This is a genomic window from Hymenobacter polaris (assembly GCF_012927305.1).
Lineage (GTDB): Bacteria > Bacteroidota > Bacteroidia > Cytophagales > Hymenobacteraceae > Hymenobacter > Hymenobacter polaris.
This window is the reverse complement of sequence record NZ_JABBGH010000001.1, coordinates 518820-631269: the sequence shown is the minus strand read 5'-3', so window position 1 is coordinate 631269 and position 112450 is coordinate 518820. Positions and strand designations below refer to the sequence as shown.

General features: G+C 62.3%; 107 protein-coding genes and 1 tRNA gene (1 of these 108 running past the window's edge). 63 read left to right on the top strand and 45 right to left on the bottom strand.

The genetic code is table 11. The features are described 5' to 3' along the window. Positions 1–88 precede the first annotated feature (88 nt). The 4 genes from HHL22_RS02705 to lpxK form a co-directional block, all read right to left on the bottom strand. The gene (locus HHL22_RS02705) at positions 89–1564 is read right to left on the bottom strand and encodes a capsule assembly Wzi family protein (protein ID WP_169529430.1); all 1476 of its coding nucleotides are present in this window, start codon (positions 1562–1564) and stop codon (positions 89–91) included. 255 nt (positions 1565–1819) lie between these two features. After that, the gene (miaE, locus tag HHL22_RS02700; RefSeq protein WP_169529429.1) at positions 1820–2416 is read right to left on the bottom strand and encodes a tRNA-(ms[2]io[6]A)-hydroxylase; all 597 of its coding nucleotides are present in this window, start codon (positions 2414–2416) and stop codon (positions 1820–1822) included. A 259-nt stretch (positions 2417–2675) separates the two neighbouring features. Continuing rightward, positions 2676–4715: a putative porin gene (locus HHL22_RS02695; protein ID WP_169529428.1), complete on the bottom strand. Its 2040-nt coding sequence runs from the start codon at positions 4713–4715 to the stop codon at positions 2676–2678. 38 nt (positions 4716–4753) lie between these two features. Continuing rightward, positions 4754–5860, bottom strand: a complete 1107-nt coding sequence (gene lpxK / locus HHL22_RS02690) for a tetraacyldisaccharide 4'-kinase (protein ID WP_169529427.1) — start codon at positions 5858–5860, stop codon at positions 4754–4756. A gap of 121 nt (positions 5861–5981) precedes the next feature. On the opposite strand from lpxK, the gene HHL22_RS02685 reads away from it, so the two are divergent. The 12 genes from HHL22_RS02685 (at position 5982) to groL (ending at position 18857) form a co-directional block, all read left to right on the top strand. Beyond that, positions 5982–6671 carry a uracil-DNA glycosylase family protein gene (locus HHL22_RS02685; RefSeq protein ID WP_169529426.1) on the top strand — a complete coding sequence of 230 codons (690 nt, stop codon included), beginning with the start codon at positions 5982–5984 and terminating at the stop codon, positions 6669–6671. A 17-nt stretch (positions 6672–6688) separates the two neighbouring features. After that, the gene (locus HHL22_RS02680) at positions 6689–7807 is read left to right on the top strand and encodes a Nif3-like dinuclear metal center hexameric protein (RefSeq protein ID WP_169529425.1); all 1119 of its coding nucleotides are present in this window, start codon (positions 6689–6691) and stop codon (positions 7805–7807) included. Then, positions 7797–8564, top strand: coding sequence for a zinc ribbon domain-containing protein (locus tag HHL22_RS02675; protein WP_169529424.1), 768 nt, complete (start codon positions 7797–7799; stop codon positions 8562–8564). Before HHL22_RS02680 ends, HHL22_RS02675 begins: the two co-directional genes overlap by 11 nt. A 70-nt stretch (positions 8565–8634) precedes the next feature. After that, positions 8635–10176, top strand: a complete 1542-nt coding sequence (locus HHL22_RS02670; RefSeq protein ID WP_169529423.1) for a DUF3808 domain-containing protein — start codon at positions 8635–8637, stop codon at positions 10174–10176. Positions 10177–10773: 597 nt separating this feature from the next. Continuing rightward, a complete protein-coding gene (gene miaB / locus HHL22_RS02665) occupies positions 10774–12204 on the top strand; it encodes a tRNA (N6-isopentenyl adenosine(37)-C2)-methylthiotransferase MiaB (protein WP_169529422.1) in 1431 nt (476 codons plus the stop codon). A 13-nt stretch (positions 12205–12217) separates the two neighbouring features. After that, positions 12218–12577 carry a hypothetical protein gene (locus HHL22_RS02660; RefSeq protein ID WP_169529421.1) on the top strand — a complete coding sequence of 120 codons (360 nt, stop codon included), beginning with the start codon at positions 12218–12220 and terminating at the stop codon, positions 12575–12577. 15 nt (positions 12578–12592) lie between these two features. After that, complete coding sequence (locus tag HHL22_RS02655; protein ID WP_169529420.1) at positions 12593–13933, top strand: sigma-54 interaction domain-containing protein; 1341 nt, start codon at positions 12593–12595, stop codon at positions 13931–13933. A gap of 55 nt (positions 13934–13988) precedes the next feature. Then, a complete protein-coding gene (lptE, locus tag HHL22_RS02650) occupies positions 13989–14456 on the top strand; it encodes an LPS assembly lipoprotein LptE (protein WP_169529419.1) in 468 nt (155 codons plus the stop codon). Positions 14457–14621: 165 nt separating this feature from the next. After that, complete coding sequence (locus HHL22_RS02645) at positions 14622–16115, top strand: hypothetical protein (protein ID WP_169529418.1); 1494 nt, start codon at positions 14622–14624, stop codon at positions 16113–16115. A 21-nt stretch (positions 16116–16136) separates the two neighbouring features. Beyond that, complete coding sequence (gene secG / locus HHL22_RS02640) at positions 16137–16490, top strand: preprotein translocase subunit SecG (RefSeq protein WP_169529417.1); 354 nt, start codon at positions 16137–16139, stop codon at positions 16488–16490. A 270-nt stretch (positions 16491–16760) separates the two neighbouring features. Continuing rightward, on the top strand, positions 16761–17051 hold the full coding sequence (gene groES / locus HHL22_RS02635) for a co-chaperone GroES (RefSeq protein ID WP_206680679.1): 291 nt from the start codon (positions 16761–16763) through the stop codon (positions 17049–17051). A 159-nt stretch (positions 17052–17210) separates the two neighbouring features. Continuing rightward, the gene (groL, locus tag HHL22_RS02630) at positions 17211–18857 is read left to right on the top strand and encodes a chaperonin GroEL (RefSeq protein WP_169529416.1); all 1647 of its coding nucleotides are present in this window, start codon (positions 17211–17213) and stop codon (positions 18855–18857) included. A 209-nt stretch (positions 18858–19066) separates the two neighbouring features. On the opposite strand, the gene HHL22_RS02625 is transcribed toward groL, so the two are convergent. From HHL22_RS02625 to HHL22_RS02615, 3 genes are all read right to left on the bottom strand, one after another. Continuing rightward, entirely contained in the window at positions 19067–20638 is a 1572-nt protein-coding gene (locus tag HHL22_RS02625) for a peptide MFS transporter (protein ID WP_169529415.1), read from the bottom strand. Between the two features lie 331 nt (positions 20639–20969). Beyond that, positions 20970–21479: a hypothetical protein gene (locus HHL22_RS02620; RefSeq protein WP_169529414.1), complete on the bottom strand. Its 510-nt coding sequence runs from the start codon at positions 21477–21479 to the stop codon at positions 20970–20972. A gap of 5 nt (positions 21480–21484) precedes the next feature. After that, positions 21485–22183 carry an NUDIX hydrolase gene (locus HHL22_RS02615; RefSeq protein WP_169529413.1) on the bottom strand — a complete coding sequence of 233 codons (699 nt, stop codon included), beginning with the start codon at positions 22181–22183 and terminating at the stop codon, positions 21485–21487. A gap of 141 nt (positions 22184–22324) precedes the next feature. Between HHL22_RS02615 and HHL22_RS02610 the strand changes: the two genes are divergently transcribed. After that, a complete protein-coding gene (locus tag HHL22_RS02610; protein ID WP_169529412.1) occupies positions 22325–22846 on the top strand; it encodes a metallophosphoesterase family protein in 522 nt (173 codons plus the stop codon). An 81-nt stretch (positions 22847–22927) separates the two neighbouring features. Here the strand turns inward: HHL22_RS02610 and HHL22_RS02605 are convergent, their stop codons facing one another. Both HHL22_RS02605 and HHL22_RS02600 read right to left on the bottom strand, forming a co-directional pair. Continuing rightward, positions 22928–23284: a hypothetical protein gene (locus HHL22_RS02605; protein ID WP_169529411.1), complete on the bottom strand. Its 357-nt coding sequence runs from the start codon at positions 23282–23284 to the stop codon at positions 22928–22930. Positions 23285–23379: 95 nt separating this feature from the next. Then, on the bottom strand, positions 23380–23571 hold the full coding sequence (locus HHL22_RS02600; RefSeq protein WP_169529410.1) for a hypothetical protein: 192 nt from the start codon (positions 23569–23571) through the stop codon (positions 23380–23382). Positions 23572–23761: 190 nt separating this feature from the next. Between HHL22_RS02600 and HHL22_RS02595 the strand changes: the two genes are divergently transcribed. The 10 genes from HHL22_RS02595 (at position 23762) to HHL22_RS02550 (ending at position 32227) form a co-directional block, all read left to right on the top strand. Beyond that, positions 23762–24775, top strand: coding sequence for a threonine aldolase family protein (locus HHL22_RS02595; protein WP_169529409.1), 1014 nt, complete (start codon positions 23762–23764; stop codon positions 24773–24775). A gap of 75 nt (positions 24776–24850) precedes the next feature. Next, entirely contained in the window at positions 24851–26143 is a 1293-nt protein-coding gene (locus HHL22_RS02590) for a cation:proton antiporter (protein WP_169529408.1), read from the top strand. A gap of 47 nt (positions 26144–26190) precedes the next feature. After that, entirely contained in the window at positions 26191–26841 is a 651-nt protein-coding gene (locus HHL22_RS02585) for a metallophosphoesterase (protein ID WP_169529407.1), read from the top strand. 62 nt (positions 26842–26903) lie between these two features. Beyond that, positions 26904–27590, top strand: a complete 687-nt coding sequence (locus HHL22_RS02580) for a DNA-3-methyladenine glycosylase family protein (RefSeq protein WP_169529406.1) — start codon at positions 26904–26906, stop codon at positions 27588–27590. A gap of 120 nt (positions 27591–27710) precedes the next feature. Then, on the top strand, positions 27711–29285 hold the full coding sequence (locus HHL22_RS02575; protein ID WP_169529405.1) for an acyl-CoA carboxylase subunit beta: 1575 nt from the start codon (positions 27711–27713) through the stop codon (positions 29283–29285). Between the two features lie 6 nt (positions 29286–29291). Next, the gene (locus HHL22_RS02570; protein ID WP_169529404.1) at positions 29292–29486 is read left to right on the top strand and encodes a DUF4258 domain-containing protein; all 195 of its coding nucleotides are present in this window, start codon (positions 29292–29294) and stop codon (positions 29484–29486) included. Positions 29487–29583: 97 nt separating this feature from the next. Next, entirely contained in the window at positions 29584–29814 is a 231-nt protein-coding gene (locus HHL22_RS02565; RefSeq protein WP_169529403.1) for a type II toxin-antitoxin system MqsA family antitoxin, read from the top strand. Between the two features lie 125 nt (positions 29815–29939). Further along, positions 29940–30257 (top strand): hypothetical protein, encoded by a 318-nt coding sequence (locus tag HHL22_RS02560; protein WP_169529402.1) that lies wholly within the window; start codon positions 29940–29942, stop codon positions 30255–30257. A gap of 20 nt (positions 30258–30277) precedes the next feature. Further along, complete coding sequence (locus tag HHL22_RS02555; RefSeq protein ID WP_169529401.1) at positions 30278–31348, top strand: M42 family metallopeptidase; 1071 nt, start codon at positions 30278–30280, stop codon at positions 31346–31348. Positions 31349–31417: 69 nt separating this feature from the next. Then, positions 31418–32227: an ABC transporter substrate-binding protein gene (locus tag HHL22_RS02550; RefSeq protein WP_169529400.1), complete on the top strand. Its 810-nt coding sequence runs from the start codon at positions 31418–31420 to the stop codon at positions 32225–32227. A 46-nt stretch (positions 32228–32273) separates the two neighbouring features. Here HHL22_RS02550 and HHL22_RS02545 read toward each other — a convergent pair whose 3' ends face one another. Continuing rightward, a complete protein-coding gene (locus HHL22_RS02545) occupies positions 32274–33122 on the bottom strand; it encodes an SDR family oxidoreductase (RefSeq protein ID WP_241737948.1) in 849 nt (282 codons plus the stop codon). A gap of 200 nt (positions 33123–33322) precedes the next feature. Here HHL22_RS02545 and HHL22_RS02540 point away from each other — a divergent pair, with 200 nt between their 5' ends. From HHL22_RS02540 to HHL22_RS02530, 3 genes are all read left to right on the top strand, one after another. Beyond that, positions 33323–34183 (top strand): NAD(P)-binding domain-containing protein, encoded by an 861-nt coding sequence (locus HHL22_RS02540; RefSeq protein WP_169529398.1) that lies wholly within the window; start codon positions 33323–33325, stop codon positions 34181–34183. 28 nt (positions 34184–34211) lie between these two features. Beyond that, positions 34212–35522 (top strand): BaiN/RdsA family NAD(P)/FAD-dependent oxidoreductase, encoded by a 1311-nt coding sequence (locus HHL22_RS02535; RefSeq protein ID WP_169529397.1) that lies wholly within the window; start codon positions 34212–34214, stop codon positions 35520–35522. A 117-nt stretch (positions 35523–35639) separates the two neighbouring features. Continuing rightward, positions 35640–36092, top strand: a complete 453-nt coding sequence (locus HHL22_RS02530; RefSeq protein ID WP_169529396.1) for a PA2169 family four-helix-bundle protein — start codon at positions 35640–35642, stop codon at positions 36090–36092. A gap of 225 nt (positions 36093–36317) precedes the next feature. Here the strand turns inward: HHL22_RS02530 and HHL22_RS02525 are convergent, their stop codons facing one another. The 3 genes from HHL22_RS02525 to HHL22_RS02515 form a co-directional block, all read right to left on the bottom strand. Further along, positions 36318–38297, bottom strand: a complete 1980-nt coding sequence (locus tag HHL22_RS02525; RefSeq protein ID WP_169529395.1) for a DEAD/DEAH box helicase — start codon at positions 38295–38297, stop codon at positions 36318–36320. 416 nt (positions 38298–38713) lie between these two features. Further along, positions 38714–38914 carry a cold-shock protein gene (locus HHL22_RS02520; RefSeq protein WP_169529394.1) on the bottom strand — a complete coding sequence of 67 codons (201 nt, stop codon included), beginning with the start codon at positions 38912–38914 and terminating at the stop codon, positions 38714–38716. Positions 38915–39162: 248 nt separating this feature from the next. After that, entirely contained in the window at positions 39163–39363 is a 201-nt protein-coding gene (locus HHL22_RS02515; RefSeq protein WP_169529393.1) for a cold-shock protein, read from the bottom strand. A 156-nt stretch (positions 39364–39519) separates the two neighbouring features. On the opposite strand from HHL22_RS02515, the gene HHL22_RS02510 reads away from it, so the two are divergent. Beyond that, entirely contained in the window at positions 39520–39939 is a 420-nt protein-coding gene (locus tag HHL22_RS02510) for an acyl-CoA thioesterase (protein WP_169529392.1), read from the top strand. Between the two features lie 3 nt (positions 39940–39942). Here the strand turns inward: HHL22_RS02510 and HHL22_RS02505 are convergent, their stop codons facing one another. Beyond that, entirely contained in the window at positions 39943–40410 is a 468-nt protein-coding gene (locus tag HHL22_RS02505) for a hypothetical protein (RefSeq protein WP_169529391.1), read from the bottom strand. Between the two features lie 42 nt (positions 40411–40452). On the opposite strand from HHL22_RS02505, the gene HHL22_RS02500 reads away from it, so the two are divergent. Further along, positions 40453–43974, top strand: a complete 3522-nt coding sequence (locus HHL22_RS02500; RefSeq protein ID WP_169529390.1) for a UvrD-helicase domain-containing protein — start codon at positions 40453–40455, stop codon at positions 43972–43974. Positions 43975–44167: 193 nt separating this feature from the next. Here HHL22_RS02500 and HHL22_RS02495 read toward each other — a convergent pair whose 3' ends face one another. Next, positions 44168–45340 carry an FAD-dependent oxidoreductase gene (locus tag HHL22_RS02495; protein WP_169529389.1) on the bottom strand — a complete coding sequence of 391 codons (1173 nt, stop codon included), beginning with the start codon at positions 45338–45340 and terminating at the stop codon, positions 44168–44170. A 250-nt stretch (positions 45341–45590) separates the two neighbouring features. On the opposite strand from HHL22_RS02495, the gene HHL22_RS02490 reads away from it, so the two are divergent. The 3 genes from HHL22_RS02490 (at position 45591) to HHL22_RS02480 (ending at position 47462) form a co-directional block, all read left to right on the top strand. Next, positions 45591–46448 carry a dienelactone hydrolase family protein gene (locus tag HHL22_RS02490; protein ID WP_169529388.1) on the top strand — a complete coding sequence of 286 codons (858 nt, stop codon included), beginning with the start codon at positions 45591–45593 and terminating at the stop codon, positions 46446–46448. Continuing rightward, the gene (locus HHL22_RS02485) at positions 46448–46951 is read left to right on the top strand and encodes a DUF6756 family protein (protein WP_169529387.1); all 504 of its coding nucleotides are present in this window, start codon (positions 46448–46450) and stop codon (positions 46949–46951) included. The genes HHL22_RS02490 and HHL22_RS02485 overlap by 1 nt, the downstream gene beginning before the upstream one ends. Positions 46952–47036: 85 nt before the next feature. Then, on the top strand, positions 47037–47462 hold the full coding sequence (locus HHL22_RS02480) for a DUF7878 domain-containing protein (protein WP_169529386.1): 426 nt from the start codon (positions 47037–47039) through the stop codon (positions 47460–47462). A 6-nt stretch (positions 47463–47468) separates the two neighbouring features. Here HHL22_RS02480 and HHL22_RS02475 read toward each other — a convergent pair whose 3' ends face one another. Continuing rightward, on the bottom strand, positions 47469–49676 hold the full coding sequence (locus HHL22_RS02475; protein ID WP_169529385.1) for a xanthine dehydrogenase family protein molybdopterin-binding subunit: 2208 nt from the start codon (positions 49674–49676) through the stop codon (positions 47469–47471). 389 nt (positions 49677–50065) lie between these two features. Here HHL22_RS02475 and HHL22_RS02470 point away from each other — a divergent pair, with 389 nt between their 5' ends. Further along, entirely contained in the window at positions 50066–51520 is a 1455-nt protein-coding gene (locus HHL22_RS02470; protein WP_169529384.1) for a carbohydrate-binding protein, read from the top strand. A gap of 159 nt (positions 51521–51679) precedes the next feature. Here HHL22_RS02470 and HHL22_RS02465 read toward each other — a convergent pair whose 3' ends face one another. Next, on the bottom strand, positions 51680–53296 hold the full coding sequence (locus HHL22_RS02465) for a M28 family metallopeptidase (RefSeq protein WP_169529383.1): 1617 nt from the start codon (positions 53294–53296) through the stop codon (positions 51680–51682). Positions 53297–53415: 119 nt separating this feature from the next. Between HHL22_RS02465 and HHL22_RS02460 the strand changes: the two genes are divergently transcribed. The 5 genes from HHL22_RS02460 (at position 53416) to HHL22_RS02440 (ending at position 61189) form a co-directional block, all read left to right on the top strand. Then, a complete protein-coding gene (locus tag HHL22_RS02460; protein WP_169529382.1) occupies positions 53416–54111 on the top strand; it encodes a 2'-5' RNA ligase family protein in 696 nt (231 codons plus the stop codon). A 94-nt stretch (positions 54112–54205) separates the two neighbouring features. After that, the gene (locus tag HHL22_RS02455) at positions 54206–55012 is read left to right on the top strand and encodes an SDR family NAD(P)-dependent oxidoreductase (protein ID WP_169529381.1); all 807 of its coding nucleotides are present in this window, start codon (positions 54206–54208) and stop codon (positions 55010–55012) included. A 196-nt stretch (positions 55013–55208) separates the two neighbouring features. Continuing rightward, the gene (locus HHL22_RS02450) at positions 55209–56588 is read left to right on the top strand and encodes a TolC family protein (protein WP_169529380.1); all 1380 of its coding nucleotides are present in this window, start codon (positions 55209–55211) and stop codon (positions 56586–56588) included. A gap of 119 nt (positions 56589–56707) precedes the next feature. Then, positions 56708–57865, top strand: coding sequence for an efflux RND transporter periplasmic adaptor subunit (locus tag HHL22_RS02445; protein WP_169529379.1), 1158 nt, complete (start codon positions 56708–56710; stop codon positions 57863–57865). 93 nt (positions 57866–57958) lie between these two features. Next, a complete protein-coding gene (locus tag HHL22_RS02440; protein ID WP_169529378.1) occupies positions 57959–61189 on the top strand; it encodes an efflux RND transporter permease subunit in 3231 nt (1076 codons plus the stop codon). Positions 61190–61328: 139 nt separating this feature from the next. On the opposite strand, the gene HHL22_RS02435 is transcribed toward HHL22_RS02440, so the two are convergent. The 8 genes from HHL22_RS02435 to HHL22_RS02405 all read right to left on the bottom strand — a co-directional run bounded on the left by HHL22_RS02435 (position 61329) and on the right by HHL22_RS02405 (position 69924). Continuing rightward, positions 61329–62150, bottom strand: a complete 822-nt coding sequence (locus HHL22_RS02435; protein ID WP_169529377.1) for an enoyl-ACP reductase FabI — start codon at positions 62148–62150, stop codon at positions 61329–61331. Between the two features lie 144 nt (positions 62151–62294). Then, on the bottom strand, positions 62295–63968 hold the full coding sequence (gene recN, locus HHL22_RS02430) for a DNA repair protein RecN (RefSeq protein WP_169529376.1): 1674 nt from the start codon (positions 63966–63968) through the stop codon (positions 62295–62297). A gap of 370 nt (positions 63969–64338) precedes the next feature. Then, entirely contained in the window at positions 64339–65271 is a 933-nt protein-coding gene (gene porD / locus HHL22_RS02425; RefSeq protein ID WP_169529375.1) for a type IX secretion system protein PorD, read from the bottom strand. Further along, positions 65261–65917, bottom strand: coding sequence for a phosphopantothenoylcysteine decarboxylase (locus HHL22_RS23855; RefSeq protein WP_241737947.1), 657 nt, complete (start codon positions 65915–65917; stop codon positions 65261–65263). The genes porD and HHL22_RS23855 overlap by 11 nt, the downstream gene beginning before the upstream one ends. A gap of 34 nt (positions 65918–65951) precedes the next feature. Further along, complete coding sequence (locus tag HHL22_RS23850; protein ID WP_241737946.1) at positions 65952–66584, bottom strand: flavoprotein; 633 nt, start codon at positions 66582–66584, stop codon at positions 65952–65954. A gap of 158 nt (positions 66585–66742) precedes the next feature. After that, the gene (locus HHL22_RS02415; protein ID WP_169529374.1) at positions 66743–67081 is read right to left on the bottom strand and encodes a DNA-directed RNA polymerase subunit omega; all 339 of its coding nucleotides are present in this window, start codon (positions 67079–67081) and stop codon (positions 66743–66745) included. A gap of 90 nt (positions 67082–67171) precedes the next feature. After that, a complete protein-coding gene (locus HHL22_RS02410) occupies positions 67172–68011 on the bottom strand; it encodes an outer membrane protein assembly factor BamD (protein ID WP_169529373.1) in 840 nt (279 codons plus the stop codon). A 92-nt stretch (positions 68012–68103) separates the two neighbouring features. Further along, positions 68104–69924 carry an OstA-like protein gene (locus tag HHL22_RS02405; protein WP_169529372.1) on the bottom strand — a complete coding sequence of 607 codons (1821 nt, stop codon included), beginning with the start codon at positions 69922–69924 and terminating at the stop codon, positions 68104–68106. A gap of 66 nt (positions 69925–69990) precedes the next feature. Between HHL22_RS02405 and HHL22_RS02400 the strand changes: the two genes are divergently transcribed. The 3 genes from HHL22_RS02400 to mdh all read left to right on the top strand — a co-directional run bounded on the left by HHL22_RS02400 (position 69991) and on the right by mdh (position 73030). Continuing rightward, positions 69991–70164, top strand: a complete 174-nt coding sequence (locus HHL22_RS02400) for a P-loop NTPase family protein (RefSeq protein ID WP_169529371.1) — start codon at positions 69991–69993, stop codon at positions 70162–70164. Beyond that, positions 70151–71950, top strand: coding sequence for a tRNA lysidine(34) synthetase TilS (tilS, locus tag HHL22_RS02395; RefSeq protein WP_241737945.1), 1800 nt, complete (start codon positions 70151–70153; stop codon positions 71948–71950). Before HHL22_RS02400 ends, tilS begins: the two co-directional genes overlap by 14 nt. Positions 71951–72088: 138 nt before the next feature. After that, positions 72089–73030, top strand: a complete 942-nt coding sequence (gene mdh / locus HHL22_RS02390; RefSeq protein WP_169529370.1) for a malate dehydrogenase — start codon at positions 72089–72091, stop codon at positions 73028–73030. A gap of 70 nt (positions 73031–73100) precedes the next feature. On the opposite strand, the gene HHL22_RS02385 is transcribed toward mdh, so the two are convergent. Together HHL22_RS02385 and HHL22_RS02380 are read right to left on the bottom strand one after the other, a co-directional pair. Next, positions 73101–73388, bottom strand: coding sequence for a HigA family addiction module antitoxin (locus HHL22_RS02385; protein ID WP_169529369.1), 288 nt, complete (start codon positions 73386–73388; stop codon positions 73101–73103). Between the two features lie 70 nt (positions 73389–73458). Further along, positions 73459–73740: a type II toxin-antitoxin system RelE/ParE family toxin gene (locus tag HHL22_RS02380; RefSeq protein WP_169529368.1), complete on the bottom strand. Its 282-nt coding sequence runs from the start codon at positions 73738–73740 to the stop codon at positions 73459–73461. Positions 73741–73867: 127 nt separating this feature from the next. Here HHL22_RS02380 and HHL22_RS02375 point away from each other — a divergent pair. Further along, a tRNA-Phe gene (locus HHL22_RS02375) sits at positions 73868–73952 on the top strand. A 55-nt stretch (positions 73953–74007) separates the two neighbouring features. Here the strand turns inward: HHL22_RS02375 and HHL22_RS02370 are convergent. The 3 genes from HHL22_RS02370 to HHL22_RS02360 all read right to left on the bottom strand — a co-directional run bounded on the left by HHL22_RS02370 (position 74008) and on the right by HHL22_RS02360 (position 77760). Further along, positions 74008–75636 carry an acyl-CoA carboxylase subunit beta gene (locus tag HHL22_RS02370; RefSeq protein WP_169529367.1) on the bottom strand — a complete coding sequence of 543 codons (1629 nt, stop codon included), beginning with the start codon at positions 75634–75636 and terminating at the stop codon, positions 74008–74010. A gap of 140 nt (positions 75637–75776) precedes the next feature. After that, on the bottom strand, positions 75777–76787 hold the full coding sequence (locus tag HHL22_RS02365; RefSeq protein WP_169529366.1) for an MlaD family protein: 1011 nt from the start codon (positions 76785–76787) through the stop codon (positions 75777–75779). A 106-nt stretch (positions 76788–76893) separates the two neighbouring features. Next, positions 76894–77760 carry an N-acetylmuramoyl-L-alanine amidase family protein gene (locus HHL22_RS02360; RefSeq protein ID WP_317172617.1) on the bottom strand — a complete coding sequence of 289 codons (867 nt, stop codon included), beginning with the start codon at positions 77758–77760 and terminating at the stop codon, positions 76894–76896. Positions 77761–77869: 109 nt separating this feature from the next. Between HHL22_RS02360 and HHL22_RS02355 the strand changes: the two genes are divergently transcribed. Then, entirely contained in the window at positions 77870–80851 is a 2982-nt protein-coding gene (locus tag HHL22_RS02355; RefSeq protein ID WP_169529365.1) for a putative LPS assembly protein LptD, read from the top strand. Between the two features lie 115 nt (positions 80852–80966). Here the strand turns inward: HHL22_RS02355 and HHL22_RS02350 are convergent, their stop codons facing one another. Next, positions 80967–81503 (bottom strand): 2'-5' RNA ligase family protein, encoded by a 537-nt coding sequence (locus HHL22_RS02350; protein WP_169529364.1) that lies wholly within the window; start codon positions 81501–81503, stop codon positions 80967–80969. Positions 81504–81631: 128 nt separating this feature from the next. Further along, positions 81632–82618: a hypothetical protein gene (locus HHL22_RS02345; RefSeq protein ID WP_169529363.1), complete on the bottom strand. Its 987-nt coding sequence runs from the start codon at positions 82616–82618 to the stop codon at positions 81632–81634. Positions 82619–82820: 202 nt separating this feature from the next. On the opposite strand from HHL22_RS02345, the gene HHL22_RS02340 reads away from it, so the two are divergent. From HHL22_RS02340 to HHL22_RS02325, 4 genes are all read left to right on the top strand, one after another. Then, positions 82821–83561, top strand: a complete 741-nt coding sequence (locus HHL22_RS02340) for a dioxygenase family protein (protein WP_169529362.1) — start codon at positions 82821–82823, stop codon at positions 83559–83561. Positions 83562–83684: 123 nt separating this feature from the next. Next, positions 83685–84185 (top strand): hypothetical protein, encoded by a 501-nt coding sequence (locus HHL22_RS02335; protein ID WP_169529361.1) that lies wholly within the window; start codon positions 83685–83687, stop codon positions 84183–84185. 35 nt (positions 84186–84220) lie between these two features. Beyond that, entirely contained in the window at positions 84221–84919 is a 699-nt protein-coding gene (locus tag HHL22_RS02330) for a pirin family protein (protein WP_169529360.1), read from the top strand. Between the two features lie 234 nt (positions 84920–85153). Beyond that, a complete protein-coding gene (locus HHL22_RS02325; protein WP_169529359.1) occupies positions 85154–87064 on the top strand; it encodes an ABC-F family ATP-binding cassette domain-containing protein in 1911 nt (636 codons plus the stop codon). Positions 87065–87410: 346 nt separating this feature from the next. On the opposite strand, the gene HHL22_RS02320 is transcribed toward HHL22_RS02325, so the two are convergent. The 5 genes from HHL22_RS02320 to HHL22_RS02300 all read right to left on the bottom strand — a co-directional run bounded on the left by HHL22_RS02320 (position 87411) and on the right by HHL22_RS02300 (position 90282). After that, complete coding sequence (locus HHL22_RS02320; protein WP_169529358.1) at positions 87411–87737, bottom strand: DMT family transporter; 327 nt, start codon at positions 87735–87737, stop codon at positions 87411–87413. A 125-nt stretch (positions 87738–87862) separates the two neighbouring features. Next, positions 87863–88771 (bottom strand): alpha/beta hydrolase, encoded by a 909-nt coding sequence (locus tag HHL22_RS02315; RefSeq protein ID WP_169529357.1) that lies wholly within the window; start codon positions 88769–88771, stop codon positions 87863–87865. Positions 88772–88925: 154 nt separating this feature from the next. Continuing rightward, entirely contained in the window at positions 88926–89252 is a 327-nt protein-coding gene (locus tag HHL22_RS02310; RefSeq protein ID WP_169529356.1) for a cupin domain-containing protein, read from the bottom strand. 113 nt (positions 89253–89365) lie between these two features. Then, on the bottom strand, positions 89366–89701 hold the full coding sequence (locus HHL22_RS02305) for a hypothetical protein (RefSeq protein WP_169529355.1): 336 nt from the start codon (positions 89699–89701) through the stop codon (positions 89366–89368). A gap of 170 nt (positions 89702–89871) precedes the next feature. Then, positions 89872–90282 carry a VOC family protein gene (locus HHL22_RS02300; protein ID WP_169529354.1) on the bottom strand — a complete coding sequence of 137 codons (411 nt, stop codon included), beginning with the start codon at positions 90280–90282 and terminating at the stop codon, positions 89872–89874. Positions 90283–90401: 119 nt separating this feature from the next. Between HHL22_RS02300 and HHL22_RS02295 the strand changes: the two genes are divergently transcribed. Together HHL22_RS02295 and HHL22_RS02290 are read left to right on the top strand one after the other, a co-directional pair. Beyond that, positions 90402–91745, top strand: coding sequence for a type IX secretion system plug protein (locus HHL22_RS02295; RefSeq protein WP_169529353.1), 1344 nt, complete (start codon positions 90402–90404; stop codon positions 91743–91745). A 227-nt stretch (positions 91746–91972) separates the two neighbouring features. Next, positions 91973–92221 (top strand): hypothetical protein, encoded by a 249-nt coding sequence (locus tag HHL22_RS02290; RefSeq protein ID WP_169529352.1) that lies wholly within the window; start codon positions 91973–91975, stop codon positions 92219–92221. Positions 92222–92316: 95 nt separating this feature from the next. On the opposite strand, the gene HHL22_RS02285 is transcribed toward HHL22_RS02290, so the two are convergent. Continuing rightward, positions 92317–93150 (bottom strand): polyphosphate kinase 2 family protein, encoded by an 834-nt coding sequence (locus tag HHL22_RS02285; RefSeq protein WP_169529351.1) that lies wholly within the window; start codon positions 93148–93150, stop codon positions 92317–92319. A gap of 152 nt (positions 93151–93302) precedes the next feature. On the opposite strand from HHL22_RS02285, the gene HHL22_RS02280 reads away from it, so the two are divergent. Then, positions 93303–94265 (top strand): membrane-binding protein, encoded by a 963-nt coding sequence (locus HHL22_RS02280; protein ID WP_169529350.1) that lies wholly within the window; start codon positions 93303–93305, stop codon positions 94263–94265. Between the two features lie 175 nt (positions 94266–94440). Continuing rightward, the gene (gene mutM, locus HHL22_RS02275) at positions 94441–95274 is read left to right on the top strand and encodes a DNA-formamidopyrimidine glycosylase (protein WP_169529349.1); all 834 of its coding nucleotides are present in this window, start codon (positions 94441–94443) and stop codon (positions 95272–95274) included. Between the two features lie 16 nt (positions 95275–95290). On the opposite strand, the gene HHL22_RS02270 is transcribed toward mutM, so the two are convergent. From HHL22_RS02270 to HHL22_RS02250, 5 genes are all read right to left on the bottom strand, one after another. Then, positions 95291–95578 (bottom strand): hypothetical protein, encoded by a 288-nt coding sequence (locus HHL22_RS02270; protein ID WP_169529348.1) that lies wholly within the window; start codon positions 95576–95578, stop codon positions 95291–95293. Between the two features lie 156 nt (positions 95579–95734). Beyond that, positions 95735–97141, bottom strand: a complete 1407-nt coding sequence (locus HHL22_RS02265; RefSeq protein ID WP_169529347.1) for a radical SAM protein — start codon at positions 97139–97141, stop codon at positions 95735–95737. A gap of 13 nt (positions 97142–97154) precedes the next feature. Then, positions 97155–97703: a hypothetical protein gene (locus HHL22_RS02260; protein ID WP_169529346.1), complete on the bottom strand. Its 549-nt coding sequence runs from the start codon at positions 97701–97703 to the stop codon at positions 97155–97157. A gap of 18 nt (positions 97704–97721) precedes the next feature. Further along, positions 97722–98474 carry a prolipoprotein diacylglyceryl transferase family protein gene (locus HHL22_RS02255; protein WP_169529345.1) on the bottom strand — a complete coding sequence of 251 codons (753 nt, stop codon included), beginning with the start codon at positions 98472–98474 and terminating at the stop codon, positions 97722–97724. A 168-nt stretch (positions 98475–98642) separates the two neighbouring features. Continuing rightward, positions 98643–99641: an aldo/keto reductase gene (locus tag HHL22_RS02250; RefSeq protein WP_169529344.1), complete on the bottom strand. Its 999-nt coding sequence runs from the start codon at positions 99639–99641 to the stop codon at positions 98643–98645. A 250-nt stretch (positions 99642–99891) separates the two neighbouring features. Here HHL22_RS02250 and HHL22_RS02245 point away from each other — a divergent pair, with 250 nt between their 5' ends. The 4 genes from HHL22_RS02245 to HHL22_RS02230 all read left to right on the top strand — a co-directional run bounded on the left by HHL22_RS02245 (position 99892) and on the right by HHL22_RS02230 (position 102810). Next, complete coding sequence (locus HHL22_RS02245; RefSeq protein WP_169529343.1) at positions 99892–100362, top strand: hypothetical protein; 471 nt, start codon at positions 99892–99894, stop codon at positions 100360–100362. Between the two features lie 63 nt (positions 100363–100425). Continuing rightward, complete coding sequence (locus HHL22_RS02240; RefSeq protein ID WP_169529342.1) at positions 100426–101124, top strand: SCO family protein; 699 nt, start codon at positions 100426–100428, stop codon at positions 101122–101124. Positions 101125–101130: 6 nt separating this feature from the next. After that, complete coding sequence (locus HHL22_RS02235) at positions 101131–101586, top strand: c-type cytochrome (RefSeq protein WP_169529341.1); 456 nt, start codon at positions 101131–101133, stop codon at positions 101584–101586. 264 nt (positions 101587–101850) lie between these two features. Continuing rightward, positions 101851–102810: an enhanced serine sensitivity protein SseB C-terminal domain-containing protein gene (locus HHL22_RS02230; RefSeq protein WP_169529340.1), complete on the top strand. Its 960-nt coding sequence runs from the start codon at positions 101851–101853 to the stop codon at positions 102808–102810. A gap of 128 nt (positions 102811–102938) precedes the next feature. On the opposite strand, the gene HHL22_RS02225 is transcribed toward HHL22_RS02230, so the two are convergent. After that, on the bottom strand, positions 102939–103502 hold the full coding sequence (locus HHL22_RS02225; RefSeq protein WP_169529339.1) for a DUF2062 domain-containing protein: 564 nt from the start codon (positions 103500–103502) through the stop codon (positions 102939–102941). Between the two features lie 127 nt (positions 103503–103629). On the opposite strand from HHL22_RS02225, the gene HHL22_RS02220 reads away from it, so the two are divergent. The 9 genes from HHL22_RS02220 (at position 103630) to HHL22_RS02180 (ending at position 111762) form a co-directional block, all read left to right on the top strand. Further along, complete coding sequence (locus tag HHL22_RS02220) at positions 103630–104637, top strand: YihY/virulence factor BrkB family protein (protein WP_169529338.1); 1008 nt, start codon at positions 103630–103632, stop codon at positions 104635–104637. Positions 104638–104810: 173 nt separating this feature from the next. After that, the gene (locus HHL22_RS02215) at positions 104811–106238 is read left to right on the top strand and encodes a DEAD/DEAH box helicase (RefSeq protein ID WP_169529337.1); all 1428 of its coding nucleotides are present in this window, start codon (positions 104811–104813) and stop codon (positions 106236–106238) included. Between the two features lie 82 nt (positions 106239–106320). Continuing rightward, positions 106321–106524: a YqaE/Pmp3 family membrane protein gene (locus HHL22_RS02210; RefSeq protein ID WP_169529336.1), complete on the top strand. Its 204-nt coding sequence runs from the start codon at positions 106321–106323 to the stop codon at positions 106522–106524. Positions 106525–106539: 15 nt separating this feature from the next. After that, positions 106540–106890, top strand: a complete 351-nt coding sequence (locus HHL22_RS02205; protein ID WP_169529335.1) for a low molecular weight protein tyrosine phosphatase family protein — start codon at positions 106540–106542, stop codon at positions 106888–106890. 157 nt (positions 106891–107047) lie between these two features. Further along, positions 107048–108088: a UDP-3-O-(3-hydroxymyristoyl)glucosamine N-acyltransferase gene (gene lpxD / locus HHL22_RS02200; protein ID WP_169529334.1), complete on the top strand. Its 1041-nt coding sequence runs from the start codon at positions 107048–107050 to the stop codon at positions 108086–108088. 157 nt (positions 108089–108245) lie between these two features. After that, entirely contained in the window at positions 108246–109643 is a 1398-nt protein-coding gene (locus HHL22_RS02195; protein ID WP_169529333.1) for a bifunctional UDP-3-O-[3-hydroxymyristoyl] N-acetylglucosamine deacetylase/3-hydroxyacyl-ACP dehydratase, read from the top strand. A 115-nt stretch (positions 109644–109758) separates the two neighbouring features. After that, positions 109759–110565, top strand: coding sequence for an acyl-ACP--UDP-N-acetylglucosamine O-acyltransferase (lpxA, locus tag HHL22_RS02190; RefSeq protein WP_169529332.1), 807 nt, complete (start codon positions 109759–109761; stop codon positions 110563–110565). 67 nt (positions 110566–110632) lie between these two features. Beyond that, positions 110633–111271, top strand: a complete 639-nt coding sequence (locus HHL22_RS02185) for an ABC transporter ATP-binding protein (RefSeq protein WP_169529331.1) — start codon at positions 110633–110635, stop codon at positions 111269–111271. Between the two features lie 128 nt (positions 111272–111399). Next, a complete protein-coding gene (locus HHL22_RS02180) occupies positions 111400–111762 on the top strand; it encodes a hypothetical protein (protein WP_169529330.1) in 363 nt (120 codons plus the stop codon). A 91-nt stretch (positions 111763–111853) separates the two neighbouring features. Here HHL22_RS02180 and HHL22_RS02175 read toward each other — a convergent pair whose 3' ends face one another. Further along, a protein-coding gene (locus HHL22_RS02175) for a DUF4197 domain-containing protein (protein ID WP_169529329.1) crosses the window boundary here: on the bottom strand, positions 111854–112450 show its 3' portion. Its footprint extends 213 nt past the window's final position; the window shows 597 of its 810 coding nt (coding positions 214–810); its start codon lies off the right edge, out of view; the stop codon is at positions 111854–111856.

Genomic DNA, 112450 nt, shown 5'->3' with positions numbered 1-112450 from the left:
AACTACGGGCGGGCTTCCAACTATGAGGAGGAATAATTTCCCGGAAAAGCTTACCGCAGCTACCACCTAGGCCCCTTTCCCTGTTTTATTAGCGCAAAAACCATTCGCAGCGCAGCATACCGGCCGCGTTATTCGACAAATCGCCGAAGTCGCTCGCGGCGGCCACGGCAAGCGCAAAGTGTGGGAAGCGGTAGGGCAGCTCTAGTAGCAGATGGGTTTGGTTTTTGGCCGGCGTGAAGTAGGCGGTGTTATAATAGTTGCCGTAGTGCAGCACGTGCGTAGCTAGCAGCCGGTAGGTCAGGCGCTCGCTCAAGTTGCCCTTGGCCCCTAGGTGCACCCCAATAAGGCGGTTGCTGATAATATTCCAGCCGCTGATAGCATTGGCGTTCAGGTCGAAGCCGTAGTTTTCGGCCGCCGCCCGGTTGATGAACAACGGCGTGCCAATGATGCGGCCCTGGTACTGCCAGCCCATGATGTAGGTGCCGTTGTTGTAGTAGTTATCGCGGCCCTGATAGATGACGGGGCCGCCCTGGTACTTGGTGTAGATGCCCTCAACCAGCACCTTCTGCAGCAGCGAGCGGCGGCTGGTTTCCCAGCTGAAACCCACCAGCCGGTCACGCCACAAGATTTTCAGGCCCGCGAGCCGGTCCCGCTGGCTAGCGTTGGCACTGTCGCCCACGCCCTTGTCGAAGATAGTCTGCGTGTAGAGCCGGAAGGTGGAATTGTTTTTACGGAAGGTGACGCCGAAATCGGGAATAAGCAGGTGGTTGCCCACCGCATTGTCAATATCAATCGGGCCCTGGTGGTAAACGGGGTCGGCATCGTTGCCGCTCGCCCCCGCCACAATGCGCAGGTAGTCGCTGAAACGGCTGGGGGCCCGCCCCGACGGGAAGGTGCCGCCCCACTGGGCGAAGTGCGTCAGGCCGCCGTAGAAGCTCCAGCGCTCCTTGCCCACGCGCAGGTACAGCGATTTTTGGTGCAGAAATACGTTCGTAATGCCCTCCGCATCACCCAGCCAGCCGTGCGCAAATTGCCCCTTGAACTGCACCCAGCCGTGCGTAAAGGGGATGGGCGTATAGTCCGTCACGGCCAGGGTAATCTTGGGAATTGGCAGCGCGTTGCCGCTGATACCGAAGGAGCCGCTGGAGAGCGATTGGTCAATTTCGCCCGTGTACTCCCGCTGGCGCCCCGCCCGCAGCTGCCAGGTGCGGTAGCCGGCCTGCACGTAGCCTTGGTTTAGGAAGGTGCTGCCGAGGTGATTGTTGTTGTAGAGCGCGGCCCCGTACCCCACGTAAAAACCCGGCTTACGCACTTGGCCTGGGGTTTCGGCGGGCTGCTTTTTGGCAAAGACGTGCTGGTTGCTAACGCGCAGGTACACGGCGGCGTCAACCTGTTGGTCGGAAATAGTGCCGTAGCGATTGGCAATTATCCAGAGGGGCTGGTAACCCTTGGTGGCCGCAGTGCCCACAACGCCCGCGGCCAGCTGCAAAGAATCGGCGAATTGCGCCGCCGCCGAGTGGGCAACCAGTAGGCAACCCACCACCACAAGTAAAAGAATCCTCATAAGCGTTTCAGTCAGGCGGCGTGCTGCGTATCACCCTGAATATGACCCTATTTACCACGCGCAGCCGGTATACGCAAGGCCAGCTGCTGATAAGTAGGTCCGCAAGTGGCAAGTGGCAACAGTTGATGAGCTACAAAGCTACGACGGCGCACGCTGTTAACCGAACCAAAACACTTAATAATGATCTTGTAATTAGCAGGATATACAACCAGCAGCCGAGCTTGGCGCCCTAGTTGTGGTTGCTACGCTGCTCCTCTAGTGCATCCGGTCGTCGCGCACGGGCAGGCTCACGATTATCTCGCCCTCCAGCTTCAGCAGCTCCTGTAGGCGGGCATCTACCTCGGCGGGGTCGCAGTACTCCTTGGCCAGGTCCACGTAGCTCACGAAGTGGCCGGCCTCGCTGGCCATCAGCTCGTAGTAAAACTGACTTAGCTCGGGGTCGCGGTCTTGCAGGTGCAGCCACAGCAGCTTGAAGCGCTCGCAGGAGCGCGCCTCAATGAGCGACGACACCAGCAGCTGGTCCATGAGCTGGCGCTCGCGGGGGCCGCCCTTGCGCACGTGGGCCATCAGCTGCACCACGTACTCGTCGCGCCGGGGGCGGCCCAGGGGCAGGTTGCGCTTGCGTAGCTCCTTCACCACGCGCTCAAAGTGCTCCCACTCCTCGGCTACCAGCGCGGTTAGCTCGTCTACCAGGCGCTCCTTTTCGGGGTAGTGCACGATGAGCGAAATGCCGGTGCTGGCCGCTTTCTGCTCGCAGTAGGCGTGGTCTACCAGGATTTCCTCCAGGTTTTTGCTGGCAATATCCACCCAGCGCGGGTCGGTATTGAGCTTGAGCTTCAGGATGGTTTTCAAATCGCAGATTTAACGGATTTAACGGATTTCGCGGATACGCCCGCTGGCGCGGGCTGACGACGCGAAGTTGAGCATGCAAAGGTGGGAAGCGGCTGGTACGCCTAGGGCCTAGAGCGCAAGTCAAGCCGCAGCACTAACCCCCAAGGCCTAAGTCCCAAGCCAAGCCCAAACAAATTTATTACAGCCTGCGCGGAGCCGCGTAGTCAGCCCGCGCCAGCGGGCGTATCCGCGAAATCCGTTAAATCCGTTAAATCTGCGATTAATTGAAGAAGCGCCAGCGCACGCCGAACTGCAGGCGGCGCGGGTAGCCAGTGTAGTAAGGGGCCGTAAAGTAGCCGTTGGGCCCTAGGCCCTGGTTGACGTAGGCAGCCTTGATGAAGATGGAGGCCGACTTGATGTCGGCGGCCACAAATACGTTGGCCACGCCGTAGGCAGGCAGCAGGAAGCTATTCTGCACGTAAAACTGCTGGGTGCTGGGCGCGTAGTTGTAGCCGTACCAGCTGGACTGGTAGGTGTACTCGGCCCCTACCTGCCCAAAAAGCGCGCTCTTAAACACGCTGGTTTGGTAGTACACTCGCGACTCGGTGACGAGCGCCGGGATGCGCAGGGCGGCGTTGTCCTTGTCGGCCCCGCGGGTGTAGGTGGCCTGGTTGTCGAAGTGAAACTTGCCCAGCTCGAAGCGATGCCGGGCAAACACGATTAGCAGCGTGCGGCTGGCGTTGTCCTGGGTGGGGCGGCCTAGGGTATCGTAGTAGATATACTTGTTCAGGTTGACCACCGAAACGCGCGCATCAATACTGTGGCCGGCCAGCAGCGGCAGGCGCTGCTGCAGGCGCACCGACACCTGGTTGGCCAGCGTGTTGCTAAACGAGTTGACGTTGCTATGCGACGAGTCGGGCCATTGGTAGTGGTTGCCCACAAACTTGCGCTGCGTGAGCGTGGGCGAATAAGAAGCGGTGGTTAGCTCGGCCGACAGCGGCCCGGTGCGGATGCTGCCGCGCAAGTAATACTCGTTGAAGAACTTATACTCGCCGGCCACCTCCACCGCGTAGATGGTGCGGTAGTTGAAGGCCGCCGAGCCGCCCACAAACCCATCGAAGTACGTCTGCTGATACACCGGCTTCAGCGGCAGCCCCACGCCCGAACGCAGCACGGGCGTGGGGCTGGTGGCCGTGCGGCTGGGCGAAGGCGTGCTTAGCTCCAGTAGCGAGGCGTTGCGCGCCCGGCCATAGAGGTTGTACTCCACCCGGTCGGTGCGGCCCAGCAGGCCAAACGTATTCTCTACCTGACGGTACGTGGCGCGGTCGCTGGTGGCGGTAGCGTTGCGGTACACGCCGCGCTGGCGGCCGTTGAGCAGGCCCGGCGGGTTGGGGTAAAATAAGAGCGCATCATCGGCCGCCCGCGGCAGGGCATCGTCGTTGTAGCCGTTGTACTGCCGGCCCGCATCCAGCACGTGGTAGGCCGTGAAGCCGCGCCGCGCCAGCCGGTACGACTGAAACAAATGCACCTGGTCGCGGTCGTCGATGTTGATGCCCGGCGTGAGGTAGGTGCGCTCGTTGGAGTAGTCGAACAGGATATTGCCCAGGTTGCCGCCGTTGCCCTTAATCAGGGCCACTTCGTCGTCGGTGGGCCAGATGCCGCCCTGCTCGCGGGTGCGCTGGCGGCTGGCGATGTAGTTGAACAGCAGGTGGTAGCGCCCGTCCTCGGTTTGGAAGCGGGTGAAGAACGTCACGTTATTGTGCTCGGCCAGCCACTGGTTGCCCCCGGTATTGAGCACCTGGTTCGAGGCAATGCGCTCGTAGTCAATGCCCACGCTGAAGTTCTTCTTGAACGAGCGCGAGTAGCTAATCTCAAACACCTGCTCGCCCTGCGAGCCCTGGATGAAGCGAAAAAACGAGTACGGCGAGCGGCTGTCGTAGTACGGCACCTCACTGCCGGCCGGGGTGTTGCGGTCGAAAGCGTGGCGCCCAAAGCGGGTGCCTAGGGCCAGGTTGGGCTGGTAAAGCAGCGGCTGCGAAGCCGTGGCCAGGGCCCCCAGGTTTTGCTGAAACGTGGTATCGTGCGCCCAAAACCGCTCCTGCGAGAACTTGGTGAGCGTGGTGTCGATGATGGTGCCGCCCACCGAGTCGCGCCGCACCTCGCGCTCGTAAATCACGCGGGTGGTTTTAGGGCCGTACACGGTTTTGGTCGAGTCGTCCACGATTTGGGCCCGCGCCGCGCTGCCCAGCAGCAACCCCAGCAGCAGCAGCAGCCAGCGCCGGGCGGCGGGGCTCCAATAGAAAGAATAGTTTGCGTACACTCCGAATAGTAGGGCCCCGGCGCGCGGCGGCCGTTGCATCAAGCTACAAAAATACCCTGGGCGGGCGGCCCGGCCGCGGCCGCCACCAGCTGGGCCAGCTCGGCGGCCCCCGCCCCCAGCAACGCCACCCGCACCGGAATCGTGTACACGGCACGGCCCGCCAACGCCGCCCGCAATTCGGGCGCCGCCAGCCGGGCGGCATCCTTTTCGGTGGTAAGCAGCCCTAGGCCCGCCGGCAGCTGCGCCGCCACCGCCGCCAGCTCGGCCGGCGTAAAAGCGTGGTGGTCGGCAAACTCGAAGTGCCGTAGCAACTGGTAGCCAGCCTCTTGCAAATGCGCGCGCAGCGGCCCCGGCTGGGCAATGCCCGTGAGCAAGCCCACTGGGCCGGGCGGCGCGGGCGGGCCTGCCGCCACCGCCGCGGGCGTCAGGGGCTGGGGCGGGGCGTAGGCGTAGCGCGAGAAAAGTACCGGCACCGCCAGCCGGGCGTAGCGCCGCACCGCGGCCACGGCCGCCGCCTGCGCCGCCGCTGGCAGTGCGGGCGGGCACTTCGTGATAATTACTACGTCGGCGCGGGCGGCCCCGGCGCGGCTTTCGCGCAGGCGGCCGGCGGGCAGCACTTGGTCGTGGTAAAAGGGGCGGGCCCACTCCGTGAGCAGGATGTTGAGCGTGGGCTGCACCCGGCGGTGCTGGTAGGCATCGTCGAGCACCACCACCGTAGTAGCGGGCTTGTGCTGACGCAGCAGGGCAAGGCCCAGCTGGCGGTTTTCGGCCACCGCCACGGCCACGCCGCGCCCGGCAAACCAGCCGTAGTACTGCCAGGGCTCGTCGCCCACCGTGGCGGCCGAGTCGGCAAGGCCGGCCAGGCGGGGCCCGCGGGTGCGGCGGCCGTAGCCCCGGCTCAGGATGGCCGGGCGGTGGCCCTGGTGCAGCAGTTCTTCTACCAGCCAAGCCACGTGGGGCGTTTTGCCGGTGCCGCCCACCCGCAGGTTACCCACCCCGATAAGCGGCACCCAGCCGGGCGCCGAGGTTTTGTAGCCGCGGTCGTAGAGCCAGTTGCGGCCCGCCGCCACCGCCGCATACAGGCCCGCTAGGGGCAGCAGCAGCGTGGTAGTGGGCGGGACGGGCGGTTGAGAGCTGGGGAGCATACGGGCAAAGGTCGGGCCGGCGGGCGGTCTACTTTTACGGCTGCTTAGGCCACCGCTGCGGCTTTACCCCGGCCCTAGGACCGGTAAGCGCGCAAAAGTCTTTTTCCAGCTACCCTGCCCCATGTCTGCTACCCCGTTTCCCGCCCGCCTGCTGCACTTGCTGCGCACGTTTCCGCTGCCCGCCGCCCCGCTGCCCCACGAGGTGCAGGTGCGCAACTCGTACCACGACCCGGCCGTGACCAAGATTTTTGAGGAGTTTGCGCAGAAGTTTTACGCCGCCGACGTGCTCAGGGTGGGCATCTTCGGCATCAATCCCGGCCGCTTCGGGGGCGGGCGCACCGGCGTGGCCTTCACCGACCCGGTGGCGCTAACCGAAATATGCGGCATCGCCCATGCCCTCACCGGCCGGCGGCGCGAGCTGTCGAGCGAATTCGTGTACAAGTTCATTGCCGAGCTAGGCGGCCCGGCCGAGTTTTACCGGCATTTTTTCCTCAGCTCGCTCTATCCCCTGGAGCTAACCCGCGGCGGGACCAATTATAACTACTACGATAACGGCGCCGTAACCAAGGCGTTGTGGCCCGATTTGCGCCGCGCGCTGCAAGCCCAAACCGAGCAGCTAGGCTTGCGCCGCGACGTAGCCGTGAGCCTGGGCCGCCGCAACGGCGAATTTCTGCAAAAGCTGAACGACGAGCTAAAGCTATTCGACCGCGTCATCGCCCTCGACCACCCGCGCTTCCTGATGCAATACCGCCGCAAGCACCTGGCCGAAAACGTGCAGCATTACGTGCAGACGCTGGGCGAGCTGTTGTGATAACTGATAACTGCCAAATGATAACTGTAAAAGACTTGGCCCGCGCCCTGGAGGCCGCCGCGCCCCTCGCCTACCAGGAAAGCTACGATAACGCCGGCCTGCAGTGCGGCGACCCCACCGCCGAGATTACCGGCGTGCTCATCGCCCTCGACTGCACGCCGGCCGTGGTGGCCGAGGCGGCGCGCCGGGGCTGCAACGTGGTGCTGTGCCACCACCCGGTCATTTTCCGGCCCCTCAAGCGCCTTACCGGCCAGGGCCTGGTCGAGCAAACCATTATGGCCGCGCTGCGGGCCGACGTGGCCATTTACGCCGCCCACACCAACCTCGACAACGTGCGGCAGGGCGTAAACGCCAAGCTGGCCGAAAAGCTAGGGCTGGTGAATACGCGCATTCTAGCGCCCAAAGCCGGCACGCTGGCCCGCCTCAGCACCTACGTGCCCCTAGGGTCCGCCGCCGACACTAGTCTGGCCGACAGCGTATTGCAGGCGCTGTACGCGGCCGGGGCGGGCCAGGTGGGCAACTACCGCGCCTGCAGCTTCCAAACCACTGGGCTGGGCACCTTTACGCCGGAGGCTGGCGCGCAGCCGGCCCTAGGGGCCGTGGGCCAAGCCGAGCGCGTAGCCGAAACCAAGCTCGAAGTGCTGCTGCCCCTGCATCGGCAAGCAGCCGTGCTGGCCGCCCTGCGCCAGGCCCACCCCTACGAGGAAGTGGCCTACGAGTTGGTGCAGCTGGCCAACCAGCACCAAGACGTGGGCGCCGGCCTGGTGGGCGAGCTGCCCGAGGCCCTAGGGGCCGCCGAGTTTCGCAGCCTGCTGAAGACGGCGCTGCGCGTGCCGGTGGTGCGGCACACGGCCTTTGCGCGGCCCATCAAAAAAGTGGCGCTGTGCGGCGGGGCGGGCAGCTTTCTGACCGAGGCAGCCCTAGGGGCCGGGGCCGACGCCTACGTAACGGCCGACGTGAAGTACCACGAGTTTTTTGCCCCCGAGGGCCAGCTACTGCTGTGCGACGTAGGGCACTTTGAGAGCGAGCAGTTTACGGGCGAACTCTTCCGCGATTTGCTGCTGGGAACGTTCGGTCGTACTTTTGCGGTCTTATTCGCTGAAACCCCCACGAATCCCGTCTTTTATGACTGCTAACAACGCTGCCATTGCGAACCCGGCCGACGTGCCCGTAGCTACCAAGCTCGAAGCGCTGCTTAACCTGCAACGCATCGACTCGCAGCTCGACGAAATTCGGCGCGTGCGCGGCGACCTGCCCGAGGAAGTGCGCGACCTCGAGGACGAAATCGCCGGCTACGAAGCCCGCGTGAAGCGCTTCGACGACGAAATCGCTGGCCTCAACGACCAGATTAAGCAGCGCAAAGCCGCTACCAAGGAGGCCGAGGGCCTCATCAAGCGCTACGAAGACCAGCAAACCAACGTTCGCAACAACCGTGAGTACGAGGCCATTGCCAAGGAAATCGAGTTGCAGCGCCTGGAAATCCAGATTTCGGACAAAAAAATCCGCGAGGCGCAGTACCAGATTGACCAGAAGAACACCGAGGCCGGTGGCACCCGCCAGCGCCTCGACGAGCGCCGCAAGGACTTGGAAACCAAGAAGAGCGAACTAGACGGCATTGTGGCCGAAAACGAGAACGAGGAAAAAACCCTGTCGGCCGAGCGTGAAACCGCTACGCCGCTGGTTGAAAACCGCCTGCTAACCGCCTACAACCGCATTCGGAGCAACATGCGCAACGGCCTGGCCGTGGTGCTGGTGCGCCGCGATGCCTGCGGCGGCTGCTTCAACACGGTGCCACCCCAGCGCCAGGCCGACATCATCTCGCACAAAAAAATCATCGTGTGCGAGCACTGCGGCCGCATTCTGGCCGACGTGGATGGCAAGCAAGCAGCGTAAGGCTGCGCTTATCTTTGCTGCAGAAAAGGAACGGCCCTAGGGTCGTTCCTTTTTTTGTAATGCTACGCAGGTGAGATTTCCCGCTGAGGTACGCCAAATTATTTGCCGAGGGGCACTGAGCGCGGCCGCGTGGCTGGGCGCCACTGGCGTTGGCTTCGGCGCCCCCGCGGAGCCCGCCCAGCGCGACACCCCGCCGGCCATAGCGGCGGCCAGCACCCTCACGCCCGGCCAGCGCCGGGCCTACGCCGAGGTGCTGCGCCTGCGCCCCGGCCCGGCCCGCCAGCTGCTGGCTGCCGAGCCCGCTACCGCCCCCGGCACCCTGCTGGTAGCCGATTGCGCCGACTTCGTAGAGCTGCTCGTGACGCAGGACGCCAGCCGCTACGAGGCCACCCTAGGGGCCCAAGAAGCCCGCTTGGCGGTGCTCGACCGCGCCCCACCGGGCCCGCTGCGCGACTACGCCCAGGCCGAGATTCAAGCCCACGAGGCGGTGGCGCAGCTCACCTTTGGCCACGAGGTGCGCGGCGCCTGGAACTTGCGCCAAGCGGTGGGGCGCCTGGCGGCCGTGGTGGCGCGGTATCCAGCCTTTTTGCCGGCTCGCAAAACACTGGGGCTGTGTCAGTTCGGCATTGGGTCGCTGCCCAGCGGCTACCACTGGTTTTTGCGCCTGCTGGGCCTAGGGGGCAGCGTGGAGGAGGGCCTGCGCAACCTGCGCCTGGCCGCCACGCAGCCCAATGACTTCCAAATGGAAAGTGAGATTTTGCAGGCCCTGGTGGGCGAGGCCTACTATAAGCGCGGCCCCGAGGCCCTGGCCCTGGCCGAGCGCCTGCGCGCCGAGCAGCCCGACAACCTGCTGTTCAGCTACTTGGTGATAACGCTCAACAAGCGCCAGCACCACGGCGACGCGGCGCTGGCCGCCTACCGCGCCCGCCCCACCGGCCCCGGCTACGTGCCCCTGGCCTACCTGCACCACCTGGCCGGCGACCTGCTGCTGTACCGCGGCGACTATGCTGCCTCGGAAGCCGAGAACGAGCAATTTTTGCGCGAGTACCGGGGCCAGCACTACCGCAAAGACGCTGCTTTTAAGCTCTACCTGGCCGCCTGGCTGGGCGCCGAGCCCCTGGCCACGCTCGACCGCTACCGCCAGCAAATCAACCAGGCCGGGCCGCTGGTGGTAGAGGAGGACGTGTACGCTCAGCGCTTTTACCACGATGCCCAGGCCCTCAACCCCCAATTGACGCGCGCACGCCTGCTCACGGATGGCGGCTATTACTCACTGGCCCTAAGCATTTTGCAGCAATTTAAGTTAACTGCTGCTACGCCCGTGCGCGACCGCCTGGAGGCGCCTTACCGGCGGGCCCGCGTGTGGCAGGGCCTAGGCCGTCCCGACTCGGCCCAGGCCGACTACCAGCGCACCCTGCGCCGGGCGGCGACCCTGGGCGAGCCGCCCTACTACTTCGCGCCCCAGGCCGCCTTGCAGCTCGGCTACCTGGCCCAGGCCGCCGGACAAAAGGCGGCCGCCCAGGCCTACTTCGAGCAGGCAATGGCTTACCCCAAGCACGAATACAAGAACAGCACCGACCAAAAAGCCAAGCTGGCGCTGCGGCAGCTGTAAGGTTGCGACCATTATCGCGAGGCTAGGTGGGTGCCAGCGCCCACCCAAGCCCGTTGCCGAGGCGCAGGCCCCGCACCCGCCGATAACTTCATTCTCGGCGCGGGTACTTACAGGTGGCCAGCGGGTTCCTACTGCTTGAGCAGAAGTAGTAGGCCGTGCGTGAGGATTAGGACGGATAGTAGGCGCTGAACGCAGTGAACAGCGATTACTACTTAACTCAAGTTGCGAGGTAACGTCAGGCAGTCGATTCCCCTCCTTAGCCAAGGAGGGGATGTTGGCGCACCGCGCCAACGGGGGTGGTTGCGGGCATTAAACGAGTCGACGGCCACTCCAGTAGCCGGTCGTTCCACGACGTCAACCACCCCAGCTTCGGCTTCGCCGAAGCGTCCCCTCCTTGGTTAAGGAGGGGAATCGACTGCCTGACGTTACCTCGCAACTTGAGTTACTTAGTGGTTAACACTCAGCAATAAGCCTACTAGGCTTCGCTGGCCTATTAATCACTAAATACTAATCCTTACTCCTTATCACCTGCCATTCTGTCACGGGGGTTGTATCTTTGTTGGTACCCCTGGCCTGGTGCGGCGGGGTTTCGTTGCTATGTCCCAGCCCCTGATTACGTTAGATTTTTTAGATAAAGCGCCCACTGCCGAGGCCCTCCCGGCCGACGTGCGCGTGAGTGCGCCCACCCGCACCGGCGGCGGGCGTAAGCTGTATATTGAGAGCTACGGCTGTCAGATGAATTTCTCGGATTCTGAGATTGTGTCCAGCATCCTGGCCGCCGAGGGCTTTGATACGACCGACGATTTGGCGGGCGCTGACCTGGTGCTGCTCAACACCTGCTCCATTCGCGAGAAGGCGGAGCAGACGGTGCGCATGCGCCTCAAACAAATCAACTCGCACAAGAAGCGCAAGCCCGACATGCTGGTGGGCGTGCTCGGCTGCATGGCCGAGCGCCTGAAAAGCAAGTTCTTGGAAGAAGAAAAAATCGTGGACCTCGTGGTGGGCCCCGACGCCTACCGCGACCTGCCTCAGCTTATCAGCCGGGTAGATGGCGGCCAGAAAGCGGTGAACGTGCTGCTGAGCCGCGAGGAAACCTACGCCGACATCACGCCGGTGCGCCTGAACTCGAATGGCGTGACGGCTTTCATCAGCATCATGCGCGGCTGCGACAACATGTGCTCGTTCTGCGTGGTGCCCTTCACCCGTGGGCGCGAGCGCAGCCGCGACGCCCACAGCATCGTGCGCGAAGCCAGCGAGCTATTTGCGTCTGGCTACAAAGAAGTTACCCTCCTAGGGCAGAACGTGGACTCGTACAAGTGGGCGAGCGAAGACGGCCAGGAGCGCGTCAATTTTGCCCAGTTGCTCGAGCGCGTGGCCCTGGTGAGCCCCGGCTTGCGGGTGCGCTTCTCCACCTCGCACCCCAAGGATATTACCGACGAGGTGCTGCACACGATGGCGCGCCACGAAAACATATGCAAGTACATCCACCTGCCCGCCCAGAGCGGCAATTCGCGGGTGCTGGAACTGATGAACCGCACCTACGACCGGCCTTGGTACGAAGAGCGCGTGCAAGCCATCCGCCGCATTCTGGGCGAGGACTGCGCCATCTCGACCGATATGATTGCCGGCTTCTGCTCGGAAACCGAGGCGGAGCACCAGGATACATTGAGCCTCATCGACTTCGCGCAGTACGACATGGGCTACAACTTCTTCTATTCGGAGCGCCCCGGCACGCTGGCTGCCCGCAAGCTGGCCGACGATATTCCGCTGGAAACCAAGAAGCGCCGCTTGCAGGAAATTATCGACCGCCAGCAGCTGCACGCCCGCGCCCGCTACGCCCGCATGGTGGGCCGCGTGCACAAGGTGCTGGTAGAGAACACGTCTAAGCGCTCGCAGGAGCACCTCAGCGGCCGCAACAGCCAAAACCAGGTCGTCATCTTCCCAAAGCAAAACTTCGTCAAAGGCGACTACGTGAATGTGTTCGTGACCAGCACAACCGGCGGGGCGCTACTGGGCGAGGCAGTTTAGGTAGTTATTCGTTGTGAAAGCGCAAAAGACTCCATGGAAAAAGAAGAAAATTAAGTCCTTTTCTTTTTCCAGCCTTTTGAGCATCATACTTATACTCACTGTTTTCGGGTACTTCGCTTATTTACTCAGTACAGGAGCCATTAGACAGAAGCAATTGGAGGCAAAAAGCATTATTACTCAAGCTGTGGTCATAGACAAGAAAAATTACTTCGGAAATAGCCCCGTTTCTCAAGAATTTTCTTACTCCTATGAGTTTGTAGTAGACGGCAAAAAATATACTGGTAATACTCGCGACTCCAAGTGCAGGATTGGCGATATTGTCAAAATAAAATATGTGCCTACCAATCCAGCTTTTAATGTCAAACTGGATTAATAGCTAGTTAAGAACTTGACAAATCAAGAGATTCAAAGTATCAAGCAGCGTTTCGGTATCATCGGCAATGCGCCGGCGCTGAACTACGCCATTCAGGTGGCTAGCCAGGTGGCACCCACCGATATGACCGTGCTCATCACCGGCGAGAGCGGGTCGGGCAAGGAATCCTTTTCCAAGATTATCCACGCCCTGTCGCCGCGCAAGCATGGGCAGTTCATCGCCATCAACTGCGGCGCCATCCCGGAGGGCACCATCGACTCAGAGCTGTTTGGACACGAAAAAGGGGCTTTTACGGGTGCCAACGACGCGCGCAAGGGCTACTTTGAGGTGACGGACGGCGGCACCATCTTCCTAGATGAGATTGCCGAAATGCCCCTAGGCACCCAGGCCCGCCTGCTGCGCGTGCTCGAAAACGGCGAGTTTATCCGCGTCGGCAGCAGCAAGGTGCAGAAAACCGACGTGCGCGTGGTGGCCGCTACCAACGTGAACTTGCTGGACCGGGTGCAGGCCGGCAAGTTTCGCGAAGACTTGTACTACCGCCTCAATACGGTGCCCATCACGGTGCCACCGCTGCGCGACCGGGGCGATGATATCTACCTGCTGTTCCGCAAGTTCACGGCCGATTTTTCGGAGAAGCACCGCGTCAAGCCCATCAGCCTCACGCCCGACGCGGTGCGGCTGCTCACGCGCTTTCGGTTTCCGGGCAATATCCGGCAGCTCAAGAACATAGCCGAGCAGATTTCGGTGCTGGAGCTGGACCGCGAGGTGGACGCCGCCCGCCTGGCCCACTACCTGCCCGCCGCCCAAACCTCGCAGCTGCCGGCGTTGCTGCCCGGCCACGGCCAGGGCGGCGATGGCAGCGGCGCCGGCAGCTTCGGCTCGTATTCGGAGCGCGACATCTTGTACCGGCTGCTCTTTGATATGCGCCGCGACATGACGGACCTCAAGAAGGTGGTGCTGGAACTGGCCACCGGCACCCGCGCCGCCAGCCCCGATGCCCAGGAGCTGCTGCGCCAAAACAGCCACTTGTTCAGCAACTTAGGTGAGACCTCGCCCTACCCTAGCCCCGACGGTGCCGCCGAAGGCAACGGCTACTACCTGCCACCGCCTGCCCCGCTGCGCGTAGACGTATCGGCTGGCAACTACGCCGACGAGGACGAAGACGCGGTGCCCACCGAGGACATTACGCACGAAACCGAAGAGGAAACGTTATCGCTGGACGCCATCGAGAAAGAGATGATTTTGAAGGCGCTTAAAAAGCACCACAACAAGCGCAAGTACGCGGCCCAGGACCTGGGCATTTCGGAGCGCACCCTGTACCGCAAGCTCAAGCAATATGATTTGGAATCGGCCTAACGCACTGCTAGCCTGGCTATTGGCGCTGCCTTTGCTTTTGCTGGGGGGGTGCGGCGTGTACTCGTTTAACGGCACCAACATCGACCCGTCGGTAAAAACCATTTCTATCCAAACCTTCCAGAACAACGCGCCTAACGCCCCGGCGGCCCTTTCGCAGCGCTTTACGGAAGACATCAAGGACTATTTTCAGCGCAACACGACGCTGAAACTGGTGCCGCGCGACGGCGACCTGCAATTCGATGGGACTATCGCGGCCTACGACTTCTCGCCGGCGGCTATTCAGCAGAGCGGCCAGGCCAGCGGCCTGCCCAGCGCCGGCGTCAATCGCCTGGTTATTCAGGTGCAGTTGCGCTTCACCAATACCAAGGATAGCAAGCAGGACTTCGAGCAAACCTTCCAAAGTCAGAAGGACTTCCCATCGACCCAGGATTTAGCTTCCGTAAACAACGACCCAACCTCGCTGCGGGAAGTGACGCGCAACATCATCACCGACATGTTCAACAAGTCGGTAGCTAATTGGTAGTTATCGCGCTGGTGCTATCCGCCAGCCCGGCCCTAGGCCCCCACGCACCTGGCTAAAGCCGCCGCCCGGCAGCGGGGGGCAGCGGCTGACTTTGCTGCCAGCACCGTATTCTTGCCGGTTGAATACGCTTCTGCCCTAATCCGGCGCTTCCTTTTGCTTCTTCCCATGACCCGCGCTACGCTCCTGCGCCTGCTTGCCCACTCTACCGCCCTTAACGGGGCCGATGTGCGCGCGCTGGAAGAGCTAGCCGAGGCCTTTCCGTACTGCCAAACGGCCCACCTGCTGCTGGCCAAGGCCGCCCACGACCAGGGCTCAATGCTGGCCGACCAGCGCTTGCGCCGGGCCGCTACCTACGCCGCCGACCGCGCCCTGCTGCGCCAGCTCATCGAAGCAGCTCCGGTGGAAGAGTTGGCCGCCGCCCTTCCGGCTACGACTAGCGCGGCCGAATACGCTGGTAGTCAAGACGGCGCCGAGTTCGAGGCGGTGCCGCATACGCCAACTCCTGCCGCGGCACCGCTGCCCGCACCCTTACTGCTGGAAGACAAACCGGCGCAGGAAATCAACCCCGCCCCTAGCCCCTACGTGGCCGAGGAGGCCGTTACCGAGCAGGCCGCGCCGCTCGCAGCCGCCGCCCCGCTTGAGTTAGTTGAACTGCCCGCGCCTGACTCCGCTTTCCATGAGTTGCCCCCCCTAGGGCTGCCGGTGGCGGCCCAGGAGCCAGCCACGGCGGCACCGGTGGCTGACCCTTCCGACCCCAGCCTCGACGCGGCTACTTTACCGGCGGCCAGTACGGAAGCAGCCGTACCAACTGAGGCCGAGCCGGTCCACCCCGCCCCAACCGCCGAACTGCCCACCGCTGCCCCGGCTCCCGCGCTATCGGACGCGGCGGCTGAGCCTGCTTTGCCCGCCAGCGAAGAAATAGCTGACCCAGCAATAGTTAGCCCAACGGCCCTAGCCGACACCGATAGCTTCGGCGCAGATGGAGCCGGGGCGCCGGACCTAGGGGACGAGTTGCCACCGCAGGCTCCCCCCATTCGGCCGCCGGCCGAGGCGGAAGCCGCGCAGCACGAGTTTGGCCTTGGCCCCGCCGAGCCGACCGAGATAACCGCCTATCAACTGCCGGAGCTTGAGCTAGCCATTACAATACCCCTTAGCCCAGCCGACGCGACCCCGCGCCTACCTCCTTTTGGTGGCGTGGCAGAGGTAGCCTATGCGCCCGGCGAGGGTAGCCGCCTGGGCTACTGCTTGGTACCGGTCACCCTAGGCCTTGCCGACGAGGTCCCGGCCTCCCTGATGCCCGCGGCTATTCTGCCCCCAACCGGTGAGTTCTTCGCCCCCGACGCCTCGGTGCTGGCGCACATTGCCACGCAGCCCGCGCCCAGCACCAGCAGCACTACCGACCTTATTAACAGCTTTTTGCAGCGCAAGCCCAGCCAGCCGCGCCGCCGCGCCCAGCCGCCACCCAAAACCGGCGAGCAGGCCGACTTGTCGGTGCGCAGTACCCGCGCCGCACCCGATTTGGCGTCCGAAAGCCTGGCTAAAATCTTAACCCAACAAGGTAAAATAGAGCAGGCCATCGCAATTTATGAACGCCTAATGGTGAAAAACCCGGAGAAATTAGCGTACTTTGCAGCCCAAATTGACTTACTACGCCCCTAGGCCCAGCTTTTTCTACGACTCATGTTTACGTTCCTGATTATTCTGATGCTGCTGGTGAGCTTTCTGCTGGCGCTCGTGGTGCTGGCCCAAAACCCCAAGGGTGGCGGTATCAGCAGCCAGTTTGGTGCGGGTGGCGCAGCTAACCTGATGGGCGTGAAGCGTACCGGCGACTTGCTGGAGAAGCTAACCTGGGGCTTTGCTATTGCCTTGATGGTGCTCTCGCTGGCCACCCATATGCTGGGCCAGGGCAGCAGCGATGCCGTGCGCAGCATCAACCAGCAGCGCGCGCAGCAAACCCGCTCGGCCGCCCCCGTCCAAGCACCCGTTACCCCTCCAGCTGGTAGCGCCCCAGCCCCAGCTAATCCGGCTAAGTAGGTTTAGCATTTTAAGTTAAGAATAAAGCCAGCGGCCCCCGCTCCTTTCGGAGCGGGGGCCGCTGGCTTTACGGGCAAGGTGGCATGGCCGCCCGCAACTCGCTACCTTTGCCCGCCAATTGGGCGCCCTAGCCTGCCAAAGCGGCCCGAATAGCGCCTATTCTGGCAGAGTTTGGCGCCTTGGCACATTTCGTGTCACCCGCTACTGGCAGCAATGCTGGTTGCAGTTTTTTCGTTTACCCAAAACATTCTTCCCACATTTTTTTAAGCAATGGCACTGAGCATTAAACCGCTGGCCGACCGCGTAGTCGTGAAAGCCGCCGCCGCCGAATCGACCACCAAGTCCGGCATCATCATCCCCGACACCGCGAAGGAGAAGCCTCAGCGCGGCGAAGTGGTGGCCGTAGGCGCCGGCAAAACGGCCGATAATGGCACCGCCATCAAGCCCGAGGTACAGGTAGGCGACCAGGTGCTGTATGGCAAGTGGAGCGGCACCGAAATCACCATCGACGGCGAGGACTACCTCATTATGCAGGAGAAGGACATCTTCGCTGTTCTCTAAGCTAACCGTTATTTTAATGTGGTAGGCCTAAATGAGGTAGTAATCTGCGAGTTGCGCGCAAGCTTTTTAATTAAGCTATTCCGCTGATTCTCGCATCTCACCCCTAATCCGTCTATCACACCTCCCCTCTTCTTTTAACACTCTCACTTAACCACCCAAATGGCTAAGAACATTCAATTCGACACCGATGGCCGTGACCGCCTGAAGCGTGGCGTAGACAAGCTGGCAAACGCCGTTAAAGTAACCCTCGGCCCGAAAGGCCGCAACGTTATCATTGACAAGAAGTTCGGTGCCCCGAGCATCACCAAGGACGGGGTAACGGTAGCTAAAGAGATTGAGCTGCGCGACCCCATCGAAAACATGGGCGCCCAACTGGTTAAAGAGGTAGCTAGCAAGACGGCCGACCAGGCCGGCGACGGCACCACCACCGCCACCGTGCTGGCCCAGGCCATTTACACGGCCGGCTCGAAGAACGTGGCCGCCGGGGCTAACCCGATGGACCTGAAGCGCGGCATCGACAAGGCCGTGCAGGCTGTGGTAGCTAACCTGAAAGAGCAGTCGAAGCCGATTGGCAGCAGCGCCGAAATTGCTCAAGTAGGTACCATCTCGGCCAACAACGACGCCGAGATTGGCAAGATGATTGCCGATGCCATGGATAAAGTTGGTAAAGAAGGCGTTATCACCGTAGAGGAAGCCCGCGGCACCGAAACTGAAGTAAAAACGGTGGAAGGCATGCAGTTCGACCGCGGCTACCTGTCGCCCTACTTCGTGACCAACGCCGAGAAGATGGAGACGGAGTTTGACAACCCCTACATTCTCATCTACGACAAGAAGGTGAGCACTATGAAGGAGTTGCTGCCCGTGCTCGAGCAAGTGCTCCAGACCGGCAAGCCCCTGCTCATCATCTCGGAAGACGTGGACGGTGAGGCCCTAGCCACCCTGGTGGTGAACAAGCTGCGCGGCTCGCTGAAAATTGCGGCCGTGAAGGCTCCCGGCTTCGGCGACCGCCGCAAGGCCATGCTGGAAGACATTGCTACCCTGACGGGCGGTACGGTTATTTCGGAAGAGCGCGGCTACAAGCTGGAGAACGCTACCCTGGAATACCTGGGCCAGGCCGAGAAAATCATCGTGGATAAAGACAACACGACGATTGTGAACGGCAAGGGCCAGAAGGAAGACATCACGAGCCGCATCAACCAGATTAAGGCGCAGATGGAAACTACCACGTCGGACTACGACAAGGAGAAGCTGCAGGAGCGCTTGGCTAAGCTGAGCGGCGGCGTAGCCATCCTCTACATCGGTGCTAGCACCGAGGTGGAAATGAAGGAAAAGAAAGACCGCGTGGACGATGCCCTGCACGCCACCCGAGCCGCCGTTGAGGAAGGCGTGGTGCCCGGCGGTGGCGTAGCCCTGGTGCGCGCCCTCGACTCGCTCGATGCTATCGACACCCTGAACGGTGACGAGCGCACCGGCGTGAACATCATCCGCACGGCCCTGGAGGCTCCGCTGCGTACCATCGTGGCCAACGCTGGTGGCGAAGGCTCGGTAGTGGTGCAGAAAGTGCGTGACGGCAAAGGCGACTACGGCTACAACGCCCGCGAGGACAAGTACGAGAACCTAACGGCCGCTGGCATCATCGACCCAACCAAGGTAACCCGCCTGGCCCTCGAAAACGCTGCTTCTATCGCTGGCCTGCTACTGACGACCGAAGCCGTGATTTCGGACGAGCCCGAGCCTAAGGAGGCAAGCGCCGGCCACGGTGATGGTGGCATGGGCGGTATGGGTGGCATGGGCGGCATGATGTAAACCGCAGATTTAACGGATTTAACTGATTTCGTGGATACGCCGCTTCGCGTCTGACTACGCAGGATGTTAGATTTGTTGGTAATAACTTAAAGCCCCGTCGCGCGTTGCGCGGCGGGGCTTTTTGTGCGTGCAGTGGGTCGCTGTTGCTACAAAAAAGCCCGCCGCACCCAGGTGGTACGGCGGGTTTTTCGCGAAACCAGGTAAATCCGTTACATCTGTGGCTCTACTTCCCGAGCCTTCATAATAGCAATGAGCTTGGGGCTGATAACGAGTAGGATGGCGGCGGCGACGGCGGCCGAAACCACGAAAATCAGGAAGAAGTCGTAGAGGTTGTCGATGTGGAAGCCCAGTAGCACGGGCTTGGGGGCGGTGGAGGTGGGGTCGGGGTAGAGGCTGCTCATGTAGCCGGCCAGGTAGTTGGCGCCCGCGTTGGCCAGAAACCACACGCCCATCAGCAGGGAAGCGAACTTGGCGGGGGCCAGCTTATTGACCAGCGAGAGGCCAATGGGCGACAGAAATAGCTCACCGTAGGAGTGGAAGAAGTACATGGCCACTAGGAAGAACATACTCACCTTCACGCCTGGCTGCAAGTTATTCACTCCGAAGCACATAACGAGGTAGCCCACCGCCAACAGGGCTAGCCCTAGGGCCATCTTGACGGGCGAAGGCGGCTCGAGGCCGCGCTTGCCCAGGGCTGTCCACACCAGGGCCATGATGGGGGCGCCCGTGACCACGAAGAAGGCGTTGAGGTTTTGGAACAAGCTCGGGGGCAGCTCGTGGCCGAAGATGGTGCGGTCCATGCTGTCTTTGGCGAAGAACGTGAGCGAGGCCGGGGCCTGCTCGAAAGCCGCCCAGAAGAACACCACGAAGAACGACACCACAAAAATGACCAGTACGCCCTGCAAGTCGGATGCAGTGAGCGACTTATCGGTGAAGATGAGCAGGGCGATGCCCACCACGGCCAGGCCCAGCAGCGGGGCAATAACTGGAAGCTTGGCCGAGTCGAGGTAAAGGATGCCCAGCACCAGCACCAGCAGCACTGGAAGCAGCGCGAACAGGCCATTGACCAGCGTGGAGCCGGCTGGCGTCTCGCCCACGGGGCGGCCGTCGGGGGTGTGCAGGTATCTGCCCTTGCCCCAGTTGAAAATGACGGTACCTAGGGTCATGGCGAGGCCACAGGCCAGGAAAGCCCAGCGAAAGTCGTTGGGGCGGCCAGTGTCGCCCACGGTGCTGGTGATGGTATTGCCGATGAGCGAGCCGAGGTTGATGCCCAGGTAGAAAATGGTATAGGCCGCGTCCTTCCGCTTATCGTCGGGCCGGTACAGCGTGCCCACCATGCTGGAGATATTGGGCTTGAAGAAGCCGTTGCCCACAATCATGGCCCCTAGGCCCAGGTAGAGCAGCCAGTGGCTAAGGGGGTGGTCCTGGATGCTGCCGTAGTTGCTAGCCGAGAAAAAGAGGGTAAACTGCCCCAGCGCCATCAGCAACCCGCCCGTGAGGATGGAGCGCCGGTTGCCCCAGTAGCGGTCGGAGATGTAGGCGCCGATAAGCGGCGTGAGGTAGATTAAGCTGGTGTAGCCGCCATAGAACTTCGATGCGAACGCCTTGTCCATCCGCATGGCATCGATGAGGAAGAGCACCAGCACGGCCCGCATCCCGTAGTAGCTGAAGCGCTCCCACATTTCGGTGGCGAAGAGCAGGTACAGACCCCTAGGGTGGCTGGCGGAAGTGGCTTCGAGGTGGGGCGGCGAGTCGTGGATGTCGACGGGCGTAGGATGCATGGGCAGGTAAACGGGGAGGAAGAAAGATTATTAGGCGCCCCGCCCGCAAGGGGGGACGGGTAAAGCTAAGCATGGTTTGGGGGAATAGCGAACGGACTGCCTCCCCCAGCGGCCAGCATCCCCCAGGGTGGCTTGCGATGCTCCTGGCGCCGCCTACCTACCCGTGCGCCCACCGCCTATGCCTGCCAGCTTACCAGCGCCAGTGGTGGCCTAGGTCCTCTATGGGCCACCAGGTATTTACCATCTGCTTCTGCTTGGTAAGTAATGACCTACGGCTACGCGTTGAAACTAGTGGCTGAAGTAGCACCGCCCGGCAGCCGGCAGGCCCTAGCTACTGGCGCTCGGCCGGAATCACGCGCAAGCCCAGTAAGGTTCCGGGCCGCTTCGGATGAAACAGGGGCACAATGAGGTAGCTAGGGGCATCCGCGCGCAAGGTAGCCCGGTGCATGAGGCTGTCTTCGTGGCGGCCGAAGAGAAGCAGGTCGTTGACGTGGCGGCTATGGATGTTGTAGCTAGCCATTAGCAGCAGGCCCCCAGTCCGAAACACCATAACGGAATCGGTGGGCTGCGGCGCCAGGTTATCGTAGAGGGCCAAGTCGGTAAAAATCGAGGGTAGCGGCTGGGCCGGCCCTAGGCGCTGCCGCAGCTCTTCGATGGACTTGCCCAGTAGCACCGGCACATTGGTTGTCGGCTTGATTTCGGGGCGCAGGTGGCCCGCTTCGGGGCCGTGCTGCGTCGGCTCGTGGGCGCCCGAGCAGCTACCTGCCAGCCACCCACCCCCGGCCAGGCCCGCCGCCAGCAGCCAGCCGCGCGTACTGCGCACCAAAGACGGAACGGCCATAATGCTTAGTCGGCCGAGGTGGCCTTGGTAGGTTGGCTCACCATGCTGCGCAGGTGGTGGCGCACCACCAGGGCAATGGAGGCGTAGGAATCTTCGATGTGGGTGAGGGCTTCCTGCGGCGACATCCAGCGCACTTCCTCAATGTACTCCTCGGTTTGCGGGCGCATCACCGAGTCGTCGAGGCAGCGCATGACGTACCAGCTGGTCTTCTTGAGCATCTTATTGCCTTTATAAGCATAAGAATGCCAGGTGCTTGGCAGCTTTTCGCCTAGCTCTACTTTAATATTACACTCTTCCTCCACCTCGCGCACGGCCCCTAGGGTTACTTCTTCGTTGCGCTCGAGCTTACCCTTGGGTAAGTCCCACTTGCCCAGGCGGTAAATCATCAGCACCTGCCCGTTTTTTACAACCAGGCCGCCCGCCGCTTTGGCAATTTTGAACTGGTCTTTAAGGTGTAGAATGAGGTACTTTTTTTTCTTGGCCAGCAGAGTGAGCGAATCCAGCTTTTTCAGCTTTTTCACTTCCATCAGGCGCAGCACGCGGTCCAGAAAAGCTGGCGTCGCGTCGCGCACCAGCACGTCGCCCACCAGGTCTTTGCTGGTAAACTCCGTGTCGGCAGCCAGCACCAAGTCGTACTTGTGCTTGTATACCTTATCGCTGGTTTTCTTGATAATCAGCGGTATATCGTTGATGAATACGTTCATCGGAAAGATTCTCGGGTGAAAAGTCGTAGCTGCCGCCCCGCGACCACGCAACTACCCGCGCCGAGGGCGGGCCGCTGCGCAAGATACGGGGCGGCCGCGTTTTCGGCTGAGTTGGGGCGCGGGTTGCATCTTTGCGGCGCTATGACGCGTATTGGCTTGCTTTCAGATACCCACGGCTACTTCGACCAGCGCGTGGCGCACCACCTACACGGGCTAGACGAAATCTGGCACGCGGGTGATTTTGGCTCCAACGAGCTGATTTTGGATTTGGTAGCGCTGGCTCCTACTTTTCGGGGGGTGTATGGCAACATCGACGGGGGCGATATTCGCTGCACCGAGCCCCTGGTGCAGGACTTCGAGGTGGAAGGGCTGCGCGTGGTGATGACGCACATTGGCGGCTACCCCGGCCACTACGCCCCCGCCGCCCAGCAGCTGCTGGCCCAAACCAAGCCGGGCCTCTTCGTATGCGGCCACTCGCACATTTTGCGCGTCATGCCCGACACGAAGCGCAATTTGCTGGTGCTTAACCCCGGCGCGGCGGGGCGCCACGGCTTTCATAAGGTGCGCACCATGCTGCGCTTTGGCATCGACCGCGGCAAGGTGGTGGACATGCAAGTGGTGGAGCTAGGCCCCCGCACCACGGCGCTCGACGTGGGCGCCTAGCCCAGGCCCCTAGGCCCGCGGCCACAAAAAAGCCTTCCGGCTGCGGCAGCGGAAGGCTTTTGTGGGAGCTAGGCAGTGGCCTTACAGCTCAATCTCGGGCTTGGGGTGCTCGCCGGGCTGGCCGTCGGGGTTCACTGGCTTGGTTACGGCCTCCGCTTCGTCAAAGCCCACGGTCCCGGTTTGGTTTACCTTGGCTTCTTCGTTTTTGGCGGGCTCGGCAGCGGGCTCCTCGGCAGGAGCGGCGGCCGGTTCGGGCTTCTCGGCAGTGTTCAGCACCTGCTTAGTACCCTCTACTACGTTGTGGGCGGCCTGCTGGGCGGCTTCGAAGGCGGCGCTGTGCGTCACGGCATCAACGGCCTGGGTGGCTACCTCTTTGGCCTTTTCTACCACGCTGCTGTGGGCTACGGCATCGGCCGCGTCGGTGGCGGCGTGCCGCACGGCTTCGGCGGCGGCTGAGGCGGCGTGGGCTACTTTATCAAGCAGGCCTTCCGGCTTGGCTTCGGCGGGCTGCTGGCTTTGGGCAGCGGGGGCCGCTACGCCAGGCTCAGGCTTTTTTTTTTATCAGCGGCGGCCTCGGGGGCAGCTTGGCCAAAGCGCGACTTCAGCTCGTCCAAATCCACGTTCTTCAACACGGGGGTACGCAGCAAGTCTTTGATTTTCTTGGTTTCGTTGTTGGCACGGGCAATATTCTTGCGGTGCTTACGCTTGAGGCGGGTTACGGACATGAGTACCGGGGCGGTTGAGATTCTGGCAAATGAGGCGCAAAAATACGGCTTTACCTTTGAGTTTCCAAACCTTACTGTGCGCTGCTGGCTTTTGGCTGTTGATGGTTGGCTTTTTAGCCTGGCCGCTTTTGCTTGCTCCTAGCCCCTAGGCAGCTGTTAGCCAACAGCCAATCCTAACCTACCACTCTCCATGATAGACCTGCGCTCCGACACCATTACGCGCCCCACTCCGGCCATGCTGGCCGCCATGCAGGCCGCCCCGGTGGGCGACGATGTGTACGAGGAAGACCCCACCGTGCACCAGCTCGAAACTACGCTGGCGGCCCGCTTCGGCACCGAGGCGGGGCTGTTTTGCCCCTCGGGCACCATGACCAACCAGCTGGCCATCATGGCGCACTGCGCGCCGGTATCGGAGGTGGTGTGCGAGGCTTCGGCCCACGTGTACCTCTGGGAGGTGGGCGGCATCATGCACCACGCCCGCGCCTCGGTGGCGCTGCTGCCCGGCGAGCGGGGCCGCCTCACGGCCGCGCAAATTGCCGGCGCCATTCGGCCCACCGGCAACGTGCATTACCCCACCACTCGGCTGGTATGCCTCGAAAACACCCACAACCGGGGCGGCGGCAGTTGCTACGCGTGGGCCGACCTGCAAGCCATTGCCGCGCTCACCAAGGAAAAAGGCCTGGCCCTGCACCTCGACGGGGCCCGCATTTTTAATGCGCTGGTGGCCACCGGGCAGCGCAGCCAGGACTACGGGCAGCTGTTCGATTCCATCTCGGTATGCCTGAGCAAGGGCCTAGGGGCACCGGTGGGCTCGGTACTGCTGGGCTCGGCCGCGTTTATCGGCGGCTGCCGGCGGCTGCGCAAGCTCATGGGCGGCGGGTGGCGGCAGGCGGGCTACCTGGCCGCCGCCGGCCTGTACGCGCTGGAAAACAACGTGGCCCGCCTGGCCGACGACCACGCCCGCGCGGCCCGCCTGGCCGAGGCGCTGCGGCCCCTGCCCTACGTAGCCGAAATATTGGAGCCGGAAACCAACCTCTTACTTTTCCGGCTTGATGAAAGCCGCCTGACGGTGGCCGACTTCCTGGCCCGGCTGGAGGCGGCTGGCATTCGGGCCAGCGGCTTTGGGGGCAGCTGGGTGCGCTTCGTAACGCACCTCGACGTGGATGATGCCCAGCTAGCGCAAGTCATTACGGCTCTGCGCTAGCGGGGCTGCCCGGCTGCGGCGCCCCTGGGCTGCATAAGCCGCGCCACGACTCTTTGTTTTCTTTGCTATTACCCCATGCCTTTATACGATGCTCTGGCGCTGCTGCTGGTGCTGGCCGCCGCCTTCGCCTACTTCAACCACCGCTGGCTGAAAATGCCGCCCGCCATTGGCCTAATGGTGCTGGGGCTACTGACCTCCCTCAGCCTGGTGGGCCTGGCCCGGCTGGGCGTGCAGCCCGTACTCGACCTAGCCCAGATAGTGGGCAAAATTGATTTTAACGCGCTGGTCATGCAGGTGATGCTGGGCTTTTTGCTTTTCGCCGGCTCCATTCACGTCGATACGGGCCGGCTGGGCAAGCTGGGCTGGTCGGTGGGCACGCTGGCGCTGGTGGGCACCCTGCTTAGCACGGCCTTGGTGGGCGGGGCCATGTACTACCTATTGCCGCTGCTGGGTTTGCCCACCTCCCTCGGCTACTGCCTGGTATTCGGCGCCCTCATCTCGCCCACCGACCCCGTGGCTGTGCTCAGCATCCTGACCAAAGCCCGCCTCAACAAGAACCTGGAAACCAAGATTGTGGGCGAGTCGCTCTTCAACGATGGCGTGGGGGTCGTGCTGTTCGTGGTGCTGCTGGAAATCGCGCAGCTGGGGCCCCGCGAGGTGACGCTAACCCACGCCCTGGCCGTATTTGCCCAGGAGGCCCTAGGGGGCATGGCGCTGGGCGCGGCCCTGGGCCTGGGCACGGCCTGGCTGCTGCGCGCCGTCGATAACTACCAGGTGGAGGTGCTGCTCACGCTGGCCGTGGTGGCTGGGGGCACCGCCCTGGCCCGGCACCTGCACACGTCGGGGCCGCTGGCGATGGTGGTGGCCGGGCTGCTGGTGGGTCACTTCAGCCGCTCGGGGGCCGTTTTCTCGCCCGAGTCGCGCAGCTACGTCGATAAATTCTGGGAGCTGGTGGACGAGGTGCTTAATGCGGTGCTGTTTGTGCTGGTGGGGCTGGAGGCGCTGGTGCTACCCATCACGGGGCGCATTATGGGGGCGGGCGTGGTGGCCATTGCGGTGGTGCTGGCGGCGCGACTGGTGGCCGTATCGTCGTCGCTGGCTATTCTCAAGAGCAGCAAGCTGTTCCGGCCCTCGCAGCACGGCGTGGCCGTGCTCACCTGGGGCGGCCTGCGCGGAGGCTTGTCGGTGGCGCTGGCCCTCGGGCTGCCAGATAGCGCCCCCCGCGAGCTGCTGGTGGGCATTACGTACGTGATTGTCGTGTTTTCTATTATCGGCCAAGGGCTCACCATTGGGCCGCTGGTGCGCCGGCTGGGCGTGGGCAACGCCTCCTCAGACGCGGTCCCTACCCGCGCTACCGCGGCCCCCTAGGCCCTCCCAACTGGCCCTAGGGCACTTGCTACCTTCCCAGTTATGCTATGCAGTATTTTGTACTAGCCGACGTGCACGGCTGCCTGCACACCCTGCGCGAGTTACTAGCGGACTGGCGCCCCGCCGAAGAAGTGCTAGTGCAGCTCGGCGACCTGGTAGACCGCGGCAACTACTCGCCCGAAACCGTGGAGTTGTGCTGCCAGCTCAGCCGCGATTTTCCCGACCGCACCGTGTTTCTGCAGGGCAACCACGACTGGGCCATGGCCGAGCACGTGGGGCCCAGCGGCCCCTACCGCGCCTGGCTGGGCTGGGGCGGCCGGGCCACGCTCGAGCAGTACCGGCGCCACCCCACCCTGCTGGCCGCCCACGCTGCGTGGCTCGGCCGGCGCCCGCTGTTCTACGAAACCGAGCACCTGCTGTTCTCGCACGCGGGCTTTGCCGACGTGCCCAGCCCCACCGACCCGACCAACGGCGAGGGCGTGCTGTGGCGGCGCGGCCCCTTGCAAAACCTGGGCAAGCTGCAGGTAGTGGGCCACACGCCCACCGACGATAATGAGCCGTACTTTGACGTGGCGGCCAACGCCATTTACCTCGATACCGGGGCCGCAATGGGCGGGCACCTCACCGGCCTGCGCCTGAGTGAAACCGGCGAGATACTCGAAGTTGTTGCCGTAGCTACTTATCTCACCGATATATGAGGCCTAGGCGGGGCCCGCTCAGTTTCTGGCCGCGCCCGCTGCCCGCCTAGCCCGTTTTTACCTTGGAAACCCCTTCCTCACCTCCCGAACCCCACTGGCATGCGGCGGCCCTCGCCCACCTCCGCCAGGCCGACCCCATTCTGGCCCACGCCATCGCCAGCGTAAACGGCCCGGTGCGCCCGGCCGCCCACGAAGACCTGTACCTGGCGCTGCTGCGCGCCATTGTCAGCCAGCAGATTTCGGCCAAGGCGGCGGCGGCCATCTGGCGGCGCTTTGCGGCGCTGTTTCGGCCCGATGGCTATCCCGAGCCTAGGGAGGTGCTGCTGCTGAGCGAGGACGAGCTGCGCGAGGCGGGCCTCTCGCGCCAAAAAATTGGCTACATGAAAGCCATTGCCGAGTACCAGGAGCGCGGCTTGCTCGACTATGAGCACCTGAGCCAGCTCGACGCCGAGGCGTTTACCCAACACCTGACCGCCATTCGGGGCGTGGGGCGCTGGACGGCCCAGATGCTACAGATGTTCGCCCTTGACCAGCCCGACGTGTTCAGCGAGGGCGACCTGGGCATTCAGAACGCCATGCGCAAGCACTACCAGCTGGAGGAAACCGGCCGGGCCCTGCAAAAGCGCATGCTGGCTATTGCCGAAAGCTGGCGCCCCTACCGCACCCTGGCTTGCAAGTACCTGTGGCGCTCGCTCGACAACCCGCCGGGCCCCAACCAGGAAATGGGCTGGGAAGGAGCAGGAGTTTAGGAGGGTAAGGGGGGCAGGGGTTTAAGCGGGTATTTTTGCGCTCGACCTACCTTTGGGCAGAGTTTGCGAGCAGCCAACCCCGTCCCAACTCCTACCCCCTTACCCTCCCACCCTCCCCCAATGGCCGACCCCCACGTAGCCGCTAACCCCACGATTTCGAAAACTGACCTGCTGGCCGCCAAAAACCAGGAAGCCCTGCTGGGCGGCGGTGCCCAGCGCATGGAAGCCCAGCACAAAAAAGGCAAGCTGACGGCCCGCGAGCGCCTCGATTTGCTGCTCGACGCGGGCTCGTTCGAGGAAATCGGCAAGTTTGTGATGCACCGCGCCACCGACTTTGGCCTGCACAAGGAGCACTACCTCGGCGACGGCGTGGTGACCGGCTACGGCACCATTGCGGGCCGGCTGGTGTACGTGTTCTCGCAGGATTTCACGGTGTTTGGCGGCTCGCTGAGCGAAACCCACGCCGAGAAAATCGTTAAAATCATGGACCTGGCCCTGCAGAACGGGGCGCCCGTGATTGGCCTTAACGACTCGGGCGGCGCCCGCATTCAGGAGGGCGTGGTGAGCCTGGGGGGCTACGCCGACATCTTTTATAAGAATACCCTGGCCAGCGGCGTGGTGCCGCAGCTCTCGGCCATTATGGGGCCCTGCGCGGGCGGCGCGGTGTATTCGCCGGCCATCACCGACTTTATTCTGATGGTGGAGCACACGAGCTACATGTTCGTGACCGGCCCGAGCGTGGTGAAGACCGTGACCCACGAGGAAGTGACCAGCGAGGAGCTGGGCGGCGCCAGCACCCACTCGGCCAAGAGCGGCGTCACGCACTTCACGGCGGCCAACGAGGTAGTGTGTATCCAGCAGCTCAAGCAGCTACTGAGCTACCTGCCCCAAAACTGCGAGGAAACGGCTTCTAGCCTGCCCTACGCCCTAGGGCAGGACGAGAGCCGCCCGGCGCTCGACACCCTCATCCCCGACAATGCCAACCAGCCCTATGACATGCGCGAGGTGGTGGAAGGCATCGTGGACGCGGGCTCGTTTATGGAAGTGCACGCCGCCTTTGCCGAAAACATTGTGGTGGGTTTTGCCCGCCTAGGGGGCCGCAGCATCGGCATTGTGGGCAACCAGCCGGCGGTGCTGGCGGGCGTGCTCGACATTAATGCCAGCACCAAGGCCGCCCGTTTCGTGCGCTTCTGCGACTCGTTCAATATCCCGCTGCTGGTGCTGGAGGATGTACCCGGCTTTTTGCCCGGCACCGACCAGGAGTGGCGCGGCATCATCACCAACGGCGCCAAGCTGCTTTATGCCTTCTGCGAGGCCACCGTGCCGCGCATCACCGTCATCACCCGCAAGGCCTACGGCGGTGCCTACGACGTGATGAACAGCAAGCACATCGGCGCCGACCTCAACTACGCCTGGCCTTCGGCCGAAATCGCCGTGATGGGCGCCAAGGGCGCGGCCGAAATCATTTTCAAGCGCGAAATTGCCCAGGCCGAGGACCCCGCCGCCAAGCTGCAAGAGAAAGTAGACGACTACCAGCAGAAATTCGCCACGCCCTACCGCGCCGCCCACCGCGGCTTCGTGGACGAGGTAATTATGCCCGCGCAGACCCGCCAAAAGCTTATCCGCGCATTTAAGATGCTGGAAAACAAAGTGGCTACGCTGCCCCGCAAAAAGCACGGGAATATTCCGTTGTAGGCAGCGATGCAGTGTAGCAGCCTCGACCTCACCCTGCACGTGGTGCAACGGCTGTTTAGCCGGCAGATTCCTATTGCTGACGTGCGCTTTGCAGTGGAGCATGGGCAGGAAATCGCCTCTTATCCCACTGATAAGCCCTATCCTAGTGTTCTGCTGCTGGCATTTCCCAACCAGCAGCCGTTGCACGTAGTAGTTGCCTAGAATGCTAGCAACGGCTTATGCGTAGTTATAACCGCCTATCGGCCCGGCCCGCTACGGTGGGACAATACCTTTACCCAAAAAATAACGTAACTGCTTTATGCTGTGTACTCTCTGCAAAACCGGCGAACTGGAACCCGGCTACGCCACCGTTACGCTGGAGCACAATGGTGCGGTGGTCGTGTTCAAGCTGGTGCCAGCTCGCGTGTGCCAAAACTGCGGCGACTACCAGTTGAGCGCCGACGTGGCCGAGCAGCTGTATGAGCGCGCCGAAGCTGCCATTGCCAAAGGCGCCGAAGTAGAGGTTAGCCGTTGGCGGATGGCTAGCTAGCCCTTTCTGAAACCCAAATCCGCTAAAAGCTCATCTGCGCCTTCAAGATGCTAGAAAACAAAATAGCCACCCTGCCGCGCAAAAAGCACGGGAATATTCCGTTGTAACCTATTTCGGCCGCAGGTATGAGTATTCAGCAAGTGGCGCTGGCAGCGGGCATTTTCTTTTGGAGCCTGCTCGGAATGGTACCCATTTATTTTGGCATCCGCATTTGGCAAAACAAATTGCGCGGCTTGCCTATTAAGGGCTATTATCCCGAAAAGGCGCAGAATCTAACAGGCTTAAACAAGTGGGTGGGCAGTTGCCTGCTGCTGATGGGCCTGGTGCTGATTGGGGGTGGCGTACTAGCTGGTACCGTTTCCTTGCTTTTTATTGTTTTGACTGTGGCCCTCACCTCGCTCTGCGCTACCGCGCTAGAACGGGGTGCCGCCCGCTACTACTAAGCTTTTCTATCTCACTGCTCATGCGTCCCGAGTCCTTCGAGTTTCTCACCACTTACCTGAATAACCCCTCGCCCACTGGCTTCGAAAAAGAAGGGCAAAAATTGTGGCTCGACTACATCCGGCCCTACATCGACAGCTACTTCGTGGACACCTACGGCACGGTGGTGGGCGTCGTGAACCCCGAGGCGAAGTACAAGGTGGTGATTGAGGCCCACGCCGACGAAATCAGCTACTTCGTCAACTACATCACCAAGGAAGGTTATCTCTACCTACGCCGCAACGGCGGCTCCGATGCGCTGGTAGCCCCTAGCAAGCGCGTCAATATCTTCGGCGAAAAGGGCATCGTGAAGGCGGTGTTCGGCTGGCCGGCCATCCACGTGCGCAAGGTAGAGCAGGACAAGGCGCCCACCATCGAAACCATTTTCCTGGACTGTGGCGCCAGCAGCGCCGACGAGGTGGCCGAAATGGGCGTGCACGTGGGCTCGGTCGTTACGTTCGAGGACGAGTTTACGGTGCTCAATAACAAATACTACGTGGGCCGCGCCCTCGACAACCGCATCGGTGGCTTCATGGTAGCCGAGGTGGCTAGGATGCTGAAAGAGAACCACAAGCAGCTGCCCTTCGGCCTCTACATCGTGAACGCGGTGCAGGAGGAGATTGGCCTGCGCGGGGCCGAGATGATAGCCCACCGCCTCAATCCCGACGTGGCCATCATCACTGACGTGACCCACGACAGCCAGTCGCCGATGTACGAGAAGAAAACGGCCGGCGACATCTCCTGCGGCAAAGGCCCGGTCATCACCTACGGCCCGGCCGTGCAAAACAACCTGCGCGACCTCATCATCAACACCGCCAAGGAAACCGATATTCCGTTTCAGCGTGCCGCCGCCACCCGCGCCACCGGCACCGACACCGACGCCTTTGCCTACTCGGGCGCGGGCGTGGCGGCGGCCCTCATCTCGCTGCCCCTCAAGTACATGCACACCACCGTCGAAACCGTGCACCAGGATGACGTGCAAAACGTTATCAACCTGATTTACGAAACCCTGCTCCGCATCGAGGACGGCCAGGACTTCCGGTATTTCAGCTAAGCATCCTTTTCCTTTTACCACCGCGGCTGCCCCTAGGGGTGGCCGTTTTGGTAAGGTGCCCGCCCCCACATGTCTGCCTCCCCGCCCGCGCACTCACTCCCGGTAACCGACCAATTGGGCCGGCGGATAGTACTGCCCTATCCGCCGCAACGCATCGTATCGCTGGTGCCCTCGCAAACCGAGCTGCTCTTCGACCTGGGCCTGGGGGCGCGAGTGGTGGGCGTCACCAAGTTTTGCGTGCACCCGGCCGCGGCGCGGCAGCAGGCTGCGGTGATTGGCGGCACCAAGCAATTCGATTTCGCTAAAATCCACGCGCTGCAGCCCGACCTACTTATTGGCAACAAAGAGGAAAACTACCAGGCTGGCATCGCGGAGCTAGCGCAGCGCTACCCAGTGTGGGTCAGCGACATTGCCGATTTGCCCGCCGCGCTGGCCATGATTGAAGAGATTGGCGCGCTTACGGGAGTGGCCGCGCCCGCCGCAACGCTGGCCACTACCATTGACCAAGCCTTTGCGGCGCTACCAGCCCTAGGGCCGCCCATTCCGGCTGCCTACTTCATCTGGCGCCGGCCTTACATGGTGGCAGCGGGCGGCACGTTCATTGACGATATGCTGCGCCGGGCGGGCTTTGCCAATGTATTCGGGGCCCTAGGGCGCTACCCTGAGGTAAGCCCCGAGCAGCTGCAAGCCGCCGCGCCGACGCGCATTTTCCTGTCGTCCGAGCCGTATCCGTTCAAGGAGAAACACTTGGCTGAATTCCAAGCCATTTGCCCCGCGGCGCGGGTGCAGGTGGTCGACGGCGAGCTATTCAGCTGGTATGGCAGCCGGCTTTTACAGTCGGCGGCCTACTTCAGCAAGCTAGCCAAAAGCTACTTTTAGCAAGTTTTTCTGCTAATTCAGAACTGGTGCTTTGGGCTTGCCGGCCCTAGCGGCGCATGGTTTTTTCAATGTGGTCCCACATGGCAGGCGTTAGGGCCTGCAGCTTATTGAACTCGCCGGCACCATTCAGCCATTCGCCCCCGTCGATGGTTACTACCTCCCCATTGATGTAAGCCGAAAAATCAGACACTAGGTAAGCCGCTAAATTGGCCAGCTCCTGATGCTCGCCCACGCGCTTGAGCGGTACGCTGGCGGCGGGGTCAAGCTGGCTGGCCAGCGGCTCAGGAAATAAGCGGCTCCAGGCGCCTTCGGTGGGGAAAGGGCCGGGCGCGATAGCGTTAGAGCGGATGCCATACTTGGCCCATTCTACGGCCAACGAGCGCGTGAGGGCCAGCACGCCCGCTTTGGCCGCCGCCGAGGGCACCACGAAGGCCGACCCGACCGAAGCGTACGTGGTGACGATGTTGAGGATGGTGCCGGGCTGCTGGTCGGCAATCCAGCGCTTGCCTAGGGCCAGCGTACAGTTGTACGTGCCCTTGAGCACGATGTCCACAATCACGTCGAAGGCCTTGTGGCTCAGACGCTCGGTGGGGCTAATGAAATTGCCGGCCGCATTGTTAAGCAGTACATTCACGCGCCCAAACTCTTGGTAAGCACGGTCTAGCACCGCCTCTACTTCGTCGTAGCGGCGCACGTCGCAGGCCAGGGCCAGCACGCGGCCACTCGTTAGCTGGCGCAGTTCGGCCGCGGTTTGCTCCAGTACGGCGAGTTTGCGACTGGTAATTACCACATTTGCCCCTAATTGCAGAAAATACGTACTCATGGCGCGGCCAAGGCCCGTGCCGCCACCCGTGACAATGATGGTTTTGCCCGCGAGGGCATTATCGCGAAGCATGGGCTGGGCAAAAGCTGACATAACTGACATAAGCGGGCAACATAACCGGGCAAAACCCCGGTTATAGCAACGCCCGAAGATACTACCACCACACGCTCCTACTCGGCTTGCCTAACACTGCCCGGCGCTTAGCTGCCTGCGCTGGGGTTCGCTCACCACTCGCTCTGCTGCCTTTCTAGCTTCCAATTCACCTGTTTTCTATGTCTGAGATTCCTGTCCAAAACCTAGCTGACGGCCGCCTCACCGTGGCGGTGCTAGGGTGCGGCTGGTTAGGTTTTCCGTTGGCCAAAGAGCTGCTGGCGCAGGGCCACCGGGTGCTGGGCACCACTACCACCCCCGAGCAGCTGCCTGTGCTGGCCGCGGCTGGCATCGAGCCCCTGCTGTTGCAGCTCGGTCCGGATTTCTCGGCGGCCGACGAGCAGGGCCTGACCGCCTGGCTAACCCAGGCCGATGTGCTGGTACTCAACGTGCCGCCCCGTGCCGCCGTGGCCGGTGGCTACCCGCAGCTGCTGCGCCCCGTACACCGGGCCGTGGCGGCGGCGCGCACCAAGGCAGTATTGTTTGTTTCTACGGTGGGCGTGTACCCCGACGCGCCCCGCCCCATGCGCGAAACCGATGCCCTGAGCACCCGCGATGCCTCGTCGGACGTGCTGCGTACCGAGGGGCACTTTGTACCGCGCTACGGGCAGTGGCACAGCACGGTAGTGCGCCTAGGGGGTCTTATTGGGCCTGGCCGCGCGCCCGGCCGCTTTCTGGCGGGCCGCCAACGCCTGCCCCACGGCAGCGCTCCCACCAACCTGCTGCACCTCACCGATGCGGTGGGCGTGCTGCGCACCATCATCACCCAGGGCCTGTGGGGCCACACTCTGAACGTGTGTGCCAGCGAGCACCCGCTGCGGCACGAGTTTTACCCAGCCGCCGCGCTTTTTATTGGCTTAGTCCCTCCCACTTTCCAGCCCGACGAGGGCGGCGGCAAGCTCATCGATAGCAGCCAGGTGCGGCGGGTGGTACCCTACACCTTCGTGCACGACGACGTGCTGGCGGCCCTGCCTTTCTGCTGAGACACTCCCTAGGGCGTAATTTTGCATTATGTCCTCCCCTTCCTCCGTGCTTGCCGCTACGGCCGTACCTGCCGCCGCGCCTTCCAGTGCCGCGCTGCCCGTGGCGGTGCTTGGGGGTGGGGCCGCGGGCTTTTTCGGGGCCATTGCCTGCGCTGAAGCTAACCCCAGCCAGCCGGTTTTTTTGCTGGAAAAAAGCCCGAAGCTGCTGAGCAAAGTGCGCGTGTCGGGCGGCGGGCGCTGCAACGTAACGCACGCCTGCGAGTCGGCCGCGCAGCTCATGCAGCACTACCCGCGCGGTAGCCGGGGCTTGAAAGAAGCCTTCCAGCGATTTGGCGTGGCCGACACCGTGGCGTGGTTTGCCCAGCGCGGCGTGCAGCTCAAGACGGAAGCCGACGGGCGCATGTTTCCGACCACCGAGAGCAGCGAAACCATTGCCCAGGCCCTGGAAAGCGCCGCGCGCCAGGCCGGGGTGCACGTTTTCACCCGCACCGCCGTCGAGCGTATTACCCCCCTACCCACCGGCGGCTTCGAGCTGATTCTCAGCGGCGAAGGTAATACCCGCCTAGGTTCACCGCTGCGCGTGGGCCAGCTGCTGGTGGCCACCGGCGGCAGCGCCAAGGCCGAGGCCTACGACTGGCTACGGGCCCTAGGGCACAGCGTGGCGCCGCCGGTACCCTCGCTGTTCACCTTCAACGTGCCCGCCTCGCCCCTGCGCGAACTGCCCGGCGTGAGCGTGCCCCACGCCCGGGTGGTGCTGGCCGGCGAGAAACTGCAGTATGAGGGCCCGCTGCTCGTCACGCACTGGGGAGTGAGTGGGCCGGCCGTGCTCAAGCTCTCGGCCTGGGGTGCCCGCCGCCTGCACGAGCTGGCCTACCACGGCACGGCGCTCATCAGCTGGGTGCCCGCCCACACCGACGACACCCTGCGGGCCTGGGCCCAGCAGTATCGGCAGGAGAACGGCAAAAAGCAGGTGGCGGCGCATCCGCAGTTCGGGCTGCCTACCCGCCTCTGGCGCACCTTGATGGCCGAAGCAGGCCTAGGCGCCGACGCTCGCTGGAGCGAAGTACCGGCCAAAGCCCAAAACCGCCTGCTGGAGCTACTGCTGCGCACCCCACTGCAAGTGCAAGGCAAAACCACCCACAAAGAAGAATTTGTAACTTGCGGTGGTATTCCACTTGCCGAAATTAATTTCCAGACCATGGAAAGCCGCCGGGTACCGGGCCTCTACTTTGCTGGCGAGGTACTTGATATCGATGGCATTACGGGTGGCTTCAACTTCCAGGCGGCCTGGACTACCGGTTGGCTAGCGGGGCGCAGTCTGGCCCTGGCCCAGCCCTAGGCCGGGCAGCCACCCCGCTGGTCAATAAAATGCTACTTTCTTGGGTAAAGCCGTAACCCTGCGGGCTTTTGGCTAGTAAACCGGGTACATTTCCTCACTAATTTCCTTTTTCCAATCATGGAAGCCAAAGCCACCCAAGCCGCCCTCAACGAACTCATCACCGTCCTCAAAGATGGCCAAAAAGGCTACGCCGACGCGATGACCGACGTGAAGGACCAGCACCTGAAAGACCTATTCAAGAAGTACGCTGCTCAGCGCGCAGGCTACATCACCGAGTTGGAAGACCAAATGTTCAAGCTCGACCTGCACCCCGATACCAACGAAGGCTCGTCGGTAGTAGGTGCCATTCACCACGCCTGGATTGACCTGAAAGCTGCCGTAACCGGCCACGACAACCACGCCATCTTGGCCGAGTGCGAGCGCGGCGAAGACGTAGCCAAGAAGGCTTACGAGGAAGCCCAAAAAGTGCAGGACCTCCCCGGCGACCTCAAATCAATTATTGAAAAGCAGGCACAGGGCGTGAAAGCTGCTCATGACGAAATCCGTGGCTTGCGCGACTCATCGAAGTAAAACCACCGATTAGCGCGGATTTCACGGATTTCGTGAACGATGCTTATTCAACTAAAAGAGGAGGATGCTCAACAGCATCCTCCTCTTTTAGTTGAATAAGTACGCTTCCACTACTGAAAAGGGCTACCCATTGGGTAGCCCTTTTTATTGCTCACTTAGACCACCCTTTCGGGTGTCAGCCACAAAATCCGCGAAATCCGCTAAAATTCGCGCTAATCAGTGGTCTTACTCGTCGAAGTTTTCGCGCTTGCCGCCGAAGCTGCCACGCTCCCGGTTGCCGTAGCTGCTACCGCCGCCTTGGCCGCCTTTGTAGCCGCCGCGCTGGTAGCCACTGCCGCCTTCGCGGCTGCCGTAGCTACTACCACCTTCGCGGCGGTTGCCGTAGCTGCTACCGCCGCCCTGACCGCCTTTGTAGCCGCCACCGTAGCTGCCGCCTTCGCGACGGTCACCATAGCTGCCCCCTTTGTTGCCATAAGGCGGGCGGCCTCCTTCGCGGCGGTCGCCACCGCCGAAGCTGCGGCGCTCCCCGTCGCCAAAACCGCGGCGCTCGGGGCGGTTCAGGCCTTCTTCTTTGGCAGCCGCATCCTGCACCGGCGTGGCGATGCTGAACGTAACTGGCTGGCCCTGGATGCTGCTGCGGCCTAGCTGGCCCACTACCTCATCGGCAAACTCGGCGGGCACTTCCACGAAACTAAACTTGTCGTAGAGCGCAATGTCGCCCACCTTGTTGCCTTGCAGCCCGGTGTTTTCCGAAATCAACTCCACTACGTCGCGCGGGTGCAGGCGGTCCTTCTTGCCCATGCTGATGAAGAGGCGCGTGTAGCCGGGACGGCTGGCCCCCTTCTCGCGGCCCGCATCGAGGCTTTGCTCGTTGCGCTTGTCTTCCTTCATCGTCATCTTGAGCAGCGCGGCCGCGATGTCGAGCGAGGTAATATCCTCACTCTGGTCGAGCAGGCGCTGCACGCGGCCGATATACTTATCCAGGCCACCCTTATCCACCACTTCCTTAATCTGGCTGAGGAAGAGCGTAGTTTTCACTTCCGATACGTCGGCAAACGACGGCACTTGCTCCAGCTTGATATCAGCCTTGGTGAAGCGCATGATGTCGCGCAGCTTGTAGATGTCGCGGCCGCTCACGAAGGTGAAGGCGCGGCCGCTCTTGCCAGCGCGGCCCGTACGGCCAATGCGGTGCACGTAGTACTCCTCGTCGGCCGGCAGGTCGTAGTTGAATACCGCCTCTACGTTGTCCACGTCGATGCCGCGGGCGGCTACGTCAGTCGCCACCAGAATCTCTAGGGTGCTCTTGCGGAATTTATCGAGCGTGTTCTGGCGCTGGGCCTGGCTCATGTCGCCGTGCAGGCCATCGGCGAAGTAGCCCTTGGCTTGCAGGTCGGCCACGATGTCGTCCACCATGCGCTTGGTATTCGCGAAGATGATGGTCGACTTGAGGTTGTACATGTCGAGGATGCGCGTGAGCACATCCTTTTTCTGCGGACCGCGCACCTCGAAATAACTCTGCTCGATGTTCGAGACGGTCATTTCCTTATGGTTGACCTTCACTACCTGCGGGTCGCGCTGGTACTTTTTGGTCATATCCATAATCGGCTTGCTCATCGTAGCCGAGAAAAACACCGTTTGGCGCTCCTCGGGCATCTTGCTCAGCACGTACTCAATGTCCTCCCGGAAGCCCATGTCGAGCATCTCGTCGGCCTCGTCGAGGATGATTTTGGTGGCCTTGTCGAGCTTCAGCGTGCCGCGCTCGATGTGGTCCATCACCCGGCCGGGCGTGCCAATCACGATTTGCACGCCGCGCTCGAGGGCGCGGAACTGGCGGTCGTAACTGCTGCCGCCGTAGATGGGCACCACGGCTAAGCCTTTCTTATACTTGCCCAGCTTCTGGATTTCGCCCGAAACCTGCACCGCCAGCTCGCGGGTGGGGCACAGTACAATCACTTGGACGTCACGGCTTTCGCCGTTTACTCCCTCAATGGCGGGGATGGAGAAGGCGGCGGTTTTGCCGGTGCCCGTTTGGGCCTGGCCAATCACGTCGCGGCCGGCGAGCAGCGCCGGAATAGCGGCCGACTGAATGGGCGAGGCTTCCTCGTACCCCATATCGGTGATGGCGCGCTGTACTTCGGGCGAGAGGTTGAGTTCGTCGAAGCGGATTTTGGCCTTATCGGCCACTTCTACTTTTTCGGTTTCCATGTTGGAACGGAATAGGTTAGTAAGCCACCTGGTTTTCCAAAACCTGGGTGGCTAGGGGAAGGAGACTACGCTCTGAAAACAGCCGGCTCAACAGCGGCGGCGCTTCTTCCCCCTTAACCTTTCCTAACTAACGAAGGCGGAAAAAATACGACCGTACTTAACGGGAACTATTCGGCAGCCAATCTCTTAACTCTGGGCCACCCCGGCCACTAAAATGGGGCCGTTCTCAAATGCGGGTGCAAAGGTACGCATTTTAAATTGAAAAAGCTACTTGCAACCAGCATATTCTCACTATTTCGTCGCTTCACTGGCCTCGGCAGACCTAGGGAGCTGGGGCGCAGGCCAAGCAGCTGGCAATAAAAAAGCGCGTTTCCGGGGAGGAAACGCGCTTTTATTAAAGCAAGCGGTGCCGCTACTTAGCTAATCACCGATACTTTCACGGCGTTCGGGCCTTTGCGACCTTGCGCTTCTTCGTACTGCACGCGGTCACGCTCACGGAGCGTCTTGGCATCCACAAGGTCAGTTACGTGCACAAAGATGTCCTGCCCCCCACCTTCGGGGGTAATGAAACCAAAGCCTTTGGTTTCGTTGAAGAATTTTACCGTTCCGGTCAGCATAATAAAAAAATGAAAACTACGTGTCTTCAAAGCCCGGTGAAAGCTAGGAACCTAAGATGTAAACAAGCACACCGAAGCGGACCGGAAAAGCACTACTGACCCTTGAATTAAACCAAAGGTAGGCAGCGGCTGCTTAGCCAGCGCGCCTAGCGGCCCTGCAAAAGGAGACAGCGGGACAGGATAAAACAAAAAAGTGCGTTCCCGCCATGGGAACGCACTTTTTATAGGTACGAAATCGTTGAGATTAATTAGCTAATCACCGATACTTTCACTGCATTCGGGCCTTTGCGGCCTTGCGCTTCTTCGTACTGAACTTGGTCGCGCTCGTGAAGCGTCTTGGCATCCACGAGGTCGGTTACGTGCACAAAAATGTCTTGGCCCGTCTCGTCGTTTTTGATGAAACCAAAACCTTTGGTCTCATTGAAGAATTTTACCGTTCCGGTCGGCATAAAAAAAATAAAATAGGTGGTGTGTCATCGGGGCCCGGCGAAAGCTGGGGGACCTTGATGCACCAAACCGGAGCGGACCGGAACAGCACCACAGAGCCTCGAGTTGCGCCAAAGATAAACAAAATTCCTAAATCTCACTAATACTTAAAAATTTCTATGGACCCGCTTTCGGCCCCGGCACACGCTTTCTCTCACCACTTTACAGTAGAGGCGAGCGACATTGACCAGCTTGGCCACGCCAACAACGTGGCCTACGTGCGCTGGGTGCAAGACGTGGCCGCCGCCCACTGGCACTACCTCTACCCCCCTAGCCCCGCGCAGCCGCCCCAAGTGTGGGTGGTGCAGGAGCACCTGGTTCGCTACCACCGCTCGGCCTACGCTGGCGACGAGCTGCGCGCCCTCACTTGGGTGGCCGACGTGAACGGTGCCCGCTCGAAACGCCTCACCCGCATCGAGCGCGTGGCCGACGGCCAGCTGCTATGCGCCGCCGAAACGCAGTGGGTGCTGCTGGATGCAGGTAGCGGCCGGCCGGTGCGCGTGCCGGCAGAGGTAGCGGGGCGGTTGCTGCCTGCTTAAAAGCTAGCTATATTCCATAAAATCTACCCTATCGCAATTAATCCTGATTAGAATTGCTTCACGAATATTCTCTGCTGTCAATATCACTTCTTTGTTCAATAAATAGGAAATTGATTTCATATAACTGACTAACCTATCATGGTCATCTATCGACTTAATTTGGCTTGGGTCGATATCGTTTTCTATTAATTCATCAGTAAAAAAGTGACAATTGATTTGTATTTCAGCTAAGTAGATTCTTGCAGTGGTCGGATAATATCCCAAATTCCATTTGCTAGCGATGAATTCAAAATCGATTCTTTCTTGAGTAATATCATTGTCACATCCCACAGCGAACCAGTCTATAACATAGTTCTCGTTTACATAATCAGTCCATTGCTGCCAGTCCTTCTGATTTACATCTAGCACATAGATATCACGCCAAGAGCCATCTATGTAGTAAATTTCATTTCTTAGCTTTTCCCAAGTCATAGATTATTAGTGCTTTCAGCAATACTGCTTTAACGATTAAAAATGCCCGCTCCTTTCCGCATTTATTCCGCTTCGGCGGGCTCTGGCAAGACGTATCAATTAACGAAGGAATACCTGAAGCTGGCCCTAGGGTACCCGCAGCCGGCCGACCCTACCGGCGAGCGCAGCTACAACCCGAGCTATTTTAAAAGTATCCTGGCCATTACGTTTACCAACGACGCGGCGGGCGAGATGAAGGAGCGCATCGTGGGGGCGCTGCGGGGCTTTGCGCAGGGCGGCGACCCTAGGAACGACGCGCTGCTGGCCGAGGTAGCCGCGGAGCTGGCGGCCGAGGGGCAGCTGTCCCCGCGGCTGGGCACGGCCGAGGAACGGCAGCGCGAGGTGCGGGCGCGGGCAGCGGCTACGTTTCGGCTGGTGCTCTACCACTACGCCGACTTTGCGGTGAGCACCATTGACTCGTTTGTGCAGCGCATCGTGACGGCTTTTACGCGCGAGCTGGGGCTGCCGGCCTCGTTTGAGGTAGAGCTGGACACCGATAGCGTGCTGCGCTCGGCGGTGGCGGGGCTGCTAGACCGGGTGAACCGCCAGGCCGATAGCCAGCTGCTAAGCCAAACGCTGGCCGACTACGCCCTAGGGCAGGCCGAGGAGGGCCGCAGCTGGAACCGGCTGCCCGACGAGCTGCTGGAATTTGGCCGGGCCCTGTTTAGTGAGAGCGTGCACGAGGCGGTGGCGCAACTGGGGCAAAAAACGATGGCCGACTTTCGGGCGCTCGACCAGCAGCTACGGCAGCAGCTGCGCGAGGTGGAGGCGGCCGTGCAGGCGCCCGCCGACCGGGCACTGGCGGCGCTGGCCGGCGCGGGCATCGAGGCCGAGCACCTGGCGGGCGGGACCAATGGCATTCACGGGCACTTTCGCAGCTGGGGGCGCTGGCTGGGGGCGCCCGATGCCAAGGCAGATTTTCCGACGGCCACGGCCCGCAAGGTGGTGGAAAGCGGCAAGTGGTGGAGCGACAAGGCCAAGAAGGCCGGCCTGGTACCGGCCGTGGAAGCCGCGCAGCCCGAACTGGCGGCAGCATTTCAGGAGCTATTGGAGCTGCGCATCGCGCACTTGCCCAATTACTTGCTGCTCAAAGCCATTCAGCCTTTTTTGTTTCATGCCTCGCTGCTGAGCGAGCTGAACAAGCTGGTGGAGGACATCAGCCGCGAGCGCAACGTGGTGCTAATTTCGGAATTTAACCGGCGCATTGCGGCCATTGTGCTGCGCGAGCCGGTGCCCTTTCTGTACGAGCGCCTAGGGGAGAAGTACCGGCACTTGCTGATTGACGAGTTTCAGGATACTTCGGTCTTGCAGTGGAATAACCTGCTGCCGCTAGTGGAGAACGCGGTGGGCAACGGCGGCCTCTCGCTGGCCGTGGGCGATGCCAAGCAGGCTATTTACCGCTGGCGGGGCGGCGAGCTAGAGCAGATTTTGCGCCTCTACCAGGGCGATACCAGCGCGCTGGCCGCCCGCGCCCGCGAGCCCGAACTGCGCCGGCTGCTGGCCGGCCGCTACCAAACGCTGCAGCAAAACCTGGAGCCGCACTCGCTGGCCATCAACTACCGCAGCGCGCCGGCCATCGTAGGCTTTAACAATCAGTTCTTTGGCTACGTGCGCGCGCGCAACCCGGGCGGCGAGCTGGTGGGCGGCATCTTCGCGGCGGGATTTGAGCAGGCCGTGCCCGACGGCTCGGATGGCGATGGTCCCGCCGCGCTTACTGCCTTCCCTAGGCCCTTGCTGACCCAGGAAGGCCACGTGGAGCTGCTGTTCACCCACCGCGAGGCGCCCGCCCGGCGCTACCACCCCGCCACCGGCGAGTACGGCGCCACGCTGCCGGGCTACCGCGACGGGGCCGCGCTCGACTACAATGAGAGCACCTGCTACCTGTGCCTGGCGCTGGTAGAGCAGGCCCTGGCCGACGGCTACCAACTGGCCGATGTGGCGGTGCTGTGCCGCACGCGGGGCCAAAGCCGGCTGCTGGCTAAGTTTCTGAAAGAAAGAGGCTTTCCGATTATTTCGGCCGATTCGCTGGCCCTGCAGTTTGCGGAGGTGGTGAACCTGCTGGTGGCCCTGATGCGGGTGCTGCAGCAGAGCGCCGACACGCTGGCGCGCGCCGAAGCCCTGCTGCTCGTGGACAAGGTGGTGCGGCGGCGGGCCCCTACCCCGGCACGGGCGCGGCACCTGGCCGCCGTGGCGAACGACACGGAAACCGGCGCGCCGTTTTTTGACGAGCTACGGGCCCTAGGCTACGACCTGGACGAGCACAAAACCGGCAACCTGGGGCTGTATGAGCTGACGGAGCGGCTAATCGGCATTTTTGGGCTGCTGGAAGCCGCGGCGGAAAGCGACTACCTGTTCCGCTTCCTGGACTTGACCCTGGAATTCAGCCTGAAATACGGCAACAACCTGGGCAACTTCCTCACCTATTGGGACGAGCGTAAGGGCGTGCTGAGCATCAACGCGCCGGGCGGCACCGATGCCATCACCATCACGACCGTGCACAAGGCCAAGGGCCTGGCCTACGGCGTAGTGCTGGTGCCCTTTGCCGACTGGGACCTGGTGCCGCGCAGCGATGCTAAGCTGTGGGGAAACCTAAGTGGCGCCGACAAGCCCCTGGCTGGCCTGCCCGACGTGGCCGTGGTGCGCCTTAATAAAGCCTTGAGCTTCACGCCCTTGGCAGCACAGCGCGAAGAAGAAGTAGAGAAAACGCTGCTCGACGGGCTGAACACGCTGTACGTGGCTTTTACGCGGCCCCGGCACCGGCTATACGTCATCAGCAAGGTGCCGGCCGAGGCGCCGCGCACCAGTAGCTTGCCGGCGGCGGCTACGCCCGAGCTACCCACCGAGCAGGGCGAAGCCCGCGACGTGGCCGCCCTGCTTAGCGGCTACTTGCGCACCCTAGGGCAGTGGCACGACGGCCAAACGAGCTTCGTGCTGAGCGAGGGCAGCCACGCTAAAGCACGAGCAACGAACAACGAAAAGCGGACTTTCCCCCTCACCAACCTCGCCAGCACTGACTGGCACCAGCGCCTGCGGCTGCGGCGCCACGCCACCACGGTATTCGACTTCGACGAGCAGGAGCGCCTGGGCGAGCTGAACCGCAAGCTGCACTACGCCCTGCGCCGCCTGCTGAGCGCCCGCGACCTAGGCCGCGCCCTGCGCCAGTTGGTGGCCGAGGGCATCATCAACCAGAAAGAGCGGCCGGCGCTGGAAACGCGCCTGCAAGCCATCCTGGCCGACCCGCGCCTAGCCCCCTATTTCGCCGATAACCTGGCCGTGGAAACCGAGCGCGAGATACTGGTGGGCGGCCACACGGTACGCCCCTATAAGCCCGACCGCATCGTGTTCAGCCTGGCCGCCAGCCGCGCCGAGCAGACCGTAACCATGCTCGACTTCAAGCTGCCCCCGCCCCGCGAGGCCGACAAAACCCGCCTGCGCGACTACGGCCGCCTGTTTCGGGAGCTGGGCTATGGGCGGGTCCTGGGGGTTATCTACTACTTCGGCTCGGGCGAGGTGGTGGAAGTGTAGGCTAAGCGAGCCTACTAGCACTTCATTGGTGCCAATAGGTGGTCATACTGAGCTTGTTGAAGCAGCTTTACCGCTCCGTTGCTTGATGCACAAGCAATCACCCTAGGCGGCGCAGCAGAGCTGCTTCGACAAGTTTAGCATAACTGCTTGTTGGAGCACTTTTAATACATTTATCGGTTGTCGTGGCGGGCGCTTACTCACCCATTAACAAGGCGTTCCAGGCGGCGTGCTCGGCGCGGCGGTCGGCACCGGGGGTTTCGTCTTGTTCGCCGTGGATGCTGCGCTCGGCGCGGGCCGTCATCTGCTGGGCGTGGTGGGCGTAGGCATACATGGTGCGCTCGTAGGCGACGATGGCAGTGCAGAGGCTGGGGTACTGGGTGCTGCCTAGGGCCTCGGCCAGGTGCAGGGCATCGAGCAGACCGATGTTGACGCCCACGCCGGCGAAGGGCGGCATGAGGTGGGCAGCGTCGCCGACCAGGGTGATGGGCTGGGTTACGGGCCGGCCCGGCACCAGCGGCACGAAGTACATGGGCAGCACCCGCCACTCCTGGGTGGCCGCGAAAGCCTGCTGATACACCGGCGCCCAGTCGGCCAGGGTGTCGCGCAGCAGCTGGCGCACGGTGGCGGGCTCCTCGCCGCGGATGCCGCGCTCAGCCATCCAGGTTTCGGGCACGCGGAAGGTGAGGCCCATTTCGAGGGTGCCGTCGGCTTTGGTGTGGCTCACCAGCAGGTGCTGGCCGCCAGGCACCATCAGGTTGCCGCCGCCTACTAGGGCGGCGTAGGCGGGCGCGTGGTGGGCGGGGTCGGTGAGGTCGCCCTGCACGTACACCGTGCCCGAGTACACCGGCTCGGCGCCGCCCGCGTAGCGGCGCACCTTCGAGCGGCCACCGTTGGCGCCCACCACCACGTCGGCCAGCTGGGCGGGCTGGCCGGCGAAGTGCAGCTGCAGGCGGCCGTCGGGCAGTTCATCGAGGCTGTCGAAAGCGTGGGCCCAGCGCACAGTGCCGGGGGCTAGGGCGCTCAGCAGCAGGCGGCGCAGGTCGGGCCGGTCAATTTCGGGGCGCCAGTAGGCGGTGGCTTCTTCTACAGGCTCGTCTTCGAGGATGCTGCCGTCGGGGGCGGCGGTGCGCTCGGCGGTGGGGCGGGCCAGCTGGTAGAACTGCTGGAGCAGCCCGGCCGCCTCCAGGGCGCGCTGGCCGCTGTTGCGGTGCAGGTCGAGGGTGCCGCCCCAGATGCGCGTTTCGGGGCCGGCGTCGCGCTCGTACACCGTGACGGCAGCGCCGCGCCGTTGCAGCAGCACGGCCAGCATCAGCCCCGTGGGGCCGGCGCCGATAATAGCTAGTTGCTTGTTGGTTAACAGGTTCATAAGAGTAGTTTTCAGGATGTACGAGCCGCGCCATCAGTAGCCGCCCGGAGTTGCTCGACTTGGCCAGGCGGCGCGGCCAGCGGGCGGGGGCCAGCCCTTACCCCCGGTTTTGCTGTCGCCTGAGCGGGTCGCCGGGCGCGTGGTGGCGCGGCCCGCCCCCAGTAGACGCCCGGCGACCCGGCCGTATTTTACCAACCGAAAAAAAGTTGCCGCTACCTTGCGGCTTCGCCCCCTACCCTAGCCCTCTCTTATGGACCAGCGCATCATCAACCTCTTCGACGAGTACACCCACCGCCCCCTGGCCCGCGCCGAGTTTCTGGAGCGGCTGCTGAAGCTGGCGGGCAGCGCCGCGCTGGCCACCAGTGCCTTGGCGGTGCTGGAGCCCGGCTACGCCCACGCCGCCACCGTGGCGCCCTTGGCCGAAAACCTGGTGGAAGAAACCGTGACCTGGCCCGGCGACGGCGCCACCGTGAGCGGCTACCTGGTGCACCCCAAGGGCAAGAAAAAGCGCGGCGCCGTGGTCGTCATCCACGAAAACCGAGGCCTGACGCCGCACATCAAGGACGTAACGCGGCGGGTGGCCCAGGCCGGCTACCTGGCCCTAGGGGTGGATGCGCTGAGCGTGGTGGGCGGCACCCCCACCAACGAGGACCAGGGCCGCACGCTCATCGGCCAGCTCGACCCGCAGAAGAACCTGCATAACTACCTAGCGGCCCTCACCTACCTGCGCGCCCGGCCCGACTGCAATGGCCGCACCGGCTGCGTGGGCTTCTGCTGGGGCGGCGGCCTGGCCAACCAGCTCGCCACCCACGACCCTAAGCTCGACGCCGCCGTGGCCTACTACGGCCAGCAGCCCCCCGCTCAGGACGTGCCCAACATCAAGGCCGCGCTCATGCTGCACTACGCCGGCCTCGACGAGCGCATCGACGCGGGCATTCCGGCCTATGAGGCGGCGCTCAAGGCCGCACATATCCCCTACCAGTTGTTTATGTACGAAGGCGTTAACCACGCTTTCAACAACGACACTTCACCTGCCCGCTATAACGCCGCCGCCGCCAAGCTGGCTTGGGAGCGCACCCTAGGGCTGTTTAAGGAGAAGCTAGGGTAATGCGAAAAGCACTGTTAAATGAACTAGATGCGGCTCGCCAGCTACTGCAAATTCCAGATGCTGACTTTAGACCGCTGCCTTTCACAACAGACTGGCACAAGCTAGAAGAGCGGATTTACCACAGCTTTTACCACATCGAGGGAAAAGCGCGGCCTGTCTGGCTATGGGAAAGCTTTAAGCATCAAACTCAGAGCTTGCAACTTAAGGTACTATCACTCGCTATTCTGCATCACTTAATACCGCTTGACGAAACAGTATGGCTAATGGCTTACGATGGTAGCAACTTCTTTTTTTATGAAGGAAAAGTCACAGTTATCCAGCGCATTATCCCGGAGTTAACCTATATAATGGATGAGTATTATCTCATATCCAAGAAGTTCGAATGGCTTCTTTGCGAGAACCATCACGACATTCTAATAGGCACTGGCAGCTTTGCCATCCAGCAGCTTCGTGACTTCGCTCAGCAATTTCCAGAACTAGTAATTTCAACCTATCCGTCCTAATAAGTAGCTTGTAAGTGCGCTTGCTCATAGCAGTAGTGAAGCCAAAATAGCCATAAGGAATTTTAAAGAAAAACCGGGATAAACGATGACGCTCGTATTTACTATCACAGAGGTAAACAGAGGGCTTCTCTTAAAATATCCTTATGCGGCGCTAGATGGTGATTTAACTATTACTGCTAACGATACCACCTTCTTTTTAGAAAGTGTTGCGCTACTAGATTTCGCGCTTGCAGTACAGCATTGGCTGCATTCAGCAGCAAAAACCAGCGTACTCTTACACTTCGATTACTCACCAGAAGACTCTACTGACAATCCGGTTTTATACCTCACACCGCTCGCTATCGCTCATTTTGCTGTGCATTCGGCTTGGGTTGAAAGTCCCATTGCGCCGGTAGTGAGTTTACCTGACGTAACAGCCGGTTTCGAAAACTTCCTGCTTGCATTAAATGAATACATGCAACGCGAGTACAACGTTGCCTTTGCAGATATTCCGCTTTTCAAGCAGCCATAGAGCCACTCACAGCAGCTTGTCCGGCGTAATGGGCAACTCCCTTACCCGTTTGCCGGTGGCGTGGTACACGGCGTTGGCGATGGCGGCGGTGAGGCCCACGATGCCGATTTCGCCCAGGCCCTTGGCGCCCATGAGGTCGAGGTGGGGGTCGGGCTTGTCCACGAATAACACGTCGATGGCGGTGGGCAGGTCGGCGTTGGTGGGCACGTGGTAGTTGGCCAAGTCATGGTTGGTGACGCGGCCGAGATGGTGGTCTACCACGGCTTCCTCCATGAGCGCCAAACCAATAGCCCAGGTGATGGCGCCGTACACCTGGCTGCGGGCAGTTTGGTGGTTCATCACCCGGCCCGCGTCGATGGCCGACACCACGCGGGCCACCCGCACCTCGCGGGTGAGTGGGTGCACGTGCACCTCCACGAAGCTGGCGTTGAAGGAGTAGCCCGAGTACGGGCCTTTCTCATTCACGGCGGGCGCTTTTTCAGTCAGCTCTAGGGCAGGGAGGTTGTGGCGGCGCAGCACCTCGCCCACTGGCAGGTTTTGGAAGCCTTTGGCTACCTGCACCGCCCCGCCGGCCAGCGTTAGCTCGGCGGCGGGCGCTTTGCCTAGGGGGGTGCCGGGGGCAGTAGCCGCCAGTTGCAGCAGCTGCTGGCGCAGGGTGGTGCATACCTGGTGCACGGCCGCACCCACCGAGGCCACCGTGTGCGAGCCGAACTGGCCGGGGGCAGGCGGCAGGCTGGAATCGCCCAGCTCGAAGCGGATGGCGCTGACGGGCAGGCCGCTGGCGTCGGCAGCAATCTGGGTCATCACGGTGTAGGTGCCGGGGCCGGCGTCGGCGGTGGCGCTTTGCACCAGCAGCGTGCCATCGGGCAGCAGGCGGGCGCGGGCACTGCACTCGGCCCGGCTGGCGTGGTAGATGCCCATGCTCATGCCTTGGCCCACCAGCCAGCCCTGGGGCGTGGATGGCAGTGCCCCCACGGCTTGCGGGCGGCGGGCCCAGTTGAACTTCTCGGACCCTAGGGCGTAGCACTCACGCAGGTAGTTGCTGCTCCAGGGGCGGTCGTCGGCGGGGTCGCGCTCGGCGAAGTTGCGCAAGCGCAACGCTAGTGGGTCCAGCTTCAGGGCGTAGGCCAGCTCGTCCATGGCCGACTCGATGGCGAAGCTGCCGGTGGTTTCGCCGGGGCCGCGCGTCCAGCAGGGCGTGCTCATGTCAAGCGGCACCAGCGAGTAGCTGAGCTTGGCGCTGGGGCAGCGGTAGCCGTGGCGGGTGGGGTGCAGGATGCGCTCGGTGAACTGCTCGTAGCGCGAGGTGAGCCCAAACGCCTCGTGCTCCAGGTGTACTAGCGTGCCATCGGCCTGGGCCGATAGCCGCACCCGCTGCACCGACGCCGGCCGGTAGCCCACCATATTAAACTCGTCTTCGCGCTGGTTGAACACCTTCACCGGCCGCCCCACCACCTTGGCCCCCAGGATGGCCGCCATCTGGGCGGGCCAGATGCGCGACGAGCCCCCGAAGGCGCCGCCCACGTAGGGCGAGTGCACCTGCACCGCCGTTTCGGGCAGGGCAAAGAGCTTCATCAAATCCTGCCGGGCCAGGGTGGGCGCCTGGGTCTTGTTCCACACCGTCAGGTTGTTGCCCTGCCACTGGGCAATGGCCGAGTGGGTTTCCATGGGGTTGTGCACCTGCAGCTGGGTGCGGTACTCGTGGTTGATTTCGACGGCCGCCGGGCCAGCTGGGGCGCCCGCGCCGCGGGTCGAGTCGTCGGCTTTCTTGGGCTTGATGGCGCGGCCGAGGTGGGCGGCCAGGTCGGTTTCGGGGACTTCGGCGGCGTACTGCACGCGCACCAGGTGGGCGGCCTGGCGGGCCCGCTCGGGCGTGTCGGCAATAGCCAGGGCCACGGGCTGGTGGCCGAAGTGAATTTTGTCGTCAAAAAACACCCGAAACTGCTGGCCATCCACGCGCTTGTCGGGCTGGGGGTTGTCGTAGCCGGGCACCCTAGGGCTGTTGAGGTGCGACACCACGGCCAGCACGCCGGGTAGCCGGGCAGCCTCGGCGGCGTCGAGGTGCGTGATGCGCCCCTTAGCGATAGTACTGATAACCAGCGCTCCATACACCACGCCGGGCACCGAATGCTCGGCGGCGAAGCGGGCCTGGCCGGTTACTTTCAGGCGGCCCTCCACGCGGCGGAGCGGCTGGCCAATGAGGGGAGCTTGCATAAAGGCAACGGGTGGAAAAGGATGCGTTTCCCTCTACGCCCAGGTAGGCCCTAGGGGTTCCGGGCCTGGGCAGGCGCCGGCCCGCAACTTGGCTGCCCTGCTCATAACGCAGCGCCCAGCCGCGTGCCAGTGGGGTGTAAAATTCGGGCATTACCACGTATTTCTACGTGTCAGCTAGCGCGGTAGGACGATTCCGCCAGGGCTCAACTGCTTGTGCCGCGGCCAGGTGATATGTGTGCTAAGCGTAAAAGCCAGCGCCAGCCGGGCACTGATGCTGCTCCAGGCCGCTTTCGCAATCGTTTCCGGTCGGTTACTTTCAGGTGTCGCTAGCGGCCCTAGGGGCAGCTGGCGGGGTCTTTCCACTTATCCTTTTTCCCACCCCTTTTCTTATGAAGCGTTTTCTACCTTCTTTGCTCCTCGGAGCAGCGGCGCTGCTGGGCAGTGCCCGCGCCAGCGCCCAAACCTACCAGCAGGTCTGGTCCGACGAATTCACGAATGGCATTAGCAGTAGCTGGCAATTCGAAACCGGCAACAACAACGGCTGGGGCAACAGCGAGCAGGAATACTACCAGAAGGCCAACGCCACGGTGACCAACGGCGTGCTCCAGATTACGGCCCGCAAGGAAAGCGTGGGCGGATTTAAGTACACCTCGGCCCGCATGAAAACCCAAGGCCTCAAGGACTTTAAGTACGGGCGCATGGAGGCGCGCATGAAGCTGCCGCTGGGCCAGGGCCTGTGGCCGGGCTTCTGGATGATGGGCAGTAACATCAGCTCGGTGGGCTGGCCCAAGTGCGGCGAAATTGATATTATGGAGCACGTCAATGCCGACAACACCATTTTCGGCACGGCGCACTGGGACAGCAACGGCCACGCGCAGTACGGCAAAACGACCACCGTGAGCAACCCCGCCGACTGGCACGTGTACAGCGTGGAGTGGACGCCCACTTACATCAAGTGGTTTGTGGATGGCGCGCAGTATTGCGTTATTGACATTACAAATGGCACGGGCAGTACCGAGGAATTTCAGAATCCGTTCTTCTTTTTGTTTAACCTGGCCGTGGGTGGCAACCTGCCCGGCCAGAGCATCGACGAGAGCAAGCTGCCCGCCACCTTGTCCGTCGATTACGTGCGGGTGTATCAGCTGACTAGCGGTAGTACTGCGTCGTCGGTAACACTGCAAGCCGAAAGCGCTAACGTAAACAGCGGCATGCAGGTCGAAACCTGCTCGGACACGGGCGGCGGGCAGGACATGGGCTACATCGACCAGGGCGACTACCTGGTGTGGAACAACGTCAACTTTCCCACTAGCGGCTCCTACCTCATCGAGTACCGGGTGGCCAGCGGCGCCAACGGCGGCACCATTTCCTCGGACCTGAATGCGGGCAGCACCCAGCTGGGCAACACCAGCATCCCCGGCACCGGCGGCTGGCAAAGCTGGACCACCGTTTCGAAGACTGTGACCGTGAACGCGGGTACTTACAACTTTGGCGTGTATGCCCAAACCGGGGGCTACAACCTTAACTGGGTGCGCATTACCAAGCAGGGCACGGCCCGCGTGGGCGAGGCCCTGGCTACCAATGCCGCTGCCACGCCCTCGGGTCTCACCCTCTACCCCAACCCGCAGCGTGCCGGCGAGCCCTTAAAGCTGGCACTTCCCACCTTCAATGCCGCCGCCCCGGCCCAGGTGCGCCTGCTCGACACGCAGGGCCGCGAGGTGTGGCGCACCACCGCTACCAGCGCCACCGTGGAAGTCGCCCCCGCCCTGCGCCTAAGCAGCGGCCTCTACTTGGTGCAGGTGTCCGACGCCAGCGGCCAGTCGGTGCAGAAGCTAGTAGTGCAGTAGGGAGCCCTAGGCTTAATTAAGCAAAAAAGGCGGTCATGCTGAGTTTGTCGAAGCAGCTCTCCCGCGTCGTTCGGATTCGTTCAACGACGCGGGAGAGCTGCTTCGACAAGCTCAGCATGACCGCCTTTTTTATGCTATGTACCCTAGGGTTTCCTAAGGCTACTGGGCCCTAGGGGGCGTGGCGGCCGGCAGGGGCTTGCGGGGCAGCTTCTGGTCGCGCATGGCGGCGTCGTACACGAAGCTGGCCACTACTACCGAGGCCTGCTTGAGGTCGTCGGGCACGAGGCGGTCGTAGGTATCCTCGTTGGAGTGGTGGGTGCGGGCGAAGTAGTCGAGCCCGTCCTGGATGAACTGGAAGCCGGGCAAACCCACGGCGTCGAAGGCAATGTGGTCGGTGCTGCCGGTGTTGCGCAGCGTCACGGTGGTGGCCCCCAGGTCGTTGAAGGGCGCCAGCCAGGCGGCGAAGATGGGCTTCACGGCCTCGTTGCTTTGGGCGTAGATGCCGCGGATTTTACCGCCCCCGTTGTCGAGGTTGAAGTAAGCGGCCAGCCTCTCATGGTCGGGCTTGAGCTGCATGGTGGCGGGGTCGGCGAAGTGATTCTTCACGTAGTTGCGCGAGCCGTGCAAGCCTTCCTCCTCCTCGCCCCACAGCGCCACCCGGATGGTGCGGCGCGGCTTGAGGCCGGTGGCTTTGAGGATGCGCACGGCCTCCATCATTACGGCGCAGCCGGCGGCATTGTCGGTGGCGCCGGTGGCGGCGTGCCACGAGTCGAGGTGGCCACCCAGCATCACCACTTCGCTCTTCAGCTTGCGGTCGGTGCCGGGTATTTCAGCCACCACGTTGTAGCCCTTCAGGTCCTGGGTTTGGAAGTGGGTTTTGGTTTCCATCTCCACCTCTACCGGAATGCCGGCTTCTACGAGGCGAATCAGGCGCAGCTGGTCCTCGGCGCTCATTTCCAGCTCGGGCAGCACCGGCTTGGCGTCAGCGGCGTAGGGGGCGCCGTTGGTGGTGAAGACGGTGCCGTCGGTGCCGCGGCCAGCGCTGAGCACGGCGGCAGCGCCCTCGGTCAGCAGCATGTCGGTCATTTTCTGGCGCAGGGCGCGGGCGGCCAGCAGCTGGGCGCGGCGGGCCTCCATGTCGCCGGCCGGGGGGCGGTTGGCGGCGGTGGGGGCGCCGCCGGCGGGCGCATCGGCCATCTTTTGCAGCTCGTCGGCGGTCAGGCGCTTGGCGTCGGGCTCAAAGTTGGGGTGCGGCAGGCTGGTTTCGGGCACGGGCAGCAGCACAATCTTGTCGCGCAGCTGGCCTTTGTATTTGTCCAGGTCGGCTTCAGCTTTGGCGTTCACGTACACCACGGCTTTGCGCACGGGGCCGGCCGTGCTGGGCGTCCAGGCCTTGGGCACGCCAATCATGGCGTGGTAGTAGGGCGCGGCCATCGCCACGTAGCTCTTGTCGATGTCCCAGCCGCGGCCAAAGTCGCCCCAGGGCTCCACGTTGGCATTTACCAGGCCGTAGTCGGTGAGGCGTTTTTTGGCCCAGGCGTTGGCGCGGGCCAGGCCTTCGGAGCCGGCTAGGCGCGGGCCGCTCACGTCGGTGAGGTAAAAGGCGGTTTCCATCACCTTCGAGCGGTTCATTCCCTCATCGCGGATTTTGGCCATCGCGGCGGCGTCAACTTTTTCGGCCGGAGCAGCGGAACTGGCACTGGCCGCAGATTGGGCCTGCGCCGACGAGGCGGCCAGCAGCGACGTAGCGGCTAGTAGTAGGAAGCGTTTTTGCATGAAACAGGAGGTTTGGCCAGAGATAACAGAAACTTCATAGCTACAGACACCAAATGCCGCCGGGCGTTGCGCCCGCCGGGCCCTAGGGTATTGGGGGCTACCAAGGTATACTTGCCCCCATGAATCCCGATTTAGGGGCGCACTACGCTGCCATGCGCCAAGCGGCCCTGCCCCGCCTCGCCCTAGGGCACCCCGAGCTGGATACCTTGCTCGACCACCCCGCCGCCGATACGCGCCGGGGCCTTACGCTGCTGGCCCGGCCGCCGCAGCCCCTGGTGGCGGCGCTGGCGGCCCGTATGGCCGAGCTGGCGGCCCTGGAGCCCGCGCAGTACTACTACCCGCCCAGCGACATTCACCTCACTATTCTGTCCATCATCTCCTGCTACCCCGGCTTCCAGCTGGCCGACATCGAGCCCGCCGCCTACGCCCGGCTGGTGGCCGAGCTGCTGCGCCACGTGCCGCCGCTGCGCATTCGCTTTGCGGGTTTCACGGCTTCGGCGGCGGGCATTATGGTGCAGGGCTTCCCGCTAGATGAGGGCCTGGGCGAGCTGCGCCAGCAACTGCGGGTAGCCTTTCAGGCGTCGGGCCTGCCCCAGTCCATCGACCAGCGCTACCGCATCCAAACGGCGCATGCTACCCTCGTGCGGTTTCGGGCGCCGCTGCGCCACCCGGCCCGGCTGGTAGCCTGGCTGCGCCGCCACGCGCAGGTGCCCATCGGAGACTTCGAGCTAGGCACTATTGAACTGGTTTTCAACGACTGGTATCAACGGGCGGCCCATACCGTGCTGCTGCAGCGCAATGCGCTAGTAGCCTAAAGAGGGCCCTAGGGGCCAACCTGGGCCATAACCAGCCTGGGCGGGGGCACGTTATGCCGGGACGTTCCGCTCTCATTTTTCCTTTTCCCAACCTATGGCAGACCAACCTAAAACCGCCCTCATTACGGGCGGCACCAGCGGCATCGGCCGCGAACTAGCCAAGCTCTTCGCCCAGGACAAGTACAACCTCGTGCTGGTGGCCCGTAGCCAGCCCGAGCTAGCCCAAGCCGCCCAGGAGCTGCAGCAGCACGGCGTGCAGGTAACCACCATCGCCAAAGACCTGATGCAGCGCCAAGCGCCGTTTGAGGTATACGACGAAATCAAGGCCAAAGGCATCCAGATTGACGCGCTGGTGAACGACGCCGGCCAGGGCCAGTACGGCACCTTTACCACCACCGACATCAACCGTGAGCTAGACATCGTGCAGCTCAACATTGGGGCCCTTATTGTGCTCACCAAGCTGTATTTGCAGGAGATGGTGGCCCGCAACGACGGCAAGATTCTGCAGTTGGCCAGCCTAGCCAGCGAGCTGCCGGGCCCGCTGCAGTCGGTGTACCACGGCACCAAAGCCTTCGTGCTGAGCTTCACCGAGAGCATTCAGGAAGAAAACAAGGACAGCTACGTAACTATCACGGCCCTGCTGCCTGGCCTCACCGATACCGACTTTTTCAATAAGGCGCACATGACCCAGGCTAAAAACGTGGCCGAGGGCGGCGCCATGCCCGCCGCCGATGTAGCCAAGGACGGTTACAAGGCCTTAATGAATGGCGATAAGCGCGTGATTGCCGGCTTTATGAACAACGTGCAAGTAGCCATCAGCAATGTGCTGCCCGACCCGGTGCTGGCCGCCGTGGTGCACAAGCAAAGTGCCCCGGTAGACGGCGACGAAAGCGCCCGCTAGGCAGCCTTCGCGCGTACCAACCACACTAAAAAGTCTTTTTATTCAAGGAGTTACTAAAGAAGCCCGGCCGCTTTGGCTGGGCTTCTTTGCTGCTGCCGCGGCGGGCAGGCGGGCCTAGGGCCGCCGGCCTGCCCAGCGCGCAGGGCACTGCCTGGCCCCCATAACCTTTGCCAGGCAATTCCGGTTATGGGGGCTTATGAGTGAATTACGCTACGCTTCCCGGGCATGGCGGCGGCTACGGCTCGTAGTTTGGCTGCTGCTACCGGCCCTGGCCCGCGCCCAAAGCCAGTTACCGGCTACTCCCCCTCCCCCGCCGCCGGGTCCGCTTACCCTCAACCAGTGCCTGAGCTACGCGCTGGCCTACCAGCCCCTGGTGCGCCAGGCCCGCCTCGATGAGGGCATTGCCGATGCCGCCAACCGCGTGGCCCTGTCGGCCTGGCTGCCGCAGATAAGCGGCACGGCCGTAGGCCAGCACTATTTCGGGCTACCCTTCACCATCTTCCCCGACCCTACCACGGGCGTTTACACCCCGCGTCAGCTGGGCGTGAGCAACGTGACGACCCTAGGGCTGGCCGGCACCCAAACCATCTACAACAACGACGTGCTGCTGGCCGCCCGCCAGGCGCCCTACAACCGCCTGGCCGCCGGCCAAAACACGGTGTACAATAAGATTGCTACCGTGTCGGACGTGAGCAAGGCGTTTTACAGCGTGCTGCTTTCGCAGCGCCAGGCGCAGGTGTACGACGAGGACATCCGGCGCCTGGGCCGCAACTACCAGGATGCGCGCAACCGCTACGACGCCGGCATAGTGGATAAAACCGACTTTTTGCAAGCCGAAATCTCGCTCAACAATTCCAAGGCCAGCCGCAAGCAGTCGCTGGAAGCCGTGAATGCCAATACGGCCTACTTGCAGCAGTTGATGGGCTTGCCCGCCGGCCAGCTCGTGCAGCTTAAGTACGACACGCTGCAGCTGGAGCAGGAGGCCGTGGTAGATACGCTGGAGCAGCTCAACCCGGCCAACCGCATTGAGTTTCAGCAGGTGCTGACGCAGAAGACCCTACAAGGCCAGACGGTGGATTACTACCGGCTCGGGTTTTTGCCCTCGCTCTCGGCCTTCGGCAACTACAACTCGGTGTACCAGGCCAATACCGTGCGCGAGCAGTACCAGCAGCGGTTTCCTAACTCCTACGCGGGCCTGCAGCTGGCGCTGCCGCTCTTCACGGGCTTCCGGCGTACCCAGAACCTGCGCCGGGCGCGCCTGCAGGACCAGCGCATCGACCAGGACCTGCTGGGTACCCGCAACCAAGTGACTACCGAATACGCCACGGCCCTGGCCAACTACAAGGGCTTTTATGAAGCCTACGTGCAGAGCCGCCGCAACCTCGACCTCTCGCGCCAGGTGTACCACGTAGTGGATATTCAGTACCGCGAAGGCATCAAGGCCTACCTCGACCTGCTGGTGGCCCAAACCACGCTGCGCACCTCGCAGCTCAACTACTACAGCGCGCTCTTTCAGGTGCTTACCAGCAAGGTAGAGCTGCTGCGCACCCTAGGCACCCTGCCCATTACTTATTAAAAACGTTTGTCACTGCGAGCCTGCGAAGCAATCGCATCCGCACGATTTTGTTCTGGTGCGATTGCTTCGCAGGCTCGCAGTGACAAACGCCTTCTTCTTTATTCATCACTGCTAACTTGATGACCACCAAATACCTGGCCTTGTGCGCCACGCTGGCCCTAGGGGCCGGGGCCGGCTGCGGCAAGAAAGACGACCAGAAACAGAACGCTGCCCCGCCGCCCACCCCCGTGAGCGTGGTGACGGCCCACGTGGCCGATGCCGTGTACTACGACCAGTACCCGGCCACGGCGGTGGCGCTGAAAAGCGTGGAGTTGCGCCCGCAGGTATCGGGCTACATCACGGCGCTCAACTTTCAGGAAGGCGACCTGGTGCCGGCCGGCAAGGTGCTGTACGAGATTGACAAGCGCCAGTACGAGGCCGCCTATCAGCAGGCGCTGGCCAACCTGCGCAGCGCCCAGGCCTCGGCCCAGAACGCGCAGGTAAACAAAGGCCGCTACCAGCGCCTGCTAGAGGAAGACGCCGTGGCCCGCCAGCTGGCCGAAAACGCCGTGACCACCGCCAGCACCGCCGGCAGCCAAGTGGCTGCCGCCCAGGCCGCTCTCAACATCGCCAAAACTAACCTGAGCTTTGCCACCATCCGGGCGCCTTTTGCGGGGCGCATCGGCATCTCCCAGGTGCGCCTGGGCCAGCCCGTAAGCGCGGGCAGCACCCTGCTCAACACCATCTCGACCGAAACCCCGATTGGGGTGGACTTTGCGGTCAACCAGCAGGACATCGTGCGGTTTGAGAAGCTGCAAAACCAGGGCCGGCGCGCCACGGCCGACTCTACCATCCGCTTTATCATGCCCGGCGGCCAGCCCTACAACCAGCCGGGCAGCATCGCGGTCATTGGCCGGGGGGTAGACCCGCAGACGGGCACCATCACGGTGCGGGCCGAGTTTGCCAACCCTCAGCGCCGGCTCAAGGACGGCCTGAGCGGCGTGGTGAAGGTCCTCAACACGCAGTCGGGCAACCGCTTGGTGATTCCCAACAAGGCTATTATTGAGCAGATGGGCGAAAACTTCGTGTATGTGGCCCGCGGCGACAGCGCCCAGCAGCAGAAGGTGCAGCTGGGCCCCCGCCTGCGCGATGACATTGTGATACTGAGCGGCCTCAAAGACGGCGAGAAAGTAATTATCGACGGCGTGCAAAAGCTGCGCGACGGCGCCAAGATTCAAGTAAGCGCGCCGGGCACCATGCCTGCCGCGGCCCCTACCGCCGGCGGCGCGGGCAAGTAGCCGCGAAAAGAACGTCCTGCTTCGGCAAGCTCAGCAGGACGTTCTTTTTGAGCAAGCTGCCTTACTCAGAAACAAGCAACTAGAAACTAGAAAATGATTGCAGAAACCTTTATCCGCCGGCCCGTAACGGCCATCGTAGCCTCGGTGGTGATTGTGCTGGTGGGGCTGCTGGCCATGCGGAGCCTGCCCATTGGGCAGTACCCCGACATTACGCCGCCCACCGTGTCGGTGACGGGTACCTACATCGGGGCCGATGCCCAGACCGTGGAGCAGACCGTGGCCACGCCCGTGGAGGTGCAGGTGAACGGCACGCCTGGCATGACCTACCTGCAAAGCAACAGCACCGCCAACGGGCAGATGAGCATGACGGTGAACTTCGACGTGGGCACCGACATCAACATTGCCACCCTCGACGTGCAGAACCGCGTGGGCATTGCCCTGCCCACCCTGCCCCAAGAGGTGCAGCGCATCGGCCTCGTCACGCGCAAGCGCAATCCCAGCATCCTGATGCTGGTGGCCATGTACGCCCCCCAGGGCAGCCACAACACTACCTTCCTCGACAACTACGCTAACGTATTCGTGAAGGACGCGCTACTGCGCACCAAGGGCGTGGGCGACATCGTGAGCCGGGCCGACGACTTCTCGATGCGCATCTGGCTGAAGCCTGACAAGCTGGCGGCCCTAGGGGTGACGGCCGGCGACATCCAGGCGGCCCTCAACGAGCAGAACGCCCAGATTGCGGCTGGTTCGGTGGGCGCCCCGCCCGCCCAGAAGGGCCAGGCCTTTGAATACATTGTGACGGTGCAGGGCCGCTTGGCCACCACCGAGCAGTTCGAGAACGTGGTGGTGAAAACCCGGCCCGAGGACGGCTCGCTGGTGTACCTCAAGGACGTGGGCCGCGTGGAGCTGGGCAAGTTCAACTACGCCAACAACTCCTACGTCGACGGCAAGCGCGCCGCCTACCTGCTGGTGTACCAGGCGCCCGGCGCCAACGCCCTCGAAACCTACGACAACGTGCTGGCCACCATGGAGCAGCTCAAGAAGCAGTTTCCGGCCGACTTGGCCTACATCGTGCCCTTCGAGGCGGCGAGCGTGGTGAAGGTGAGCATTGAGGAGGTAGTGCACACGCTGCTGGAGGCGCTGGCGCTGGTAGTGGTAGTGGTGTTTGTGTTTCTGCAAAGCTGGCGCACCACACTCATCCCGGTGCTAGCCATTCCGGTGTCAATCATTGGCTCGTTCATCGCCTTTATACCCCTAGGGTTTACCATCAACACCCTCACGCTCTTTGGCTTCGTGCTGGCCATCGGCATCGTGGTGGACGATGCCATCGTGGTGGTGGAGGCCGTGGAGGTCAACATCAACGAGCGCCACATGAGCCCCGTGGACGCCACCCTGGAGGCCATGCGCGAGATTTCGGCGCCGGTTATCGCCATCGCCCTCATCCTGGCGGCGGTGTTCGTGCCGGTGGGCTTCATTCCGGGCATCACGGGGCGGCTCTACCAGCAGTTTGCCATCACCATCGCCATCTCGGTGCTCATCTCGGCCTTCGTGGCTCTGTCGCTCACGCCGGCCCTGTGCACGCTGCTGCTCAAGCCCCACGACCCCGAGCAGGCCAATAAGGGATTCATCAACAAGGGCTTCAAGAAATTCAACGACTGGTTTGCCCGCGTTACTAACCAGTACGGCAACGGGGTGCAGCGGGCCATCAAGCACTCGCGCTTCGTGGTTATTTTGCTGGTGTGCCTGGTGGTGGGGGCAGGTCTGCTATTTCGCAGCAAGCCCAGCGGCTTTCTGCCCACCGAGGATGAGGGCCGCATCTACGTGACCTTCAACCTGCCTGAGGGCGCCTCCACGCAGCGCACCGTGGACGTGTTGAGCGGCATGATGGACGAGCTCAAGCGCACCAAGGGCATTGCGCACTTTGCGGCCCTAGGGGGCCTGAACGCCATTAACTTCTCCTCTAAGTCGAACTCGGGTACCATCTTCTGCCAGCTTGCGCCCTGGGACGAGCGCGAGGACAAGGCCCTGCAGCTGCAGGGTCTGATTGCTACGCTGCAAAAAAACCTCTCGCGCTTCAAGGAAGCCACCGTGGTGGTTATCTCGCCGCCGGCCATTCCGGGCCTCGGCAACTCGGGCGGCTTCTCGTTTATCATCGAGAACCGCGAGAACGTGGGCGACGTGCACACCTTCGACGCTACGGTGCAGAAGACGGTGGCCGCCATGCGGCAGCGGCCCGAAATTGCCTCAGCCTTCTCGTTCTTCACGGCCAACACCCCCGGCTACCGCCTCACCATCGACCGCAAGCAAGCCAAGAAGCTGGGCGTGAGCATCGGCGACATCGGCAACGCACTACGCACCTACCTAGGCAGCGCCTACGTCAACGACTTCACCCTCTACGGCCGCACCTTCCGGGTGGTGGCCCAGGCCGACAGCAGCTACCGCGGCGACATTGCCGACCTGGGGCAGTACTACGTGCGCAACCAGGCCGGCACCATGGTGCCCCTAAGCAGCGTCACGAGCTACGAGCGCACCGAAACCGCCCCGCTCATCTCGCACTACAACCTGTTCCGCTCGGCCGAGGTCAACGGCCTGCCGGCCCCCGGCTACAGTTCGGGCGATGCCATCAAGGCCCTGCAGGAGGTAGCTGCCCAGGCCTTGCCCCAGGGCTACGGCTACGAGTTCTCGGGCCTGACGCGCGAGGAGGTGCTGGCCGGGGGCCAGACGATTTACATATTTGCCCTGTCCATCGTGTTCGTGTTCCTGTTCCTGGCCGCGCTCTACGAGAGCTGGTCGGTACCGTTCTCGGTGCTGCTAGCGGTGCCAGTAGGCATTTTCGGGGCCATCCTGGCCTTGTTTTTCCTGCCCAAGCTCACCAACAACGTGTACGCCCAGATTGGCATGGTGACCCTCATCGGCCTCTCGGCCAAGAACGCCATCCTCATCATCGAGTTTGCCAAGGAGCGCGTTGATAAGGGCATGCCGCTACTCAAAGCCACCCTCGACGCCGTGCGCCTGCGCCTGCGCCCCATCATCATGACCTCGCTGGCGTTTCTGCTGGGCATCCTGCCGCTGGTGTTTGCCAGCGGCGCCGGCGCCCAAAGCCGCCAGACCCTAGGGTGGACGGTTCTCGGCGGCATGCTGGCCGCCACGGGCCTGGGCATCTTCATCGTGCCGGTACTCTACGTCCTTATCACCCGCCTGGCCTATGGCAAGGAGAAGCTGGCTGAGTTGGAGAAAAACTACAAGCCCGAGGAGGACGAGCACCAACAGGAAGAGGCTGAGGGCGGCATCCCGCCCCAGGGTGCCACGCCCGCCGGGGCCTAGGGCCCTTCGTAGCGGGCTATAAACGAACGTCCTGCTGAGCTGGCCGAAGCATCTCTACCGAACAACCCCTTAGGGGAGTGGTAGAGATGCTTCGACAAGCTCAGCAGGACGGTCTTTTTTAACCGGTTACGAGCAGTGCTTACTCGCCCGCCTTTTCCATCAAATCGGCCATTTCCTGCGAGATGCCGGTGGTGCTGAAGCCGCCGTCGTGCATCAGGTTCTGCATGGTTACGTAGCGGGTCAGGTCCGAGAAGAGCGAGATGCAGTAGTCGGCGCAGGACTCGGCGGGGGCGTTGCCGAGGGGCGACATCTTCTGGGCGTACTCGTAGAAGGCGTTGAAGCCGGCGATGCCGGTGCCGGCCGTGGTCTTGGTGGGCGACTGGCTCACGGTATTTACGCGCACTTTGCGCTGGTGCCCCAGGCGCTGGCCGTAGCTGCGGGCAATGCTTTCGAGCACGGCCTTGGCCTGGGCCATATCGGTGTAGTCGAGGAAGGCACGCTGGGCGGCGATGTAGCTGAGGGCCACCACGCTGCCCCACTCGTTGAAGGCGTCTTGCTTCTCGGCCACGGCCAGCATCTTGTGCAAACTCAGGGCCGATACGTCCAGCGTCTGCTGAAAGAACTTGTAGTCCAGGTCGCCGTAGCTCTTGCCCTTGCGGATGTTGGCGCTCATGCCAATCGAGTGCAGCAGGAAGTCAATCTTGCCCCCGAAGTGGCCCTGGGCTTCCGTAAACAGCTTGTCCAGCTCCTCCACTGAGGTCGCGTCGGCCGGAATAATGGGGGCGTCAATCTCGGCGGCCAGGGTCTTGATTTCGCCCATGCGCATGGCCAGCGGCGCGTTGGTGAGCACGATGCGGGCGCCTTGCTCGTGGGCCTTCTGGGCTACTTTCCAGGCAATGGACTTGTCGTTGAGGGCGCCGGAGATGATGCCGACTTTGCCGGCAAGCAGGTTGTTGGACATGGGAAATCGTCAGGGTTACGGGCGCAAAAGTACACCATCCGCCATACCGACGCAGAAGGCGCCTGCCTGGCCCCTGGCAACTGCCCCCTCCACGCGCAAGTAGCGCCTAGGCCCCTGAAGGCACTGGCAGGCCACCAACGCGCGCTACCCCGCAACTTCTTCCCCGCGCAACGCCAGCAGCTCGCGGGCGCTCTGGTAGGCGTTTTCGCTGGGCTTGGCGCCGGCAATCATGTGCGCGATTTCTTTGATGCGCTCGTCTTGGCTGAGCTGCCGGATGCGGCTCACGGTGCGGTCAGTCCGGTCTTCCTTATACACGAAGTAGTGCGTGTCGCCGGCCGCCGCCATCTGGGGCAGGTGCGAGATGGCGACCAGCTGGTGCTTGTGGGCCATTTGCTGCATCATGCGGCCCACCTTCACGGCAATCTCACCGCTAATGCCGGTGTCAATCTCATCGAATACAATGGTGGGTAGCGCCGTTTTATCGGCCAGCATGTACTTGATGCACAGCATCAGGCGCGAAAACTCCCCGCCCGAGGCCGCCTTGCTCAGCGTTTGGGGCTGGGCGCCTTTGTTAGCGGTGAACAGGATGCTGATAACGTCGGTGCCGCTGGCGGCCAGCGGGCCGGCTTTGTGCTCCACCACAATGCGGGCGTGGGGCATGCCTAGGTCGGCCAGCAGGGCGCTCAGCTCCTTCTCGAACAGCGGGAAAGTCTTGCGGCGGCTCTCGGCCAAGCGGGCGGCTTGCTTGGTGGCCTGGGCCAGGGCCGTATCGCAGGCATTACGCAGGCGGCTGATTTCCTTGTCCAGGTTCAGCACCGAGCCTACTTTCTGGCGCAACTCTTCGCGCACCGCCAGCAGGCCAGTCAAGTCGCGGCGCTGGTGCTTGCGCTGCAGGTTATACAGCACCGTGAGGCGCGCCTGCAGCTCCTCGGCGCGGGCGGGGTCGCCCTCGGTGTCGCGCTCGGCAGTTTCTACCTCGTCGGCAATATCGTGCAGCTCAATCAGGCACGAGTCGAGGCGCTGCTTCAACTCCTTAAAGGCGTCGGCGTAGCCCGATACCTGGCCCAGCAGCACCACGGCATCCTTGATGTTGCCGGTGGCGCAGTACTCGCTGTCGCGCAGGCCGTGCAGGGCCTGGCCGAGCTTGTATTTGATTTCTTCGGCGTTTTCGAGCTGCTTTACTTCCTGCTCCAGTGCGTCCTGGTCTTCCTTATCCAGGCTGGCCTCTTCCAGCTCGCTTAGCAAAAAGCTGTTGTAGTCCAGCTCCTTGCTGGCTTGGGCGCTCTGGTCCTCCAGCGTTTTCAGGTCGCTTTCCAGCTTGCGGTACTGGCGGTAGGCGGCGCCGTACTGCGTGCGAGCCGGCACCAGGCCGCCGTAAAGGTCGAGCAGGTTGAGCTGAAACACCGCGTCGCCGAGCAGCAGCGTATCGTGCTGGCTGTGAATGTCCATCAGGTTGGCGCCGAGCTTGCGCAGGGCTTCCAGCGTCACGGGCGTGTCATTCACGAAGGCCCGCGACTTACCTGAGGGACTAATCTCGCGCCGCAGAATGCACTGGGCGTCGTAGTCCAGGTCTTCCGACTCAAAAATATCCTGCAACTGGTAATTCGAGATGTCGAACTGCCCCTCAATCACGCACTTACGCTCGGTATTGAAGAGCATCCGCGAGTCGGCCCGGTTGCCCAGCAGCAACCCGATAGCCCCGAGCATAATAGATTTGCCTGCCCCCGTTTCACCCGTAATAATGTTAAGTAGCGGCGAGGGCCGCAGCTCCAGCTGCTCAATGAGCGCGTAATTCTGAATACGTAAATCAACTAACATGAATCGCAGATTTAACGGATTTAACGGATTTCGCGAATACGCTTGCCGGTGGCAAGCTGGCTACGCTACTGAACGGGCCGTTACTTCTGAGGAAGCATGGTGCCGGCCGGCTTTCAAGTGGAAGCCTAGGGGCAATGCTACACTAAAATTAGTAGCTGCCCGGCGAATAATTTTCCTAATGCGTTTGGCAGCGCTCTTTTTCTTCGCTTTCCCCTCCTCGCTGTCCCCGCTGCGAACCAGCTCTACGCGTCCTTTACCGGCTCCTAGCCCTTTTCCCCCGCCACATTAGCCAAGCCTCGCGCAACTGCTGCGCCACTCGCGTAGTCAGCCGCAAAGCGGCGTATCCCCAGGATCAGTTAAATTCGTTAAATCAGCGATTTATGGTTTGGTACTTCTCTAGGTTGCCGGGGTCCACGTCGGTCATCATCGTGATGAGTTGTTGCTTCTGGGCAGCGTCGGGCGCGGTGCGGAAGATGTTGGTAATCTCGTCGGCCTTGGCGTCGAAAAAGGCGCGCACAAAAAGGGTTTGGGGGCGCTGCACGTTGGCTTTCTGAATGTTGCCTAGGGCCGTCATAATGGAAGCGCGGGCTTCATCGGGCTTCTGAATAAAAATGTCCATACCCTGCCGGTAATAGCCGTAGAGCGCCGTGCGGAAGCCTTCGAGCTGGGGCGCGGTCAGGTTTTCGAGCAGCCAGTAGCGGTTGCGCGTACCCGCGTCGGTCCATCCAGGGTCGCTCTCATTCGTCACGTTCTGCTGGGCCGAGTACTGCTCAATGATGCGCGCCTGGTCGTAGTACTGCGAGCCACCGAAGCGGGCAAACGTGTCTTGGTCGGTGCCAATTACCATGTAGGCATAAAAGCCCAGCAGCGAGGCCAGGTTGCCCACGAAGCTATTGGGCGAAAAGTCGAGCGGCGTGGTAGGAGTATAGTTGAAGTTGAAGCTGCGGTCGTTGATATTCAACAGGTTGGTTTCGTAGCTAGTGCCGTAGATGGGTCGCGTGGCAATCAGGCGCATGGTAGCCTGGTAGCTGCCGTTTTGTGGAATAGCCGTAATGCCCACGAACATGCGCACCTTGATGCGCTCATCAATCTGCCCTTCTACGCGGTAGGGCTGCCGCGTCCAGGTGCGCGTGTTGAGGAAGTCCTGCATGTCCTTCTTCATGCTGGCCAGAATATTCTGGTCGGTAATCGTCACGTTTTGCAGCGAGATTTCCACCGTAGCGTTTAGCTCGGTAGCCTGGCTAGGGGCGGCCGCCAGCAGTCCAAGCAGCAACCCAATCAGCGTTAAGATATTACGACGCATACACGGCAGTAAAGCGGGAAAGGATGAGTTGCACCAGCCGGTGCGCCAGCTCGGTTTTAGCTTGTAAGTCAAATGTAAGCACCTGCCCTACCCTATCAAGCACCGCTACCTTGTTGGTATCGTGCCCAAAGCCGGCCCCGGCATCGCGCAGCGAGTTGAGCACCACCAAGTCGAAGTTCTTGCGCAGCAGCTTGTCGTGGGCGTGCAGTAGCTCGTTGGTAGTTTCCAACGCAAAACCCACCGAAAATTGTTCGGTCCGCTTGGTTTCGCCCAGCGTGGCCGCAATATCCACGTTCTTGACTAGCGTCAGTGTCAGCGTATCGCCTTGTTTTTTAATCTTTTCAGTCGCCACTTCGGCTGGGCGGTAGTCGGCCACGGCCGCGGCAAATACCCACACGTCGGCCCTAGGGGCCACCGCGGCCGCCGCCGCATACATCTGCTGGGCCGTCTCGACGCGCACCGTTTCGATAAGCGGATTAGCTGGCGTGGGCAGCGCGGTAGGGCCGCTCACCAGCGTTACCCTGGCGCCGGTAGCGGCAAAGGCTTCGGCCAGCGCATAGCCCATTTTGCCCGTCGAGCGGTTGCCGATGAAGCGTACCGGGTCGAGGGGCTCATAAGTGGGGCCAGCGGTTAGCAGAACGTGCATGGGGAGTGGTAGCACCAAGCTCTAGCTTGGTGAATTAGCCAGCCGGCTCGCTCAACGACGCACCAGGCTGGAGCTTGGCCTTACTGAAAAAAGTGGTTAACGCGGCCACAATCTGCTCGGGCTCCAGCATGCGGCCGGGGCCGCTGAGGCCGCTGGCCAGCTCGCCAGCCGGCGAGTCGAACACGTGGTTGCCGAAGCTGCGCAGGCGTTGCAAGTTTTGCTGCACCGCCGGGTGGGCGTACATATCCAGGTCCATGGCCGGAGCCAGAAACACCGGGCAGCGGGCCGACAAGTACACCGCGCTTAGTAAATTAGGGCAGAGGCCGTTGGCTAGCTGCCCTAAGGTATTGGCGCTGGCGGGGGCAATTACGTAAGCTTCAGCCCACAAGCCCAGCTCCACGTGGTTGTGCCACTGGCCGCTGGCAGCATCGCGCAGGAAGCTGGTTAGTACCGGCTTTTTGGATAGCGTGCCTAGGGTCAGGGGCGTGACGAACGCCGCCGCCGACTCGGTTAGTATTACCTGCACTTCGGCCCCGGCTTGCAACAGCAGGCGCGTGAGCGGCGCCGCCTTATAGGCCGCAATGCTGCCGCTGACGCCCAGCAGCAGGCGGCGCCCAGCCAGCGGCGCCGGGCTGGCCGCGTCAATCGGGGGGCTAGGGACTGGCATGGGGCGAAAAGAACAGCGCACGTTAGCTAGTTAGCAGAAACGTCATGCTGAGCCCCGCGAAGCATCTCTCCCGAACGATACCCTAGGGGCGTGGTAGAGATGCTTCGCGGGGCTCAGCATGACGTTCTGTTCCAATATTGTTTAGTACCTAGCGCGACTTAGAACAGCTCGCGGGGCACTACTACGGGGGCGGCTTCGGGCGTTTCGTAGGTCAGCTCGCCGGCCATAAACTCTTCGATGGCTTGGCTGGTGGGCTTGGGCATACGCTCGTACTGCTTGCTAACCTCGATTTGCTCGCGGTTTTCAAACACTTCTTCCAGGTTGTCGACGGTGGTGGCGAACTCCGACAAGCGGTCGGCAAGCTCCTCTTTCAGCTTCACCGACAGTTGGTTGGCGCGCTTCGAGATGATGGAGATGGCTTCGTACACGTTGCCGCCTTCGGTCGCGATGTCGGCCAGATTGCGGGTCACGATGGAGGCCGGGGCAGTGGTTTTCATGGGGGTGTGCGTTAGTCGGTTAAAAGGTATTCATTGCTGGCTGCCAGTGTTCGCCGGCCGGCAAGCACGGAGAACCAACAAGTGACGGAATTAATTCGCGGCCGTGCCGGTAGCTTCGGTGGGCAGCGCATCGAGGCGCTTTATCTCGGCGCGGCTATCGTCGTACATATCCTGGGCGGCGCGTAGGCTTTTGCTTTGGGGGTAGGTGTCAACGAAATGCTGGTAGATGTTGACGGCTTCGGTGAAGCGCTCCTTTTGCTTGCTTTCGATGCTTTCCCGAGCCCAAGCGTACTGAGCGGCCAGGCGCAGGTAGTCGGCCTGCTCGGCGTAGGCCGAGCCGGGATACTGCACGTTGAAGTTGCCTAGGGCCGTGACGGCGGCCTGGTTGTAGCGCAGGGCGTAGTAAAGCTTGGCGCTGGTGAAGGCCTTGTTTTCCAGCTTCTTTTGCAGCTCCTGCGACATGCCCTCCGCATCGGCGCGGAACTGGCTGGTGGGGTAGTTGTTCAAAAAGTCCTGAATGGTTTCCAGGGCCGTCACCGTGTTGGTTTGGTCCAGCTCGTAGGTTGGCGAGTCGCGGTAGAGCGAGCGGGCCCGCAAAAACTGGGCTTCCTCCACCTGGGGCGAGTTCGGGTAGGTATCCACGAACTGCTTGAAGTAGTAGGCGGCCAGCACGTAGTTGCGCTGCTTGTAGTTGGTGTTGGCGAAGTAAAACTGCGCCTTCTCCGCCTCGGGGCGGCCTTTGAGTAGGGGTATCAACTCCTCCAGCAGCGTACCCGCGCGGAAGAAGTCGCCCTTGTCGTAGTACTTAATGGCCGCCTCGTATTTTTCGTTTACGTTGGTGCTTTTCAGCAGCTTCTGGTAGCCCGTGCACGAGCCCAGCAGCAGCGCGCTGGAAAGTAGGAAGGCCGAAATCAAACGGGAGAGTCGCATACAAAGGGCAAAGGTAGTGAGTAGCGGTCAGTGAGTAACAGATAGGGCATAAGTAGTTCTATCTGCTACTCACTGCCCTAGGAGCCTAGAAGCTAGCGCTGGGTTGCAGCGGCCGCGGGCACCGAGGGGCGCGCGGCCGGGGCCACGGGCGGCCCGGCCGGGGCTTGGGGCAGCGGCAGCTTGGGGGCGGCCTTGGGCTTGGCGCGGGGCCTAGGGGCGGTTTTGGCTTTGCCCTTGGGCTTGGCTTTGGGCTTGCTTCTGGGTTTCCTGGCGGGCGCTTTTTTCAAATCGCTGGCAAAGTGCTTGCCCAGCACCTGGCGGCGCGTGGGGCGCTCGGCCGCCCGCCACTTAAAGCCTTTAAACTGCTTTTCCTCGGCTTTTAGCTCGGCGGGGGGCGTGTAGCTAGCCTCGGGGTTGGTGACCCACGTGAGCTGCTTAATCTTGTTATCGGCGAAGCGCAGCGTCATGCTGGCCGACACCGACTTGTTCATGCCCGACATCACCGAATCGCCCTCCAGCGTGAAGTAGATACTTTCGGCGTTGCCCAGCACGTCGATGCGCCGCAGTTGGCTTTGCTGAAAGTAGGCCACCATGCGCCGGCCTTTCACCTGGTTGTAATCGCCAATGGTATCTTCCTGAATGGCAAAGGCATTACCCAGCAGCAGGGCCTTGTGCAGCTGGCCGTGCAAAAAGCGAATGTTCATCGAGTCGCTGGTGAGCTGGTTGCGGGCCTGCCACAGCACCGGGTCGCGGTTGAGGTAAATCACGCTGTCCTGCCGGTCGTAGGTGAGCGAGTCGGCGCGGCCCTGCACGCGGCCGCGGACTAGCTGCGCCCTAGGCCAGGCGTAGAGGATGGGGCGCTGCTTGAGGTTGCTGGGGCGGCTTTCCACGCTCAGCAGCGTGTCGGCGGCCAGGTACAGCGTGTCGCGGCCCGAGATGCTGCGCACCACCGGGCGGGTACCAAAAATCTTGGTGCGGCCCAGCGCCCGCCAGTAGCGGCCCTGGTCGCCGCGCAGCACCACGTTGTCTTTCTTGGAGATGAGCGTGGCGTGCCCATTGGCCTCGCCATACAGCCGCTTCTCGTCGTAGCGCAGCTGGTCGCCGCCCAGCAAGTAGTTGGGGGTCGTAATCTTGGCGTTGCGCTCGAAGTTCGACAGCCGCGTGATGGTGTTGTAGGTGCCGCGCTCGGCGTACAGCTCGCTCTGTTGGTCCTGGATGTAGGTAGGTCCTTCAAAGGTGGCCAGCTTGCTGATGGTATTGAAAATCAGCTGGTCGGTACGCAGGTCGGTGCGCTCGCCCTTCTCGTTGAGCGACACCAGGTGCACGCTGCGCCGAAAGTCGAACACCTTGCTGTTGGTGTCGTAGAAGCCCTGCTCGCTGTCGAGGGTATTCTTGGGGTCTACGAGGTGGCCGCCCACGGTATAAAAGGCGGTTTTGCGGTCCAGGTCATAGTCTAAGGCCTGGGTGGTCAGGGTCATTCGCGGGTCGGTCATCACCACGTCGCCCGTAATGCGGGCCGTGCGCTGGTTGCCGTCGTAGGCGCCGTGGTTGCCGGTAATGATCAGCGTGTCGCTTTGCACAATGCGCACGTGGTTGAAGGCCTCAATCTGATTTTTGTCGAGGTACTGGTAGGCCGAGTCGCAGTACAGCAGCACGTCGCCCTGCTGGAAGCTCACGGTGTCGATGAGCTTGCGAATGGGCATGCCGTTGAACACGCCGCCCCGCAGAATGCCCGCGTGCAGCAGCTTTACCGGCACGCCAGTAGCTGGCTTGGGCGTGGCCGCGCCGGGCCGGGCGGGTGCCTCGGCGGCCGGCGGCCGGGTGGCGGGGGCGGCCGGGCGGGTTTGGGCCCACGCGGCCCCTAGGGGACCGGCCAGCCCCAGCAGCAATACAAAAAAACGGAGAAGCGACATGCAAGGCAAAGGTACGGCCGGCACCTAACGCGCATCTTTGTAACCTAGTGCCTTTCCCTGCCAGCCATGAAACTGCACGTATTTGGCGCGTCCGGCGCGGGCGTCACTACCCTGGGCCACGCGCTCAGCGCCGCCCTAGGGCTTCCCTACTTCGATAGCGACGACTACTTCTGGCTGCCCACCAAGCCTGAGTTCACCCACCGCCCCCCCGGCCGCGCGCGGTGCCTTGCTCGCTCATGACCTGGCCGCGCTGCCCAGCTGGATACTAGGTGGCTCAGTGGGCGGCTGGGACGATAGCTGGTGGACGGCCTTCGACCTGGTGGTGTTTTTGTGGCTGCCGCCCACGCTGCGGCTGCAACGCCTGGCCGCCCGCGAGCAGCAGCGCTACGGCGCGGCCCTGGCCACCGACCCCGCCCAGGCGGCCCGCACGGCCGCTTTTCTGGAATGGGCGGCGGGCTACGACGACAGCAGCACCGGCGGCACCCGCACCCTGGCCAACCACACCGCCTGGCTCGGGCGCTTTGCCTGCCCGGTGCTGGCGCTGCGCGGCGACCTGACGGTGGCCGAGCGCTTGGCGGCGGTGCTGGAAAAGGTGCAAACTTTACAGCGCCAGCCTCGCTCAGCGCACCTCTGCGGCTTTACCCACTGCGTACCTCAGCGGGAAATGTACCTAGGGCCGCCGCACCTCCTCCAGCCGATGTTAAACCAAGTAAAAGACTACATCCAACAACACGCCCTCTTCGACCCCGCTACCGACACCGTATTGGTGGCCGTGAGCGGCGGCCTCGACTCGGTGGTGCTGCTCGACGTGCTGCACCGCCTAGGAGTGCGCTTGGCCGTGGCGCACTGCCACTTCGGGCTGCGTGGCGACGAGGCCGACGCCGACGAGCAGTTCGTGCGCAAGCTGGCCAAGCAGTACGAGGCGCCCTACCACGCCGAATTTTTCCAAACCAAGGCCTTTGCCGAGCGGGAGGGCATCTCAACCCAGATGGCGGCCCGGCTGCTGCGCTACCAGTGGTTTGAGCAGGTGCGCCAGCAGCACGGCTACGCGGCCGTGGCCACCGCCCACCACCGCCGCGACCAGGCCGAAACCATGCTGCTCAACCTGACCCACGGCACCGGCCTGGCGGGCCTGCACGGCATTCAGCCCAAAAACGGCCATGTGGTACGCCCGCTGCTGGGCCTGGGCCGCGACGACCTCTACGACTACCTGGTCGAAAATCGCCTCATCTGGCGCGAAGATGCTAGCAACGACAGCCCCGTGTACCAGCGCAACCGCCTGCGCCTGGAGGCGCTGCCCGTGCTGCGCGACCTCAACCCCAACCTCGATAACACCTTGGCCGCCACGGCCGAGCGCGTGGGCGGGGCCGAGGAAATCGTGCGCCGCTACGTGGCCGACACCGCCGCCCAGGCCCGGCGCGACGAGCCCGAGGCCACTTATTTCAACATTGCCACGCTGCAGAACACGGCCGCTACGGCGCTGGTGCTGCACGAGCTGCTGCGGCCCTTCGGCTTTTCGTGGGCGGTGAGCAAGGAAATTGCGGGCAGCTTCAACAGCCTCTCGGGCAAGCAGTTCGACTCGCCCACCCACCGCCTGGTGAAGGACCGGGCCCAGTTGGTAGTGACGCCGCGCCGGCTGGCGCAGTACGGCACCTTCCAGCTCACCCAGGGCCAGGCCGACCTGCTGGCCGACGGCCTGCGCCTGCGCGCCAGCGAGCACCCTAGGGCCGGCTACGAGGTGCCGCGCTCACGCAGCACCGCCGCGCTCGATGCCGACAAGCTGCAGTTTCCGCTCACGCTGCGGCGCTGGCGCGAGGGCGATTGGTTTATGCCCCTGGGCATGCGCGGCAAAAAGCACCTGAGCGACTTTCTGATTGACCAGAAGGTACCACTGAACCTGAAAGATGAGGTGCGGGTGCTGACCTCGGCCGACGGCAAAATCTGCTGGGTGGTAGGCTTCCGCGTAGACGACCGCTTTAAGGTAACCGACGAAACCGCGCGGGTGCTGCAAGTGCAGCGGCTGTAGCAGGGCCGGCGCCAATTGGCTAGGCTGGGGCGGGCGGCGGGTCCCTAGGCCAAGCGTTCAGCAAAATGTCAGGCGCCTAGCCCTACTTTTACCGCGCCAGAGTTGCTGGCTGTTTTCGTATCCTCATCCCCCCGCACCATGAAAGTTACCGTAGTTGGGGCTGGCAACGTGGGCGCTACCTGCGCCGACGTGCTCGCCACCCGCGAAATCGCCAATGAAGTTGTGCTGCTCGACGTAAAGGAAGGCATTGCCGAAGGCAAAGCCCTCGACATCTGGCAGAAAGCTCCCATTATCGGCTATGATACCCGCACGGTGGGCGTCACCAACGACTACGCCCGCACGGCCGACTCGGAGGTGGTGGTTATCACCTCGGGCCTGCCCCGCAAGCCCGGCATGAGCCGCGACGACCTGATTTCGGTGAACGCCGGCATCGTGAAGTCGGTGACCGAGCAGGTGGTGCAGCACTCGCCCAACGCCATCATCATCGTGGTGAGCAACCCGCTCGACGTGATGACCTACCAGGCGCACCTCACCTCGAAGCTGCCCCGCGAAAAGGTGTTCGGCATGGCCGGCATCCTCGACACGGCCCGCTACCGCGCCTTTTTGGCCGAGGCTCTGAACGTGAGCCCCAAGGACATCCAGGCGGTGCTGATGGGCGGCCACGGCAATACCATGGTACCCCTGCCCCGCTACACCACCGTGGGCGGCATCCCCGTTACCGAGTTGATTGGCAAAGAGCAACTCGATGCCATTGTTGACCGCACCATCAACGGCGGCGGCGAGTTGGTGAAGCTCATGGGCACCAGCGCCTGGTATGCGCCCGGCGCCGCCGCCGCCCAAATGGTAGAAGCCATCGTGCGCAACCAGCGCCGCGTGTTCCCGGTGTGCCTCGAGCTGCAGGGCGAGTACGGCATCAACGGCGTGTACCTGGGTGCCCCGGTCATCCTGGGCAAGAACGGCATCGAGCGCGTGATTGAGCTGCAGCTCAACGACGAGGAGAAAGCGCTGCTCGAAACCTCGCGCGGCCACGTGAAGGAGGTAATGGAAGCCCTAGACAAGATGGGCCAGCCGGCTGCATAAGGCCTAGGGTTGTTCTATATTAAAAAGCCCCGCCAGCTTGCGCTGGCGGGGCTTTTTGGTGTTAGGCTGCTTACTCAAACTGCTGAATATTTTCGAAATCAGCTTGATGCGTCCGCTGTTCCTCTTCTAAGTCGTAATCATTTTGCAACCCAAGCCAGAATTTAGGCGAGTTCCCAAAATAACGAGCTAGCCGCAGGGCCGTGTCGGCGGTAATGCGACGCCTGCCTTTCAGAATCTCGGAAAGGCGGGTCTGTGGAATACTGATACCCTTAGCCAACCGATAGGCCGTCAGGTTAAGCTCGGCTAAAAACTCTTCTTGCAAAACCTCGCCTGGATGAATGTTAGGTAATAGGTCCATACTTAGCTGCAGCCAGACGGGGCTGCGCCGATTAATCTTACTGAGTTTCGGAAAACAGCCATCCGGCTTATCAATGGTAGTCTACAATCTCAACTTCAGTTGCTTGGCCTTCAGCCCAGCGAAAAATAATTCGCCACTGGTCATTGATGCGAATACTATAAAAGTCCTTTAAGTTACCTAGGAGCTTCTCTAAACGGTTAGCGGGCGGAATGCGCAAGTCGGCAATGTTCTGGGAATTATGCAGCATTCGCAGCTTGCGGCGACCTATTTTCTGCACTTCGATTGGCAATTTGGTTACCTGCTCACCCTGCCAGATTTTCTCCGTTTCTTTCGAGCCGAATGATTTAATCATACTAACGACCTGCGTTACTAACGACAAAAATAAGCAATCTTTACCTAATCATAACATTTGCTTATTGTGCGCAGCTCACATAACTTCACAATATATTTCTGACCAGTCTTTTACTAATGGCCTAGTCAGAGATGGCTCGAATGGTTAAGGCAACGGATTGAAAATCCGTCAGAGGCGCAAGTTTCTTAGGGGTTCGAATCCCCTTCTCTCCGCGACTTTACTTTTAAGTAAGGTTTAAATGGCAGCCACTAGGCTGCCATTTTGGTTTCACACCTGAATCACCCCCACATTATACGCCCGCTCAATCGGCGCGTGGTTGGCGGCGGCCAGGCCCTCGGCCAGCACGCGGCGGGTTTCTAGGGGGTCGATAATGGCATCGACCCAGAGGCGGGCGGCGGCGTAATAGGGCGACAGCTGCTGGTCGTAGCGGGCTTTTATTTTGTCTAGCAACTCCTTTTTGGCTTCGTCCGAAAGCTTCTCCCCTTTGGCCTCGGCGGCGGCTACTTGTATCTGCAGCAGCGTGTTAGCGGCGGCAGCCCCGCTCATTACGGCTAGCTGGGCGCTGGGCCAGGCTACTATCAGGCGCGGGTCGTAGGCTTTGCCGCACATGGCGTAGTTGCCCGCGCCGTAGCTGTTGCCGATTATCACCGTGAACTTGGGTACCACGCTGTTGCTCATGGCGTTTACCATCTTGGCGCCGTCCTTGATGATGCCGCCCTGCTCGCTGGCCGAGCCCACCATGAAGCCCGTCACGTCGTGCAAAAACACCAGCGGCACGCGCTGCTGGTTGCAGTTCATAATAAAGCGCGCGGCCTTGTCGGCGCTGTCCGAGTAGATGACGCCGCCCATCTGCATGCCGGTTTTCTTGCTTTTCACAATCTTACGCTGGTTGGCCACAATGCCCACCGCCCAGCCATCGAGGCGCCCTAGGCCACACAAAATCGTTTGGCCGTACTCCGGTTTGTACTCGTCAAATTCGGAATTATCGAGCAGGCGCAGCACCACCTCGCGCATGTCGTAGGGCTTGGTGCGGTCGGCGGGCAGCAGCCCCAGTAGCTCCTGCGCATCGAGCTTGGGGGCGGCGGGCGCCGCGCGGCTGAAACCGGCGGTGGGCCTAGCCCCCATTTTGTCGAAAATGCCCCGGATGTGGTCGAGCGCCGCCTCGTCCGAGTCGAACTTATTATCCGTTACGCCCGAAATCTCGCAGTGCATAGCTGCACCCCCTAGGCTCTCATTATCAATACTTTCGCCGATGGCCGACTTCACCAGGTACGACCCGGCCAGGAATACCGAGCCGGTACCATTCACAATCAGCGCCTCGTCGCTCATAATGGGCAGATAGGCGCCGCCCGCCACGCAAGGCCCCATGATGGCGGCAATCTGCACGATGCCCAGGCTGCTCATCACGGCGTTGTTGCGGAAAATGCGGCCGAAGTGCTCCTTGTCGGGAAAAATCTCGTCCTGCATGGGTAGGTACACGCCCGCCGAATCGACGAGGTAAATGATGGGCAGCTTGTTTTCGATGCTGATTTCCTGGGCCCGCAGGTTTTTCTTGGCCGTGATGGGAAACCAGGCGCCGGCCTTCACGGTGGCGTCGTTGGCCACCACCAGGCACTGGCGGCCCTGCACGTAGCCCATTACTACCACCACGCCGCCGCTGGGGCAGCCGCCCTCGCTGGCATACATACCCTCACCGGCAAAGGCCCCAATTTCCACTTGCGGCGCATCCTTATCCAGGAGGTAGGCAATGCGCTCGCGGGCCGTGAGCTTGCCTTTAGCGTGCTGGGCGGCAATGCGCTTCTCGCCGCCCCCTAGGGCTACTTTTTCTAGCTTTTTGCGCAGCTGGTAGGTGAGCTGCTGCAGATGGTCTTCGTTGCGGTTGAACTCGATATTCATGGGTGGGAAGTGGTATCGTGGGCGCTACGCGCCCCCGAGTAGCAGGGTAAGAATGGGACGCGGCCGGCCGCGCGGAGCGCGCAGCCAATAAAAAACCCGCTCCTTGCGAAGCGGGTTTCAAAAGTACGACGGGGCCGAAGCTAGGGCCGCACCAGGGCCGGGGCCGGCTCGGTTTGAGTTTTGGTAGTCACGGCACCGCTGGGCTTCACGGTAGTGGTTTTAGTTTCCTTTTTGCCACCCCCGCCAAACACCGAGAAGTGCACGTAGCGCTTGGGGTTGGCTTGCAGGTCCTGGATGAGTGAGTTGGAGCTGGAAGCCGTAGCGTTCAGGTTATTATACAACGTCGTATCGTTGATGAGCTTGCCCAGCGAGCCCTTTTGGTCGGTGAGGGCGCGGTTGACGCCGGCCATCGTTTGCTGAGCCTCGGCCATGGTGCTGTTGAGGCGGCGCAGGGCCGGGCCCACGGGTGCGTTTTTCAATGAGTCCGACAGCTGGCTGAAGTTGCTGGCAATCCGGTCGAGCTTGCCGGTGCTTTTATTGAGGGCGGCGCTCATCTGGGCCAGGTTGCGCGTGATGGCGTTGATGTTGGCCTGGTTGCTGGCAATGAGTCGCTGCAGGGCCACGGTGCTTTCGCGGGCGCCTTGCAGCGTGCCCTGGATGTTAGTCTGGGCGTCCTTGTTCAAAAAGCCGTTGATGTGCGACAGCGTGGAGTTTACCGTGTCGAGGGTGGTTTGGGCGCGGGCCTGCACGAGGTCGCTCAGGCTCTGGGCCGAGGTGGTACGCAGCGTTTCGCCGCCCTTATACTCCTTGGTGTTATTACCCACTTTGAGCGTGAGGGTGGTTGAGCCCAGTATCGAGCCTACCAGGCGCACCGTGGTGGAGTCGCCTACTTTCACGCCTTTTTCCATTTCAAGGGCCACTTTCACCGAGTTGCCGTTTTCGGGCTGCAGCTCCAGGTTTTTCACCTGCCCCACTTTAATGCCATTGAGCATGATGGGGGCGCCTACGTTCAGGCCATTCACGGTGGGGTACACCGCGTAAAAGGTATGGTCGTTGGAAAGCAAATTACTGCCTCGCAGAAAGTTGAAGCCGACGGCCAGGGCTATAAGCGCGACAACGGCCAACAGGCCTACTTTTATTTCTTTAGACACGGGAAGAGTAAATTAGCAGCGTACGATAGGGAGCGCTGCCGCCTAAAATTGGCGCAGCTAGGGCCCTTAACGGCAAATGAGCGCCGGATGTTGGGCCCAACTTAGCTTACTCTACCGGCCCGCCCTCCAAGTCGTGCTTATAAGCGCTAAAAGCCCGGAAAATCCCGCTGGCAATGGCTTTTTGGCCGGTGCGGCTGGCCAAGTAATTTTCTTCGGTCGGGTTGGTCAAGAAGCCCGACTCGACCAGCACCGAGGGCATGGTCGATTTCCAGAGCACGATGAAGCCCGCCTGCTTGACGCCTCGCGTAGCACGGCCCACCTTGGTGCGAAACGACTGGTCGATGCGCTGGGCCAGGCGCAGCGAATTGGTGATGTAGGCGCTCTGAAACAGCGAAAACAGGATGTGCGACTGCGGCGAGCGCGGGTCGAAGCCGTCGTAGCGGCTCTGGTAATCCTTCTCCTGCAGGATAACCGAGTTTTCGCGCTGGGCTACCCCTAGGTTGGCGTCGGTTTTGTGCAGGCCCATCGTCCACACCTCGGTGCCGTGGATGGGCCTAGGGCCGGCGTTGCAGTGCACCGAGATGAAGAGGTCGGCGTGGTTGCGGTTGGCAATGGCGGCGCGCTCGTCCAGCTCCACAAACACGTCGGTTTTGCGCGTGTAAATCACCCGCACGCCGGGCATCGAGTCCTCAATCTGCCGTCCCAGGTCTTTGATAATGGCCAGGGTCACGTCGGCCTCGTGGTTGTCTTGGCCCTGGCAGCCAATGTCTTTGCCGCCGTGCCCGGCATCGAGCACCACCGTACGCAGGCGATACCCGGTTGGGCGACCAGCGGGTAGCGGGTGGCGGGGCGCCTTTTTGCTGGCGGCCGGGGGCGCCGGGGCGGGCCGCTTGCCCCGCGGCAGCAGGCCTAGGGGCGAGCTACTGGCGAACAGCTGGCAGCTAACAGCTAGCAAAAACGCAATATTCCGCACGGCGGTCGTTGGGGGAAAAACGGGAGCCTAGGCAACCCTTAGCCGGGGGGCCAGCCTCTTATCTTTGTAGTAAGCCTCAAAAGTACTTCGCTCGGTGGCTTTAGTAAAATTGCTTTCTTTCAAGACGTTCTTTTCGGGGGTTGGCGGCAGCCAGGGGCCTAGGCTATTGCTGCTGCTGAGCCTGTGGCTGGGCCTGCTAGGCCTGGCTTTGCCGCGTGCCCAGGCCCAAACCACCACCGACACCACCCGCACGGTGGCCCACCCGCCCGTGCGCTTCATCACCCCCGACCCGAGCGCGCCCAAAGCGGCCCCGCCGCCCGGCGTGGCCGAGCCCGGCCGCCCCTCGTCGGGCGCGGCCTCGCGCCAGATTGCGCCCACCGCCATCGCCGATACCAGCCGGCGCGTGCGCGACTCGCTCAACGTGGTGATGCTCAAGCGCCGCAGCCAGGTGGAGACGGCCGTGAAGTACAAGGCCAAGGACTCGATTCAGTTCGACATCGACTCGAAAACGGCGCGACTCTACAATAAGTCGGCGGTTGATTATGGGGCGATGAGCCTGAACGCGGCGCTCATCACCGTTAACTACGGTGCCAACACGGTGCAGGCGGCCGGCCAGCGCGATACCGTCAAACACAAGCTAGTTGACACGCCCGTGATGAAAGATGAGGCGGGCACCTACCAGGCCGAGCGCATTGCCTACAACTTCAAAACTAAGAAGGGCAAGATTGGCCAGGTCATCACCAAGCAGGGCGAGGGCATCGTGCACGCCGAGGTGGTGAAGAAAATGCCCAACAATGACACCTACGGCCTGCGCGGGCGCTACACCACCTGCGACCTGGCCGACCCGCACTTCTACATCGAGGCCAAGAAGATGAAGGTGATTCCGGGCCAGAAAGTCATTACCGGACCCTTCCACATGGTTATTGCGGGCATTCCGCTGCCCATCGGGCTGCCGTTTGGCTACTTCCCCACGCCGCACAACGGGCGGGGCTCGGGCATCATCATCCCTACGTTTGGGCAGGGCGCGCAGCGGGGCTTTTCGCTCTCGAACGGCGGCTACTACTGGGCGCCCAACGACTACATCGGCGTGCGCCTGACGGGCGACATCTACGCCGGCAACGCCGACCGTTTCGGGGGCTGGGCCCTGAATGCCGACATCAGCTACCGCAAGCGCTACAAGTACACAGGTAGCTTCCGGCTATCGTTTGCCAACCAGCCGGTTACGCCCATCTTGAACACGACCACGGCGCTGAACAGCGACAACGTGTACGCCAATTCCATCAACACCTTCTGGATAAACTGGAGCCACACGCCCACGCCGCTGCCGGGCGGCGGCGTGTTCTCGGCCAGCGTGCAGGCAGGCTCCTCATCCTACAACCGCGTCAACACCCTCAATGCCCGCCAGCTGCTGTCGGCGGCCTTCAACTCCAACATCAGCTACAGCAAGCAGCTGCGGCGGCTGCCCATCAACTACTCGCTGCAAGCCTCGCAAACGCAGAACGTGCAAACGGGCGAGATGACCTTCACGCTACCCAACCTGAGCGTGGGCGTGGCCCGGCAGTATCCCTACCAGTGGTTCGGCATCAGCCCTAGGGGGCGCTGGTACGAGCAGTTTGCGGTGAGCTACAGCCTGGTGGGCCAAAACCGCATCAGCAACCTGGTACCCGTGACGACGCTCGCCAGCGGGCTGCCCCTGCTGGGCGGCAACTCGACGGCCTACTACCTACCCGTGAGCTTAAAAAGCGCGGGCAGCCTACTGCGCAATGCCCAAAACGGCTTGCAGCACCAGTTCCAGATTACGCTGCCCTCGGCGGCGGTGCTGGGCAATCACATCCAGATTCAGCCCAGCATCCAGTACGGCGAAACCTGGTACGCCAAAAGCCTCAGCTACAGCTATGAGCCGCTAGCCAAAGCCATCCGGGTAGATACCCTAGGGGGCTTCAACCGGGCCTACGCCGTGTCGGGCGGCGCCACGGCCACTACCAACTTCTACGGCACGGTCGTCTTCAAGGGCGACCACTACGTGAAGGCCATTCGCCACAAGGTGACCCCTAGCCTCAGTTATTCTTATTCGCCCGACCTATCGAAAAACGCGGCTTACCTCGCTTATAATCCTAACTCCGACTTCGTTAATCAAGTTAGTGACGCCTACTACGGCACGTCCCGCAACCGCAACCAGATTCTGGACCCGGCTCTATTTGCGCGCTACCAGGGCTTTGCCTACGGCACGCCCACTACCGCCGCGGTCAATCAGATTGCCTTCACCATCCAAAACCAGATTGAGATGAAGGTGCGCAACTCGCAGGACACCACCGGCAACCAGCCTACCCGCAAGGTGAGCCTCGCCGACGGCCTCGACGTAGCGGTATCCTATAATTTTGGGACGGGCCGGCGCGACGCGCGCGGCCGGCCGCTGGATACGCTCAAGCTTTCGCCCCTCACGCTCAACTACCGCGTGCAAATCGCCAAGAAGCTGAACGTCAACTTCACCAGCACGTTCATCTTTTACCAGCGCGACTCGACGGGCCGCCTCATCAACCGCTACCTCTGGGAGCAGAACAACAGCCGCCGCCTGGCCCGCATTGCCAGCGCCAACCTGAGCCTAGGCTACCAGTTTAACCCCGCCGCCCGGCCCAAAAAAGCCAGCAACGTGCCGCGCGCCACCGCCCCCACCAACGACCCGGTGCTGGGTACGCCGCTGCCCCCCTCCGTGTACGCCGACTATATCGACTTCGACATCCCGTGGGAGGCCACGGTGGCGTACACGGCCACCTACACCACCGCGCAGTACCAGCTGCGGCCGCTGCTTTACAACCAGTTACCCTTTTTATCGGGCAACTCCGTCACGGCCAGCGGCTCGGTCAAGCTCACTAAGGAGCTACGCCTGCAAAGCACCCTGAGCTTCGATTTAGTGAACAAAACCCTGCCCTACCCGCAAGTCAGCTTCTACCGTGACTTGCACTGCTGGCAGATTTCGGGTACCTGGACGCCGGTGGGGCCCTACCGCGGCTATTTCTTCACGCTGGCCGCCAAGAGCAGCCTGCTGCAAGACCTCAAGCTAAACCGCAACAAAACGATTCTGAACCGCTAGATTAAAAAAGAATGTCATGCTGAGCTTGCCGAAGCATCTCTACCACGCCGCCTAGGGGTCGTTCGGTAGAGATGCTTCGGCAAGCTCAGCATGACGTTCCTCTTTCCATAATTCTCTACTTCCCAAACTCAAACACTTCTTCGCGCACGAAAAGGTTGCCATCGGGGCGCAGCAGGGTGAGGTTGGCGATGGTAAGCTCTAGGTTGAAGGTCTGGTTGTTGAGGTAGCGCAGCACGGGGCCCAGCAGCTCGGGCGTGGTATCATGTAGGGCCAGCGAAATGTGGGGCAGCCACAGGTCGGGGGCGCTAAACTTGTCGGTGCGGGTGCACAGGGGCTGGGCCACTTCCAGCACCCGGTGGTGCAGGCTGTTGAGGTGGTCGGAGCGCAGCACCGGAATGTAAATCACGGGGCTGTCGCCCGGAAACATGCCCAGGCCAGTGGTGTGGGCCACAAACGGCTCCGAGATGGTAGCCACGGCCGCCAGCTTGTGCTTTAGCTCGTCGAGGTCGGTGGGCTCAACGAGCTGGTAGGTGAGGTGCGGCTCGGGCGTGGCCTGCACATCGGTCAAGCCAAATTCCTGCTCTAACCCCTTGATAATGGAATTGATGTGGTCGGAAGCGGGCGAGGCAAGGAGCGACGTAATAGCGAGCATTGGTGGGGGCGGCTCCGAAGGCGCGGGAGCGCGGTAAAGGTAAGGATTGGCGGGCGCGGGCAGGGCGCGGAGCTAGAAGCCACGCCGGGGCCTAGGAAGCGCCTAGCACCCTAGGCCCCGGCAACAGCCTAAAACTGCACCCGCGCCAGGGCAAACTGGCTAACGGCGGGGCTCTGCATCTTTTGCAGCGCATCGAGGTGCGAGTAGAGCACGTAGCTGGTAGTGCCCAGCAGCGGCAGCGTGGTGGGGTACACCGCGCCGGTGGCAAAGCTGCCCGTGCGGCTAACGCTGCCAAAGCCATCGGCGCTGGTCAGGCGATATACTTGGCCCTGGGCATTGCAGGCCACCAGCAGCGTCTGGTTGTCGTAGAGCTGCAAGCCGTCGTCGCCGCTCAGGTTGAGGCCGGTAGCGGTTACTTTACTAAAGCCGCTGGGGTTATTGATGGGCACTTTGAGCAGGGCGCCCTCGTCGGACTTGGCCACCAGCAGGTAGCCATCGGGGTGGTACACGATGCCGTTGAGGCCAAAAGTGCCCGCCGGCGCCCCTAGGGCCGCGTTTTCCAGAAAGACCGTAGCCGTGCCCTGGGTATCTACCTTGTAGATGAGCGGCGCGTAGCTGTCCGTCACGTAGGCGTTGCCCAGGTTATCGACGGCAATGTCGTTGGCGAAGTGGCCGGCGTAGGCGGGGCGCAGGCTGCCCAGGCTCACGTAGCTGAGCAGGGCGCCGGTGCTGCGGTTGAAGCTGGCCAGGCCTGCCAGCTTGCCCTTGGTGGTGGCGCTGGTGCGGGCGGTGTTGTAGCCGGGGTCCGACACGGCCGCTAGCAGGCGGCTGCGGGGCACGTCGAGGTTGAGGCCGATAGTAGATACCAGGCTGGCATCGTCGGCAAAGGCGGTGTAGTTGCCATCCAGGTCTACTTGCCCGATGCGGCCCGCCGTTTGGGAGCTGACCAAAAAGCGGCGGCTCTGGTTGTCGTACTGGCTGCCTTCGGGGTAAAGGCCAGCCTGAGTGAAGGTGACCTGCGTGGGGTACAGGTCGGGGGTCACGTCGTGGTCGCAGGCGGCGGCCAGGGGTAGCAGGGCGGCCAGCAGCAGGCGCGGGTAGGTAAAAGTAGGCATGGGAGCGAAGGGCATAGGAAGCGCAGGGCTGCTTACGCGCGGGGCGGGGGCTAGGGTTGGGGCTGGGTGAAAGTTGGGTTAAATCCGCCATTTGTCGAGCTGGCTTCCCCAACCGCCGATTGCACTTTCACCCAGGGCCGCAGCGCTCCACTTTTGACGCAGTAATCCGCTAATCCTCACCCCCTACTACTCGCTCACCCTTATGGAACGCAAAAACTTTTTGAAAAGCCTGCTCGCCGGGGCCGTCACGGCGCCGGCCCTGCTGGCTGCTTGCAGCAAAGACAGCGTATCGCCCACTTCCTCGTCGTCGGGCACCACCACCACGACCACCACGGGTGGCACCACTACTACCACGTCGGGCAGCTGCACCGAGGCGCCCACCGAAACCGAGGGGCCCTTCCCCACCCACACGCCGGCCAGCTACGTGCGCGCCAACATCACCGACGACCGCACGGGCTACAAGCTGACCATCAACATCAACGTAACCAATAGCAAGAGCAGCTGCGCCGCCCTGGCCGGCGCGCTGGTTGACATTTGGCACTGCGACGCGGCGGGCAACTACTCGGAGTATGGCGGCACCAGCATGCAAAGCACCAACTATACGAGCGTGCACTTTTTGCGCGGCCGCCAAACCACCGACAGCACCGGCTTGGTTTCGTTCACCAGCATCTTCCCCGGCTGGTACAGCGGCCGCGCCACCCACATCCACGTACACGTTTACAACGCCAGCGGCACCTCGCTGAAAGTGACGCAAATAGCCTTCCCCGAAGGCACCGGCTCGGCCGTGGCCGCCGTAAACGGCTACAGCAAGGGCCTGACTGGCTACACCACCAACGCCAACGACAACGTATTTAGCGACGGCTACAGCCTGGAGCTGGCTACCGTCACGGGCAACACCACCGACGGCTTCGTGCTCAATATCACGCTGGCCGTAGCCGCTTAGTTTAATTATGAGTTATGAGTTGGTTAAAGCGAGTATCAGCGAAGTAGCTAGCGCTGGGAAGGCCCTAGGCCGCAATCGTTGTGGTGCGCTCACCAGTTAGCAACAACTCATAACTTCCAGCCTATGCGCCGCGTCGTTCTCTGCTACCGCAAGCTCATTGATGCCCAGTCGGCCCGGCCCTGGGACCAACTCGTGTTTACCGACAGCTACCGCGAGCTGCGGCTGCAGGCCCAGCAGTTCAACCCCGCCGGGCAGCACCGCACCTTTGGCGAGCTGCTGCACCACGTGCCCGCCGCCGAGCGCCTGCACGGGCTGGTGAGCGGGGCCGTGCTGGGCTACCTGCGCCAGCTGGACGGCCTGGTGCCCGACCTGGCCGACAACCTGGGCCGGCGGTTTCTGCGGTTCGAAAATTTTCGGTTTGAAATCGTGAACTCCCATTTGCAGGACCAGAGCCAGCACCGCATAGCAATCAATTTTTTTACTGACCCGCTCTACTGGCACGAGCCGGCCCTAGGCCCCTTCCTGCTGCTAAGCCCGGCGCCCCCCGACGCAACCACCGGCGAGCAGCTTACGCACCTGCTGCAATTGCAGCCTTTCCTAGCTATTCACGCGCTGCTGCCCTAGGGCAACCTTGCTATCCGCACTTTACTTTTTGCGCCTTGCCTGCCCCCTTTCCTTCCGCCCGCATCTACCTGGCCGACCAACGCGGGCGGCTGGTTACGGCGCAGCAGCAGCGCCTGAGCACGCTCAACTTTGGCGCTTACGAGGCCGAAGGACGCGCGGCGTTCGGCCGCCTGCGCGCGTTCAATGAAGAATCGCTGGCGCCGGGGCAGGCCATTGCGCTGCCCGTGGCCGAGGCTACGCTGCTGGTGCTACTACCCATCACCGGGGCCGTGGGCTACCGGGTGCCGGCCGGCCCGGCCGGCACCGCCGACGTGGAGCAGGTGCTGGTGCTGCCCCTGCCGGCGGGCAGCACGGTGCACCTGCACAACCCCTACGACGACGCAGTTATCACCTTTTTGCACCTTTGGCTGGCGCCCGCCGCCGTGCCCGCTGCCGCGCGCACGTTCACCTATAGCTTTGGGCAGCTCAACAACCAATTGGCCAAGCTGGTGCCCCTAGGGGGGGCGCTGCCAGCTGGGCTGCACCTGGGCTGCTTCCAGGGCCGCTGCGAGGCCGAGTATACTACCCAGCCAGGTGGTAACCAGCTATTTGCCTTTGTACTAGCGGGCGCTTTTGAGCTGCAAAACCGTTTGCTCCACGCTGGCGATGGCCTGGGCCTAACGCACTGCGCCCAAGTTGAGCTGGAAGCCCTTAGTAACAATGCGCTGGTACTACTGCTGGAGCTAGCCCCCTAGGGCAACGGCGAAGCAGGACCGGACATCGCGCCAAGTCGGCAGGCTACTTGCGGGTTTGGGCTGCCCTTGCTGCGCAGGGGGCTAACTGACTGCCAGGAAATTTTCCTGCCTTTGGTAGTGTTTTAAGCTGCTGCCCTCGCCCGATTGTACCTTTGCCTCGCCTTTATGGCGGGCGGACTGCTGGAATTAGGCAGCTGCTTTCAACCAGCTACTTCGGCCGCTGCGGCCCCACGGATGATTTCTATTTCCAACCTCGACTTTCACTTCGGCTCGCGTACCCTCTACGACGGGGCCAACCTGCACATCAAGCCCAAAGACAAGATTGGCCTGGTGGGCCTCAACGGCACTGGCAAATCGACCTTGCTGCGCCTGCTGGTGGGCGAGTACAAGCCCGACGGCGGCTCCATCTCCATGAGCAAGGAGGTGAGCCTGGGCTTCCTCAACCAGGATTTGCTGAGCTACGACACCCACGAGAGCATTCTCAACGTGGCCCTGCAGGCCTTTGAGGAGGCGCTGGCGCTGCAAACCAAGATTGACGAGGTGCTGGCCGAGTTCGAAACCGACTACCGCGACGAGCTGGTGGACAAGCTGGCCACCCTGCAGGAGCGCTTTGAGGCCCTAGGCGGCTACACCATGCAAGCCAAGGCCGAGGAGATTTTGGAGGGCCTGGGCTTCACCACCGAGGAGTTACAAAAACCGCTCAAGACGTTTTCGGGCGGCTGGCGCATGCGCGTGATGCTGGCCAAGATTCTGCTGCAACAGCCCTCGCTGCTGCTGCTCGACGAGCCCACCAACCACCTGGACCTGCCCTCCATTAAGTGGATTGAGAACTACCTGGCTGGCTATGAGGGCGCGGTAATCATCGTGAGCCACGACCGCGAGTTTCTGGATGGCACCACCAACACCACCGTGGAGGTGAGCGGCGGCAAGCTCAACCCCTACGCCGGCAACTACTCGTTCTACCAAGAGGAGAAGGTGTTGCGCACCGAGATTCAGCAGGGCGCCTACGACAACCAGCAGGCCGCCATCAAGCAGGCCGAGCGCTTCATCGAGCGCTTCAAGGCCAGCGCCAGCAAGGCCAAGCAGGCCCAGAGCCGCATCAAGGCCCTCGACAAGCTGGAGCGCATCGACGCCGTGGCGCCCGATGCCGCCAAGGTGAATTTCAAGTTTAATTTTACCCAGCAGCCCGGCCGCCACATCCTGCGCATGGAGCACGTGGGCAAAAGCTACGGCGAGAAGCTCATCTTCCGCGATACGCACGTGCACATCGAGCGGGGCGACAAGATTGCCCTCATCGGCGCCAACGGCAAGGGCAAATCGACGCTGATGCGCCTGGTGGCCGGGGCCGAGCAGCCCACCGCCGGCCGGCACCAGCTGGGCCACAACGTGATTATGGCCTTCTACGCCCAGCACCAGCTCGAAAGCCTAACGGTGGAAAACGAGATTTTGCAGGAGATGAACGAGGCCGGTAGCCGCCGCAACGAGATGGAGCTGCGCACGGTCCTAGGGTCGTTTTTGTTTACCGGCGACGAAGTATATAAGAAAATCAAGGTGCTGAGCGGGGGTGAGAAAAGCCGCGTGGCGCTGGCCAAAACCCTGATTTCGGAGGCCAACTTCCTGCTGCTCGACGAACCGACCAACCACCTGGATATGCAGTCGGTGAACATCCTCATTCAGGCGCTAGAGCAGTACGAGGGCACGTTCATCGTCATCAGCCACGACCGCTACTTCGTGGAGAACGTGGCCACTAAAATCTGGTACATCGAGGACTTCCAGCTGAAGGAATACCCCGGCACCTACCACGAGTACGAGCAGTGGCAGGACGAGCGCGCCAAGGCCGCCAAGGCCAACGGCAGCAGCCAGCCAGCCGCTAAGCCGGCGCCCAAGAAAGTAGAGTCAACGCCCGCGCCCACCATCAACAAAACGCCCTCGCCCGACCAGAAAAAGGCCCTCAAGGAGCTGGCCGAGGTAGAAGCCAGCATCGACAAAGCCGAGAAGGAGCTGGCCGTGTACGAGAAGCAACTGGCCGACCCCAAGATTTACGGCAACGCCGCCCAGCTCAAGGACGCCACCGTGAAATTTGAGCAGGTGAAGAAGGAGCTAGCCCGCCTCAACGACCGCTGGGAGATGCTGGCCGAGATGTAGCACTAGGGCCATTTTCAACAAAAAAGCCCCGTCAGCTACTGCTGACGGGGCTTTTTAATGAAGGTAAGACTCTGCGCTTACTGTAAAATTTTTATCGGTAAGTAAACGCTTTTTACGGAGTAACGCAAGCAGGTGAGTGGCTTCTGCTTCGGCAACTCCGCTAGCAAAATTTACTGTTTGCAAGCCGTAGTCGAACCGGATAATACCGATGCCCCTAGGAGTAGTTAGGTTGAAACGCCAGCTTACTTCTGTTTGGTCATAGGCAGGGTCTTGTACACGTAGGTTCTGAATATCTTGTAAGGCGTAGAGTTTTGGTTTGGCAAACGTTTAATCAGTTTTGCAAGTGCTAGTGCGAAACCGCCTTGAGCCCGATAATGGAGCTAATGAGCGTAGTGAGAAAGAACAGCCGCCAGAACGTGGCTGGGTCCTTAAACACCAGGATGCCCATGAGGGCCGTGCCGACCGCGCCAATGCCCGTCCACACCGCGTAGGCCGTGCCAATGGGCAGGTTTTGGGCGGCTTTTACTAGCAGCACCATGCTGATGGTGAGCGCCAGCAGGAAGCCGCCGTACCACCAGTACACCTCCGTGCCCACCGCCTGCTTGGCCTTGCCCAGGCAAGAGGCAAACGCCACTTCGCACAGGCCGGCAATCACTAAAATAAACCAATCCATCGGCTATAATTTTCACGCGGCACCACCTCTACATTTCGGCGGGCGCCGCTGGGCAAAGCTACCGCGTGCCCACGCCCCACTGCTGGCTGGCTGGGCCATGGGCACGCGGGGCCACCCTAGGGTCGCTATTTCACTTTCTTATCCAAGAACTCGAAGATGGCTTGGTAGGCGTTGGCTAGCTCGGCCGCGCTGGGGCTGTGCTGGCCGTCGGGCACAAACAGCACCTCGTTTTTCTGCGGGTTCTGCTTGAGCAGGGCCACAAATTTCTCAAACGTGACGGGCGGCACCTGGTCGTCCTTTCCGCCTTGCCAGATGAAGAACGGCGGGTCGTTCTTATCGAAGTAGGTGATGGGCTCGAATTTACGGATGTAGTCCTTGGGCGCGTAGTCGGTGGTTTCCGGGAAGAGGGCCACGCCGATGGCCTTCATCACGGGCACGTCGTTGCTCATAAATACCTTCTCTACCACGTCTAGGCCGTCCACCGGCCCCGAGAAATTGACGACGCCCGCGATTTTTAGCCCGCTGTCCAGCTTGGGCGTATAGGCCGGGTCGTTGGCCGTGACGGCTACTAGGCTGGCAATGTGCGCCCCGGCCGAGAAGCCCGTCACGATTATCCGGCTCAAATCTAGGTGGTAGGTGGCGTTGTTAGCTTGCAGGAAGTTCAGGGCATACGTCAGGTCTTCCGTAGCCAGCGGCACCCCGCGCTTAATGCGGTAGTTCATATTCACCACGTTCAGTCCCTTTTTTAGGTAGGGCTGAATGTAGCGCTCCTCCCGCGTCTTATCGCTGACGTAGTAGCCACCCCCGTGCAGGAAAACGATAGTGTAGTTCTTCTGTTTCAGGTGGTTGGCCGTGGGCGACAGGTACATGTCGAGCTTCTGCTCCGGGTCGGCGCCGTAGGCCACGTCCTTGGTTACGCGGTAGGCCGCCTGCATCTGCGCGGGCGTTTGGTCGGGCACCCGCGCCAGCTGCACGGCGCACGAAGTCAGCAGCAACGCCGCGCCGAGCGGGAGGTAGTAGAGAATGTTAGTCATAATAGGCAGGAGGCAGGCTGAGCGGCGGCAACCTTGCCGGCCAAGCACTCGCTCCTAACGACGCAGCGCCGCCCGGAAGGTCGCACCGCCTCACTTAATCGCTGGCCACTTAGCCGCAGAGCCGCCCTAGGCAATGGGCAGCCGGCTAGCCGGCTTACTTACCCGAGTTCCACACCAGGATGGTGCAGCCCTCGGAGCCGGCGGGGCTGCTGGCGCGGTGCTCGGAGCCGGGCGGGTAGTAGAGGTAGGCGCCAGCCGGAAACTCGCGGCCATTCTCCACGCCGGGGTCGCAGTAGGTGCCGGCCACCACAAACACCTCGTCGGGGGTAGCGTGGCTATGCTGCGGGTAAGTGCGGCCGGCCTCTATTTTGATAAGCACGCGCTTCTCGCCCGGCTCGGCGCGCAGGCTGGTACGGGTCACACCTTCGCTCACCTGCTCCCAGGTTTGTGAGGAGCTTTCCTTAACTGTCACAGAAGTCATAGTTGAACTGATTGCCGAGTCGCTTACAGCCAACTAAACCAGTTTGCCGCATTAGGGTTTGGCAGGGCCACAGTGCGCTACCAGCCCCTAGCCCTCCTGGCAGCTCGCAGCTGTTACCTCAAATTAATCAGGCCTTTGAAGAACTGAATGCCGCCCACGATGATGGCGCCCCAGAAAATAAAGCCACTATCGGCCACCGTCAGGGCCACGCCCCCGGCGCACCAGAGGCCGCCGTGCAGCAGGTCCTTCCTGGCCCGGGCCTGTTCTACGTCGCGTAGCTCGATTTCTAAATTACTGACTACCACGGCGGCGCTTTCCGCATCGAGGCCTTGGGTAATGAGTAATTGCCTTACCTCGGCCGAGTTTTTTTTCATCTTCACGAGCAGGTTGGCCGCATAGGCATACACGTGGTTTACAAACTCCTGGCTGGCAGGCTGGCTAGCTTCCATCTTATTGATTAGAGGCAAAAGTATATTTCAGTGCCTTGATGGTCAGTAAGTAAGCAAATTACTACGGCTACCAGCTACGGTCAACTTTTACCTTATCAATTCACCTTTTCCACCAGCTGCCCCCTAGGGCGGTGGCCTGGTGCGAAGCGGTGAGCCCGCGGCCGGGCTCTTTACAAAATCTGGCAAAACTCCAGTCGCTCGCCATCGGGTCCGGCAATGTTAAAAAACCGGCACCCGCGGTCCCAGAAGTTCAGGAAGCTAGGCTGCGGCTCGAGCATGGTAAACCCCGCCGCCTGCAGCGTGGCGTAGGCTTCGTCAATGTCGTCCACATCAAAGGCGATGTGGTCGATGCGGCCATCACCGCGCTGCTTTACCCGGCTTAGCTCGGGTTCGGGCAGCTGGTACAGCTCCAGCGTCAAGTCGCCGCGCCGCAGCATCAGCACTTGGCCTAGCCCCCCTTCGTGCGGAAAGGTGGCCTCCATGACTACCTCAAAGCCAAGCCGCTGGTAAAATGCCCGCGACGTTTCCAGGTGCGTAACGGGTAGCCCGATATGTTGCAGACGATTGATTTTTAAGTTCATAGTTAACTAGGGGAAGTAGGCTGAAGGTAGGCCGGGCGGGCGGCGCGCGGGCCCGGCTAGTTGGCGAATGTAGGGCCTAGGGCCGCCGCGCCTGGCGCGCTGGCTAGTACTTTCGCTCCATGCGCTTTCGCCTCCTCTCCTACCCTAGCCTGCTGCTGGCAGCCGGCTGCGTGCCGCTGGGTACTCCCATCACCAACCCTAGCTTGCCGGCCAGCCAGCAGGGGCAGCCGGTGGCCGCCCGCGCCGCCCAGCCTCTGCGCTACTACGACTACATCTACAATCCTAGCGTGCGCAGCGTGCAGTGCTACGTGCCTACTACTCAGGTCAATGATATTCTGAACCCGCCCATCGTGCCGCTCAGCCAGGAGCAGCCCATCACCCTGGAATTTGACTTGCTGGGCAACCAGGCCCCGCGCCTCACGGCCAAGCTCATTCACTGCGACCTGGGCTGGCAGCCTTCGCAGCTGATTGACACGCAGTTTCTAAACCAGATAAACGAGTTTACGCTCACCGACTACCAGATTTCGGTGAACACCAAGGTGCCCTACTACCACTTCCGCTGGCAGATGCCGCGCGTGCAGTTGAGCGGCAACTACCTGGTGGTAGTGCAAAACCAGGCCGGGCAGCCGCTGGTGTCGCGCCGGGTGCTAGTGTATGAAAACCAGGTAATTGCCACCCTGGAGCAGGGCGTGCTGGCCGGCGGCGTGGATGCGCGCTACGCCTACCAGCAGGTCAATTTTCGCATCAACTACAGCGCCGTGGAGCTGGTGAACCCCGCCGTGGAGGTGCACGCCGTGCTGCGCCAGAACTTCCGCTGGGACAATGCCCGCTACAACCTGCGCCCCACCTTCGTGCGCGATGCCGAGCGCGTGCTGGAATACCAGTATTTCAATTACGAAAACGCCTTTCCGGGCCTGAGCGAGTACCGCTACTTCGACACCCGCTCGCTGCAAGCCAATGGCCTAGGGGTGGGCCGGCTGCTGCGCCAGGCCAGCCCCGTGCAGGTCGATTTGGTGCCCGAGGCCAGCCGCAACGGCTTGGCCTACAACGCCTACGTGGATGCCAACGGCCAGCGCGTGTTCGACAACCGCGAGTATGGCAACGGGGCCGTAAATGGCGACTACGCCCAGGTGAGCTTCACGCTCAATGCCCCGCAGCCGGTGGCCGGGCCGGTGTACATCTTTGGGACCCTCAGCGACTGGCAGCTCAAGGATGAGCTGCGGCTGCGCTACGACTCGGTGCAGCAGCGCTACGTGGGGCAGGCACTGCTTAAGCAGGGATATTACAATTATGACTACGCCGTGCCACCCAAGACTGCCGGGGCCCCGGCCGATGAGATAACCTTTGAGGGCACCCACCAGGAAACCGAAAACCAGTACGATTTGCTGGTGTATTACCGCCCGCCGGGCACCCGCGCCGACCTGCTGATTGCCTATCAAAGCATCGACCTCAACAAGCGCTAGGGCCCTAGGGCCCTACTCAAGCCCAAGCCAGCCCGCGAGAAATAGATGGGTCGGCTTGGGTTTGAGCGCACTAATACTAACGTGTGTTAGCCATGAATTTTAGCTTCTCGCCCTAAACGAGCGAGAAGCTTTTTTATTGTAGCGCTAATCGATAAAATAGGCCATTTACAAACGGAAAAACCTTCCTAATAATTTTAGTTTTCGGGCTAATTTTCGTATCTTTGGGTATGCGTAAGACACAGCTTCCAACTCCCCTGCCCGTACAACAGTTTGCCCGCTGCATCGACGATACCAACCGGCCCGCTGGCTACGTGGGCGAATGGCCCCAGGCCGGCCGGGTGTACCCCGTGCGCACCCAGCGCTACGGCCGCACCGGCGAGCGCCAGGTGAAAGTACTAGGCTTTTACTCCGAGCACCCCGGCGGCGCGTTTCCCGCCCAGCGCTTCGAGCCCATTGCTACGCTGTGGATGAACTAACCTTGTAAATGTGAAAATGAAGAGGGATGTAAGCGATGTAGAAATGTTTTAGAACAACATTTCTACATCGCTTACATCCCTCTTCATTTTCACATTTATTCGACTACCTGCGCGGCCACGTCGAAGTCGGCGCTGGGCGCCTGGGGGTTCATCTGGGCCAGGGCGGCTACTACAATTTCGGCTATCAGCAGGTCGCGCAGCTTCTTATCGTTGGCCGGCACCACGTACCAGGGCGCGTCGGGCGTGGAAGTGGCCGTCAGAGCTTCCTGAAAGGCCACCTGGTATGAATCCCACAGCTGGCGCTCTTTGAGGTCGCCGGGCTCAAATTTCCAGCGCTTCTTCGGGTTGTCGAGGCGGGCTTGCAGGCGGCGGGCCTGCTCGTCTTTGGAAATGTGCAGAAAAAACTTGAGGACGCGGGTGCCGTTGCGGGTCAGCAGCTGCTCAAAATTATTGATGTCTTGGTAGCGCTGCTGCCACACGTAGGGCTCAATCTGGCCGTGCACGCGCGTCACGAGCACGTCTTCGTAGTGCGAGCGGTTGAAGACGCCAATGTGGCCGCGGCCGGGCGTGCGCTGGTGAATGCGCCACAAAAAGTCGTGGTTCAGCTCCTCCTCGCTGGGGCGCTTGAAGGCAGCTACCTCCACCCCGGCCGGGTTCACGCCCGTCAGCAGCACCCGAATGGTGCCGTCCTTGCCGCCCGTGTCGATGGCCTGAAACACCAATAGCAGGCTGCGGCGGTGCTCGGCGTACAGCTTCTCCTGGTAGTCGCTCAGCTGCTTATGTAATTCGTGGGTGCGCTTTTTGAGTTTTTTCTTGTGCTGAACGGAAGGAGCCGGGTCGATGTCGGCCAGGCGCAGGGGCTGGCCGGGGCGCACGAGGGTAGCGGCCGGGGCCACCGAGGCATCGGCGGCGGAGTGGGAAGAAGCCATTAAAACGGGTAGCCGCGTAAAAGTGAAAAGCGGCCAAACTATTAAACGAAAAACTGCCTCCGTAACGTTGTGCTACCACTGCGCAGCGGCCCGCCCGGCGGGCATTTTTGGCGCCGAAATTGCGTTTGCTGGTTGTGCTTTCCCCTTTCCTCATGGCTTCCCTCTCCCGCTTTTTCCGCCGGCTGGCTGCGGCGGCCAGCTTACCGGCCTTGCTGCTGGGCGCGGCCCTAGGCCCCGCCGCCGCCCAAACCCCGGCCACCGACCTGCCCGCCAGCCAGGCAGTCGGCATCATCAAGGAAATAACTGACGCCGTAGGCCTGCAGCCGCGCTTCGAGCTGCGCGCCACGCCGCTCGTTGACAACGCGGCGGCCGTGGTGTACAACGGCCGGCGCTACCTGCTCTACAACCCCACCTTTCTGGCGTCGGTGAACCGCGCCGGGCGCACCGACTGGGCGGGCATTAGTATTCTGGCCCACGAGATGGGGCACCACCTCAACGGCCATACCCTGCGCGGCGGCGGCTCGCAGCCGGAGGATGAGCTGGAGGCCGATGAGTTTTCGGGCTTCGTGCTGCGCCGCCTAGGGGCCAGCTTGGCCCAGGCGCAGGCCGCCCTGGCCGCCGTGTGCCCCGAGCAAGGCTCGGCCACGCACCCCGGCCGCGCCCCGCGCCTGGCCGCCATCAGCCAGGGCTGGATGCGCGCCCAAACCCAGATTGCGGCCACTGCTGGCCCTGGCGCCACGCAGCCTTCGGCCGCGCCGGTGGTGCTGGCCGCGGTAGCTAGCCCCGCTCCGGCCCCCGCCCCAGTAGCTACGCTGGCCCGCACGGGGGCCGCCGCGCCCATGAGCCTGGTGGGCCAGCTCACCTTCCGCGACAATCCTGAAGCGCCGTTTTATTTAACCAGCCAGCTAACGGTGGTGCGCCTGCCCGAGGCCGATGACGACACCGAGGCAGCCAACCGCCTGGCTCAGGCCGAGGTAGTGGGCCGCCTGCACCGCACCGGCGATGCCGCGTTTCCCTTCATTCTGGAAGATAGCCGGCGGCACAAGTTGTTCGTCAACGCGCGCGGCGACGTATATAACTCAAGCGGCCAGCGCGTAGCTGAGTTGCACGATTGAGTGAGTAATGAATTAAAAAGAACGTCCTGCTCAGCTGACGTCCGCTTGCCGAAGCATCTCTACCGCGCCCCTAGGGTATGTCGTTCGGTAAAGATGCTTCGGCAAGCGGACGCCAGCTGAGCAGGACGTTCTTTTTAATTCATAGTTCATAACTTATAATTCATAATTAAACAGGATGCCCGAGTTACCCGAGGTTGAAACCTACCGGCGATTTATTGAGGAAGTGGCCGTGGGCCAAACGATTACCGGCCTCGACGTGCGCGACAAGCACGTGCTGGCCGTGCCCGAGGAGGAGCTGCGCGCCGCCCTGGTGGGCCGCACCATTACCGGCACTAGCCGGCTGGGCAAAAACTGCTTCGTGGAGTTGGATAGTGGCCGATTGCTGGTGCTGCACTTCGGCATGACGGGCGATATTGGCGCCTTCCGCGACGCGCCCGATGCCCCGCGCTTTACCCGCGTGGCCTGGCAGCTGGCCGACTCGGGCCTGAACCTGGCCTTTATCGACCCGCGCAAGTTTGGCCGCATCCGGCTGGCCGACAGCGCCGAAGCCTACCAGAAAGCCAAGAAGCTAGGGCCTGATGCGCTGCAAATAACCGCCGCCGAGCTGCACCAGAAGCTCAGCCGCCGCAAGGTGTTTGTGAAGCCACTGCTGCTCGACCAGAGCCTGACCGCTGGCCTCGGCAACTGGATAGTGGACGAGGTACTATTCCAGGCCAAGATTCATCCCGAGCGCTTAGGCAACTCGTTGACGGACAAAGAAACAACGGCCCTGCACGCAGCCATTCAGCTGGTGCTGAAAACAGCTATTCAGCACGAAGCCAACTACCGCCATTTTCCCAAGTCCTTCCTCATTCACGCCCGCGAGTGGGACGAGTCGGCCACGCCCGGCACCGATGCGCACGAACACTGCCCCAGGCACCCGCGCACCCGGATTGAGAAGTTTTACGTGGGCGGCAGGGCCACCTATATCTGCCCCAAGTGCCAGCCGGCCCCGCCCGCAACGGCCTAGGGTAGTTAGCAGGGGGCTAGTGCATATTACCTAAGTTACTCATTACCATATAGCTGCACGCGCCAAAACCGATAAGCAGCACCAGCAGCGCGCTCAAAAAGTAGGGGGCGGGCTGGCGGCCCAGGTGGGTGAAGCCCAGAACAAGGTTTACCACTACCTGCACCCCATAGATACCGGCAAACAGAAAGGCGCTGCCGCCCTGGGTGCTGGGCGCCAGGGCCCCTAGGAGCACCGCCGCCGCCAGCACGCCCAGCAGATTGTTGCGCAGCACATGGTTGGCGGGAGTTGGCTGGTGGGGTTCCATAGTCGGCCAGGATAAAGCGGTGGTAGCTAACGCGGCTAGGCTACATCTGGCTACACATGCCGTAGCCAATTAAACCGAGCACCAATAATACCAACAGCCCGGCCCAGAAGCAACCGAACTTAGGCGAACCATCAAAGGATGGCAGAGGCTCGTCGCTCATATAATTCCGACCCTTTCGGCCCGTAATTCTTCCAGCCGAATACGCTTTTCGGCGTCGCGGTAAAAGATGTTCATAGTTTCGAAGGGAATAATTTTCAAGTCCTTGCTGACGATGTGCACGCAGGATTTTTTGACGGCCCGCACGTCGAAGTTCCAGGCGTCCATGAATTGCAGAATAATTATTCGAAACAGGTTTTCGTAGCCCAAATTGGGCGCCGACACTTGCGGCAGGCAGCACAACAGCTGGTTTATCTCGGGCACTACGGTATCGACGGTATTGGCGGTGCTGAACAATTTTAGCAGGTGCTGACGCAGGCGCGGGTCGCGCTCGTACACGATGGTGTTGCCGCCGCTTTGCAGCAAGTCGGCCGGGTCGATGTAGCGCGTAAGCGGGAATACCTCACCGTCGAGCTTCAGGGCGTAGGCCATGGCCAGCGCATCGGGGTTGCAGGGCACGGGCAGTAGGTCCTGGGCCGTGAAGACGCTACTTTGGTTGATGATGCCCTGGCGCACCTCGGTGAGCGAAAACGAGTCGGTTTCGGGGTTGAAGTGCTCGATGCGGCCGGCCGCCTGGGTGGGCTGAAACGTGACGCCGCGCACGCAGCGCTGCTTGAGGGCAAAGTCGATAATGGCCCCCATCTCGTCGTCGTTGAGGCCTTTTTGCAGCGTCACAACGAGCGTCGTGCTCAGGTTGTACTTGTTGAGGTGGGCTAGGGCCTGCTGGCGCACGGCGCGCAAGTCGCGCCCGCGCATGGTGAGCAGCACGTCTTCGCGGAAAGAATCGAACTGCAAGTACACCTCAAACGCCCCGGAGTAGGTAGCCAGCCGCGCCACGAAGGCCTCGTCCTTGGCCAGCCGCACGCCGTTGGTATTCACCATTAAGTGCTTGATGGGCTTGCGCTTGCACATGTCCAGGATTTCCCAGAACTGCGGGTGCAGCGTGGGCTCGCCGCCCGAGAGCTGCACCACGTCGGGCTCGCCCTCGTTGGCCACTACCAGGTCCACCATCGCCTCGATTTCGGCGAGGGTGCGGTGGCGGCCGTGGGTGGGGCTGCTTTCGGCGTAGCAGGTAGGGCAGGTGAGGTTGCAGCGGTCGGTTACCTCAATCACGGTGAGGCAGGAGTGCTGCTCGTGGTCGGTGCAGAGGCCGCAGTCGTAGGGGCAGCCGTAGTGGGTGGCCATGTTGAAGCGCCTAGGGGTCTCACTGGGCTTCACGTAGTTGCGAATGCTTTTGTAGTACTCGATGTCGGTGGCAATGCGCACCTTCTGCCGCCCGTGCTCGGGGCAGCGCTTGAGCATGTACACGCCCCCGTCTTCAAAGACGATTTTGGCCTCGATGCGCCGCAGGCAATGCGGGCAGAGGCTCAGGGTGAAGTCGTAGTAGGTGTAGGGGCGTTCGGGCATGGGATATTTTTACTTAATAATTATTTAAACCAAGCGTTTTCAAAGAAAGCGACTTTGTATCGAAATGATACTTATCTCTTTGAGCCATGAGCATTTTTACAAAAGATGAAAAGCCAACTAAATGCTGATGCGCCTTTGCAACATTACCTTGTTTGTCAACTACGCTTACCACCCCTGCAAACGAGCTAAAGCTTACTTGGCTAATATCACCGCACTGCATATCCTGCCTTTTACCATACGCATTTTCGGTAATAAAACCCTGCTCACCAAAAAATAAACTATGATTTTTATACCACATAATACAAGGTACTGTAAAACCCATAACTAACAAAAACATAACGCCTGATGCGATAAATATCTCCAAGGAATATTCATCCGCCAAAATTGGCATCAGCAGGAATAAAAGGCCTACTACGGCACCCGCTATACCAATTATTAGATAGGCTTTGTTCATTCGCAGTTCGTAACCTCCATTATCTAAGGCAGTCACCTTTTGCTTGCTCGACCTATTGAGCAAATACAGCAGCAGCGGAACAATAATTGAAACAATAATTGGTACCATTACTTCGAGTTTTATTTATTACTTATAAATACTCATAGTTGACTTGCTCTTCCACAGCCAAACATAATACCCCAGCCCTGCCACGCAAGCCCACTGTATCGCCGTAAGCCCCAGCCACACAGCCGGCGCGGGCTTGAGAAACTCTACCCCTATTCGAAACAGCAGGTAGCCAGCCAGAAACAGCTCGAAGCGGCGGCCATCGGGCAGGGGCTGGCGGCGGCCCAGCAGCCACAGCCCTAGGGCCAGCAGCGCCAGGAAAGCGATTTCGTAGATGTTGGTGGGGTGGCGCGGGATGCCGTCGCCAAAGTTGATGCCCCAGGGCAGACTTGTGGGCGTGCCGAAGGTGCCATCCTGCAAGCCGCTGAGGTGGCAGCCGAGCCGGCCGATGCCCAGGCCCAGCAGCAGCGGAAACACCATCAGGTCGCCGCTGCTGGTGCGGATGCCGAGGTATTTCTTGGTCAGTTCTACCCCTACCAGGCCGCCCAAGAAGCCGCCCACAATGGTCTTATTGGTAAAATAATACAGCCAGCCGCCGGGCGGATGCAGCAGCTCGTGCGGGTGCTCGAGCAGCCCTAGGGCCCGCGAGCCCAGCAACGCCCCCAGGGCCGCGCCCACGAATATCCATTGCCGCCCCTGGTCGCTGATGCGGTCGGCCGAGCGGGCGCGCAGGGCCAGGTAGAGGCGGTAGCCCAGCGAATACGCTAGCACCTCGCACAGCAGATGCACGGGCAGGTGGAAGCGGCCTAGGGCTAGCTCAACAGGATAGACCACTGATTAACACGGATTTTTACGGATTGCACGGATTTTGTGGACGGCGCGGCTGGCTTGCTGACACAACTCCGGAGCGGCGCCAAAGAAAAGAGGCAGGCAGCTCAACTAAGCTACCTGCCTCCCCTCAATCGTCTACGAAATCCGTAAAATCCGTGCTAATCCGTGATTTTAGCGGTTCACGGTGGCCATCATGGCCTCGGGGTAGCGCTGGCCGGCGGCGGCCCCCAGGGGCAGTAGCTCGTCGAGCTGGCGCAGTTCGTCGGGGCTGAGCGCTACGTCGAGGGCGCCCACGTTTTCTTCGAGGTACTTCACGCGCTTGGTGCCGGGGATGGGCGCCAGGTCGTTGCCCTGGGCTAGCACCCAGGCCAGGGCCAGCTGGCTGGCGGTGCAGTTTTTGGCCTGGGCCAGCTCACGCAAGTGGTTCACCAGTTTGAGGTTCTTGTCGAAGTTCTCGCCCTGGAAGCGGGGCGAGTGGCGGCGGTAGTCATCGGGCGCGAAGTCCTCGAATTTCTGGATTTCGCCCGTCAGAAAGCCGCGCCCTAGGGGCGAGTACGGCACTAGGCCGATGCTCAGCTCGCGCAGCACGGGCAGGATGTCCACTTCCGGCTCGCGGCTCCAGAGGCTGTATTCGGTTTGCAGGGCCGCGATGGGGTGGGTGGCCTGCGCCCGGCGGATGGTGTCGGGGCCCGCCTCGCTGAGGCCCAAAAAGCGCACTTTGCCTTCCTCCACCAGCCGGCCCATCTCGCCCACGGTTTCTTCGATGGGCACGCTGGGGTCCACGCGGTGCTGGTAGTAGAGGTCGATGTGGTCGGTACCCAGGCGCTGGAGGCTGCCTTCGCAGGCCTGGCGCAGGTAGTCGGGCCGTCCGCTGATGCCGCGCTTGCTGGGGTCGTTGGGGTCGCGCACGATGCCGAATTTGGTGGCCAGCTGCACGCGGCCGCGGCGGGTTTTGTCTTCCTTGAAGAAGCGGCCCAGCAACTCTTCGTTGCGATAAGGGCCGTACATATCGGCCGTGTCGAGGAAGGTGACGCCCAGCTCCAGGGCGCGGGCCAGGGTGCGCAGGCTTTCGGCATCGTCGGGCTGGCCGTAGAAGTCGGACATGCCCATGCAGCCCAGGCCGAGGGCCGATACCGTGAGGCCGGATTTACCTAATTGGCGAGTAGTCATAGGGGAGAATGTGGAAATGTGGGAGATGTAAGAAATGTGAAAATGCGTAGCCTAGGGCGCGCTGGTGCGAAGCAGGCCCTAGTTCGGCAGTCGGCGCCACGCTAGCATCAAACAGCGGCTGCCGCTTTTGTTCCTGCTCCACGGCCCGCTGATGCTAATGCAGCGCGAGCGCTCCCATTTCCTACATTCCTTACATTATTACATTTCCACATTCGCTACATTTTTCTCCTTCTGCCCCGACCTTTGCGGCATGAAGAAACTGCTGCCCTTGCCGCTGTGCGCGGCCCTGCTGCTGGCCAGCTGCAACGGCCCTGCCGCCACCACTGCCGCCCCCACCACCCCCGAGGCCCAGGCCAAAGCCGCCCAGGATAGCCTGATGGCGCACCACGACCGCCTGATGGGCCAGGCCGACCGCCTCATTGCCCTGGCCGCGCGCCTGCAGGCCTCGCCCACGCCCCCGCGCCCGCTGCTGGCCCGCATGCAAGCCGCCGACAATGCCATGATGAGCTGGATGCACCAATACTCGCCGCCCGACAGCGCCGCCCCCGCCCCTCAGCGCCTCACCTACCTGCAAACCCAGCAGCGCCAGCTGGCCGGCATTGAGCAGCAGCTCACGGCGGCCCTCGACTCGGCCACGGCCGTGGCCCGCCAGCTGCCCGCCGACTCGGCAGCCCCCGCCGCCACCCCCAAGATGCGGATGGACCCTAAAATGAAGATGTAGTCCCGCCGAACGAGTCCGGCCGCTCGGCTGTTGAAACTAGCCGCCTAGCCGGTTTTTTGCCTTATGAAACTTCGCAATGTGCTACCCGTCGCGCTGCTGGCCCTAGGGGCCCTAAGCAGCTGCGGCGGCAACTCGTCGGCGTCGGCCGGCCCCGAGGCCAACGCCGGCCGCCTGCCCTACTTGGGCGAGGCCGAGCGCGTGGCCGTGCCGGGCCACGACACCCTGACGCGCTACCCCACGGTGCCCGCCTTCCGGCTGCGCGACCAGGACGGCCACCTCATCACCAACCAAAGCCTGGCGGGCAAGGTCTACGTCACGGATTTCTTCTTTGCCACCTGCCCCGGCATCTGCCCCAAGGAGCAGGGCGAAATGCTGAAGGTGTATAAGCAGTACGCCAGCAACCCGCGGGTAGTGTTTCTGTCGCACACCATCGACCCCGACCACGACACGCAGGCGGTGCTCAGCGACTACGCCCGCCGCCTCACGGTGTCGGCCGGGGCCAACTGGCGCTTTGCCCGCACCAGCCGCGACTCGGCCTACGCCCTGGCGCGGGCCTACTTCACCGGGGCCATGCCCGACAAGGCGGCGCCGGGCGGCATTGCCCACAGCGGCACCTTCGCGCTGGTGGATGACCAGGGCCACGTGCGCGGCCTCTACGACAGCCTGAATCCCCAGCAAATAGCGCTGCTGCTGCACGACCTACCCCTTTTGCTGGCCGAGGTGCAGGCCCGCCCCAGCCAGCCGGCCACGGCCAGCCGCTAGCCGCCTATGCGCTACTACCCGGCTGCCCGCGCCACGGCGCGCTGGCTGCAAGCCCTGCCGCTGGCGGGGCTGCTGGCCCTAGGGGGCTGCTTCACCAATAAGGGCCACCAGGGCGAGAAGCTGTATGGGCAGCACTGCGCCAGCTGCCACGGCGAGCAGGGCCAGGGCCTGGGGCAGCTGGTGCCGCCGCTGGCCGGCGCCGACTACCTGGCCACCCACTCGGCCGAGCTGCCCTGCCTCATCCGGCGCGGGCTGCGCGGCCCCATCGTGGTAAACGGCGTGGGCTACGACGGCTGGATGCTGGGCGTGCAAGACACGGCGGCCCACAAAAAGCTGTCGCCCGCCCAGCTTACCAACCTGCTCAACTACCTGGAAAGCCACTGGGGCAACCACCCCGGCCCCGGCGGCCCGCGCACCATTGCCGGCACCGAGGCGCTGCTGCGCGCCTGCCCTGGGCAGTAGCCCTAGGGGTGCCGGCCTGCCTAGCAACTGCTTGCGCTGCCAGCAAGTCGTTAAAAACCAGCTATTCTGGTGGCCCGCTCGCACCGCCGCCAGGCGGCCGCAGTTGCTTGCGCGCCTTTTGTAGTAACTTACCCCTAGGGCGCGGCCTCTTCTCCTAGTGCGGCCCAAAAACCTACTTAGGCGCACCGAGTGGTAGGCAGCACTTGCCGCGCCGCCCTACCTTCGCACCCGCTATCCGTTCCGAATCCTCTCCTCTCCTACCCGATGGGCCTTTTTGATTTTCTGAAAAACAAGCCGGACGCCCCGGCTACGCCTCCCGCTCCCGCCACTGCCCCCGCCGCGGGCGAAACCCCCGCCCCCAAAACCGGTCCCCGCTACCAGGGCTCCAACTACGTGGCCCCCGCGGAGCCCCCCATGCCGGTGCCGCCCATGCCGCCGCAGTTTCAGCAGCCGGCCCCGCCGCCGGTGCCCGAGCTGCCCTACGAGCCCCAGAACGTGCTGGAGCAGCTGCTGCTGCTGGCCGGCACCGAAGAGCAGGCCCGCCCCGCCTTTTATCAGGCGCTGCTGCAGGAAAACGTGATTATGGTGCTGGCGCCCGAAGAAGGCCTGGCACCGGGCGAAGTGCAGCTGGCCGAGGGCCAGCAGATTCAGCTGCAAGTGCTACAGGATGGCCGCTTGCCCATCTTCACCTCGCCCGACCGCCTCAACGACGGCGGCCTCGACCACAGCGGCATGAGCTGGGTGTGGATTCCGGGCCACGCCTTTTTCAGCATGACGGCGGGCCAGGAGGCGGTGCTGAACCCCTTCTCGGCGGCCGGCAAGCTGCTGCCCAAGCAGGAGCTGGAAGCCCTGCTGCGCGGCGAACTGACCCAGCAAGCCGGCCTGCCCCCCGATGCCCAGGTGACCCTGAGCGCCCCCGCCGAGCTGCCCGAAGGCCTAACCGATGCGCTGACCGATTTTGGCGCCGCGCACCCCACCCTGGCGGCCATCTACCTGGCCCAGATGCAGCTGGCCGGCGCCCCGCCCGAAGAGCCAGCGCGCCTGCTGCTCGGCTTCGTGAGCACCGACCAGAATCCCGATTTTATGCAGGACCTGGGCCCGGCCCTCGAAGGCCGCACCGGCCCCTACCAGCACGTAGACCTGATGCTGCTGGATATGAACTCGGACGAGGGCGTGAACCCCTACTTCCGCCAGCCCGAGGTGCAGCCCGTGTACCAGGCCTAGGGGTATCATTACTTAAAACAGGCGGTCATGCTGAGCCCGCCGAAGCATCTCTACCGAACTATGAGGCGCGGTAGAGATGCTTCGGCGGGCTCAGCATGACCGCCTGTTTTAGGTAATTATCTACGACTTTACTCAGCAGGCTCAATTACCACGTCGCGCACCACGCCCGCCTGCTGCCGCGCCAGCACTCGCTTGAAGAGTGGCTTCAGCCCGAAGTAGCAGGCGGCCACCAGCGGCACCGAGCCCAGCAGCCACAGCACGAGCGCGCCTAGCTCGGCCCGCCACAGCAGGCGCCAGAGCTGACCCAGGTCGTTTTTCAACATGAACTCGATTTGGGCTAGGGTGAGGTTGGCTACGGCCGCGCCGTGGCCCAGCAGGGCCGCGCCGTAGCGCAGTAGCGGCAGCAGCAGCAGCAGTTGCACCGGGCTCAGCAAATGCACCACCAGCTGCATGGCGGCCACATTGAGGCGCAGGCGCAGCGCCACGGCCACGGCCAGGGCGGTGGTGAAGCCTAGGGTGGGACCTACCCCTAGGGCCACTCCTAGGCCCACCGTCAGGGCTAGGCTGCCGGGCGAGAGGCCCGCCTTGAGCAAGCTCAGAAACGGGTCGAGCAGGTGGCGCTGCACCCAGGTGCGGGGCGGCGGCGTAGGCTCGGTGCTAGCCCCGGCGGAGGAGATACTGGTAGTGGGCATAAGGCAAAAAGGGCACGGCCGGAAACTAGCCGCCCCGCCCGGAGGTTGCCCGTTGGTCGGCTTGCCAACTCGCGTTGTACCCCGTTCGGGACGTGAATGTTGTCGGCCACCCCCGTAAGTTTACTTAATGGCTTCGCCTACCCTTCCTTCTGCCGCCGCCGCGCCGCTGGCCGGGCACTACCGCCCGTGGTGGCTCGAGCAGTGGCTGCTGCTGCGCCGCGCCGCCCGTGAGCTGGCCGCCAACGACCCGCTGCGCCTGGGGGCAGCCACGGCGTTTTTCACCTCGTTTGCCCTGCCGCCCATCCTCATCATTTTGGTGCAGCTGCTCAGCTCGGTTTACTCTACCAGTTGGGCCCGCGCCATGCTGCTGAGCAAGCTAGGCGGGCTCATCGGCACCACGGCCACCGCCATGGTGGCCCAAACCGTGGTGAACGTAGCCAACGCCGGCCGCAACCGCCTCATTACCTGGCTGGGATTCGGGTTTCTGGTGTTCGTGGCTACTACCCTGTTCACCGTCATTCAGCACTCGCTCAACCAGTTGTGGCACGTGCGGCCCCGCCGCCAGGTCAGCCAGGTGAAGGTGGCGTTGCACGAGCGCCTGCGCTCGGCGGGCGTGCTGCTGGCCACGGCGGTACTGTCGGTGCTGGCCTTCAGCACCGACGCGGCCCTAGGGTTCTTCGCCGATCTCATCGCCGACTTCGACGCCACCTTTGCCTACTACGCCGTGCGCACCCTCAACGAGGTAGTAAGCCTGCTGATTCTGGGCTGCTGGTGCGGCTTCGTGTTTCGCACGCTCAGCGCGGCCAAGGTGCCCTGGCGGGCGGTGCGGCGCGGGGCCCTGCTCACGGCCCTGCTCATTGGGGCGGGCGAGTGGGTGCTCGACCACCTGCTGGTGAGCCGCGACCTAGGGCCCATTTACGGCCCGGCTGCCAGCCTGGTGCTGGTGCTGCTGTTCGTGTTTTACTCGGCCATGATTTTCTACTTCGGCGCCGCCTACACCTGGGCCTACGCCCACCACGTGGGGCTGGATATTCGGCCCAAGAAGTCGGCCGTGCGCTACCGCCTGGTCAACATCAACGACCTGGATGCCCCGCCCAAAGCCGCCGAAGCCGCCAGCGAGCCGGGCGCGGCCTAGCTTGCAGCTACCTAAAAAGCTTAGGGTCTTTTAGCTGCGCACCGTCTTTTTAAGCTGGCCGGCCCTAGGGGTGCTTTGCTTAAAAAAGCCTGCTTGGCCGCGGCCGGGCGGTTTGCGGCCAGGCAGCTGCGCGGCCGCGGCCACCGCCGCGCCGGCCCCGCTACCTTTGCGGGGTGCAAGATTCCGCTTCCTTCGCCGACTTCGGCCTTCCCGCCCCGCTCCTCCAGGCTCTGGCCGACCTAGGCTTCGACCAGCCCACCCCGGTGCAGGCGCTGGTGCTGCCGCCCGCCCTGGCCGGGCAGGACGTAGCCGGCCAGGCCCCCACCGGCTCGGGCAAAACCGCCGCCTACGGCCTGGCCGCCCTCGCCCAGGTAGACCCTACCGTGGCGGCCGTGCAGGCGCTGGTGCTGGTGCCCGCCCGCGAGCTGGCCCTGCAAGTGCGCGAGGCCCTCAAGAACCTGGGCAAGCAGCTGCCCGGCCTGCGCGTGGCGGTGCTCTACGGCGGCCACCCCATGCGCGACGAGGTGAAAACCTTGCAGCAGACGCCCCACGTGGTAGTGGCCACCCCCGGCCGCCTGCTCGACCACCTCGAAAAGCGCCACATCGTGCCCAACCAGCTCAAATTGCTGGTGCTCGACGAGGCCGACAAGCTCTTGGAACTCAAGTTTCAGCAGGAGATGGCTACCATCGTGAGCCGCCTGCCCCGGCGCCGCCAAACGCTGCTCTTCTCGGCTACCATGCCCGACAAGGTGATGGCCCTGGTGCGCGAATACCTGACCCGCCCGCGCCTGCTAACGGCCGAGGGCGGCCTGGTGCCCGGCGCCGCCGAAGCCGGCGGCGCGGCGGCCTTGCCCGCCTCGCTCACGCTGCACGGCCACCTATTGAGCACCCCCGAAGAGAAGCCGGCCGCCCTGTTTCACCTGGTGCGCCAGCCGGCCACGGGCCAGGCGCTGGTGTTTGCCAGCACGCGCGAGCGGGTGCAGGAGCTGGCCCGCTTCCTGCGCGGGCGCGGCGTGGCGGCCGAGGTGCTGCACGGTAAGCTGCCCCAGCCCGAGCGCGACAAGGCCCTGATGAAGCTGCGCAACAACTCGGCCCAGGTATTAATAGCCACCGACGTAGCCGCCCGCGGCCTCGACGTGCCCTCGCTCGATACCGTTATTCAGTACGACCTGCCGCACGACGCCGAAACCTTTCAGCACCGGGCTGGGCGCACGGCGCGGGCGGGCCAGGCCGGCGCGGCCCACCTGCTGGCCACCCCCCCCGAGCAGGCGCGGGTGCAGGCCTGGCCCGCCGCCCAAGGCGCTACCTGGAAGCGCCTGGTGCCCCCGCCCCTGCCGCCCGCCAGCGTGGCCCCCGCCCCTAGGCCCACCACGGTTACCCTGCACGTCACGGCGGGCAAGAAGCACAAGGTGAGCGCCCACGACCTGGTAGGGGCTTTCGTGAACGTGGGGGGCCTAGGGCGCGACGCCGTGGGCCGCATCGAGGTGTTCGACTTCTACAGCTACGTGGCCGTGCCGCGCCAGCAGGCCCCTGCCCTGCTCGAAAAGCTAAACGGCGCCAAGGTGAAAGGCGTGAAAGTGCGCGTAACGGAGGTGGAGTAGCCCCTGGCTCGCGCTGGGTGTTGCCGGCGTGTAACGCTTAGCTACCTTTTGCGATATACTTAGCTGACTATCTCCTAGCTCCATGCTGTTCGCCATTTTGCTGCCCGGCATCTCCATGATTTTCCGCGGCCACATCTTCAAGGGTCTTGTGTGCGGCATTTTGCACCTCACGCTCATCGGCTGGATTCCGGCCGCCATCTGGGCCGTGGCCTCGTACCGCGAAGACCTGGCCGAGGAGCGCCACCGCGAAACCATGCGCGTGCTGGCCCGCCAGGGCCGCGCCTAGCCCTGCGCGCCGGCCATGCCCGACCCTGAGCTGCCCACCCGCCTGCTGTTCATTTGCAGCCAAAACCGCTGGCGCAGCCTCACGGCCGAAGAGTTATTTGCCCAGCACCCTAGGGTGCAGGCCCGCTCGGCCGGCACCGAGGCGGGCGCGCGGGTGCGCGTCACGGCCGGGCACCTGGGGTGGGCCGAGGTAATTTTTGTGATGGAAAAGCGGCATGCGGAACGCCTGCGCGCCAAGTTTGGCGATGCCCTGCGCGGCAAGCCGCTCATCAACCTGCGCATTCCCGACGAGTACCGGCACGGCGACCCAGCGTTGGTGGCGCGGCTGCGGGCCCAGCTGCTCGCTTATTTAGAACCGCAGATTTAACGGATTTAACAGATTGCGCCGATACGCCCGCTGCGCGGACTGGCTACGTGGGAGTAGAGCAGCTAATGCTCTAGCCAAACGCGTAGTCAGCCCGCGCAGCGGGCGTATCGGCGCAATCTGTTAAATCCGTTAAATCTGCGATACTTTTGCCTCAATTATGAAGTTTACCGTTGGTCAAGTTGCGCAGGTGCTCGGCGGCATCGTCGAAGGCAGCGCCTCTGCCGAGATAGCCAGTCTGGCAAAGATTGAGGAAGCCGGCTCCGGTGCGCTGGCCTTCCTAGCGAATGCCAAGTACGAGCATTACCTCTACACGACGGGGGCTACGGCCGTCATTGTCAGCCACGGCCTGGTGCTGCGGCAGCCGGTGGCCACCACTCTCATTCGGGTGGCCGACCCCTACTCGGGCTTTAGCCAACTGCTCGAGTTTTACCAGCAGGCCACCCGCACCGGCCGGCGCGGTGTCGAGCAGCCCGCCTTTATGGGCGAAAGCTCCACTATCGGGCCCAATCATTACCGCGGGGCTTTCTCCTACATCGGCGAAAACTGCGTGCTGGGCGAGAACGTGCAGATTTTCCCGCATGCTTACGTGGGCGACCGGGTGCGCATCGGCGATAATTCCATCATCCACGCCGGGGCCAAGATTTACCCCGATACCGTGATTGGCCAGCGCTGCGTGGTGAAGGCCGGGGCCGTGGTGGGCTCCGATGGCTTCGGCTTCGCCCCCCAGCCCGACGGCTCCTACAAGGCCGTGCCGCAGATTGGCAACGTGGTGCTGGAAGACGACGTGAGTATTGGGGCCAACACCACCGTGGACTGCGCCACCCTAGGCAGCACCGTGGTGCGCCAGGGGGCCAAAATCGACAACCTGGTGCAGCTAGCCCACAACACGGAAATTGGCCGCCACACGGTTATTGCGGCCCAAACGGGCATCTCGGGCTCCTCGAAAGTGGGTGAGTTTTGCGTGCTGGCGGGCCAGGTGGGCCTGGTAGGCCATATTTCAATAGCGAACCGCACCACCCTGGCCGCCAAAACCGGCTTGCAGAAGTCAGTGCGTCAGGAAGGACAAGTGCTGCAGGGCTACCCGGCTTTCCCACTGGTCGAAAATCAGCGGTCGGCCGTCATCTACCGCCGCCTGCCCGAGTTGGAGCGCCGCGTCGCGGCGCTCGAAAAAAACGCGCCAGCGCCCGAAAAGTCCTAGCTTTGCACCTCGTTTGAGCTGTTAGCTACTAGCAGAGGCCTTTAAGCGGCCTTTAGCTGTTAGCCCTGTTCAAGCAGGCAGTCAGGCACTCCCCTCTTCAAAAAGCTAACAGCTAAGGGCCGCTTAAAGGTCCCTGCTAGCAGCTAACGGCTACAGAATGAACGATAAGCAACATACTATTAAGGCTCCTGTGACGGTACGGGGCGTGGGACTGCACACCGGCGTAGAAGCCACCATGACTTTTTGCCCCGCCCCGGTGGGCCACGGCTACAAGTTTCAGCGCACCGACCTGCCCGGCCAACCCTTGGTCGATGCCGACGTGGACAACGTGGTGGACCTCTCCAGGGGCACGACCATTGAGCAGAACGGCGCCCGCGTGAACACCGTGGAGCACACGCTGGCTGCCCTGGTAGGCTTGCAGCTTGATAACGTGCTCGTTCAGCTTTCGGGCCCCGAGCCGCCCATCATGGATGGCTCGTCGGCCGAGTTTATCAAGGCCCTGCACACGGTGGGCTTCGAGGAGCAGAACGCGCTGCGCAACTACTACGAGATACCCGACACCATCCGCTACATGGACAACGCGCGGGGCGTGGAGATTGCCGCCCTGCCGCTGGCCGACTACCGCCTCACGGTGATGGTGGACTACAACTCGCCGGTGCTGGGCTCGCAGCACGCTACGCTCACCGACATTGCGCAGTTTGAGCATGAGATTTCCAGCTCGCGCACCTTCTGCTTTCTACACGAGCTGGAGCACCTCTACAAATCGAACCTTATTAAGGGCGGCGACCTCTCGAATGCCATTGTGGTGGTAGACCGCGTGGTGGGCGAGCACGAGCTGGACGAGCTGGCTGCCATGCTGGGCAAGCCCAAGGTATCGGTGAAGAAGGAGGGCATCCTGAACAACGTGGATTTGCGCCACAAAAACGAGCCTGCCCGCCACAAGCTGCTCGACCTAGTGGGCGACTTGGCCCTGGTAGGCCGCCCGCTGAAGGGCCAGATTTTGGCCGCCCGGCCCGGCCACGCCGCCAACGTGGCGTTTGCTAAGCGCATCAAGAAGAAGATGTTGGAAGACCGCACCAGCCCCGTGCCGGCCTACGACCCCGCCCGCGAGCCGGTGATGGACGTGACCCGCATTATGCAGGTGCTGCCCCACCGCTACCCCTTCCTGCTGCTCGACAAGGTGATTCACTTGGATGCCACCTCCGTGACGGCCGTGAAGAACGTGACCATGAACGAGGAATTTTTCCAGGGTCATTTTCCGGGCAACCCGGTCATGCCGGGCGTGCTCCAGATTGAGGCCATGGCCCAAACTGGCGGCATCTTGGTGATGAACACCGTGCCCGACCCGGAAAACTACTGGCAATATTTTCTGGGCATTGAGAATGCCCGTTTCCGCAAGCGCGTGACGCCTGGCGACACCATCGTGTTCCACTGCCAGCTTACTGCCCCCATCAAGCGCGGCATCGCCAAGATGAAAGGCCAGGCTTTTGTGAATGGCAAAGTGGTGTGCGATGCTGAAATGAGCGCCGCCATCGTTAGAAAAGAAAACGCTTAGTTTTAATTATGAATCATGAAGTAATGAATGATGAGTTAGTGCCCGGCGTAACCACTTGCCTGACCTGTACTTATGTAATTCACAACTCATAATTTGTAATTCACAATTTCCAAAAATGATTTCCCCCCTCGCCCATATCCACCCCGCTGCCCGGCTTGCGCCGGGTGTTACCGTCGAACCGTTTACAACCATCGCGGGCGACGTGGAGATTGGCGAAAACACCTGGATTGGCCCCAACGTCACGATTATGAACGGGGCCCGCATTGGGGCGCACTGCCAGATTTTTCCGGGCGCGGTGGTAGCGGCCGTGCCGCAAGACCTCAAGTTTGCCGGTGAGGTAACGACGGCCGAGATTGGCGACTACACCGTACTGCGCGAGTGCGTGACCGTGAACCGCGGCACCGTGGAGCGCGGGCGCACCGTGGTGGGCAGCCACGTGCTGCTGCAAGCCTACGTGCACATCGCCCACGACTGCTTGCTTGGCAATCACATCGTTATCTCTAACGCCACCCAGATGGCGGGGCACGTGCAGGTGGGCGACTGGGCCATCATTGGCGGCACCACGGCCATTCACCAGTTCACCAAGATTGGGGCGCACGCCTTTATTGCCGGGGGCTCGCTGGTGCGCTCCGACGTGCCGCCCTTCGTGAAAGCGGCCCGCGAGCCACTCACTTACGCCGGGGTAAACACGGTGGGCATGAGCCGCCGCGGCTTTAGCGAAGCCCAAATCCTGGCCATGCACGAGCTTTACCGCATTCTGTACCTGAGCGGCAGCACCCAGCAGGAAGCCCTAGGGCGCATTGAGGCCGAAGTGCCGGCCTCGGCCGAGCGCGACTACGTGGTGACCTTCGTGCGGGCCGCCGCCGCCGACCGGGGCATCATCAAGGGCCCTAGCCGCCGCAAAAGCGAGGAAGCCGAGTAATTTTTTTGGCCGTGGGCCGGTGCCGCCAGCTAGTAGCTGCGGGCGCCCGTGTCGCGGCAAGCAGCTAATGGCTCCCGCACTTGACCTTGCCGCCCACGACCTGGGCCGCCGCTACGGCCGCCAGTGGATATTTCGCCACCTCAGCTGCACCCTGACGCCGGGCTCGGCCACGGCGGTGCTGGGGCCCAACGGGGCCGGCAAGAGCACGCTGCTCAGCATTTTGGCGGGCCAGCTACTGCCTACCGAGGGCCGGGTGAGCTATGCGCTGGCCGGCCGGCCGCTACCCGTGGCCGAGATGCCGCGCCAGCTGGCCTACTGCGCCCCCTATCTTGAGCTGCCCGAGGAGTTCACCCTGCTGGAGCTACTGGCCTTCCATACCCGACTCAAGCCGCTGCGGGCGGGCGTGTCGGTGGCCGACCTGCTGGATATTATGTACCTGCACCGGGCGCGGCACCAGGCGGTGCGCACGTTTTCGTCGGGCATGAAGCAGCGCCTCAAGCTGGGGCTGGCTTTATACGCGGCCGCCCCGCTGCTGCTGCTCGACGAGCCCACCACCAACCTCGACGCCACTGGCGCGGCCTGGTACCAGGCGCAAGTGGCCGAGGCCCGCCGGGCCGATGCGGGGCGCGTGGTGGTCGTATCGTCCAATGTGCCGGCCGAGTACAGCTTCTGCGAGGCGGCCGTGCGCATTACCGACTTTCAGTAAAAAGCCCTCAAGCGCACCTAGTTGCTGCTTTTCACTCCGGCCAGGCTTAACCTATTTTCGGGGCGCCGCGTATCTTCGCCGCTCCCGGATATTCCTTATTACTTCACCCTTCTACTGCCCTATTGGCCATGAGACAGTACGATAACCTAGACGAGGACGACCTCGACGACGACAGCCTTGATTCTTACGCCCGCTCGGGTGGCGCCAAAACCCGTGGCTCGGGCGAGGACCAGCTGTCGGCCAAGTACGCCGACTACCTGATGTGGCGCGACACGGGCTCCTCGCACGACGAGGCCCTGGACCTGGCTTCCATGACGGAGGAAGAATTTACGACTGCCGAAGCGGCCGAAGACCCCGACGGAAGCAGCGGCCTAGGCCGCCTCGACGATGACGACGACCTAGGCGGCGACGACGATGACGACGAGGAAGCCTATGGCGGTGGCAGCTCGCGCCGCAGTGGCCGCAGCGACGACTACGACAGCGACTACTAGGGTAGTAATTAATGATTAGTGATTAATAGCAAATGCCGTTCTGGCAAGCCTTGCGCTTATCAGAACGGCATTTGTTATTAATCACTAATTACTATTTCCGGCCGAATACCTGCTGCAGAATGGCGGTAGTCTGGGCGGCCGGGTTCTGGCGAATCTTAGCTTCCTGCTGCGCCAGCAGGATAAAGAGGCCATCCACGGTTTGGGCCGTCACGTAATCGGTCAGGTCGGTTTTGGCCGGCGTTATCAGCGGAATCTTGTTGTAGCGGTCGATAAGCTTTTTGTAGGCGGCCTCGGCACCTACCTGGTCGAGGCTTTGCACGATGCTGGGGCGCAGGGCGGCCGTGAGGGCCGCTTCCGAGTTTTTGCGCAGCAGCTGGGTGGCCGCGTCTTTTTGGCTGCTGGTGGCCAGGGCCACGGCATCAGTGAGGGTAAGGTTCTTCACCGCATCCAGGAAAATGGTTTTGGCCTGGGGCGCGGCAGCCTCGGCGGCGCGGTTGAGCAGGTTGGTTACCTGGTCGACGGCAAACTTGCCACCCGGCAGTGCCCCTAGGGTAGTAGCTACCAGCTGGGCGTCGGGCGGAAAACCGATGCGGATATCATCGTTGAGGCTGAACCCGTCGGGCTCCGAAGCAAACTGCACGGCCTTGGTGACACCCGTGGTCAGGGCCTCGCGCAGGCCGGAAGCGGC

Bases quoted from the DNA above. Each gene is read 5' to 3' on its own strand.
- HHL22_RS02505 (WP_169529391.1), bottom strand. From the start codon at position 40,410: ATGACTTGGGAAAAGCTAAGAAATGAAATTTACTACATAGATGGCTCT.
- HHL22_RS02280 (WP_169529350.1), top strand. From the start codon at position 93,303: ATGGCTTCCCTCTCCCGCTTTTTCCGCCGGCTGGCTGCGGCGGCCAGC.
- HHL22_RS02645 (WP_169529418.1), top strand. From the start codon at position 14,622: ATGACCCGCGCTACGCTCCTGCGCCTGCTTGCCCACTCTACCGCCCTT.
- HHL22_RS02380 (WP_169529368.1), bottom strand. From the start codon at position 73,740: ATGATTAAATCATTCGGCTCGAAAGAAACGGAGAAAATCTGGCAGGGT.
- HHL22_RS02415 (WP_169529374.1), bottom strand. From the start codon at position 67,081: ATGAAAACCACTGCCCCGGCCTCCATCGTGACCCGCAATCTGGCCGAC.
- HHL22_RS02705 (WP_169529430.1), bottom strand. From the start codon at position 1,564: ATGAGGATTCTTTTACTTGTGGTGGTGGGTTGCCTACTGGTTGCCCAC.
- HHL22_RS23850 (WP_241737946.1), bottom strand. From the start codon at position 66,584: ATGCCAGTCCCTAGCCCCCCGATTGACGCGGCCAGCCCGGCGCCGCTG.
- HHL22_RS02460 (WP_169529382.1), top strand. From the start codon at position 53,416: ATGAATCCCGATTTAGGGGCGCACTACGCTGCCATGCGCCAAGCGGCC.
- HHL22_RS02610 (WP_169529412.1), top strand. From the start codon at position 22,325: ATGACGCGTATTGGCTTGCTTTCAGATACCCACGGCTACTTCGACCAG.
- HHL22_RS02475 (WP_169529385.1), bottom strand. From the start codon at position 49,676: ATGCAAGCTCCCCTCATTGGCCAGCCGCTCCGCCGCGTGGAGGGCCGC.
- HHL22_RS23855 (WP_241737947.1), bottom strand. From the start codon at position 65,917: ATGCACGTTCTGCTAACCGCTGGCCCCACTTATGAGCCCCTCGACCCG.
- HHL22_RS02210 (WP_169529336.1), top strand. From the start codon at position 106,321: ATGCTGTTCGCCATTTTGCTGCCCGGCATCTCCATGATTTTCCGCGGC.
- HHL22_RS02490 (WP_169529388.1), top strand. From the start codon at position 45,591: ATGGACCAGCGCATCATCAACCTCTTCGACGAGTACACCCACCGCCCC.
- HHL22_RS02480 (WP_169529386.1), top strand. From the start codon at position 47,037: ATGACGCTCGTATTTACTATCACAGAGGTAAACAGAGGGCTTCTCTTA.
- HHL22_RS02340 (WP_169529362.1), top strand. From the start codon at position 82,821: ATGGAACGCAAAAACTTTTTGAAAAGCCTGCTCGCCGGGGCCGTCACG.
- HHL22_RS02230 (WP_169529340.1), top strand. From the start codon at position 101,851: ATGGGCCTTTTTGATTTTCTGAAAAACAAGCCGGACGCCCCGGCTACG.
- HHL22_RS02350 (WP_169529364.1), bottom strand. From the start codon at position 81,503: ATGCTCGCTATTACGTCGCTCCTTGCCTCGCCCGCTTCCGACCACATC.
- HHL22_RS02405 (WP_169529372.1), bottom strand. From the start codon at position 69,924: ATGTCGCTTCTCCGTTTTTTTGTATTGCTGCTGGGGCTGGCCGGTCCC.
- HHL22_RS02180 (WP_169529330.1), top strand. From the start codon at position 111,400: ATGAGACAGTACGATAACCTAGACGAGGACGACCTCGACGACGACAGC.
- HHL22_RS02320 (WP_169529358.1), bottom strand. From the start codon at position 87,737: ATGGATTGGTTTATTTTAGTGATTGCCGGCCTGTGCGAAGTGGCGTTT.
- HHL22_RS02550 (WP_169529400.1), top strand. From the start codon at position 31,418: ATGTCTGCCTCCCCGCCCGCGCACTCACTCCCGGTAACCGACCAATTG.
- HHL22_RS02570 (WP_169529404.1), top strand. From the start codon at position 29,292: ATGCAGTGTAGCAGCCTCGACCTCACCCTGCACGTGGTGCAACGGCTG.
- HHL22_RS02545 (WP_241737948.1), bottom strand. From the start codon at position 33,122: ATGCTTCGCGATAATGCCCTCGCGGGCAAAACCATCATTGTCACGGGT.
- HHL22_RS02560 (WP_169529402.1), top strand. From the start codon at position 29,940: ATGAGTATTCAGCAAGTGGCGCTGGCAGCGGGCATTTTCTTTTGGAGC.
- groL (WP_169529416.1), top strand. From the start codon at position 17,211: ATGGCTAAGAACATTCAATTCGACACCGATGGCCGTGACCGCCTGAAG.
- HHL22_RS02370 (WP_169529367.1), bottom strand. From the start codon at position 75,636: ATGAATATCGAGTTCAACCGCAACGAAGACCATCTGCAGCAGCTCACC.
- HHL22_RS02270 (WP_169529348.1), bottom strand. From the start codon at position 95,578: ATGGAACCCCACCAGCCAACTCCCGCCAACCATGTGCTGCGCAACAAT.
- HHL22_RS02225 (WP_169529339.1), bottom strand. From the start codon at position 103,502: ATGCCCACTACCAGTATCTCCTCCGCCGGGGCTAGCACCGAGCCTACG.
- mdh (WP_169529370.1), top strand. From the start codon at position 72,089: ATGAAAGTTACCGTAGTTGGGGCTGGCAACGTGGGCGCTACCTGCGCC.
- HHL22_RS02685 (WP_169529426.1), top strand. From the start codon at position 5,982: ATGTCTGCTACCCCGTTTCCCGCCCGCCTGCTGCACTTGCTGCGCACG.
- HHL22_RS02410 (WP_169529373.1), bottom strand. From the start codon at position 68,011: ATGCGACTCTCCCGTTTGATTTCGGCCTTCCTACTTTCCAGCGCGCTG.
- HHL22_RS02300 (WP_169529354.1), bottom strand. From the start codon at position 90,282: ATGAACTTAAAAATCAATCGTCTGCAACATATCGGGCTACCCGTTACG.
- HHL22_RS02625 (WP_169529415.1), bottom strand. From the start codon at position 20,638: ATGCATCCTACGCCCGTCGACATCCACGACTCGCCGCCCCACCTCGAA.
- HHL22_RS02295 (WP_169529353.1), top strand. From the start codon at position 90,402: ATGCGCTTTCGCCTCCTCTCCTACCCTAGCCTGCTGCTGGCAGCCGGC.
- HHL22_RS02290 (WP_169529352.1), top strand. From the start codon at position 91,973: ATGCGTAAGACACAGCTTCCAACTCCCCTGCCCGTACAACAGTTTGCC.
- porD (WP_169529375.1), bottom strand. From the start codon at position 65,271: ATGCGTCGTAATATCTTAACGCTGATTGGGTTGCTGCTTGGACTGCTG.
- HHL22_RS02250 (WP_169529344.1), bottom strand. From the start codon at position 99,641: ATGACTACTCGCCAATTAGGTAAATCCGGCCTCACGGTATCGGCCCTC.
- HHL22_RS02220 (WP_169529338.1), top strand. From the start codon at position 103,630: ATGGCTTCGCCTACCCTTCCTTCTGCCGCCGCCGCGCCGCTGGCCGGG.
- HHL22_RS02335 (WP_169529361.1), top strand. From the start codon at position 83,685: ATGCGCCGCGTCGTTCTCTGCTACCGCAAGCTCATTGATGCCCAGTCG.
- HHL22_RS02195 (WP_169529333.1), top strand. From the start codon at position 108,246: ATGAACGATAAGCAACATACTATTAAGGCTCCTGTGACGGTACGGGGC.
- lpxK (WP_169529427.1), bottom strand. From the start codon at position 5,860: ATGCTCCCCAGCTCTCAACCGCCCGTCCCGCCCACTACCACGCTGCTG.
- HHL22_RS02450 (WP_169529380.1), top strand. From the start codon at position 55,209: ATGAGTGAATTACGCTACGCTTCCCGGGCATGGCGGCGGCTACGGCTC.
- HHL22_RS02345 (WP_169529363.1), bottom strand. From the start codon at position 82,618: ATGCCTACTTTTACCTACCCGCGCCTGCTGCTGGCCGCCCTGCTACCC.
- HHL22_RS02510 (WP_169529392.1), top strand. From the start codon at position 39,520: ATGGACCCGCTTTCGGCCCCGGCACACGCTTTCTCTCACCACTTTACA.
- HHL22_RS02535 (WP_169529397.1), top strand. From the start codon at position 34,212: ATGTCCTCCCCTTCCTCCGTGCTTGCCGCTACGGCCGTACCTGCCGCC.
- HHL22_RS02245 (WP_169529343.1), top strand. From the start codon at position 99,892: ATGAAGAAACTGCTGCCCTTGCCGCTGTGCGCGGCCCTGCTGCTGGCC.
- HHL22_RS02525 (WP_169529395.1), bottom strand. From the start codon at position 38,297: ATGGAAACCGAAAAAGTAGAAGTGGCCGATAAGGCCAAAATCCGCTTC.
- HHL22_RS02515 (WP_169529393.1), bottom strand. From the start codon at position 39,363: ATGCCGACCGGAACGGTAAAATTCTTCAATGAGACCAAAGGTTTTGGT.
- HHL22_RS02680 (WP_169529425.1), top strand. From the start codon at position 6,689: ATGATAACTGTAAAAGACTTGGCCCGCGCCCTGGAGGCCGCCGCGCCC.
- HHL22_RS02305 (WP_169529355.1), bottom strand. From the start codon at position 89,701: ATGGAAGCTAGCCAGCCTGCCAGCCAGGAGTTTGTAAACCACGTGTAT.
- HHL22_RS02265 (WP_169529347.1), bottom strand. From the start codon at position 97,141: ATGCCCGAACGCCCCTACACCTACTACGACTTCACCCTGAGCCTCTGC.
- HHL22_RS02495 (WP_169529389.1), bottom strand. From the start codon at position 45,340: ATGAACCTGTTAACCAACAAGCAACTAGCTATTATCGGCGCCGGCCCC.
- recN (WP_169529376.1), bottom strand. From the start codon at position 63,968: ATGTTAGTTGATTTACGTATTCAGAATTACGCGCTCATTGAGCAGCTG.
- lpxA (WP_169529332.1), top strand. From the start codon at position 109,759: ATGATTTCCCCCCTCGCCCATATCCACCCCGCTGCCCGGCTTGCGCCG.
- HHL22_RS02620 (WP_169529414.1), bottom strand. From the start codon at position 21,479: ATGGCCGTTCCGTCTTTGGTGCGCAGTACGCGCGGCTGGCTGCTGGCG.
- HHL22_RS02575 (WP_169529405.1), top strand. From the start codon at position 27,711: ATGGCCGACCCCCACGTAGCCGCTAACCCCACGATTTCGAAAACTGAC.
- HHL22_RS02205 (WP_169529335.1), top strand. From the start codon at position 106,540: ATGCCCGACCCTGAGCTGCCCACCCGCCTGCTGTTCATTTGCAGCCAA.
- HHL22_RS02500 (WP_169529390.1), top strand. From the start codon at position 40,453: ATGCCCGCTCCTTTCCGCATTTATTCCGCTTCGGCGGGCTCTGGCAAG.
- HHL22_RS02440 (WP_169529378.1), top strand. From the start codon at position 57,959: ATGATTGCAGAAACCTTTATCCGCCGGCCCGTAACGGCCATCGTAGCC.
- HHL22_RS02315 (WP_169529357.1), bottom strand. From the start codon at position 88,771: ATGACTAACATTCTCTACTACCTCCCGCTCGGCGCGGCGTTGCTGCTG.
- HHL22_RS02445 (WP_169529379.1), top strand. From the start codon at position 56,708: ATGACCACCAAATACCTGGCCTTGTGCGCCACGCTGGCCCTAGGGGCC.
- HHL22_RS02400 (WP_169529371.1), top strand. From the start codon at position 69,991: ATGAAACTGCACGTATTTGGCGCGTCCGGCGCGGGCGTCACTACCCTG.
- HHL22_RS02675 (WP_169529424.1), top strand. From the start codon at position 7,797: ATGACTGCTAACAACGCTGCCATTGCGAACCCGGCCGACGTGCCCGTA.
- HHL22_RS02185 (WP_169529331.1), top strand. From the start codon at position 110,633: ATGGCTCCCGCACTTGACCTTGCCGCCCACGACCTGGGCCGCCGCTAC.
- HHL22_RS02310 (WP_169529356.1), bottom strand. From the start codon at position 89,252: ATGACTTCTGTGACAGTTAAGGAAAGCTCCTCACAAACCTGGGAGCAG.
- HHL22_RS02595 (WP_169529409.1), top strand. From the start codon at position 23,762: ATGATAGACCTGCGCTCCGACACCATTACGCGCCCCACTCCGGCCATG.
- HHL22_RS02615 (WP_169529413.1), bottom strand. From the start codon at position 22,183: ATGAACGTATTCATCAACGATATACCGCTGATTATCAAGAAAACCAGC.
- HHL22_RS02465 (WP_169529383.1), bottom strand. From the start codon at position 53,296: ATGCAAAAACGCTTCCTACTACTAGCCGCTACGTCGCTGCTGGCCGCC.
- HHL22_RS02325 (WP_169529359.1), top strand. From the start codon at position 85,154: ATGATTTCTATTTCCAACCTCGACTTTCACTTCGGCTCGCGTACCCTC.
- HHL22_RS02600 (WP_169529410.1), bottom strand. From the start codon at position 23,571: ATGTCCGTAACCCGCCTCAAGCGTAAGCACCGCAAGAATATTGCCCGT.
- lpxD (WP_169529334.1), top strand. From the start codon at position 107,048: ATGAAGTTTACCGTTGGTCAAGTTGCGCAGGTGCTCGGCGGCATCGTC.
- HHL22_RS02565 (WP_169529403.1), top strand. From the start codon at position 29,584: ATGCTGTGTACTCTCTGCAAAACCGGCGAACTGGAACCCGGCTACGCC.
- HHL22_RS02555 (WP_169529401.1), top strand. From the start codon at position 30,278: ATGCGTCCCGAGTCCTTCGAGTTTCTCACCACTTACCTGAATAACCCC.
- HHL22_RS02235 (WP_169529341.1), top strand. From the start codon at position 101,131: ATGCGCTACTACCCGGCTGCCCGCGCCACGGCGCGCTGGCTGCAAGCC.
- secG (WP_169529417.1), top strand. From the start codon at position 16,137: ATGTTTACGTTCCTGATTATTCTGATGCTGCTGGTGAGCTTTCTGCTG.
- mutM (WP_169529349.1), top strand. From the start codon at position 94,441: ATGCCCGAGTTACCCGAGGTTGAAACCTACCGGCGATTTATTGAGGAA.
- HHL22_RS02285 (WP_169529351.1), bottom strand. From the start codon at position 93,150: ATGGCTTCTTCCCACTCCGCCGCCGATGCCTCGGTGGCCCCGGCCGCT.
- groES (WP_206680679.1), top strand. From the start codon at position 16,761: ATGGCACTGAGCATTAAACCGCTGGCCGACCGCGTAGTCGTGAAAGCC.
- HHL22_RS02435 (WP_169529377.1), bottom strand. From the start codon at position 62,150: ATGTCCAACAACCTGCTTGCCGGCAAAGTCGGCATCATCTCCGGCGCC.
- HHL22_RS02385 (WP_169529369.1), bottom strand. From the start codon at position 73,388: ATGGACCTATTACCTAACATTCATCCAGGCGAGGTTTTGCAAGAAGAG.
- HHL22_RS02240 (WP_169529342.1), top strand. From the start codon at position 100,426: ATGAAACTTCGCAATGTGCTACCCGTCGCGCTGCTGGCCCTAGGGGCC.
- HHL22_RS02530 (WP_169529396.1), top strand. From the start codon at position 35,640: ATGGAAGCCAAAGCCACCCAAGCCGCCCTCAACGAACTCATCACCGTC.
- HHL22_RS02455 (WP_169529381.1), top strand. From the start codon at position 54,206: ATGGCAGACCAACCTAAAACCGCCCTCATTACGGGCGGCACCAGCGGC.
- HHL22_RS02520 (WP_169529394.1), bottom strand. From the start codon at position 38,914: ATGCTGACCGGAACGGTAAAATTCTTCAACGAAACCAAAGGCTTTGGT.
- miaB (WP_169529422.1), top strand. From the start codon at position 10,774: ATGTCCCAGCCCCTGATTACGTTAGATTTTTTAGATAAAGCGCCCACT.
- HHL22_RS02590 (WP_169529408.1), top strand. From the start codon at position 24,851: ATGCCTTTATACGATGCTCTGGCGCTGCTGCTGGTGCTGGCCGCCGCC.
- HHL22_RS02585 (WP_169529407.1), top strand. From the start codon at position 26,191: ATGCAGTATTTTGTACTAGCCGACGTGCACGGCTGCCTGCACACCCTG.
- HHL22_RS02470 (WP_169529384.1), top strand. From the start codon at position 50,066: ATGAAGCGTTTTCTACCTTCTTTGCTCCTCGGAGCAGCGGCGCTGCTG.
- HHL22_RS02540 (WP_169529398.1), top strand. From the start codon at position 33,323: ATGTCTGAGATTCCTGTCCAAAACCTAGCTGACGGCCGCCTCACCGTG.
- HHL22_RS02260 (WP_169529346.1), bottom strand. From the start codon at position 97,703: ATGGTACCAATTATTGTTTCAATTATTGTTCCGCTGCTGCTGTATTTG.
- HHL22_RS02485 (WP_169529387.1), top strand. From the start codon at position 46,448: ATGCGAAAAGCACTGTTAAATGAACTAGATGCGGCTCGCCAGCTACTG.